Below are 115,343 nucleotides of genomic sequence, written 5' to 3'. Positions count from 1 at the left end.
AATAGCGAGGTTTTTAAAAGTTAGATTTAAAGCGAACTCTCGAAACAATCCGCCAACAACAGGCAGGAATGCAGACTCTTAATATTTGGTAAGGTTTGTAGTGAGGACTTCAGTCATTGAGGTTGAAAGTCCTTGCTGCGAACAAGTTTTTACGGTTTAATTAAATTTGGTTGGGATTTGCGATAGTTGGCAAGCATTCTTTTTGGTTTAAAAACGATCGAGTCAATTAACGGAATTCCAGTGAGGGCTAGAGATGTCATTATCGTTCCTCCTACAACTAATATTTCTCTTGGTTCAACCCATGCTAATTGAGATTCTAAGTTTACACAGAGTAGAAATGCTACTGACAAACTCATACAAAATCCGGCAGTAAAAAAAGCTCTTTTGGTAGCATCTACTTCAAAAATTTGTCTGGCTATCTGCTGGTCAATCAGCTTGTTAAATACCCACTTGACTATCTTGTAAATCAGGGATGCCAGCGTTAGAATCCAGAAGACTCTAAAGAAGCTATCAGTATACAATGAAAATGGTAAAAGCAGCATAATAACTGCTACTATCGTAACATTTTTGATCGTAACATTCGTAATCCTTCCTAGTATTAAGGCTCCAAGTAAAGTTACTGCGAGCGAAACCAGCCGTGACCCAGCATACACAAAACTCATTAATTTATAATCGATCGTACCCTTCGCGAAATCAAAAATAATACTGGTTAATACGCTGCTAATAACATTATAAAATATCAATCCTATTAACCCTCCACATAAAGCTAGAAACCAATTAAAATCATATTTGTTTAATTTGGCTGTAATGGCGATTTCGGCGACTAAAAATCCCAAGAAGCCACTCGTAAAACAGATGGGAAGCAGGATAGTAGTAGTCTCAGAATACAAAAAGATATCAACCCCCGGATGGCCGAAAACATAATCAATTGAGGAAAATATAAAAAATGTTAACAACAAACAGCACATAAAAGTTGCTAAGATCAAACAGCACCTAAAAGTCAGCATGAATACCGACAAAAAATTAGTTTTTTGCGGTACGGGCAGCGGGGCTGTTGTAGCTTGCAATTCTATTGTATGAGTTTCGGGTTCAGAGTTTGCGCGCAAGATGATTTGGCGGTTGTAAGTTTGACTTTCCAGCAATTTGCTCGTATCGACGGCGATTGTGCACTCGATATCATTGCTTTCAAATGCCTGCGGTTCAAAGGAGATCCAAGAGTGGTCGTAGGGCGTGTGGGGCGGATCGTTCGGATGCGGCGCGACTTCCCACCTGCCACAAAGCATTGTGTGGGGAATTGGGTTGCTAATTGCAATAGTTTGTGTTAAGATTTCTCCATATTCTGTGGCGGTGAATTGAATGCGATCGCGCTCAAGTCTGACTTTCGGCATGCTGCTGACATCCAAAGATTCTAGCGCAGTTAAAGCATCCGCAGCCGATGGATATCTGTCTTGCAATCTCGGCGCTACCATCCTCTCCAACCAATTCATCCAACCCTGCTGCAATGGCGGTACTAAATGCCGGAAATGAATGCCATAATTGGCATCAACTAAATTACCGACATCCGCAGATTTCGTACCAGTTAACAAGCAAATCAGCGTTATCCCCAAGCCGTAAAGGTCGGATGCTTTTGTTAATTTTCGGTTGAACATTTGTTCCGGTGGCATGAATCCCATCGTGCCTTTGACGACGCTGCTAGCCGCGATATTTCCACCTCCTAGCCTAGCAAAACCAAAGTCTACTAAATAAACATTGAGTTCGTCATCTATTAACAAGTTTTCTGGCTTAATGTCGCGGTGAATAATCGGCTGTTTCTGAGCTTGTAGGTCAACTAAAATCTCTAAAGTTGCGATCGCAATTTGCTTGATATCCGGCGGCGAAAAAGTCCGGGCGACAGCAGATTCGGCATTTTTGTATTCCTGCACCATGCAGAAACCGCTGTCAGTTTGAAAAGAATCGAGATAGCGTGGAATGCCAGGACGATCGAGATTTTGCAAAACTTTAATTTCTTGTTCGTAAGCTTCGTATTCTTCCCAGCTAGCACCTAATTGGGCAAATTGAAATTGCTTAATTACAACGGATTTTTTTGTGTTAATTTTTGTGGCAAGATAGGTGACGCGGCCGCCCAAACTGTTGTATCCGAGTTCGCGACTTATTTGATAGCCATGTTTGGAAAATTCTGGAAAAGCGTTCATAGGTAATTACTATGGTTGGTAGTAAGGACTTTAGTCCTGAAGCCGTTATCTTATAAGGACTAAAGTCCTTACTACGAACGAAACGATCGCTCCTACAAACATAACTTTTTTGAAAAAAGGCGGCAAGTGTGATAGGATTTGATTTCGCGATCGGTTCTAGCGGGGAGCAGCCGTTAGAGGAAACGGGGAAAGTTCGGTGCAAGTCCGGCGCTGTCCCGCAACTGTAATGAAACCGTTGTGGTTTCTCAAGTCAGAATGCCCGCCGATATCTAACTCACTTTTGAACGCATCTGCGAGGTACGGATGATGGATGGAATTAACACGGCTGTACGCACAAAGCACAGTCTGTTTGTTTGCACTGCTTGCGCTAGTGTTTGGAAAAACGGCAAGCGCGAAGGTAAAAGCGGCGGTCAACAATTTATGGAAGACTTATCGAAACTCGCTAAAGATTGGGAGTTTTCTGATAAATTTGAGATTCAAGAAGTTGAGTGCATGAGTGCTTGCAGTCACTCTTGTGCGGTGTCTTTTGCTGCTGTTGGAAAGTACACTTATCTGTTTGGCGATTTACCAGCAAATGAGTCGGAAAGCGTCGAGGCGGTACTCGAATGCGCGGGTCAATACTATGCCAAACCGGACGGTTTGTTGCCTTGGTCTGAGCGTCCTCAAGCTCTGAAAAAAGGCGTTTTAGCAAAGATTCCACCACTACCAAATTAGATAGGTTTGTAGTAGGGACTTTAGTTTTTCCTTCTCGTTCCTAGGCTTTGCCTGGTAACGCATACGCAGAGGCTCTGCTTCGTATTAAAAGCGCTCCTTTATTCCAGCTAGGCAGAGCCTCTAGATCGGTATTCCTAGGCTATGCCTGGGAACGAGATATCCCATCACCAAATAAGCACAAAATTATCAATGCACAAAATTCCTGTTACTGTCATCACTGGTTTTCTCGGTAGCGGCAAAACTACCTTAATTCGCCACTTATTGCAAAATAATCAAGGTCGCCGCATTGCTGTTCTGGTTAACGAATTTGGCGAAATCGGAATTGACGGAGAACTGCTGCGCGATTGCCAAGTTTGCGACGAAGAAGAAAATGTCAGCAGCAATATTGTTGAACTAACAAATGGTTGTCTTTGCTGCACTGTTCAAGAGGAATTCTTGCCGACCATGCAGGAATTGTTGAAGCGCCGAGAGCAAATTGATTGTATTTTAATTGAGACTTCTGGCCTCGCACTTCCTAAACCTTTGATTCAAGCTTTTCGCTGGCCGGAAATTCGCACCGGTGCTACTGTGGACGGTGTTGTTGCTGTTGTGGATTGCGAAGCTATTGCTAGCGGTACTTTTGTCGGTGATATCGATGCTTTGATGGCACAGCGACAGGCTGATTCTAGTTTAGATCACGAAACTCCGATCGAGGAATTGTTTGAAGACCAGTTAGCCTGTGCCGATATGGTACTTTTAACGAAGGTCGATCGCGTAGATGCGGAAACTCACCAGAAAGTCCAAAGCTGGTTGCAGCAAGAGTTACGCCCGATTGTGAAAATTGTACCCTGCAAAGGTGGCGAAATTAACCCCGATGTGCTAATGGGATTTAATGCGGCGGTTGAGGATGATTTGGAGTCTCGCCCGAGTCACCACGATGCTGAGGAGGAACACGAACACGATGATGATATTAACTCGACTTACTTTATTGCCGATCGCGAATTTGAACCTGAAGCTTTGGTGAAAAAACTGCAATCCTTGATGCAGCAGGAGGAAATCTATCGGATTAAAGGGTTTGTGGCGGTTCCCAAGAAACCGATGAGGATGGTGTTGCAAGGTGTGGGTTCGCGCATAGAATATTTTTACGATCGCCCTTGGCAACCTTCCGAGCTCCGTCAAACCAAATTAGTGCTGATCGGTCGAGAGTTAGAGCGCGATCGAATTGCAGCTATGATTAACAATTAATTGTCATCTCAGAGGGGCGGGTTGATGGATATTTTGAATTGCAGCAAATATTATTGGTAAAACTCGCTCCTCCAAGCTCTCACGAACAATTTATTAACATTATTTAATATTGTGACCGCTGCCAGCAAGTTTGGTATAGAATAGCGATAATGGTTATCATTGTACAATAATCGAGGTCAAGTATGGTGACTGCTGGGGCGATCGAATCAGTTCCTGTTACCGTTCTCACGGGTTATCTCGGCGCAGGCAAAACTACGCTACTCAACCGCATTTTAACACAGGAACACGGCAAAAAAGTTGCAGTCATCGTCAACGAATTCGGCGAAGTAGGCATCGACAACCAACTGATAATTGATGCCGACGAAGAAATTTTTGAGATGAACAACGGCTGCATTTGCTGTACAGTCCGAGGCGATTTAATTCGGATTATCGGCAACTTGATGAAGCGGCGCGACAAATTCGATCACATAGTCATCGAAACCACAGGTTTAGCCGACCCCGCACCAGTAATTCAAACCTTTTTTGTAGACGAAGATATGCGGGACAAATTGCTGCTAGACGCAGTTATCACCGTAGTCGATGCCAAGCACATCTGGCAGCACTGGGACGCAGACGAAGCTCAAGAACAAATTGCATTCGCTGATGTAGTTTTACTCAACAAAACTGATTTAGTGACACAGGAAGAATTGGCAGAATTAGAAAAGCGAATTCGCGCGATGAATGCACTGGCAAAAATTTACCGCACTCGCAACGCTGAATTAGCAATGGAGGCTTTGTTGGGCGTCAAAGCATTTGATTTGAACCGAGCATTAGAAATCGAACCAGACTTTTTGGGCGAACACACTCACGAACACGATGAAACAGTTACTTCCGTAGCAATAGTAGAATCCGGCGCTATTGACCGCAACAAATTCAGCGATTGGATTGAGGAATTGTTGCGGACTCAAGGGCCGAATATCTTTCGGACAAAAGGCATTTTGAATGTCGCCGGAGACAACAAGCGATTTGTTTTCCAAGGAGTACACATGGTGTTTGATGGCCGACCGGATAGACCTTGGAAAGCCACCGAAACTCCGAAAAATGAACTCGTATTCATCGGCCGCAACTTAAAAGAAAATCAATTGCGAGAGGATTTTCGTAAATGTCTGGTTTAACTGAAATCTTGAAGTATTTTTAATAAGCTTTTTTGGAACAGGCAAAATGCCTGTTCCACAAGAATAAAATTCATCTCTTGTGGAACGGGCATCTTGCCCGTTCTTAAAAATAGTGCAACATTTCAGATTCAATAAATATGGATAACAAAAAGACAAATAAAAGTGAACTAACTCTGGAATTTCACGCCAAAGCAATGCTGTCTGACTACGTAACTGCTGTTACTTGGTCGCCGGATGGTACAACTTTAGCAGTCTGTTCTGCTGCGGGCGAAGTGATGCTGGCGGCAGTAGGGGCAGTTAATGAATTGTCCTTGCAAACCCTACAAACTGCCACGGGTAAATCAGCCGATTGCTTGTCTTTTTCCCGCGACAGTCAATTCCTAGCTGCTGGCGGACAAGATGGAAAAGTGCGAATTTGGCGCGTTAATTCTGGGGAATTAATTGCTGGTTTGGATAACCAGCGCGTCTGGGTTGATAAGTTAGCTTGGAGTCCCAACTGCAACCAGTTAGCTTTCAGTATGGGTCGCTACGTTCAAGTATGGAATGCTGAGGATAATGTTGTGGAAGTAACGCTGAATTTCGACTCATCATCTATCCTCGATTTAGCATGGCATCCTATGGTTCAATATCTGGCCGTTAGCGGCTATCAAGGTGTCAAAGTTTGGCATGGCGAAGACTGGGACGAAGACCCGGAAATTTTATCAGTACCCTCGGCAACAGGTGCAGTTTCTTGGTCGCCACAAGGGGAATTTTTAGCTTGCGGCAATATGGACAATACTCTAATTGTTAATGAATGGGGCAATTTTGAACCCTGGGTAATGCAGGGTTTTCCGGGGAAAGTTCGGCAGCTAGCTTGGTCGGATAAAACTAATTCCTTGGGTGCGCCTTTGTTAGCTGCTGCGAGTTCTGAAGGTATTTCAGTGTGGGAAAAACACGCTGATGAAAGTATCGGTTGGGATTCTTGGGGGTTAGAGGTACATGAAAAAGTGGTAAATGCGATCGCCTTTCAACCTAGCACATTTTTATTAGCTTCCGCAGCCGCAGACGGTCAACTTTGTTTGTGGTCTGAAGCAGAACAATTGCTGCAAATTCTAGAAGGTGCAGAGGGCGGTTTTTCCTGTCTCGCATGGCATCCCGAAGGCCAGTTTCTGGTCGCGGGCGGCTGTGCAGGTGAATTGCTGGTTTGGTCACAATCTATGGGCGGCAAAGAGTTCGGGGGGTGCTAAGTTCGCATACGCACCCGTTTTACTAAAACATATACAATTGAAAACTTTAGGACTTACCCACGGGTGCCCAGAAACCGGGTTTTTCGAGCGTCTACTTCGTTGCAGACCGCATCGAGTAAAAAACCCGGTTTCTAAGCGTAGAAGTGCGTCCAGGACTGAACTTGCTCTTTACAAAATCCTAGATTACTATAAGTAGGGCGTTAAATTACTTTTTGGGTAAGTAAGCGTAAAAAACGCACAACAGATAAACCTTGTGCGTCCAGGAGTGTTATCCTCTCTTTCTTGTCAAAATCCCTTGACTGGGACTGAACAGCAAAGCTAGCAAAAATAACCCAAAAACAACTAATACAATTGCCGCACCAGACGGCATATTCAAATAATAGCTGAAATACATACCAGTTACGCTAGCTGTAATCCCAATAATTGATCCCAATCCCATCATTAAATGCAGCTCTTTTACCAACAAATACGCCGTTATTCCCGGCCCGATTAACAGCGAAATTACTAACAGCGCCCCCACAGTTTGCAAACTCGCAACAATCGTCAGCGTAATCGCCGAAATCATCCCGAAATAAATCCAGTTTACAGGCAAACCGGACGCTTGCGCCCCCAGCGGGTCAAAAGTATAGAATAGCAGTTCTTTGTAAAGGAGTTTAACCGCCACCAAAATTATCAAAGTTATGACAAAAGTCTGCTGCACGTCAGCAGGTGCAACTGACAAGATATTTCCGAACAGAAAACCGTCTAGGTCTAATTTGGTGGTTCGCAACAGGCTAATTAAGGTGATGCTAATCGCTAAAAATGTAGATAAAATTAATGCCATGACGGCATCAATTTTGAGGCGCGATTGCGATTGAATCCACGCCATAATTACCGCGCTGATAATTCCCGATATAAACGCGCCGATCGAAATATTGAAACCTAAAGAAAAAGCCACCGGCAATCCGGCTAATACTGAATGGGCAATCATGTCAACCATCATTCCCATTTGCTGTACAATTAAATAGGAGCCAACAACTGCGCAGAGAATTCCTAGCAAAATTCCGACGGCGATCGCATTTCGCATGAACTCGAATTGTAGTGGCTCAATTAGTAGGTTTAACATTGAATTACATCAATAATAGGATTTTTTAAAGCACAATCAACTGCACAGGCGGGACGCCCGTGCGACAATCAACTTTAAAGATAGATCTTTTTTTGCTTACGCCGAAACTAAACTTAAATCGTATCCATAGGCTTTTTGAATATTAGCGGCGGTGAGAACTTCTCGGCAGGAACCCGTGGCAATTAAATGCTTGTTGAGCAACAATAAATTGTCGTACTGTTTTAAAGTTTCGCCTAAATCGTGGCTGATTACTAGCAATGTTTTATTTTCGGCTTTGAGTTCGGCAAAAATATCGAAAATAATTTCTTCTGTTGCTTTGTCGATCGCATTAAAAGGTTCGTCGAAGAAGAATAAATCGGCTTGTTGGGCGATCGACCTTGCTAAAAAAATCCGCTGCTGCTGTCCGCCAGACAGTTCGCCAATTTGCCGATCGTGCAAATCCCACATTCCCACCCGCAGCAAAGCAGCTTTGACCAATTCTTGGGACTGCTTCGAGGGACTGCGAAACCAACCAGTCTGGACAGTTCGCGCCATCATCACCGCATTCCACACCGTAATCGGATAATCCCAGTCAATTTGCGATCGCTGCGGCACGTAAGCCACCCGCGACAACTGTTGCTTCAACAACCGCCCCTGATATTTCACCAAACCCCGACAGGCCGGGATCAATCCCAGCATCGCTTTCACCATCGTGCTTTTCCCCGCGCCGTTGGGGCCGAACACACCGGTTAATTGTCCCGATTCTAAATGGAAATTCACGCTGTTGAGGGCCGAAATTCCGCGATAATTGACAGCCAAGTCTTGCACTTCTAGCATAATTCGAGATTTTGAGAACGATTCTTGTTCGTACCTACTAGAATAGGATAACTCGAAAAAGCAATAACGATTATCGTTCCAAAGGTAAAAATGTTAAAGAAGTTGGCTGGAAAAACCAGCAGATTGTGCGGTGCGACTGTTTTGGCGATCGGCTGCGGACTGGTTGGGTGCAGTGGAGGGCAGAACGCAAGCAATCCGGTGTCAGAGAGTCCGACCGCGACTCAAACTCAAGCCAGTCCCGCCGCCAACTTGCCCAAAGTGGTCGCCACGACTGGCGTTATCTGCGACATAACTAAAGAAATTGCTCAAAGTTCGATCGACACCATCTGTCTCATCAAGCCCGGAGACGACCCCCACGCCTATCAAACCAAGCCGGAAGACCGCAAAGCGATTGAAACAGCAAATCTGATTTTATACGGCGGCTACAACCACGAACCCAGCATCATTAAGTTAATTCAATCCAGCAGTAATTCCGCGCCCAAAATCGCCGTACACGAACTCGCAGTTCCCAAACCGCTGATGGGCGAACACGAGGACGAACACGGCGAAGAGAAAGCGGAAAACCAACCCCACGCAGAAGGCGAAAAAATTCCTGACCCTCACGTTTGGCATAACCCTCAAAATGGCATCCGTATGGTAGAAACAATTCGGGATGAATTGAGCAAAGTTTCCCCCAGCAATGCTCAACTTTATACCAAAAATGCAGCAAGCTTAACAGATGAGCTGCAAAAAATAGATACTTGGATAAAAGCTCAAATTGCGACAATTCCAGCTCAAAAACGCAAGTTAGTAACAACTCACGATGCTCTGACTTACTATGCCGATGCTTACGGTTTGGAGATTGCTGGAGCTTTGCAGGGTGTGACAACAGAGGAACAGCCCACAGCAGCCAGAATTGCGGAATTGTCCTCAGAAATGAAGACTGCAGGAGTGCCGACAATTTTTGTCGAAACCACAACTAATCATAAGTTGATGGAGACTGTGGCGAGGGAGGCAAATGTCAAAATTTCGGACAAGGAACTTTACAGCGACGAGTTGGGAGGCTCCGGCACCGGTGCTGATACCTATGAGGGAATGCTAAAAACTAATACTTGCGCGATTACTTCTGGCCTCGGCGGCAATTGTACTCCCTTCTCAGGACAAGCAACACCAACTCCCAAACCATAGACTTCGTAGGGTGGAGCAAGCACCTTACATTTACTGGGTACGCAGCAAAATGCAGCACTCGCCCTCGCAGGGGTTTTCGATGGCGATCGCTGCGTTTGCTTCGATGACTTTAAGGTGAAATTTCCCCATCGGTGCTGGAGGGTTTTTGCCCAATTCCCAATTGCTTCTTAGAGGTTTTTAAGTCTTTCCAAAGCGCCTTAATATCTTTATAGGCTTTCTCAGAGCTAATTTTTCCCCCAGTTTCTAGCGAGCAAATATAAGTGATTTTTTGAGCAAACTCCTGCAAGTTGGCATTAAACGCCAAGTTTTCTGGCGTGAAATCACCGTAGTAGCGATTGCGAGGATGTAAAAAATCTTCCCGCTCTTTCATTGCCCCCTCCTAATTTAACTTTTGGTATGCAACTTTTGTTTCGGTCTCTGCTGTTAATAGCACTATTTGTACTTAGTATCGCGGCTTTAACTTGCTTCTATTGTATTGCGTAAGTAGCAATTGTGCTTTTTCGCTCTGTATTTAGTCTATTAATACAGTCTTAACCTTAAGTTAGCTTTATTTTAACTTTTCTTTAACCTAACAGCCAAAAAATTGGGAAATGCGAGGTTCGCATCTCCCTTTAGATAGATTTTAGAGCGGTTGATTAACCTTTTCTGAAGCCGAATATTTATTTGTTGCACTCGCAGCCGGTGTGGCCGCAGCCGCTGCCGTTGGGGTGGCCGTCAGCGCAAGCACTAGAACAGTATTGTTTGGCGTCTTTTTCAATGGCGTCACTGAGGTTGACAACGCACAGGCAAGAAGGACAGGCACATTTTGTTTGGGTGGCGGTAGTCATTTTAGATTCTCCTGGTGGGGTTGTTTGTCTGTACTTATATATGAACACATATTCAGATATAAGTCAAGGAAATGTAAAAGTTTTGTTACAAAACGTTTGGCATCGCACTAAAATGAAAATGAGAATTAAAACAAGCCTGGAAAAGATGTCACCCAACTCTGCTGTTAACGGAGCGATAAGTCAGCCTCACGAACAAAACGATACACCAACGTGCGATCGACCGCACCTAGTTGACAGTTTGCGGGCCGGGGACATCCAAACACAAGTTCTCAACACCGCAAAAGCGCAGCGGATGGCAGAGTTTTTCAGTCTTTTGGGTGATGCAAACCGCCTGCGGCTGCTGTCGGTTTTGGCAAAACAAGAACTGTGCGTGTGCGACTTGGCTGCGGCGTTGAGTATGAGCGAGTCGGCAGTATCGCACCAGTTGCGGGCATTGCGGGCGATGCGGTTGGTAAGTTACCGCAAGGTTGGGAGACAAGTTTTTTATAGTTTACTCGATCGCCACGTTTTGGAACTTTACCAAGCAGTCGCCGAACACTTAGACGAAGCAGATTAAGCTTTTGGGCGTGGGGCATTGGTCAAACAGGGCATTGATAATGGATTTAAAATTCTGTAGGGGCGGCTTTTACCAATAATTTCGGCCTAAGACCAATAATCTCGTAAACCCGCCCTCACCAAACTCAATATCAATCTTGGACGGTGTGGCCCGTAGCAACAACCGCCTGTGAAATTGACTCTTCAGAAGCTTGAGCTTCTACTGTAACAGTCTTAGCTGCGACATCCACATTGACAGTAGCACCGGAGTCAACAGTTTTGATTGCTTTGGTAATTGTATCAGCGCAGCCAGAGCAGACGATCGAGGGAACGTTAAGTAGTATTGCCATAATTAAGCAAAATTTCGTAGATGACAGTATTATTTTTTATTTTAATCTAAATTCGTGAAACACGCGCTTTCGCCGATTCCGGCAGGGGTTTAAACCCTGCCTCAAAGCTCAAGTCGCTTAAAACCAAATGTAGAGTTTGACGTTAAAAGTTATACATTTAGGACTAATGCCAACTGGCAGATTAAACACAGGTATGTAGTTGCGCTTCAGCGCTTTTTCCTAAGCTAAGAGCGCTGAAGCGCAACTACGTACCTAACAGTTAACGCCTAGTTGTGACAGTTGGCATTAGTCATAACAATATCACTTCACACTTAATACCTTGGAATATAAATTATTATCCGGTATGCGGCGCCCAACGGCGGCGGCTACAGGTCGCAAACTAACAACTAAATCTACCATATCCGCTAAAGAAAGAGCTTGCCGCGCGTCAGAAACCGATTTTTCCGGTTGCGGGTGACACTCAATAATTAATCCGTCAGCACCGCAAGCAACCGCTGCTTTGGCTAGTGGTGCGACTAATTCTCGCTTGCCGACTGCGTGAGAAGGGTCTACAATTACTGGCAAATGAGTTAACTGTTTCAGCGCTGCGACTGCACCCAAATCTAATACGTTTCGCGTGTAATTGTCGAAGCTGCGGATGCCTCTTTCGCACAGAACTACATCAGGATTTCCGTGACTGAGAATGTATTCGGCGGCCATCACAAATTCTTCAATTGTGGCTGACAAGCCGCGTTTTAGCAGGACTGGTTTTCCGGCTTGACCGATCGCCTTTAGTAACTCGAAGTTTTGCATATTCCGACTTCCTATTTGCAGCATATCAGCATAGGTGACAACTGGCTCGATTTGGGCGATCGACATTACCTCTGTCACCACGGGTAAACCGTAACGCCGGCTGACATCGGCTAAAATTTCGAGTCCCTCAATTCCCATGCCTTGGAAAGAATAGGGAGATGTGCGGGGTTTGTAGACTCCGCCCCGCAAAGCTTGCACGGAGGCGGCGGATAGTTGGCGGGCGACTGTTTCCATTTGTGCGGAACTTTCGACGGTACAGGGGCCGCCGATGATTAATAATTCTGTGCCGCCGACTGAGACTGTTTCTGAGAGTTGAACAATTGTTTGGTGTTCGGGATGAGATTTGGTTGCGAGTTTGGCTTCTAACATTAGGGAATTTTCCTGGAAAATTAAGTGGGTGGTTGACAACAAAAAACCCGGGACTTTTAGGAGTTCCGGGTTGGTGCGAAAAGACAGCGCGACAATTTACCCAGAACTCTTGTTGGGCCAAAAATAAAAGCTGTAGTACCAGTTACTGAATAATGTCATTGCTGTTTTCGCTTGTGCTCGATTGGTTGTTGGGAAAAAACTTGATAAAACAAAACCGCAGGTGTTAATCTGCGGTTCGCCCGGATGTTCACAGTGAATTGCAAATTCACTCCGGGCGAACTTGGCTGTACCAAAAATAAAAATAGCTGTTGGCTGTGAACATAGGTGAAGTGCTGCGATTTGTGGGTTAAACACAATACTATTGGACAAGCTATCACAGGGAGACTGGGATGTCAAGTATTGTTTGCAAAATGTAATTGCTGTTTCCTCCGGGGGCGGAAACGGCATTGCCGTTTCCCTACGGATATCGCGGGGTTCGGCATCACTCCGGGGGCGGACACGGCAATGCCGTTTCCCTACGGATATTGGGGGCTTCGGCATTACTCCGGGGGCGGACACGGCAATGCCGTTTCCCTACTATGATGTTAGTCCCAGCCGAAATCTCGATCGCACAATTGGGCCAGTCTTTGGTTGTGCGATCGAAAATATGCTCTCAATTGCTCGTATACTGTGTCGCTGATGGGCGGATATTGGGTGGCGTTGTATTTTTCGTAGGTTTGTAGTTGGTGCGGCGGCAATTCTAGAAATTCTAAGACGCTGTTGTATGTGCCGAAGGTATTGGTATACAAGTCTTCGCTTTTGAGGATTAAAAGTTGTGATTTGGGAAAAAGTTTCATCCAGGCTGGGAGTTGGTCGGCGTAAATGCCGCGGGTTAGATAACTGTGGTGTTGGTGTTCGTAACTGTAGTAGTTTGGGTTGGTTGTGAGTTTTTCTATTTCGCCTTGGAGTCTTTCGGGTTCGGAGGCGATCGCACTTTCTAATGATAGGGATTCGTAGCCTATTTTGATATAGTAATAATAGTGGGAAATGGCGCGTTCTACTGGGTTTCTCAGCAGGGCGATTATTTTAACTTTTGGGCATAAATCGTGGATTCGTTGCGGAACTTGGGGGTGACAGATGTAGTAGGGGCTGGCTTCTCCGGTTAGTAAATTTTCGCCTGTTTGGGGCTGGGGAAATTGGGTATAGTACCAGTCTGGGCTTTTGTCGAAGTTGAAGTCGAAGTAATGGATTTCTTTTTGGGCGGCGGGGGCGATTTGGGGATGTTGGATTAAGTAATTGTACAGAGACGTTGTGCCGCCTTTTTGGGCGCCGATGATGATGAAGTCGGGGGGTTTGGGAGTTTGTTTCACGGGTGGGGGTGATAGGTTGATATTTTGCACTTGTACTGACAGTGCGCCGGGGGGTAAAATGGAAGTTCGATCGCACTTTGACGCATTACGGAAATTCGATCGCACTTTGACGCATGGCGGAAATTCGATCGCCCAAATTAGATTCGATCGCACCGATACGCCTGACGACAATTCGATCGCCCACTCTACATTCTAGGTTCCGGCGATTGAAATCGCTAGCAACGCCAGCACAGCAACAAAGTCGGCAACGCAAGGGCTGGGAAATACAAAAATTGCGATCGCGATCGCAGTTTTTGGGCGATCGCACAGATTCTCGATCTGGACACTGACAATCGGATTGAAATAAGCTAGGGTGTAGTTCCCCAGACCAAAATCTTTGCAGGGCAAATCTTTCGCTGAAAAATATATTATCGGCGGTGATTTTGGTTGCGGGTTTGTGGGTTTTATGTTTCAGCCGAGGTACAGATTTAAATTTGTGCAAGAGGCTGATATGCAAGTTGCGAAAAATGGGAACAATATAAAGATGGGATTGTACTGTCAAGCAGTAACTACCTGCAATACCATCTCTGAAATTATTCAGGAAGGCGTCAATGTTTAAGAGCAAATTATCCAAAGTTATCGTATCGCTGCTGCGGCGGATTGCTGGTGTTACCAGATCTGGCGCGAAGCGGCTGATGAGAGCAATGCTGCAAGCGCTGATGGCTATGGGCCGCAGGGCGAGACTGCCGATGGCGGGGTTTGTGCTGCCGACGGTGACGATGGTGTTGCTGGTAGTGATATTGTTGACTGTGGCGATTACCCTGCGATCGTTCGATCGGGCTAATACGGCGCGTAACGTGCGCGTGAACCAGCAAGTGCTGGCGGCCGCGACTCCCGCGCTCGATCGGGCGAAAGCAAAAATTCAGTTTCTGCTGCTGGAAGACCCGCGGAAGCCGCTGGCAACCCCATCCGATCCAGAATTGTATCGGCTGATATCCGATAGCACTGGTGGTGGTACTGGTATCGATAATTATACCTTCGGGGACGAGACACGCCTAAAACTTAAAGCTGACCTAGACGGTAACGGTAGTATATTATCCCCCGATCTTCCCCTTACCGATACTCGCAGTGTCGAGATCAATGAATCTATAAACACTGCTTGGAGATATGCTGTCGATACGAATAACGACGGCAAATATGACACTTTTACCCTCTACGGCATATTTTTCCGCAGCCCCCCACGCATTCCATCAGGTGCTAATGCAGGCGAGTTCACCAGGCCAAGAAAAACGCTGGAAGCAAGAACCCCACCGATGTCCCTTGGGGTACTGAAAAAAGGATGTGAGGCAGCGGCAGGTAATAGTGCTAGCTTGGTTGGGGATTCCAGTTGGTACAGTATGAACGGCCGACTGTCAAAAAGTTTCTTTGTTTACACCGTTAATGTACCGATTACAGCCTCGGAAGCTAGCAGTTTGGGTAATGATTATAAAGCATTCACAGGCACTAGCAGCATATCCGCTCTCGAATACCAGCAAGATCAAAGTCGCATTCCCCTCAGCAACAACGCGGTTGTGTACGAAGACGACTTAGAAATATCTCCTGGTCCTCCCATAAATATCAACGGGCGAATGGTTACAAATAGTAATCTTATTGTGTCGGGGATAGGCGGTGATGACAATTTAAAATTGTATCAAGTTAGCAGCCAGAATTCGTGTTTTTACGAACAAGAAAATAGCAAAATAATTGTCGGTGGTAATGTAGTAAATGGCGGTTCTGGTGATAATTTTCCTTCTAAGACAGTTCAAGTACACCTGTTTAAAAAGCCTGCTCCAATAATAGATCAAAAAATTAGCGCGACAGTCACTGCTAAAAAAACGGGTCAATCTGTTGGAACATCAAGTAAAGCTTTAGATGTACTTTACAACAACGCAGCGTTTCAGGATCGCATCAGTTTGCTAGTGGGATGGCAGTCGAGGACTAAACCCGTTACTGATGACCCATTATCAGTCCAGAAGAGACCGACCACTCAGAGCCGGGAGCAAGCACTAGAAAATTATTTTAAACTCACAACCCGAAAAGTTCCCTTTGCGGAAATAGCATTTGGAGGAAACGGAATTGATGGCTTCGATCCGCTACCACCAGCACCTGCCGCACCAACAGGAGCCTCGCCCATTCTAGGTAGCGGAGAGAGTCTACGACCGATCGATCGGTGGAACCTTCCGCTTGATGCCAACACTAACCTAAGTCTCAATCTCAACCAGCTAGAAGCAACAGAGATCGTTCCAAACAAGCCGATCGAAGAAGAAACATACCTCGGCGATCGTGTGGTTGCAGGCAACAGCTTGCCTAATAAGTGGTGGGACAGCACTAAAAGTGAATTAGTCAGCACAGAGCAACCAGTCGCTGGAAAGTGGAATACCGACACAACACAACCAACTCGCACGCGGACTTCGCAGATAACACAGCTCGCTGACGTGGGGGCGACAGACCGAGGCAACGGTTTAGGAGAAAAGACAGATCCAGACCTAAGAGACGGTTTCTGGGAAGCATCAGCAGCCCGAATACCTAAAACAATAGTCGATGGGATTGGCGGTTTGCGTGTCATCACCAGTGCTGGAGTTTACGATCGCAGAAATTCCTTCCTGCCACCACCTGTATGGCTTGATGCTGCTGGTACTCCAAAATATGGACGAGCAACAATCAATGACTCCTTGGCTGCCGCAAATACTTATGACGACCCAGCAATGCCGGGTACACAGGAGTTCCCAGTGGTTTGGCCCGATACGATGCCGATGTCGCCCCTGGGAAAGGGGTCTAAAGTCTATAACAATAATGCTGCTGTCGGCAGCTCTCGTGATTCAAATTGGATTGACTTTCCAGGGCCCACAGATGGCTCGGGGCTGCCTACCGGAGTAGCCGCTACTACAACATCCCCCGTTGTTGAGATTGCCGCCAACAATCCCCAATATGCCAAGGGTGATTTGCGGATGCGGGCATCGGCAGTTTATCACTATGCAGAGAAAGGCTACAAGGCTGACGACATTGTTCCACCAGCTCAGCCCGTTCAAGAGCCGATCGCTTGCGTCAGCAGCTATTACGACCCCAGCAGCGCTTTGACAGCCCTCAATCTCGACGGGCTAGCCAATGTCAGCGGACAGGGAACACAATCACCAGCCGTATTAGCAGGGCTACCGGCACTTGGAGGAGCGCAGCCGAAATTCATCGGATCTAACAACGGCATCACCTACTCCGCCCCTACAACAACCAGACCAACGGGTGCTTCCACTCCTGGGGCTAACGGCTTGTTGACCGGTGGCAATACAGTTTTGGATAATCAAGCCAACTTAGTCTTCCCCGACGGTCGCTTTGCCAACGGGCCTTTGAGATCGGCTCTCCAAGTGGCTGACACCGAGCGCACATTGGCACAAAAAGCTGCTATTGATTCAACGCTTTGTGCACTCGACATTCTAAAAGGCGCTATCACTCCCGCTCCCGCAAAGATTCCTCACGGGGTAATTCAAGAAGTTGCATTTTTGGATGCCAGAGAAATCAAGGCAGTCGATCGCGACGATCCGAATACCAATGTTAATGAAGCCTTTACGCTGAGCAGTCCTCTCGTACCAGGAGTAGGAAAAATAAAACCAGCAAACTTAACAGGAGATTACAATCAGCCCATAGAAGAACGGCAACCCCTAGAAATTCGCGCCACTCAGATTGATTTAGATCAACTTCGGAAGAAAGTGATCGCTCAAACAAATGCTACTGGACCAAGCCCGGAGTATTTGCTGCCCAACAGTGGAATAATTTATGCTAGCCGAGATGACGCGCTGCCCGATCGCAGCGATCGGACAGGCGATGAAAAGACCAGCAAAAGAGTCAGCCCCTCGGACTCTCTGCTCGATCCAACCCGCAAACCCAACGGCATTGTCCTAATCAACGGTAAGGAACTATTCCGCGGCACGACCCCGGATGTAACGAGCGTGACAGATTTAGTCAAGCAAAAAGGCTTGATTTTAGTTTCTAACGTGCCGGTTTATATCAAAGGAGAGTTTAATCTTCACACCGGGGGCACTACTGGGCAAGAGTTTGAGCAGGCGCTGACGGGTGAGTGGACTGAAGCTAATTTCTACGAACAGCGGATCAAGCTTAATGATAGCTTTGCCTGTCGCAAGGGCGACCCCCGACTTAAGGCTTGTGCGGGTGACAATTGGCGTCAGGCAACTGTACTAGCAGATGCTGTCACCCTGCTGTCAAAGAATTACCGTTTTGGCTTCCGCAACGAGGGTGACTTTGACCTCAGAAATAATGTCGGCGCTGCTGCTGTATTGCCTCGCAAACAGCAAGGATTTTTCAACAACAACTTTGTCACTAACGGGCTCACTAGCGGGGCATTCTCAAATACTGGCAATCTCGTTGCGAGTGGAGGGCTTACAGACGCAAGCTACAAGAACGTCACCGGTAAGCTTGATAGTTCTTACTTCACTAACTTCGCCACCCCTGTCCAGCGGCGCGCGAACTTCCCAGAGTATTTGATGGAAGTTTGTATAAAACTGCCTGTTTCTGAATGCAAAGCTGACGACTGGTATGTCGATCCGCTAGCAGCAACACCAGTGAGGGCAAACACTGCCGGGGGGGGTTATGCCGCAGCCACTAGCTTTAAAGCTGGAACAACAGCTACTCCCCCAGCACTAGAGTTGCAACGTTTCCCCCGCCGCGTTGCTTTTAAAAGAGACGCTGCTAGTGGTTATGCTTTGACAGGAGAGCCATTAGGAATTACTGCTGCGGGAAATGCTGGTCCTGGTCGTGGTGAGCCAAAACCCAATTCTCTGTGGTTTGCCACTGTAGATGGCGCTTCTATAAATTACAACGGGACTTCTGGTGTGCCCTATGCACTCAACACCAATGTCAATGACTGGAATAATCAACCGTTGCCGAATTCCATAGCAACTCCTACCCTCCAGCCGCTGCTGATGCCAGTCGATCAGCTCCAAACAGTGAAAGAGGATACAGGATCGGGAAATACTCCACCGCAAGGTGTTCCCGTTAAAACCACGGGGTGGATAACACGAGCCACAGAGACAACATTTAATTTAATCATCGGCTCCGGGGACATTCCTTCACGAAAGCTCGGCAGCACTACGGGTGACTTTAACGGTGGCTTGCAAAACTTGCCCCGCTTCTTGGAGAGCTGGAATAATGGCACAAACAACATTAAGGCTAAGATTCAGGGTTCTTTCGTCCAACTAAACCGCAGTGCCTATAGCACTGGGCCTTATCAGCCGATTTTGCCATCAGCCTCTCCGCAGAGGATAGATGCTGCTAAGAAGCTAAAAAGTCTTTTCACGCCCCCAACGGCAACGGCGACTCCTCCTCCTACAGTTGCTTATACACCTCTTGAAGTTCTTGATGACACCGGCAAGAGGTTCCCTGGATACAAAATTGATAATATTATCATTCCCTTCTTCATACCGCCAGCTCGGGATTGGGGTTTTGATGTAGGTCAGCTATCTCAGCCGCCTGACTTGTTTACCCAAAGGTTCACTACTCCTCCCAGAAAGACTGAGCCGGCTGAGTATTTCCGGGAAGTACCTCGCAATGACGAATGGGTAACAACTTTGATGTGCGGAGTCATTGACGATACACCCGCCACGAAAGCCACCGAAACGCTCACTCCTGCAGATCGAGCTAAATGCCCTAGTTAACCCTCTAACTTTCCGCCGCGCAATTACTGGAGTCCTATTTATGACTAAGCGACAACAACAGCAAAATTTATCCCAGTCACGAGATGGTGGCTACACGATTATCGAGTCATTGGTAGCGATGATTGTAGTTTCGGTGCTGATGATTGCGATCGCCCCTGTGATGGCTTTTTCAGTAGCAACTCGCGTACAAGCGCGGCGGACGGAACTGGCCACCCAGGCGGCGAGAACTTACATCGACGCTCTCAGAACGGGGGCGATCGCGAGTCCAACACCAGGCCCGGCTGGTAAAGGATTCCCAATCCAAGTCTCAAAAACAAATGTGGCAGATGCGGATGCTCCGACAAACTCCAGCAATTTATATCCCCTTGACATGGATGGGGGAGGTTTTAGCCCTACCAGCAGCACAGACTTTTACGTTCAAGGTGCTTGGCGAAATCCATCAAATCCCCCCGATCCTACAAAAACAGGCTACGAGTTAATGGTACGAGTTTACAGGGCTGATTCTTTTGCCTCTGGGGTGACTTTAAAGCAGAACCCAAAGGATGAGAAAAAGCAATCTGTTGTGGGTTCTGGTTTGGGCGATCGTACCATGCCGGTAGTAGAAATGACTACACAAATTCCCCGTACTACAGGAGAGACCTCCTCCTATGAATCGTTCTGCGCTCGACTCAAAGGCGCCAAAGGATGTCAGTAATCATCAAAGTCCCCGTTATTAAATTGAAAATCGCTCCCCCCATTTGACAAAGGAAACAGTCAAAATGAAAACTTTACTCAGGTTGCTTCTCAAAAGTCAGCACCAGCGAAACCCCTCCGGACCAGTTCAAACAGAAAAGGGCATGACTCTGGTTGAGCTATTAGTCGGAGCAATTATGGCATTTTTAATCATTACGCCGATGCTCGGTTTTGTAGTCGATATGCTGAATACCGACAGGAGGGAACAAGTCAAGTCAAATACCGAGCAAGACCTTCAGGCAGCCGTTGATTTCATCGCCCAAGATTTGAGCCAAGCTATTTATATTTACGATCAGGTGGGAATCACTGCCACCACTGCTAAACTTCCTCCTCCTCCTACAAATACCACAGGTACTCCAATTTTAGTATTCTGGAAGCGACAGCAAATTAAAAATGCTGTTCCTATTAATTCGACTGTTAGTGCAAAAACACCAAGCGCTTGCCCACCTAACGGTAGTGAGTGCAACGACACTTATGTACTATCATTAGTTGTCTATTATCAGATTAGAGATATTGCACCTAACCCTACTTGGTGTCAGCCTTCAGGAGGCACTTGTCCTACTCGTATTGCTCGCTATGAAATTAGGGATGGAGTGAAAAACCCAAGTTCATTCGATCCCACCAATCCTTACTACAGTCTTACTGACGCAGACGAATATGCACCAGATGCAGCTTTTGATCCAAGTTTTGACATTAGTAAGCCCCTAGTAAATGTGACGAAGGGAGCCGGTTTTAAAGATGCTCAAGTATTGGTTAATTATATTGACCACAGCTCAGGGCCGACAGTCACAGTTAATGAATGTACGACCGCTCTTGGCAATCCCATGGATACAACAGGAGTCACGCCCAAAGCAATCCCAGAAACAACGCTAAGAATACCCCCCGCGCCGCCAGACATCGTAAATAGCTTTTACGCTTGTGTTGATACATCTAAAAACATAGCCAGAGTTACGCTCAGAGGCAACAGCCTCCGCCGCCTTCAAACTGATGCTAATTATGATGCCAAGAAATCGGCATTTTTTCCAACAGCAAGCATTCAAGTACAAGGTTTAGGTGGGTTAGCAAAATAACTGAGGCATAAAACACATTTCCGAATCGCCGTCCGCCGATGAACAATAGGAGAATACCATGAAAACCCCAGCAATATTATTAAAACTTTTGCATAACTCGGCTGCCAAACCCAGCCCTAATTTCAACACAACTGCATCCAGAAAGGGCGATGGAGGATTCACGCTTCTAGAAGTGCTCGTGATAGCGTTGATCGTAGGTATATTAAGTTCGATCGCCGCTCCCGGTTGGCTGGCATTCATCAACAGACAAAGAGTTCGCACTGTGAACGATCGAGTCCTCCAAACCTTGCGAACTGCACAAAGCGAAGCCAAGCGAAATAAGCGCGATGTCACGATCGTATTCAATACTAATACAAGCACTCCTCCTGTTGACCCGCCAACAGTTACGATCGCCGGTAATACTCAGCAGTTAAATACTGGAGGCGAAATCAAAGCCAAACAGATTCTACTTTCCACGAAGATAGCGCCTGCAACCTCTGCCAACTCAATCACTTTTGACTACCAGGGTAATCTCGCACCAGGTACAACTCCATTTGTAGTCTCAGTTGCTCCTGTGGACGGCGGTACAAAACAGTGTGTAATTGTTGAAACTCTCCTAGGAGGCATGAGAACTGCTGAAGGAAATGATCCAGCAAATGGTGGGTGTCCATGATAGCTTTAAATACATTTTTTAATCTTAATTTCTAACAGCAATTCCGCATAAGTTCGGCATTGCTAAAATATATTAACTTAAATTATTTTATATTTCAAATCCTATTAAAACAGTCAAAAAATGCAGCTAGAACTAAAACAAATAATCATCCAGCCAGGAAATCAACTATTACTCAAAGACATAACCTGGCAGATGTTTGAAACCCTACTAACAGAATTGGGAGAAAGTCGCGCATCCCGACTTTCATACAGCAAAGGAACCTTAGAAATCATGGTTCCCCTACCCGAACACGAAGTTGGCAAAGAAAATATTGGCGACTTAGTAAAAATTATCCTAGAAGAATTAGACATCGAATTTTTGCCTCTAGGTTCCACCACCTTCAAAAATCAAAAAATGGCTCAAGGAGTAGAACCAGATACCTGTTTCTACATCCAAAACGAAGCCGCAGTCAGAGGCAAAAACCGCATCGACATAGAAACAGACCCACCTCCCGATTTAGCCATAGAAATCGACCTCACATCTCGCACTCAGTTCAATAACTACGAAGCCTTAGGAGTTCCCGAATTGTGGCGCTACAACGGCCGCAACCTGGAAATCAGCGTATTGCAAAATGGAAAATACATACAGTCCGATCGCAGTCTCCAGTTTCCCAACTTCCCCATCACCGAGCTCATCCCCCAGTATTTGCAGCAAAGCAAAACAGCCGGCAGAAACGTCGCGATGAAAGCCTTTCGATCTTGGGTAAAAGCGCAAATTTAGCGATCGGGCGCTCGACTCTCATCCACACCGGGCGATCGAATCAATACCCGCGAATTATCCGATCGGGCGCTCGACTCTCATCCACACCATGCGATCGAATCAATACCCGCGAATTATCCGATCGGGCAATTTATCCGATCGGGCAATTTATCCGATCGGGCGATCGACAAATTTGCTGTAGTGATATCGTTTCCGGTTGCACCAGCGACATGATATAGAGGACACGGCAGTGCCGTTTCCCTACCGCGATTTCCTGACTGCCGTTTCCTTACCCGCATTTAAATTCGCATCAATTTTCAGTAAATGCCGATCTACACAGCCACAAAACCCAAAAGTTAAAATATACCCAGTAAAAAATAGCTCCTCCTAGCTGTTTTTTTGCCAGCTAAATATCAGGGAGTGCATCTACGTGTCCATAAATAAAACGATCAAAGGCAGAGCCACTACACCTGCCGCAGGTTTTACAATGATAGAGCTATTGATAATTATTTTAATCATAGGAATATTTAGTGCGATCGTCGCCCCCTCCTGGCTAATGTTCATCAACAACCAGCGTTTAAAGGCATCGCTCGATCGAGCTTATTCGGCAATGGAACTTGCCCACAGCAACGCCAAACGCGACAAAATTTCATGGCAAGCCAGCTTCAAAGAAGTAGGAGAAAATGTACAAATAGCAGTTCACCCAGCCGACATTCCCCCAGGCCAAGTACCAGCCAGTCAATGGAAAGAGTTAGAACCGCAAATTCAAATAGATACAAAGGAAACAACAGTGCTCCAAGTAAATGAAAACAACGAGCAAAAAGAAAACGGCACAATCCGGCGAGTCATGTTCAACCACCGAGGTTGCCCCGTATCTCGAAGCGACCACGACTGCACCCTAACGAGTATCAGAGCCAAAGGAACCCTAACACTATCTCATCCCAACTTAACAAACAGCCAACGCTGCATCATCATCTCCACTCTCCTAGGACATAAGCGCACCTCCCACAGACAATCAAAACCCAATGAAAACAAAAGATATTGTTACTGAAAGAGCGATCGATTATTTTGGGGTAGGGAAACGGCACTGCCGTGTCCTCCATAGCCTCGTTGTCGATGATTATATGCGATCGCGCCCGATCGATTATTTTGGGTAGGGAAACGGCACTGCCGTGTCCTCCATAGCCTTGTTGTCGATCGTTATATGCGATGTCAATGCATGACGCAGCATACGATATAATCAGCTACTTCTTATTACTCGGTGCAATCTTCTCAATAGAAATCAGCGCCTCCATCACCGACTCCACAATCGGCGCCGCCACCGTACCTCCCGAAGAACCCTCCTTAGGCTCATCAATCACCGCCAGCACCACATACCGAGGAGCCTCCGCTGGCATGATCCCCACAAAGCTAGTAATAATCGCGTCCTTAGAATAACCCCCACCAGAATTAGCTTTTTGAGCCGTCCCCGTTTTCCCAGCTATCCGATACCCGGGAATTTGTGCAGCTTTCCCCGTACCGCCATCAACCACAGTTTCCATCATTTCTAACACCTGCTTAGTAGTTTCAGGCGAAAAAATTTGCTTTGTAGCAGCCCTCGGAAGCTTCCAATAAGCTTCACCTTCCCTATCAAAAAGTCCCTGCACCACGTGAGGAGTCACCAACTTGCCGCCGTTAGCCAAAGCTCCGTTAAGCTGCACCAACTGCATCGGAGTAATCGAAAAACCCTGCCCGAAAGCCGTAGTAGCAACTTCCACCGGAGAGTTAATAAATTGCTCTCGATTTTTAAGCTGGCTGGTTACTTCAAAAGGCAAATCAGTTCCTGCAGTTTGTCCGAGTCCGAGTTTTTCTAAAGCTTGATAGTAAAGAGAAGCTTTCATACTTCTCATTACGTGAACCATCCCCACATTACTAGAATGTTTCAAAATCTCAGTAACAGTGGAAGGGCCGCGCGCGCCTGCTAATTTGTAATCGGAATTTTGGATAGTCCAGCCATCCATGTAAATCCGACCTTCGTCCTTAAACACACTATTAGGTTTCACAGCACCCGCTTCCAGAGCGATCGCCACATTAATTGCTTTAAAAGTCGAACCAGGCTCATAAACATCAGTTACAGCCCAATTTTTATAGCGCGACAAATCGAAATTAAAATATTGATTCGGGTCATAAGAAGGTTCCGCTACCACAGACAGCAATTCCCCGTTACGGGCATCCATCACAATCACCGTGCCCCGCTTGGCTTCGTATTGCTTCATTTTTTCCTTGAGAGCAACTCGGGCCACCCGCTGCAAGCGACTGTCGATCGTCAGTTGCAATTTCAAATCATCAAGCTGCACAAATCCCGCCGTCAGCCGATCGGGAACCCAATTCCCATTGCTCGACCTGCTAAACTGAATCGACGGCATCGATCGTTCCAGCAAATTCTGCTGGCTGTATTCCACCCCGGCTTGTCCCTTCCGTTCCCCGTCCACATAACCGAGGATATCCGCCGCCAACTCCTGCTGCGGGTAAAAACGCTGCTGATGTCGCAGCAACTCCAGGCCATCCACCGGACTGTCTTTAATTTGCATCTGAGCGATGCGATCGGCAACCTCTTGAGCCAGAGAATCCGCAATTGTAATACCGCTTTCACCTAGATTAAACCTGCGCAGCAGTTCAGTTTCCGACGTAGTGCCCGGACTCAGTTCGATCGCCAGCATCGGAGCCAACTTAGCAGCAATTTCCGCCTTCGAGTGGTTGAACAACTTCGGGTGAGCGTAGAGCGTGTATACCTGTCTGTCGATCGCCAAAACATTCCCCGCGCGGTCAACTATCGGGCGTCTCGGCACAAACGGCTTCGTTTTGAGAGTTTGCTGCTGCTCCGCTTGTTTGCGCAGCGCCGGAGCTCGCGTCACCTGCAAATAAAACAAATTCACAGCCAGCCCCAGCCCCCCCAGCATCAACACTGCCCACACAGCCCACAAACGGAACTTCCTGGGTTTTAAACGCTCCACCGGCCGCCCCCAAGATGCAGCCGTCTGTTGTGGCGATCTGGCGAAACTGCCGTTCGCTCTAGGTTTGGCTTGTTTTTCCCACCCTGCGCGATCGCCCGGAGGTTTGGGGCGTTTGAAGTTGGGCGATCTGTAGCGGTCAAAACGAGGGTCGTAGCTCATGGCATTAAAAATTCAATAGCAAGTTAAATCATTTGAGAATTTAGAATTTATTTAGATTTTAGAAGAGAGAATTAAAGACTTGGGAAGGAGCGATCGCTATCAGGGTTTGGAGCAAACCTAGAGTTGCATTCTTGTTTTTGAAGTCGTGTTAATTATTTTTAATTTTTAACTTCCGGTGGGAAAAAGCAAATCGAGCGCAACTTGAAAAAAAGCCAAAAAGGAAATTAGATCTTTAAATTATCGGGCCCTCGGACACTCAGGCCCTCGGGCACTTTCCGCTTTGACACAGGCTTAATAGCCCAGCGGTGTTTCCACACCGGCTCGATTCTTGAGAGCAGGCTCAGAGTTTGGTGCCGCCACAAGGGGCGATCGGGTTTCAGGAGCCGGCTGCAAGAAAATCGTGTCCCCAGGACTCTGCGGAGCCAAACCGGTTTCTGGATTTTGGGCTTCTTTAGCAAGTTGGTGTTTCAAGACTTCGCTAGCAGCACTCAACTGCTGTTCTTGGAGGCGCAGACTTTCCAGTTTTTGATAATCCTGACTCCAGCGCTGCTCGCCGTAAACAGTCAAGCCGTAGAGACTCAGAGCACCGCCCAAAAGCATAACTGCTGCCACTGAGGAGAGGCGCTGTGCCTGCAAGAGCGATCGCAACCACACTGGCTGCTGCTGGCGAGTTGGCAGAACTTTCAGCACCGATGCGGACGGCCGAGCCTGAGCCTGTTCGTCGGCTGGCGAGTAGTTGGGCAATACCGGTCCAGTCTTCGCCCGCCTAGCTTTGGCAATAGAAGTAACTTTGCTTTTGGCTGCGCCAGCAGCGGGCTTGCGGGTCGATCGGGAGCGGGAAGAATCAGGGGATCTGATAGCAGCGGTCATAGAGTTCACCAATACGTAAAGTGGGGTAGCTTCAGCTTGATTGAGGTTAAGAATTTTTTGTCTCGACGATCGCCAGTGGCGGCCATCTGCGTTCGATCGGTTATCCTTACCAAAGATACCTCACAAGCCAACCAACCCATCCTACCACTGGTCTCTTTGACTTCAGGATTTGCAAAAAAAAAAGAAATCTTTGCCGGATAGCGGTAATCTATGTGAAATTTATTAATAAATGCAGTATTGTAATCAACGAGCGAATCGTTGAGCTATTCGTGCCAGCATTGTTTCTCGAGTAAACTATTCCCTTCCTTGCGATGGGTTTTCAATGTTAAGGAGTTTTTATGAACAAGGGATTAATTCGTTTGACTTTGGTAGTGGGCTTGGCAGTAACCCTCGGCGCCTGCGGAGGAGATACCACTAGCCCCACCAGCCCCTCTCCGGGCGCCCCTGGCGGCACTGGCACTACTACTACTCCTCCTGCTTCTTCTCCATCTCCAAAAGCCACTCCTGGGGCTGGTGGAGCTGGGGCTGGTGGAGCTGGGACTGGTGGAACTGCTTCCCCTTCTCCTAAAAAGTCTCCCTAACTAGGGCGATCCGAGAGTCTTGGCCCAACGAGCCTAGCCTGGGAGTGAAAAATGGTTAGCTCCTCGCATTTTTTCATCTCATCGGTCTAGGTCTCAAGTTGGGTGTTAGTTGGAGTCTGATGCTTTTACTAAAGTTCAGTACGTCCCCTTAGTGCCGCAAAGTCCGCTTAGCGCTGGGTTACAAGGGTATTGCCTTTGAAGTTGAAAATTTGACTCCCGGTCTGCTGGTTTGGAAACTCAAGCCTGTAACGGGATGTTTGAGGACAGCGCCAGTGCTGCTGCCTCAACTCAAGGGTCAACCGGAGGCGATCGCAGATTCGATGCAAATTTTGCACTCGATCGAGTCTCGCTTTCCTTCCCCGCCACTGTTGCCCGCAGACGAGAGTAAAGCAAGCTGAGGCTTAGATGATCGAAGACTGGCTCGATGAAAGCATCGGCATTGCTACTCGATTTGTTTACTACGAGTTTCGCGCTGGTACGGGCAAGCAAATCGACCCGTCTGTTTTGAGCCAGTTAGTGATTCAATTGGCGCGCCGCCAGTTCGGCATAAAGCCTGCCTGGGCAAAACTCGCTCCCGTTGCGCCTGAGTTCTGCTTGAGATTGATTGCACCGTGGCGGTCAGGATTGTGTCTATTTGGTAAGAGATTCCTTGAGCGTGGCAGATATTCCTGCTGCCGCCCTGCTGAGTCCTTTAGCTTTGATTCCTCAATACCGAGTTGAGCATCCTTGGCTGTTCGATCGCATTCCCCAAATTCACACACTTTGTGGGGAAACCCAGCCTCCGGGATGTGAAAGTCTACCGATCGGGCGATCGTTCCTGCCTGAAAATTTCACATAAATGATTAGCTGCTCCCCAACACTTACTCTCCTTGACCCTCCGGCAGTCGCAAATCGGCAAGAATATGAAAAATATCCCTTATCACATTGTTTATAACAAGTCAAGGGTCTTTGGGAGAAAATATAAATTTTTCAATTTGTTTTAATATTTCTATACTTAGAAGTTAGCAGTAAAACCCTAGCTGGGCTGCAGGCAAAATCATGGTAATCAGTGGTACGATTAGCGATCAAAAATGTATCGAAATGTAAAGTTCAGCGCCGATCAAGGTCTTGAAAGCCATTTAGTCAAAAGATAGAGGTAAGTAGTTTTATGCCCGCGACCGTCCCCTTTGAACAGATTGACCGGATTGTTTGGAATCAGCACCACGATCCATTTGAAGTGCTAGGCCCGCACGCGATCGAAGAAAATGGCAAAAAAGTCTGGGCCGTCCGAGCTTATCTGCCGAATGCGGATGCGGTATCGGTAGTTTTGCCCGAGGCCAGGGCCGAATACCCGATGAAATCAGAGCATCACCCTCACTTTTTTGAATGTACGATCGAAACCCCAGAACTAGCAAACTATCAACTGCGGGTCAAAGAAGGAGAACACGATCGCTTTATCTACGACCCCTACGCATTTCGATCGCCCAAACTCACAGAATTTGACCTTCACTTATTCTCAGAAGGCAACCACCACCGGATTTACGAAAAACTCGGGGCGCACCTCACCGAAGTAGGCGGCATCAAAGGAGTATATTTTGCCGTTTGGGCTCCGAATGCTCGCAATGTCTCTGTTTTAGGAGATTTCAACTATTGGGACGGCCGCAAACATCAAATGCGGAAATCGCAAAACGGGATCTGGGAATTATTTATTCCGGGACTAGAAGTGGGAACTTCTTACAAATACGAAGTGAAAAACCAAGACGGACATCCCTACGAAAAGTCCGATCCTTACGGTTTCCAGCAAGAAGTGCGACCGAAAACAGCATCAATTGTCACCGACTTAAGCACCTACACTTGGCACGACAGCGCTTGGATCGAACAGCGGCGGCACACGGACCAACTTACCCAGCCGGTTTCGGTTTACGAATGCCACATCGGTTCTTGGCTGCACGCTGCTACTGACGAACCCGCCGTGCTACCCAATGGGGAAATAGCACCCGCCGTGCAGGTTTCGGAACTCAATCCCGGGGCACGCTTTCTGACTTACCGGGAATTAGCCGATCGGCTGATACCCTACGTCAAAGATTTGGGATTCACTCATATCGAAATGCTGCCGATCGCCGAACATCCTTTCGACGGTTCTTGGGGCTATCAAGTCACCGGTTATTTCGCCCCAACTTCCCGCTACGGCAAACCTGAAGATTTCATGTATTTTGTTGACCAGTGCCACGCCAACGGCATTGGCGTACTGGTGGACTGGGTACCGGGACATTTCCCCAAAGACGGGCACGGCTTGGCTTTCTTTGACGGAACTCACTTGTACGAACACGCCGACCCCCGCAAGGGGGAACACAAAGAGTGGGGAACCCTAGTATTTAACTACGGCCGCAACGAAGTGCGGAATTTCCTAGTATCAAACGCTCTGTTCTGGTTTGACAAGTACCACATCGACGGGATTCGCGTAGATGCGGTCGCCTCGATGCTTTATTTGGATTACTGCCGCGAACCCGGAGAATGGTTGACCAACCAGTACGGGGGTAGGGAAAATATCGAGGCCGCAGATTTTCTGCGGCAGGCGAATCACGTCATTTTTAGCTATTTCCCAGGGGCGCTGTCGATCGCCGAAGAATCTACCTCTTGGCCGATGGTATCTTGGCCGACCTATGTAGGCGGTTTGGGCTTCAACCTGAAGTGGAACATGGGTTGGATGCACGATATGCTCGACTATTTCCACATGGACCCGTGGTTCCGCCAGTTCCACCAGAACAACATAACTTTCAGTATGTGGTACAACCACAGCGAGAATTTCATGCTGGCTTTGTCCCACGATGAGGTAGTCCACGGCAAGGCTCACATCATCGGGAAAATGCCAGGGGACGAATGGCAAAAATTTGCAAACGTGCGGTGTTTGTTTACTTTTATGTTTGCTCATCCCGGAAAGAAAACGATCTTTATGGGGATGGAGTTCGGCCAGTGGCACGAGTGGAACGTTTGGGGGGATTTGCAGTGGCAGTTGCTGCAATTCGATCCGCACCAAAAGTTGAAGCTGTTTTTTAAGGATTTGAACAATTTGTACCGCAGCGAAACGGCACTTTACAGTCAAGATTTTGCTGAGGATGGGTTTGAGTGGATTGATTGCACCGACAACCGGCACAGTGTCGTGGCCTTTGTGCGCCGAGAGAAGGATGGCGACGAGTTTGTGGTGACGGTGTGCAACTTTACGCCCCAGCCCCACTCTCACTATCGGGTAGGAGTGCCGGAACAGGGTTTCTATACGGAGTTGTTTAACAGCGACGCGCGGGAGTACGGCGGCAGCAATATGGGGAATTTGGGAGGCAAGTGGACTGATGAGTGGTGGTTCCACAACAGTCCTTATTCGATCGACTTGTGTTTGCCGCCTTTGGGTGTGTTGATTTTAAAGATCGATCGGGCAAAAACGGCGATGCTTAACTCTCAATAGTTTTGAGTTTTGAATGGTGAGAGTTTTGAGTTAACAATCAAAAATTTCTTAATCGTAAAACTTTGAGGGTATTCAGAAACCCGGTTTATCCAATAAACCGGGTTTTTTCTGTTTTGTTGTTGTGGTGAAACAAAGAAGTTCGGCAACGGATTAGCTTGCTTCGGATTTAACGGATGTAATACCAATTCCCAATTATCCATTACCAATTTTTAATTTCGAGTATCGGAAGCGCCAAGATTATAAGGAACTTTAGGCGAATCAACGGTTACTACTTCCGAAATAGATTGTTCTGCCACTACCTCTAACTTTGGCAGTGGTAGATGCTTCATTTCCCAAACTTTCAGCAAAATTAGATATTCATAAAAAGCTTGCAGCGTGCACCAAGCCAATCCCGCTTGGCCGTCAAGAAATCCGCCGAGTAAAATATACATATAGAAAAAGCGCACCACAGGCCGCAAAGGCAAGCGCAAAGAAAAATCTTTCAAAGCGCGGCGCCTTTCCACCTCCGACGCGCCAAACAATAAATCCCACCAATTTACTTGACCGGCTTCTAATTGGCGGAGAGTTTCAGCCGCCTCGTCAGTCGAGTAGCGGTTGTGCTTTTCAATCCAGCGAGAAAGACCTTTGCTGCAAGTATAGTGAGGGTAGGTTTCCTTCAAAAAGTGAGTAGGCCCGTTGCAGACTTCCCGTTCAGTATGACCGTAGTCAGTAAACCACACTCGGTCTTTGCGAAACAGGCGCATTTGATAGCGGGGATATTGAGTGCTGCGGCGAATCCAGCGCTCCATAAATATTACTTTTTCAGCTACGTAATAGCCGATATATTCTTGACTTTCGATCGCCTTTAAGCATTCAGCAAACAGTGCAGGCGTCATCCGCTCGTCAGCTTCGAGGATGTAAACCCATTCGTATTTGCACGGGACTTCTTGGAGCATCCAAGTCCGCTGGCGTCCGTGAGTTTCAAAGCGGTGCTGCACTGTTTGCACGGCATAGTTCTGAACAATTTCAAGGGTGCGATCGGTGCTGAAAGAATCAACTACAATGATATCGTCACAAAGCAGCGCCGATTCAATGCAAGCGGCGATATCAATCTCTTCGTTGTAAGTCAGAATATAAATTGAGAACATTCCCAGCTTTCAGTAATGGCAAACTATTGGGTAAACAAACTATTTCTCAGGGATGTCTCGACCAGCGCGATCCCTGCCAGCGCCGGTCAAATTTTGCGGCGGCCGAACCGCAGAATTCCCATACTTCTCAATCCCGTCCAACCAACAGTAATGTAGCCGATCGCTAACAACAAACTGCTGATTCCCGTCTGCAAACTCGAATTTCTCGATCGAGTTCTTAATTCTTTCTCTTTTTGTTGCTTGCGGGTGCGAATCTCGTTGCGAGCTTGAGCGGGCAGTTCTTGAGCTTGCTGTTCCAGGAAGTTGTCGAGGGCTTTCGGGTCATTTTTGGAATTCCGAAGCACAGCTTTCAATTCCTGGGGAACATCTGAGCTTTGGAGGGCTTGTTGCAGCTTCCCGTCGTCTTGCAGCAGCGCGGCTATCTGGGTGCGCCGCTGGCTTTTGAGCTGTTCTACCTGAGCTTTAAACTGATCGCTTTTAATTTGCGCCTCAAGTTGACCTTCCGCTTGTCCCGCTTCTCTATCGACTTGAGCCAGAGCATCTTTGAGTTCCAAACGAGTATTGTTGAGGTGAACGGGAACCACAAATAGGTAAACTATACCTAACAAGCTGGAAATCAACAGCGCCCAGAATCGCAAGTCCAGCCAAACCTTGCGTCGCTCAATAGAGACTCCGCTGCTGCTGTCAACCCAAAAGCCAGTCATCAGCAGGGCGATACCCATCAAAGGAATAATGCCCCTGTCAACTATCTGAGTTGCTGCGGCCAACTGCCAGGCTCGATTGAGAAGGTCCGAAGTTTCTCCCGGCAGCGACAGAACAATGCAGTCAAGCAAAGCAGAGAGAATCAAGATAATCCCGACTACTTTTAGAGTTCGAGCAGCTACTGAAGAAAATTGACGGCTATTACTTGCTTTCATAATTCCTGTGAGATAATTCTACACCGTTAGATTCAAGGGGGTAGTTGAGTGGATTGTGTTGAACGAGTTAAGCTATTTTCCACCAAAATAGGTGCTTCGGGTACCCACCTCGACTTTCCTCTGGGTTTTTACAGGCTGCGGTTGCGACCGCAAAGGGTCGAGTTTCTGCACAGGTATGCAGAGTTGGGCACAGGAGGCGGCACGCTTCTGAGGTGGCTGTAAAGCTTGGTCAAGATAGCGCCCAGAAACTGCTGCAAGCAACTGCTGGCTTCTTTTATAGTCTGACGAATGCAGCGTAAAGATGAGCTCTGCACGCTTGGGTTCCAGCTTTTAACTAGCTTTCGCTCGCGCGGCGGTGTCAGAAATAATAGACACAGCAGGAGCGCGTTTCGTAGGGTTTCACCCCCTAGGGCTCCCACTACCCGATCGCCTGCGAGAGGCAGTGGAACTAAATCCCCTGTCTTATACTAATTGATATAAGAGAGGGGTGGAATAAATAATTGTTTCCCAACCTTTTTAACCTACAATTACCAGCAGCACGATACGGCTGTCACAGATACACGAGTACGTGTTTTTTCCTTTTTCCTTCTGTTTAGCCACTCGCGAAGCCGAAGGCACTTTTTCCTTTTTCCTTCTTGCTTAAAAGTCACTAATTACTAATTGCAAATTACTAATCGCCAACTACTATTTTTTGGCAGCTTTAGTGATTAATTGTTCAATATGAAAAGTGAAAATAGCACATTTTTTGGTATGATAATTGAGGGCTGTTCAACTTTGCTGGTAATGAATGCAATGATTTCTGGTGTTTACAGGTTGAGAGAACTTGAAAGATCGATCGCATCCGATCCGGACAACTGGCGTCCGATGGTGTTTACTAACGGGTGCTTCGATATCCTACACGCTGGCCACGTCCGCTATTTGCAGGCGGCAAAAAATTTGGGGCGATCGCTCGTGGTGGGCTTGAATAGCGACGCCAGCGTGCAAGCTATCAAACCGCAGGAGCAGGGATTGCCACCTCGCCCGATCGTACCGGAAAATCAGCGAGCCGAAGTTTTGGCCGCCCTCAAACCAGTAGATGCCGTAGTAATTTTTTCCGAGATTACAGCAACTAAACTGATAAATATCCTGAAGCCTGATATATACGTTAAAGGAGGCGACTATCAACTCGAAACTCTGCCGGAAGCACCGGCTGTTATCGCTGGAGGCGGTAAGATTTCCTTAATCAAAATAGAAGTTCCGAGTTCTACCAGTGCGATCGTGAAACGCATTTTGCAATTAGGTACTTAACCATCGATCGCAAACAGCAAACAATGAGCTAAACTCAGAAATTGCCCCATCAAGAAATACTAAAGTGCGATCGTTCGTACAACTTCATCCCAATTGCTAAGCAGGAGATAATTTTAATGGAACTCACAAGCAATAACACGATCGCGGAAATCCTAGAAAGACACAAATCAGAGCTACTAGCAGACTGGCTCAAAGAACTGCAAAATACCGGCCTGCGGCGGGACGACTTGATGAGAGCCAAAGAATTGCGCTCCGAGTGTCAAGAGTTCCTGCAATTGCTCCACATTGCAGTGGGGCACGGTAACTTGAGCGACATCCAGACACCCGAATGGGAAAATATGCGGCTGCTGCTAGCAGAAGTTTCGCGGTCGCGCGTTCAGAGAGGCTTTACTCCCTCAGAGATAGCAAGTTTCATTTTATGCTTCAAAAAGCCATTGTTCGATCGGCTTTGTCGCGAACTCACACAAAACCGCGACGCACTTGTCGAACAACTTTGGCTTTCCACCAGTTTATTAGACCAGCTCGGCCTGTGGGTGACAGAAATCTTTCTCAAAGCTCGCGAAGAAGTCATCGAACGCCAGCAGCAAGAAATGCTCGAATTGTCAACACCCGTAGTCAAACTTTGGCAAGGAATTCTCGCATTACCCATGATCGGAACTCTCGACAGCGCCCGCACTCAAATAGTCATGGAAACCCTGTTGCAGGAAATCATGGAAACCGGCTCAGAATTTGCGATTTTAGACATTACAGGCGTGCCTACTGTTGACACTTTAGTTGCTCAACATTTATTAAAAACTGTCGCCGCCGCCCGTTTAATGGGTACTGAGTGCATCATCAGCGGCATTCGCCCGCAAATAGCTCAAACCATAGTTCATTTGGGAGTTGACTTGCAGGATATTCTGACAAAAGCGACTTTAGCAGATGCCTTTAAAGTCGCTTTGCAGCGCCAAGGTTTAACTATAAAAAATATTCAAGAGGAAAGATAAAAAATATTGTCTAGGGGCATAAATTTTTAATTCAAAGCTCAAATATAGGTAAATTATGGAACGAATACCGATTTTACAAATGGGAGAATTTCTGCTAGTAACAATTCAAGTAGATATGCACGACCGCTTAGCAATGACTTTGCAAGACGACCTGACAAACCGCATCGTCAAAACAGGAGTTAAAGGTGTTTTAATAGAAATCTCTTCCCTAGAAATAGTAGATTCTTTTATCGGTCGCATCATCAACAATATCGCTAGTATGTCGCGAATTTTAGATGCTGAAACAGTTGTGGTCGGGATGCAGCCAGCCGTTGCGATTACCCTCGTTGAATTGGGTCTTTCCCTGACAGGAGTTCGCACAGCTTTAAGCGTTGAAAAGGGCATGATTTTGTTGAGAAAATCCTTGGCTTTGTCTCCTGACTAGAAAGCGCAAGCAGTCGATAAATTGTCCCATGACTTAGGCATATGCAGTAATGAAATCTGGTTTGTTTGTAGATACATGGTTGACAAACTTAAGATTTCTAAGGAGAAACTAAGTTGATGAGCGTAAGTCCTATGTTTTGTGGAGAAGTTCTATTTTGGTACAGTAGCCGCCATGTCAAAACGTGAGACACTAGAAATCCGATCGTCATCCGATATAGTCCACGTCCGACAGCAAGTGCGAGCTTGGGCGATAGCGATGGGATTCGGTTTAGTAGACCAAACAAAAATCGTTACCGCAGCCAGCGAACTCGCCCGCAATACTGTAGACTACGGTAAAGGGGGAACTGTAACTCTCGAAACGCTCCAATTAGGTACCCGCAAAGGGCTGCGGCTGACATTTGAAGACAAGGGCCCGGGAATTCCAGACCTAGAATTGGCAATGACTGACGGTTATACTTCTAATCAGGGTTTGGGTTTGGGGCTCAGTGGTTCTAAGCGGTTGATGCACGAATTTGAGATTGTTTCCAAAGTGGGTAAGGGGACTAAAATTGTGATCGTCCGCTGGCGGTGAGGAAGATTGGGGGAGAGAGGGGGAGATTGGGCTAGAAGCCCGGTTTCTACAAGTTTTGCGTTTGGTGAGGAAAAATCTAGGAAGAAACTGGGTTCGTAAGGTCGCTAATGACTGCTGAATACTGACGCAGGGAGGGCTAGAAATCAGGTTTCTGTTCTGCGATTTTTGCGTTTGGTGAGGAGAAACCTAGGAAGAAACCGGGTTTGTGAGGTCACTAACGACTGCTAAATTTTTCGTTTTTCAATGCGCGCCAGCTTAAGATGAGAACTACAAAATAATGAGAGATGCGATAGCCCTGCCCGTAACAGAAGAAAGTCAAGTTGGAGAAGCGCGGCGAATCGCAGTCGCCCTCGCGGCCGAACTAGAATTTAACGAGACCGATCGCGGTAAAGTGGCAATTGTTATTACCGAAGCAGCAAAAAACCTGGTCAAACACGGCCGCGAAGGAGAACTTTTGCTGCGAACATTAAAAACAGCGGCAGGATGTAGCATTGAAATAATAGCGCTAGACCGGGGGCAGGGAATGGCAAATGTCGCGCTGTGTCTGCGGGACGGTTTTTCTACAGCGGGAACCCCGGGAACCGGACTGGGGGCTATTAAACGCCTCTCTACTTTTTTTGATATTCATTCTGTACCGAAACTGGGGACAGCCTTATTAATGCGGCTGGAACCGGCCCAAAATAGCCGGGAAGCCTCCGAAAACAGCAATTACTTGGAATTTGGGGTCGTCCACTTGCCCAAAACAGGAGAGGAAATTTGCGGGGATTCCTGGGCTGCGGAAAATCACCTTGACAAAAACCTGATTTTAGTTGCAGACGGGCTCGGCTACGGGGATTTGGCCCAGGAAGCGTCTCAGGAAGCAGTGCGGGTATTTGAGGAAAACGCTAAACTGGGGCCGAAAGCAATTTTAGAGAAGGCGCACGCTGCTTTAAAAAATACCAGAGGAGCGGCTGCGGCGATCGCCCAAATCGATCGTACCCAACAAACAATTTGTTTTGCCGGAATTGGCAACATCAGCGGTGTAGTGGTCACAGACAACCAAACCCGAAGCATGGTTTCCTACAACGGCACAGTTGGACATATGATGCGAAAAGTAGCAGAATTTGTCTATCCTTGGTCGCAGCAGTCCCTACTCATCATGCACTCCGACGGTTTGGCAGCGCAGTGGAATTTAAACCGCTATCCGGGTTTAGCCTCCAAACATCCTGCTTTAATCGCAGCCGTGCTCTACCGGGACTTCAAACGCACTCGCGATGACATGACAGTTATAGTAGCCAAGGTGAGAGAAGCAGCGTGAGTTACCCAATCCTGACGACGGAAGTCCGCTTTGAACAAGACATCGTACAAGTACGCCAAAGAGCTCGCCAAATTGCTAAAGGGCTGGGATTCGATTCCCAAGTACAAACCCGCATCGCCACAGCAGTTTCCGAAATTGCCCGCAATGCTTTCAAATATGCAGGCGGCGGCAAAGTAGAATTCATTGTGGAAGGGGAATCGCCCCAAATTTTTCGGACTCGGATTTCTGACACCGGGCCGGGAATTGCGGATTTAGCGACTGTGTTGGGCCCCAATTTTCGATCGCAAACCGGCGCGGGACTCGGTTTAGCAGCAGCGAAACGGTTGATGGACGAAGTGAAAATCGACTCTGGGCCCGATCGCGGAACGTGTGTACAATTAATTAAGCTGTTTTCCAAACAGATGCCTGCGCTGAGTGCGATCGAACTAAATCAATTAGTTGACAAACTAGCGCGCCAAATCCCAGAAGATCCCTATGCCGAAATTCAGCAGCAAAATCAAGAATTACTGCGAACTTTAGACGAACTCCGCCAGCGTCAAGAAGAACTCGTACAATTAAATCAACAACTAGAAGATACCAATCGCGGAGTCCTCGCACTTTACGCCGAATTGAACGACAAAGCCGAATCTCTCCGGCGCGCCAGCGAACTCAAAACCAGCTTTCTCTCCGATATGAGCCACGAGTTTCGCACTCCGCTAACGGCAATTATGAGCCTTTCCGAAATATTGTTACATCGCCTCGACGGAGAACTTTCAGCCGAACAGGACAAGCAAGTAAATTACATTTACAAATCCGCCCAGTCTCTCGCAGAACTTGTCAACGACTCGTTAGATTTAGCCAAAGTGGAAGCCGGAAAACTAACTGTTCGCGTGGCTGATTTTGAAGTCGAAGATTTGTTCAGCGCCCTGCGGGGCATGATGCGCCCTCTGCTGCCCCAAAACTCGGATGTTGCTCTGATTTTTGAAGATCCTCTCGAACTTCCAACCCTCACCACAGACGAGGGAAAAGTTTCTCAGATTTTGCGCAATCTGATTTCTAACGCCCTCAAATTTACCGAAGCAGGCGAAGTTCAAGTTGCTGCAGAAATAGGAGACGGGGGAACAATTATTTTTTCCGTAACAGATACAGGGATCGGCATTTCCCCAGCCGATCGAACGCGGATTTTTGAAGAATTTGTCCAACTCGAAAATCCTTTGCAGAAGCGCGTCAAAGGCACCGGATTGGGATTGTCTCTGTGCAAAAAACTGGCAGAATTTCTGGGAGGAAGTATTGAAATCACCAGTTCGCCGGGAGTGGGTTCGACTTTTTTGGTCAAACTGCCGATCGTCTATGCTGGAGATGAAGAAAACTCTTGGGAAATGTCGGCTGGTAAGGGAGATGAAATACCGCTGGCGATTGCAGATTCTCGATCGCCAGCGCCGGATTCAGCAGCAAAAGTTTTGATTGTGGAGGATGAAGATAGTATTTCGGTATTTGCTGAAAAACTTGCGGCCACAAATTCATTGTACAGCGATCGAGGCCGCCAACGGTGCTGAAAAATTGCGATCGGTTGCTTTTTGAGGAACCGATCGCAATTTTTATCGACATTATGATACCGGATGTGACTGGATTTGAGGTTTTGGAAGAGTTGAAATGCGATCGGGCTACTTGTCAAATACCTGCTATCGTGATGACTTCAAAACATTGAGAAATTTGGGAATAGGATAATTTGTCTGCCGACACAGTTGCGGTGCTTTCTAAAACGAATACCTCCCGCCCGCAGGCGATCGCTCCAATTAAATCCGCTCGCATGAAGGCAGGAGTTAATTTATAATAATTCTGAAAATTACTGCTGCATATATATAGATTTTATGATGTATGCGAGCCACTGTAAGGACTTAGGCTAAGCCTAAGTCCTTACGGGTATCTGGGAAAATTAATAATTAGTATAAGATACAGCATTGTAGCAAGACTTTTAAAAATTGGTAGTGTTTGACAGCAGGCAATATTTATTTAAATTGCAACAGCATTTAACGTTCGTGCTGTAAAATATATCAGTTCTCAGTTGCCGACAATATAGTAGGGACTTAGGCAGTGCCTTTTTTCGTGTCTGCCGCTAAAATCCCGGATAAATATCGCTAGTTGAGCGAGTACCGAGATCCCCTTCTTAAGGGTGGAACTGGAAGGACTTTCAAAATCCCCATTTTTAAGGCGGAGGCGAGGGGTATCCAGGCTGGGGTAAAAATGAGAGATACAGAGGGTTTTAGCCCGATTGTTGACACGCATTGGGTACGGGGCCATATCTAGATCGAATATCCGAGCTTATTTATTAGTGAAAAATGACACCTGTTTAAAAAAATAATGCAACTGTAAGCAAAATCCAAACCCATACATAGTAAGCGATTCCCAACTCTAAAATCTAAAATCTAAAATCTAAAATCTAAAATGCTATGACTTTCATCTCCCTTCAATATGCCCTGTTTCTGCTAGTTTTATTTGCGGCTTACTGGTTGGTTCCGGTACGGTGGGGGCGGCTGTTCATCATGCTGATTGGTAGTCTGATTTTTTACGCTTCGCTGCAAATTTGGTATATTCCTCTGCTGTTAGCCGGCATTCTGTTTAATTACTGCTTGGCGATGGCGATTGGAGAACCTCTGGATTGGCGCATTGCTAATGAATCTTGGAACCGCCGCCGTTTGTGGCTGCTGTGGATAGGAATTTGCCTGAATGTTTTGCTGCTTCTGGGCTTTAAGTATGTGCCTTTTTTATTGAGTTCGATCGGCACTTTGTTAAATTGGCCTTTTGCTCTAGACGGTGCTGACTGGGTGAAAAGTCACGTCATCGCACCCCTGGGATTGAGTTTCTTTTGTTTTGAGTGCATTGCTTATTTGATTGACGTGTACCGAGGCGCACCTGCTGCTACTTCGCTGCTGCACTTTGCTGCTTACAAGTTGTTTTTTGCGAAACTGATTTCCGGCCCGATTACTCGGTATCACAACTTGATCAATCAACTGAAAACCCAGAAATTTCCGACGCCCGATCGCCTTTCTGAGGCACTTTGGACGATCGCCTTCGGTGCAGTAAAAAAAGGTCTTTTCGCAGATAACTTGGGAATTTATGTCGATTTAAGTTTTACCAATTTGCAGCGGGCGGGTAGCGAGGATTTGTGGCTGGCGATTTTTGCTTACGGGCTGCAACTTTATCTCGATTTTAGCGGCTATGTTGACATGGCGCGCGGTACAGCTTTGCTGCTGGGTTGGTATTTGCCACCCAATTTTGATTTCCCTTATTTTAGTGCCAGCATAGCCGATTTTTGGCGGCGATGGCACATGACTTTAGGCGATTGGTTGCGCAATTATTTGTATTTTCCTTTGGGGGGTTCGCGAGTCGGTTTGTGGCGCACTTGTCTGAATTTGTCCCTCGTCATGTTAATTGCGGGAATTTGGCACGGGGCGGCTTGGGGATTTATGGTGTGGGGAGGTTTGCACGGTTTGGCTTTGGCGGTTCACCGGCTGACTGATGTGCTGTTTAAGCGGTTGCGGATTGAGTTTTTGTGGGAAAATCCGATCGGGATTGCGATCGGTTGGCTGTTGACTCAGACCATGGTTTTTGGTAGTTGGATATTTTTCCGCCTTCCCGATTTAAAGGATTCTGGATGGGCGATTTCGCATTTGTGGGGACACAATGCTGACGTGCAGTTTGCAGATAAAGTTTATGTGGAAGCTTTGGGTTTGGAAAGAGTGCATTTAACTTGGATGTTGGCGGCTTTGGCTGCGGCGATGCTGGGGAATTATGCGTTGAGTCGGGGTTTGAAATTGGAGTTAAATTGGCCGATGAAATTGGTGTTAGTACCGCTTTGTTTGTATGCAGTTTGGGTGTTGGCTCCCGAAGGCGGTTTGCCTTATATTTATTTTGATTTTTAGGGTATTCTTTGATTTCCTATAATCATCAATCTTATACCAATTATTAAAAGTAGGGACACGGCAATGCCGTGTCCCTACAGGTGCTAATTTTCAGAATTGGTATAAGAACACCAGTCGCTCCAGCTACCGACATAAAGTTTAGCATCTGGAATTCCGGCGATTTCTAAAGACAGTAAATTAACGCAAGCTGTCACCCCAGAACCGCAATAAACGATGATTTCTTCCGCTTTTTCTAATTCCGCCCACCGATGTTTTTGTTCGGAGGTCGATCGCACTTTTCCATTTTCATCCGTCACCCCTTGCCAAGGATAGTTAACCGCACCCGGAATGTGACCTGCAATGGGGTCGATCGGCTCCCGCAAACCTTCATATCTCTCGCTTTCTCGCGAATCAACCAAAACCTTTCCCGGCAAGTCTTTACGCTCTTTTACCGCCTCAATATCTACCGCCAAATCCTGCTGCAAGTGGGCAACAAAGTTACCCTCGCGGGGTTCTGGCAAAATATTTGTTACCGGATAGCCCGCCGCTTTCCAGGCGCTGAAACCGCCGTCTAACAAAGCGACTTTGCTGTGTCCCATATATCGCAGCAGCCACCACAAACGAGCAGCAAAAGCCAGCCGCGAATCGTCATAAGCGACGACTAAAGTTTCTGCTGAATTAATGCCGATCGCGCTCAATTTATCAGCTAATTCTTCAATATTGGGCAGCGGATGTCTGCCGCCGTGTTTGCCAACTGAACTCGCGAGGTCGCGGTTTAAATCTAAATAGAAAGCTCCGGGAATGTGACTTTCTTGATATTGTTTTTGTCCCAATTCTGGGTCGGCGAGGGCAAACCGACAGTCAATAATTACAACTTGCGGATTGTCGGTATTGGTGGCTAACCATTCAGGAGAAACGATTAAAGTGTTGTCAGTCATAATTCTTTAAATCTCTGTTTTAACATCTATCGGGAAGGAGCTTTTTTCTCTGGTTCTGCTTGGTCGGGAGGAGTTTTCTTAGAAGTTGCTTTCTCCGAAGCTCTTTTTTCTGAATTGGATTTTTTAGGAGTTGCTTTATCCGAAGTTTCTTTTGGCGAATTGGATTTTTTAGGAGTTGCTTTATCCGAAGGTACTTTTTCGGTTGGTGCCGGAGTTGGAGTTGGCGGAGGGGGATTTACTGCTGCTTCTTGAGCGTAAAGCAGATATTTCTGATACTCGATCACTTTTGCTTGAGCTAGTTGATGGTTGGGGCTAGATACCGGTACTCTTCTCATTAATGAAACCGCTTCTTGCCAGCGATCGGTAACAGTCGTCCAATCTTCTTTGGTTTTTGCCGATCGCCCCAATTCTGCTGCTTGGAGTGCGCTGTTAACGGCTTCTCGAAAAGTATCTGGTGCAGTTGCTAAATCTGCTGTTTCATCGAGATTATTCCCCGCAGTTGCAGCAGGCTGGTTCAAAATTTTACCGACAAACGCCACCACGGCGATCGCCAACATACCCGTCACCAGCCCAACTACAATGAAAGTCGATCGCAGCCGGTTCTCAAATGCAGCAAGTTCCGGCGGTTTCTCTTCCTCAATATTGCTTTCCATCTCTATGCGATCCTCTATATTAGCAACCCCAGTATTTGGCGCCGATTCTTCCCCAAAGCTGTTTCCTTCAAAGTTGCTGTTTTCCAAACTAAACTCTTGACTCCAAGCAGCAGCTATCTGACCGCTTTCTCGGCCCTCAACCTTCACTTTGCGAATCGAATCCGGCTGCAAATTCGTCAGCTCGGTGCGGACAAAATCAACTAACGTATCTTCTATCGGTACCTGCTCGGCCTCAAGAATTACATCCAAACAGTCGCCGTCGAGATTCGCGGAGGCTGTTATGCCTTCAGATTGCAACTGGCTGTTGAGCCAAGATGCGATCGCAGTGGCGAGATTTCCCTGCTTGGCAAGTTCCTGAAAATTAAGCTCTGTCATAGCTGGACACCTGATAATGCAGAAGGTAGAAGGCAGAAGGAATTAAAAAGTCAGAAATAGTTTTTTTAAAGTTGAAAACACCCTAACTGAAATTCAACAAATAGTATAATGTATCGCGGCAAATCCCAGCCCAAAGATGGAAATTATCACTTTCGCTCCCCCTCCCATCCCTTCGGAAAAGACTTGCATTCTTTACTAGGAAACGAACTCAGGTTTGTAGTCAGGGCTTCAGTCCTCCCGCCCGGCCGCCAAATACCGCTGCTTTAACCTGGTAATTGATACCGGCCGCGCAACTCCAGATACCGCAACGGCGTTAAGTCGAGCCGCAAGCATCGCCCCTAAAACCGACATCCGGCTAGAAAAAGCCTCGATCGCGCGGATTCGAGATTTGAGATTAAAAAATTGTGCGATCGCAGTGCCATCGACGGACAGCGAGTGATATCATCAGTTAGTCAATATTCAAGTTTTTATAGCAAAAAAGTCGATCGCACAATGGTAGCAATAGCAATTTTAGCTGCTGGACGCGGCACGCGCATGAAATCTGACTTGCCCAAAGTTCTACACGAATTGGGCGGTCTAACGCTAGTTGAGCGAGTCCTCCAAAGTTGTCAAGAAATTCAAATTTCCCGGCGAATTGTCATCGTCGGTTATCGAGCCGAACTCGTGAAAGAAGCTTTGATAGGTGGTAAAGAAATACCGGAGAATCCTCAATTTCCTCCCTTAGAATTTGTCGAACAAACCGAACAATTGGGAACCGGTCACGCCATCCAACAATTGCTGCCTCACTTAGAGGGATTTCAAGGAGACTTGCTGGTCTTAAATGGGGATGTACCTTTGCTGAGGGCAGAAACTATCAAACAATTGATTGCTGTTCACAAACAGCACCAAAACTCTGCTACTTTATTGACAGCTAATTTGCCGAATCCTCAAGGGTACGGGCGAGTATTTACCGACAGTCAAAATTTAGTCGAGCAAATTGTCGAAGACCGCGACTGCACACAAGCTCAAAAGCAAAACCACCGAATTAATGCAGGTGTTTACTGCTTTCACTGGCCGGATCTAGAGAAAATTTTGCCAGAATTGAAGGCAGACAATGACCAAAAAGAATATTACCTAACTGATACGGTAAATTTCCTCAGTCCGGTGATGGCGGTGGATGTCGAAGATTATCAAGAAATATTGGGAATTAACGATCGCAAACATTTAGCCACAGCTTGCGATATTTTGCAAACGCGGGTAAAGGACAAGTGGATGACGGCGGGAGTGACGCTGCTCGATCCCAACAGCATTACGATCGACGATACTGTAGAGTTGCAGCCGGATGTGGTAATTGAACCGCAAACTCACTTGCGGGGAAAAACTTCCATTGCTTCTGGGAGTCGCATCGGCCCCGGCAGTTTGATTGAAAACAGTCAAATTGGGGAAAATGTGACTGTGCTTTATTCGGTGGTTTCTGACAGTATTGTGGCCGAAAATTCGCGAATTGGCCCTTACGCACACTTGCGGGGACACGCGGAAATAGGGGCGAACTGCCGCGTCGGCAATTTTGTAGAATTGAAAAATACTCAAATCGGCGATCGAAGTAATGTCGCTCACTTGTCTTATTTAGGCGACGCGACTTTGGGAGAAAAAGTCAACATCGGTGCTGGGACAATTACGGCAAATTACGATGGAAAAAACAAGCACAAAACTCAAATAGGCAATCAAACTAAAATAGGTTCCAACAGCGTGCTTGTTGCACCGATAACTTTGGGGCAAGATGTTACTGTAGCGGCGGGTTCTGTGGTGACGGAAGATGTACCGAATGACTGTTTAGTAATTGCCCGTTCTCGGCAAGTTGTTAAACCAGGTTGGAAGTTGAAAGAACCAAAAAAGTGAACAATTGTTCGCTTTTTCTACGATAAGTTTCCTCCCGCATCGGAACTTGCGCTGCCGATACCAAAGAAACCGGGTTTTTATAACAGGAGCGATGGCGCTATACCAGAGATTCTGGTAAAAAACCCGGTTTATGTGTAAGTCCGCAACCTTGAGAAATCCAGTTTCTCGCGAGCGGCTATTTTTGGTTATTTTGCTGGTGCAGATAGTTGTTAATCGCTTTAGCGATTTTTGCTTGCTGGTATGGGTTCATCGTGCGGGGTAGGGAGATGCGAGAGCCTCCACAAGCTAACAGTCTGACTTCGTACCAAATGTCATGATCCCGATCTTTTGTTCGATCGACTTCCACGGCATAAATCTCGCACAGAGAGTATTGAATTACTTTACGTGCCAACAAACCCCGCTGTTTAACAGTCAAGGTGTTTAAAGTTCCATCGAAGCTGTAGGTTTCATTCTTTCTCAACACGATCGCTGCGAGTGCTGCGAGCAAAAATATGCCTCCTGTCCATCCCAACCAGCGATCGTCTTGGCTTAAGCGCAGCAATCGATGCTTTGCATTTTTAACAAAAAAATTGATGTCAGAAGCAACAGCGTCTTGGTTCCCCCAGTTAGTGGAGTTAGCAGTGAAAGGAACATTGCCAACAGAAGTCAAAAGTACAACTCTGCTTTTATAGCCGCATCTTTGAACTTTTGCTCCCCGCAAAGAAGTAAGCTGAATTTCTTTGATGTTCGACCCCAGTAAATTCGATCGCACAATCTGGCAATTTCCTTGTTTGGCCTGCAATCGCTGGCAGCTCAGGGTTGCTCCATGATAGTCAAAAATCAGCGATATCAGTCCCAATGTCATTAATAAACAACTAGGGAGCCAAAAATCAAATATGCTTTGAGTCTGAATTCTTAATTCAGTTGCTGTTTGCTTAATTATTTTCATTTATCTCACCTTTTGATTCGCAAAATGATGCTACAGATCGACTTCCTGACCCCGAGCCGCCGAATTGTTAACTTATATATTATTTGAAGTCGTCCTTTGCCACGATTCCTTTTATGTTGCTAATAGATTAGCACTAAAATGTCTCGGGAACAACAAATGTCGCGAGTGTACTTGCGGCTGGGTTTGAGATAGCTTTCCGTGATTTAAAGTAGATGAATCTTAAAAATTTATTAATTATGTTATTGCGAGTCAAACATTAGCTTTTGCGAGCCGAAGGAAAGTAATAGCAAAGGTGAAACTAGGTTTACATTCTGTTACATTGTAAAATTTATTTGTGCCTACCTAATTACCGTTAGTTATTGATTTGGGTGATTCCCTACGGGATAGCTACGGTTCACGGACTTGCACGGCAAACATATTGCTAAGCGTGCGACGATCGCGGGTAGAGATATAGCTGCGAAGCAAGTCAGCCATTTTGTATTGTTCTGTTAGTGAATGGCTTCTTAAACATATGCGATCGCCCTCCAACATCAACAAATCAACATAGTAGCTACGATTTCCCTCGCTATCTGCTATTTCGTCTAATTCTACCGCACGAATCTCGCGAGTTGAGCATTCGGTAACATCCTTAAGCGACAAACCCCATCGTTTAATGGTCATTTTGCCAAAAGTCTTATCAAAGAGGTACATTTAGTAGTGGTATTTGGTAAAGGATGGAGAAAAGTAGAGGTTTTTAGGCAGCAGCAGCAGCAGTCCGTAACGATGCGTTGTCACGATCTATAAAATCCCCAATCCCACCAATGTGGTTTTCCAACGAGCGAGAAAATGACAATATTTTGCTCGCCAAGGGCGACACTCGTTGTCTCCATATGTTGTTAAACCGTTCAATATAGCTGGTCTTTCCAGTCTCCTTGCCCACTGCTTTTCGGAATGAGTAAAACAAACGCCGATCGACATCCCCGACTTTTCCAAAAAGTCGGGGATCGGTGATTCCGATCCAGGACCCTTTTTAAGCAATAAAAATCAGCGTTCCCTTGCTCATTTCCAAAGTATCGCCCATTTCCAGACCGTTGTGAAAAGCACCCAAAATCACCTCGCTAGTTTTGCCGAAAGCGATCGCACCGCTAGCATCAATTCCAATTGCGCCAAAATCCCGTTGACGATCGTCAGCTTCAGCAAAAGAACGCTCAAAAGCAGCTTTCAAACTCAAACCATCCGTTACCCGAATCACAATCCGCGGGGCCAAACACTCGTCCATAATGTGCTCGCCAATCCCCGTACAGCTTACCGCCGCATTTCCAGTCGCGTAATTTCCTGCAGGCATCGCCGAGTCGCTAACCCGCCCGATGCGCTCAAAACCCTTGCCACCAGTCGAAGTCCCAGCAGCCAAGCGTCCGTGAACATCCAAAGCTACAACTCCGATCGTACCCATACCCGCCGGTTCCGCCACCACGTCAGCCATTGCTTTGCTAAAATTGCCTTGGCGTTCCTGCATCCACTCGTGCAAGCGCAAATCCGTCATCGGATCGTAAATCGGCAATTGAAGTTCTCGCAGCAATTCCGCCGAACCAAAATCAGACAGAACTCGATCGTCCGAATTCTGCAAAAATTGAGCAAGTTCGATCGGATGTTGAACGCGAGAAACATTAATCGCCCCGCTGAAACGCTGCATCAAACCGTCCATCAGCGAAGCACTCATCCGAATTTGGCCGTCCGACTGCACCACAGAACCTGTACCGGCATTAAATCGCGGGTCATCTTCCAGCAATTGGCAGCCCCGCACCACTGCATCTACGGCACTTGCACCGTCTTTTAGCAGCGGATAAACTTCCTCCAAAACATCGTAAAGCGATTTCCGCACCGCCTCAATTCCGCCTTTACTGTGTAGAGAACTGCCGGCACCGCCGTGAATAACTAGCTTTGGTTGCACCTGTTGCGATGCCATATTTTTTAACCTAAAATTTTTCCTTTGCAATCTTAGCCTCGATCGAGCAAATTACCCTAAATTCTTAATCTTGAGCGGCCAAACGGCGGCGACGACAACGTTCGGAACAGTATTTGACCTCATCCCAGCAGTCCGCCCATTTTTTGCGCCAAGTAAAAGGTCGATCGCACACCGGGCACATTTTTGTCGGTAAATCAGATTTCGATCGCTGCTTTGCCATGCTAATTTGGACATTACATTAATGATTAAATTTTAATCAAAACAAACAAAACAATCCATTTCTGCCTAACACCTCCCCAAATAAAAATGCTCGAAACGGCATTAGCCAAAATCCGAATAGTCTTAGTAGAACCCGCAGGCCCATTGAATGTCGGTTCTGTCGCCCGCGTCATGAAAAATATGGGTTTGCACCAATTAATTTTGGTAAATCCCCAATGCGATTATTTAGGGGAAGAGGCCCGACTGATGGCAGTTCGCGCCGCCGATATATTGGAAACTGCCAAAGTAGTTGATAGTTTGCCGGCTGCTTTGGTTGGGTGTGTCAGAGCGATCGCGACTACAGGAGACGATAGTCGATCGTTGCCAACACAGCTAGAACAGCCCGCAGACGCCTTGCCTTGGCTCCTAGAAGCCCCCAGCGCCCTAATTTTCGGCAGAGAAGACTGCGGCTTGACCAATGCCGAACTAAACCGCGCTCAGCGCCTGATCCGCATTCCCTCCAGTGACGCCTACACTTCCCTAAATCTCGCCCAAGCAGTCGCTATCTGCTGCTACGAACTGTATGGGGAAGAAGGAAGAGGGAAGGAAGAAGGAAGAAGGAAGAGGGAAGAAGGAAGAGGGAAGGAAGAAGAAGATGCCTCGTTCCCAGGCTCAGCCTGGGAACGCATATCCAGAGGCTCTGCCTCTTCAATACCCGATGCCACAGATAATTTATCAACTTGTTACCCAGAACAACTTGCCACCAGCCAGACAGAAAATCCCTCTCCTCCCCTCACCAGTGCTCCCTTGGAAAATTTAGAGGGATATTACCAGCAACTAGAAACGCTGTTACTCAAAATAGGATATTTGCAGCGGCACACAGCAGCAAGCCGGATGGAAAAATTTCGGCGTTTGTACAACAGGGCTTATCCGACAGTTGATGAAGTCGCCATGCTGCGGGGCGTCCTCCGCCAAACAGAATGGGCAATCAAAACTTACCGGCGAGAGACAGTTTCTGATACTCTGGATGGGGCGTTGCCAGAAAATCTAACGGATAGCTAGGAGAAATGCTGATAATTGGGGATGTGAGATTGAGGATTTTTTTCACAGAGAACTTTCCTGCACCCATTTGTCACCTTCATAACAGGGTTTCTTGACTAAAAGCCTAAGCTTTGGGATAATTTGCGAGCAATAAACCCGGTTGCTGATACCAGGCAGCGTCTGGGGTAAATCTAAAATCTAAAATCTAAAATCTAAAATTGATTGGCTGGCAAGCTGAAAAATCTTAAACTTGAACTTTACAGTAGTGATGAAGGAGTAAGACGTGGCAGAGCGGTTTCCCAAAGGATCGATATTATCGGTGATATCCTCGATATCCTCTCCCAACTCCGGCTCAAAGCAGCCTAAGTCCGGCAAAGCAAGTCAGTCTGGCAACTCGGGCCGCCGCCGCCCTCCGCAACCGCAAAACGGCAATTCAGAAATTCGAGAACCCTCGCCAGAACCTTCGACTTTGCCACCGCAACCAAGCCGCGGCAGCAGAATTAGAGCCAATTCTCCGGCACCTTCGGAAGAATTGACTGCACAAGACTTTTTATCCGATCCCAGATCTGCCATTAACCCGAGAAAACCCAGAACCAGCAAAATTCCCCCGTCGAAGACTCGTCAAGCAGGCAAAAAAGGTCTCGCTGCTGTGGATATGTTCGATTTTCCCGAGCCCAATCGGGAAACTATCAGTTCGATCGCCAGCAATCCCAACAGCCAGATCCCAACTGCCGATCCTCCTGCAACCCGTGGAAGTCGCCCCAGTTCGCCCCCAGTGCGCATTCCCGACACGGTAATGCCCCCAAATGCCAAAAAAGCCCCTGTGTCGAAACCGCGTCCGCAAGCGAGCCAGAGACCGGGGAAACGCTCTGCACCTCAGAGCGTGCCGCCGTTGGTGTACGCTACTCGCTTGCTGATTTTGGGAGTTGGGATTGCGGTGATTTGCGGGACGCTGCTGTCTGTGGTGAATGCTGTGAGCCGATCGTCTGTAGCAGCAGAAGAACAAACCACCACAGGGCAAAAAAACCCAGATGCAAGCGACAGCGCATCTGCTGCACCGGTGACCGGAGAAGTGCTGCAACTGAATCAAGAATTAGGCGCTTTGAAAACGCAAGTTCAGGTTTTAGCAACAGAAAATCCTAGTTTGACAGCCGGAGTATTTCTAGTCGATTTAGATACTGGAAGCTACCTAAATTTTAACGGCGATACTGCTTTTGCTTCAGCTAGCACGATTAAAGTACCAATTTTAGTAGCTTTTTTCCAAGCAGTAGATGAGGGAAAAGTGAAGTTAGATCAGGTGCTGACGCTGAAGCCCGAAAACATTGTGGGCGGTTCTGGGGAGATGCAAGACGACACTCCAGGCAAGAAGTATTCGGCTTTGGAAGTTGCCCAAAAGATGATTGTTGTCAGCGACAATACGGCAACAAATATGATGATTGAGTTGTTGGGAGGTGCTGATGTTTTGAATCAGCATTTTGCAAGTTGGGGTTTGAGGGCGACGGTTCTCCGCAATAATTTGCCTGATTTGGAGGGAACTAATACTACCAGTCCGCAGGATTTGATTAATATCATAGCCCAGATAGATCGGGGGAATTTGGTATCGGTGAAATCGCGCGATCGTATTTTGCAAATCATGCGCCAAACTCAAAACGCTTCTTTGCTGCCGAAAGGTTTAGGGGAAGGTTCAATTATTGCTCACAAAACCGGCAACATTGAAACAATGCTTGCGGATGCGGGGATGGTGGATTTGCCGAACGGTAAGCGTTATTTAGTGGCGGTGATGGTGAAGCATTCACCGGAAACGGAGAAGCCAGCTCAAACATTGATTCGGGATATTTCTCGGATGAGTTACCGCTATTTGAACGGTGAGGAAACGCCAGCCGATTCACAAGTGAAAATTAAAAATTGAAAATTCAACCGGGTTTTTTCGGGCAAGTGTTGTAGACTTTATCAAACTATAAATCAGTTTGTATTATGAAACTAAACATCCGCCTTGCTTGTCTGGTAGTGCTCTCAACTTTAGCCGTTGGAGTCTCCCCCACTTTGAGTAATGCTAATCCTGTTTCTGAATCTGAGACCGACGGCGTGACAGTGATTAACAATAATATCGAACTCAATCGGGCAAAAAACTTAGCCCGTCAAGCAGCAGAAGCTGCCAATGGGGGTTTAGGCAACTATCGAGCTGAAGCTTCTATGCACGGTACTTCTGAGGAATCGCCGTTTGTTGACAATGGCGATGGAAGTTGGACTTTTACTTTTCAAGGGTACAAACCCGGTACGTCTGTCTATACTGTAGAAACGGTTGTTACGGTTTCTCAAGATGGAAAGGTAAGAATTGATTATAATGGGCGCATTCGCGAGAAAGCTCAATTTTGAAAAGTTATGCAAACAGCTAAGTAGATTGCCATCAAAAAACAGAACACCCAGAACCCTGACTTTTTTAAGAAGTCGGGGATCTAACAGCGATTGTTCCGCTGCATAGAGTTGATCGATGACCCCCGCTATGTTTCAATCCCTGATAGGGATTTAAGTTAATTCCGGCTAAGTCTCGCAGAATTAGCCCTATTTTTTCTATTTTCGGTTTCAATCCCTGATAGGGAGTTAGGTTAATTGCGGCACAGGTATTAAAATGGCGCTAGAGCGCGCGCGAGTGAGTAAATGGTGTCTTGTTTCAATCCCTGATAGGGAGTTAGGTTAATTGCGGCGTTATGATGCTATTACAGGAAATAAATTTTTTGGAATGTTTCAATCCCTGATAGGGAGTTAGGTTAATTGCGGCAAAATTAGTAGAATTAATTGAATCCAAGATAGCAATATTGGGCATGTTTCAATCCCTGATAGGGAGTTAGGTTAATTGCGGCCGATAACAACACTCAGTCCCAAATCCTCAAAGGTAAGTTTCAATCCCTGATAGGGAGTTAGGTTAATTGCGGCTGTGGATTGCTGAGCTTTGGGTAGTAAAGAATAAAATCAGGTTTCAATCCCTGATAGGGAGTTAGGTTAATTGCGGCTCATATTATTTCACCATTTGTCCAGAAAAATAAGTTTCAATCCCTGATAGGGAGTTAGGTTAATTGCGGCTTGAGTTCTGGATATTTATAGCAATATCCGAATTAAGCGATACAAGTTTCAATCCCTGATAGGGAGTTAGGTTAATTGCGGCTCTCTGAATCGCCGCTTCTTACGTGGTATCCGCTCTTGTTTCAATCCCTGATAGGGAGTTAGGTTAATTGCGGCAAGAAATTCAGCAGCGCAAGCAAGCCGGCCACAAAGTGTTTCAATCCCTGATAGGGAGTTAGGTTAATTGCGGCCTTTGTCGCTCGATGCTGGCGGTCGTTTTATTTCATTTGGTTTCAATCCCTGATAGGGAGTTAGGTTAATTGCGGCTTGACGCCGTTGAAGACTTTTCGATATACCCAAATCCGGCGTTTCAATCCCTGATAGGGAGTTAGGTTAATTGCGGCAGCAGTTGTATTTCTTCTCGATCGTAATCGTAATGCAGTTTCAATCCCTGATAGGGAGTTAGGTTAATTGCGGCCGTATTGAATGCCTGCTTTTTGAGTTGATATGTCGGCAATTCCTGGGTTTCAATCCCTGATAGGGAGTTAGGTTAATTGCGGCTTGAGGCGATTCCTGACTTTGCTTTCGGCGCTCATTATCTGTAGTTTCAATCCCTGATAGGGAGTTAGGTTAATTGCGGCCCCAGGCAGGTTCATCTCCTGCACTTCCTATTTCACTGTTTCAATCCCTGATAGGGAGTTAGGTTAATTGCGGCTGAGCACGCTGACTTTTGGATACTGGGAATATTTAGGGTTTCAATCCCTGATAGGGAGTTAGGTTAATTGCGGCCAATTACTTGCGGTATCGATACCTGTAACTCTTGTTTCAATCCCTGATAGGGAGTTAGGTTAATTGCGGCAGAAGTTTTACCAAATGGTATCGTTAGATGCTGGTAGTTTCAATCCCTGATAGGGAGTTAGGTTAATTGCGGCGGTAGTGCGCTTGAACTGCTCCTTCATCGCAACTTGATCGGTTTCAATCCCTGATAGGGAGTTAGGTTAATTGCGGCTCCGATCGTACTTTTACTGCACCTGCGGTCGGTCATGGGTTTCAATCCCTGATAGGGAGTTAGGTTAATTGCGGCTAGTAGGGAAAAGAGGCTGAACTGGTTTTATAGAAAGTTTCAATCCCTGATAGGGAGTTAGGTTAATTGCGGCGTGCCAATCAGGAGGTAAAAGATGCGCGCTAAATTTTTCGTTTCAATCCCTGATAGGGAGTTAGGTTAATTGCGGCTCAGTACAATTTCATCGTAAATCTCTACCAAAGATTTTTCGTTTCAATCCCTGATAGGGAGTTAGGTTAATTGCGGCAAACTGCAACAATGGCCAAGCCCAGAGCTAAAAAATGGGCGGGTTTCAATCCCTGATAGGGAGTTAGGTTAATTGCGGCCCGGAAAATCCCGGCTGTTACACCGGGATTAATTTGGTTTCAATCCCTGATAGGGAGTTAGGTTAATTGCGGCCAACAATGGCCAAGCCCAGAGCTAAAAAATGGGCGGGTTTCAATCCCTGATAGGGAGTTAGGTTAATTGCGGCAGCCCGCAATTGATAAGCGGGATTTATGGAACGAAGTTTCAATCCCTGATAGGGAGTTAGGTTAATTGCGGCTGTGCCATGCGTTCTGAACCCGTGTTGCACATTCCTAAGTTTCAATCCCTGATAGGGAGTTAGGTTAATTGCGGCGAGATGCAGGAAGCTGCGACATCTACCACTGCGAGCGTAGTTTCAATCCCTGATAGGGAGTTAGGTTAATTGCGGCAATCACTGCCATATAAGAACGAACGTTTTAGCATCAGTTTCAATCCCTGATAGGGAGTTAGGTTAATTGCGGCCGGTATTCGTTCTAAAATCCACTTTTGGCCAGATAAGAATTTGTTTCAATCCCTGATAGGGAGTTAGGTTAATTGCGGCCAAAAATAACGTGACAGTAACAGTTCTGAGCGCTAGTTTCAATCCCTGATAGGGAGTTAGGTTAATTGCGGCGATGGTATTTTTGGGCTCAACTTAACCAATACGCGTTTCAATCCCTGATAGGGAGTTAGGTTAATTGCGGCTATCTCGACCTTTGGAGAGGGCAATCCCGACCTACCCGTTTCAATCCCTGATAGGGAGTTAGGTTAATTGCGGCTTCAATTTCATCAGTCATAAAACACACTCCTAAAGTTTCAATCCCTGATAGGGAGTTAGGTTAATTGCGGCTAGAATCTGCCTCCTTAACCTTCTTACCCGTACGTAAGTTTCAATCCCTGATAGGGAGTTAGGTTAATTGCGGCTTCGGGCGGAGCATTTGGCGGCGCTCTTTCCCTAGCGTGGTTTCAATCCCTGATAGGGAGTTAGGTTAATTGCGGCTAGACACGATCGCCTTCATTGTATCCATTTGCTTGTTTCAATCCCTGATAGGGAGTTAGGTTAATTGCGGCAAGATAAAGTATGTCAGGGGGCGGCTCCAATCATCGGTTTCAATCCCTGATAGGGAGTTAGGTTAATTGCGGCCGACCCGTTCCCAGTTACGGCGCGGCGCTTGTGGTTGGTTTCAATCCCTGATAGGGAGTTAGGTTAATTGCGGCCTTCTCCCGCATCTCCTCCCGCTCAAAGCTGGCAGGTTTCAATCCCTGATAGGGAGTTAGGTTAATTGCGGCACTACTGGGACTGCTGCATCTATATATTCCTTGGGCGTTTCAATCCCTGATAGGGAGTTAGGTTAATTGCGGCGCCTGGTAGGCATATTTTTCTCTTTCAACTTCCGCTTGGTTTCAATCCCTGATAGGGAGTTAGGTTAATTGCGGCCGAAATTTCGGACGTTTGTGTGATCGTTCGATTACGGTTTCAATCCCTGATAGGGAGTTAGGTTAATTGCGGCATGAAAAAATTGACTATCACATTAGGGAAGGATATGTTTCAATCCCTGATAGGGAGTTAGGTTAATTGCGGCTCTCGCCAAACCTGTTCGCTATTTGTGGCGAACAATTTATCGTTTCAATCCCTGATAGGGAGTTAGGTTAATTGCGGCGGAAGAATGACTTATATGCCGAGCTTGATTGTAGTTTCAATCCCTGATAGGGAGTTAGGTTAATTGCGGCTGTGGCGGATTTGCTTGGGTAGTGACGCTATAAATTTGTTTCAATCCCTGATAGGGAGTTAGGTTAATTGCGGCGTACAGGCTCTCGTGCTTTGTGACCGATTTAGCATACGGTTTCAATCCCTGATAGGGAGTTAGGTTAATTGCGGCATAAAATTGCACCATCTTGTTAGTTGAAAGGAAGCCGATTAGTTTCAATCCCTGATAGGGAGTTAGGTTAATTGCGGCCTGGGGACGAGTTGTCACTCATATCAAAGGAGTCCCGTTTCAATCCCTGATAGGGAGTTAGGTTAATTGCGGCGTTGTTTTTTTCCTTTTCAATTTCCGCTTGCAGTTCCTTGTTTCAATCGCTGATAGGGAGTTAGGTTAATTGCGGCGTTATCGATCGTACCGATGTCAATTGGAGGATTTGTTTCAATCCCTGATAGGGAGTTAGGTTAATTGCGGCTAAATATGTTGTCGGCCCTTCCAGACCTTCATCTTGGTTTCAATCCCTGATAGGGAGTTAGGTTAATTGCGGCGGGTCGGGACGCTTCCATTCAGCAATCGGATGGGTTTCAATCCCTGATAGGGAGTTAGGTTAATTGCGGCTGCAGTTCAGATTCTAATTGTTCAATTCGCCCCTTAAGTTTCAATCCCTGATAGGGAGTTAGGTTAATTGCGGCAATCCGTGAAGCAATTAACCTCGGCCGCACGTTCGTTTCAATCCCTGATAGGGAGTTAGGTTAATTGCGGCTTTGTGCATTAGTTTTTCTTTGCTGTCACCTTTCCTTTGTTTCAATCCCTGATAGGGAGTTAGGTTAATTGCGGCAAAATCCCGGTTGCAGGTTCTACGCCTTTCGACTGGTTTCAATCCCTGATAGGGAGTTAGGTTAATTGCGGCGGGGGTAACTTCTGTTGGACAACATACTCTCAACTAAATCTATGTTTCAATCCCTGATAGGGAGTTAGGTTAATTGCGGCCCGTCTTCGTATATGTGATTTATGAGAGTTCCGGCTTTGTTTCAATCCCTGATAGGGAGTTAGGTTAATTGCGGCATACCCAGGAAACCCGTAGGGTTTCCGCCATGAACAGTTTCAATCCCTGATAGGGAGTTAGGTTAATTGCGGCTTGATGTCTAATTCAGTTGAGTTGCCGTGGCTGCCTGGGATGTTTCAATCCCTGATAGGGAGTTAGGTTAATTGCGGCAATGGGAACGGCGAGGTGCTAGTCTCTTACCCTGTTTCAATCCCTGATAGGGAGTTAGGTTAATTGCGGCTTTGACTGGCTCCACATTTGCCAGCGGCACAGGCGGCGTTTCAATCCCTGATAGGGAGTTAGGTTAATTGCGGCGAAAAATATCGTTGCAATTGCAGACGCACTCCTGTTTCAATCCCTGATAGGGAGTTAGGTTAATTGCGGCTACTATAGTCCTGATTAAGTATTCGCCACTCCCCGTTTCAATCCCTGATAGGGAGTTAGGTTAATTGCGGCGAGCCGACACCGTGACCGCTGGCAGTCAAAATAAGTTTCAATCCCTGATAGGGAGTTAGGTTAATTGCGGCGTTATTTGAGGTGTTTTCTAGTAAGAAGTCGGTTGGTTCGTTTCAATCCCTGATAGGGAGTTAGGTTAATTGCGGCTAAAAAGCAAGATTGCTCCAATTACTTCACGGTAAGTTTCAATCCCTGATAGGGAGTTAGGTTAATTGCGGCCTATAGCCTGCTCGGCGACAATACTAGCAATTGAATGTTTCAATCCCTGATAGGGAGTTAGGTTAATTGCGGCTCCTCATCGGTGTTAACACCGACCACGGTCACACTATGTTTCAATCCCTGATAGGGAGTTAGGTTAATTGCGGCGCTCGATCGCGAGTAATTGGCTTGGCTGACAGCGGTTTGTTTCAATCCCTGATAGGGAGTTAGGTTAATTGCGGCCTCTAATTTAGCTTGTAAAATATCGGGTGGAATGTTTCAATCCCTGATAGGGAGTTAGGTTAATTGCGGCCTGTGAATTGTCCAGCGCACCACTGGACAAGTTGTTGTTTCAATCCCTGATAGGGAGTTAGGTTAATTGCGGCCGCCCGTGCCAGAAGCCTTACAGTATTTAGTTTTCAAGGTACTGTTCCGTGAAGCATCTACAAAATATCATTTCAGCCACCGCCCTGTCAAGAGACACAAACTTCAACAACCATGAAAGCCATACTCAGCAACAATTCCAGCGTTTCCGTGAACCTACTTTTGAAGATACAGAGGCTCAAACCCTTGCCGCACAAGCCATACAGCCGAAAGATTTGACCCCCTCAAAAAAACACCTACCCATTCACGGAAATTCCAAGAACCGGAAAGCGATTAGACACTCGCGACTGCTAACAGTTCCTCAGCCTCTTTTTCGTTCATCTCGTCGAGTTTTTGCCAAACTTGCTGCATCAATTCATCCAACCCAACTCGACTCACAGCGGAAATCAACAAAACAGGAGCACCGCTAATTTCTTTAAGTCGGCTGATTAAATTACCGATTTCTTCGCTTTCAAGGTCGATCGCATCTACCTTATTAAAAGCCAAAATCTGCGGTTTATCGGCTAAACCACGCCTGTAAGCCTTTAATTCTTCCTGAATTGTGACGTAATTGGCGATCGGATCTTCATCCGTAACATCAATCAAGTGCAGCAACAACCGAGTCCGCTCAATGTGCCGCAAAAACTCGTAACCCAAACCCGCACCTTCGTGAGCCCCCTCAATCAATCCCGGGATATCGGCAAAAACAGTACCGTCGCCGGTGGGTTTTCTGACTACACCCAAATTCGGGACTAAAGTTGTAAACGGATAATCTGCTATTTTGGGGCGAGCTGCAGACAAAGCTGAAATTAAGGTGGATTTGCCAGCATTCGGCATCCCCAGAATTCCCACTTCAGCTAATAGCTTCAATTCCAAACGCAAAAATTTGTGTTCTCCTTCTTTACCCGGCATCGCATAATCGGGAGCGCGGTTAGAATTGGTCAGAAAACACTTGTTTCCCAAACCGCCTTTGCCACCTTTGGCAACGCAAAAAGTCTGTCCGGGCGTCACTAAATCTGCCAAGATTGCCTGAGTTTCCGCGTCGTAAACAACTGTACCGCAGGGAACTTCAATTGTGCGATCGTCCCCAGAAGCCCCCGTCATATTCTTCGGCGCGCCACGCTTCCCGTCATCGGCTTTAAAAATCCGGTTGTACTGAAAATCCAGCAGCGTTTGCAGGCTTTCCACCGCTACCATAAACACAGAACCGCCCCGCCCGCCGGTGCCGCCGCTCGGCCCGCCCGCCGGTACATACTTTTCTCTGCGAAAAGCTACCATACCGTCGCCGCCTTTGCCGGCTGCGACTTGAATATCTGCTCGATCGATAAATTGCATAATTTAGTCAGTAGTCAATAGTCAGTAGTCAGTAGTCATTAGTCATTAGCTATGATACCAGATCCAAGTACAATATTCCTCTTTTCCTTGAGTGTGCAGAGGCGGACTCCAAGCAAGTGTAGTCGCGACTTATAGTCGCAGGAAAAATATAGTTATACCAATTCTGAAAAGTAGTGCATACTGAGAGATTTTACCCGAGCATCTGTAGGGAAACGGCACTGCCGTGTGCGGCTCTTGGGTATGCGACTTTTAATAATTTGTATAAGATTGAGGATTGTAGCAAAACTTTTTTTGAATTGGTATTATCAAAGCGGATTTAATATTAGCAGGACTTACCCACAAAAACTGAATAAACCTGCTTTTTCTACTGGGGCGGATCGCTGTAACGATGTTTTTTTGTAGAAAAACCAGGTTTTTGCGTCTTGGACTAATTAGTAATCATTGGTTAATAGTTACAGTCATTAATCCAAGATTTCACAAGAATAGCTAATGACTAATGACTACTGACTACTGACTACTGACCACTGACTACTAACAATATATCGATACATCTTCCTTACATTCATCTGCCAAATAGCAGAGAGCTCGAAAGCGCATCCCCACCAACTGTTCGTAAAGCGGGTTAATCTTGCACATCGCCGGAATGTGCACAATTTTGCGTCCGAATAACACAACATCTCGTTCAAACGGACACTGCGACGGAATCATTTTGCAGACAAAGTGCGCCACTCTCGGGTCGTGAATTTCCCAGGCGTCAAGCCAGTCTTTGACGGGTTGCAGGACATTTTTTTGGTGAGGTTTAGGTAGTCGAGATGAAAGCGGTGTTCCGGCGACGGGGGCGACATTCGCATCAAAGACTATTTGGCTGCTGGGCCCCTGGGGATCGGACTTGCTCTGTTGTATCGTGTGTCGGAGAGCTTCTATCGCCTCGACCTTATGACCCAAAGCTGTGCAAAAGTTGTGGATTACCTCGTCTTCGCTGAGCGAGTATGTACCGTCTGCCAAAGCTACCATGACTGCTGTCCTCAAAAAATCCTCGCCTTTGGCGGTGTCTTCCCCTAACACAGCGGCTAATTCCTCTGGGGCAATAGGTTCAAAACCCGCCTCAAAAGATACCGGATGTAGTTCATCCTGAGTTAGATTCGCAATCATTTTTTGCTCGTCTTCGTCAAAGTTGCCGTCTGCCCAAGCAATTGTCAGCAATCCGCGCAGCCAAGCACTAATCTCTTCATCGGTGCAGGAAGATTTAGCGTTACTCATTAGCATTTCCATTTGGATATACCAGTCAATTTGTTCGTTTACAGCGGGATCAATATTCGGGTCCCAAGAATTATTACTGCTTTTTTGTTCGATCGATGATCTATTTGTGGAAGGTTTGTGCTCGAAGATTGCTCCAAACGCTTGTAGTGGACTTGTTAAAAGCATATTTGTTTCTCAGGAGCATCGCTAACTAGCGAGCTAATCTATTGGATTATCCTATTCCTTAAAACATCATCTATCTGGAGGAATAGGTTTCTTGGACTCATCTTAACTTTAGTTGCACCGATTGAGATGGCGATCGACTTTTATTCAAATCCGATTGCCGTTAGCAACCCTATTTTTCGCAAGAAATAAAAGGTTTGCAAGCGTTGGATGTAATCAGACACGGGGTTTCTCACCCAGGGGCATCGAACTTCGCTATCTTTACATTTTAATATATATTTTTGTAAATTTTTGTGTAACGGCGTCGTAACATTTGACAGCGAGCCGGCTTTATGAGTTGGAAAAAAAAAGAGCTGATGCAACTGTTACCGCCGTTCAACGGTTGTGATTGCTGTGTCCGTCTCTAAATGACCAAGAATTTCTTGATGGTACCCGCCACGTAATTTATCCGTGGGGTCAATCGAAAATCTAAAATCGAAAATCTAAAATCGAATGACTGATTTTTTTAACTGCGGCGACACAAAATCCAGCGCAATTCCATTGGCGGGCGTCCGTTTGCCATCGGAAAGACATCTCGACCGGTGGCCCAACTGGGAAACCAGGGCGTCGGCGGCCAGGCTCCTTCCGGCAGGTGGTGGCGTTCGTACTCAAACACCAATTCGTCGGATATTTGGACTAAGGGCAACCCTTCCATTGCGGTGGCGAGTTCTTGGGGGGTAAATAAAGTAGACCAGGAGAGTTGGGCAACTTGTCGCACCAGGACATCTGGCTGGTAGTCGCCGACGGTTAAAAATGTGCTGAACAGCAAAAGGCCTCCGGGACACAGGGAATCGCACATTTTAGCGAGGAAAAGCCGTACTTGATCGCTGTCTCGAAAATGTGAGATGACTTCGGCGGCAACTGCCAACTGATAGCGGGCGGGTTTCATCCGCATTAAGGGGTCGAGCACATCGCCTTCAGTAACTGTCACGGGAAGGTTTTCGGCTGTTACTGCCGCTTTCAATTGTTCTGCAAAAGCTGGAGTTAGTTCGATCGCATCCACAGAATAGCCCAATCTCGCCAGCGGCAAGGTATTGCGGCCGGTACCAGCCCCCACGTCCAAAATCCGCACTCGATCGGGTGTACCCAATTTAGCAGCCGTCGCCATCAATTTTGCGTCTGGATGAGAGCCGAAAAGCGGAGGTTCTCTGGTGTCTACCCAGCTTTTGTACTGTTCTCCCATTGTTGAGGTAGTAACAATCACTTTGCAGGCTAAACCTGTTTGGGGCGGCTGTACCGATTCGTATTGCAGGATCAGCATCGATGCTGTGGAGGTGCGGTAGCCTTGTTCTAACTTGCTGGCTAAAAGCTTGCTGAGTTCGTCTCTGCGTTCTTCTGGCAGGGGTCTGTCGAGAGTGCGAAATAGCTGTTCGATCGCCTTGAGATAGTGGCTTAGCATTCCCGGTACACAGGGGAAAACTAATTCTCCGCGAGCGATGATGCGAGTATTAATTTTGTAGAGGATAGCTTGCTGGAGAATGTCGGGATTTACTACCAGCGGTAGCTGTTCGGTCTGGTCGATCGTACTTTCGGCGCCCATAAATTCCGCGAAGAAGGAAGAAGGAAGAAGGAAGAAGGAAGAAGGAAGAAGGAAGAAGGAAGCCGTGTACAAGATTTAACGGATTTAACCGATGGATTTTGAGGCTTGAGGTTGGAGGTTCGGGGGAAGTCCGTTGAGAGCTGACTGTACAATTTAAAAGTATAAAAAAGCCGATATTAGATTTCTTTGGTTTCGTTGCTGAGTATTTTTAGATTTTAGAAAAGGCGATTTTAGAGCTTTATTTTGCATAAATTTCCAATCTCAAATCTCAAATCGACCAAGCCCAAAACCCGAGTAGCTCTGAAAATCGGAGTTAGTATCAAGATAAGCTGTAGCGCATTTAAATTGTATGTTTCACGGCGAGGTGGAAAAAGCGTCAAATCCTCTCGCCTTCTCCCCTCTCTCCATCCCCTCGTCAGCCATAACAGGCAATTTATATGGGTAGCAAATTAAAGCTGGGCTTAGTTGCTGCCGGTAAAAGTCACTTGCGGGAACCTTGACTGAGCTTCAGTCATCGGGCGCCGTCTGCCTTCCTCTTGCCAGTAGTTAATTACTTCTGTGGCTTGGTTGAGGATTTCGACGCGATCGTTATCAGCAATCCAGTGTTTGGCTTCGAGTTCGTTTTTGAGGTCTTCCCACGCATCTTTGCGAGGCCAGAAAAAGTAGGATGTCAGCGGGCTAGTTCCTTTGCCGACAACTTGGTCAACGGCGAGGGCAACATTCTCTTCTAGCCAGAGAACTTTTAAGATGAACTTGGACAAGCAAACCTCCAGGGTTCCGATCGAACTTGTTAAAAATTTCTACAATCGCTAAGCGTAGCACATTCTGTTCAATAATGAGTCATCAGTGATTAAAAGTTTTGTCTGGGGCTGGGTTTCGTGCCGGAACTTGGCTTGAAACCGATAAAATTTGGGTTTTCACCCGCCCTAGGTACAAGGATGGTTAAGTTGTGAACAAAGTTATTTTAGTCTTCGACATTGACGGTGTGGTGCGGGATGTGTCGGGTTCCTACCGGCGGGCGATCGCGGATGCGGTGGAACATTTCACGGCGGGTGCTTTTCGCCCGAATTCTCTCGATATCGACTCTCTGAAGTCTGAGGGAGTGTGGAATAATGACTGGCAGGCGTCTTTCGAGTTAGTTTGCCGTTATTTTGAGGGGATTGGGCGATCGAGAAACCAACTCGCTCTCAACTATGACGAATTAGTGGCTTTTTTCCAAAATCGCTATCGCGGGGCTGATGAGAAAAATTGGACTGGTTACATTTGTGACGAACCGCTGCTGTTAAGTCCGGCTTACCTGGAAAATTTAACAGTTGGAGGGATTGTGTGGGGCTTTTTTAGCGGCGCGATGCGGGATGAAGCTGCTTATGTTTTGTCAGGGAAACTGAGTTTAAATTCCCCCGTGTTGGTGGCGATGGAAGATGCACCGGGAAAACCCGATCCGGCTGGACTTTTCTCCGCAATTGAACAGTTGGAAAACCTGCACGGTTTAGAAAAAAATTTGCCTGTAATTTACGCAGGAGATACTGTTGCCGATATTTACACGGTTGTGAAGGCGCGGGAAGTGCAACCAAACCGGATTTGGTTGGGGACTGGAATTTTGCCACCTCATGTTTTGGATGATTCTGTGCGGTGCGATGCTTATGCTGCGGCGCTGAAAACTGCCGGTGCAGCAGCGGTTTTCAGGAATGTAGAAGAGTTGACGGCTGCGCGGATTCGAGAATTAGTTAATTGTTAGTTGTCAGTTGTCAGTTGTCAGTTGTTAGTTGTCACTTATCGAAATAACCAATAACCAATAACCAATGACAACCGCCAACTTTCCCTTTGAGATTATTGCAAGTGCAAAAACTTGTCTAAGGCGCTGACTGCAACTGGTGGCCAGCGGCGGTTATTGGCAACCCAATCGATGTCTTTGTAGCGGGGATCGAGGCCGACTGCGGCTACCCAATTGCTCTCTGCTTCGCCGCGCTGTCCTGCTTCCCAAAGACAGGCGCTGAGGGCGGCTCTCATGTCGGCAAATTGGGGGTATCTGCGGACGATGTTTTTCATGTTGCGAATTGCTTCTTTGGTTTGCCCGTTTTGATAAAGTGCGAGGGCGTGGTTGGCGCGGGCAAAGGCGTATTCGGGGGCTAATTCAAAGGCTTTGCTGTAGTCGGCAATTGCTGGTTCCCATTTACCTAAACCGGCTTCGGCGTTGCCTCGGTTGTTGTAGGCGGCTGGATCTTTGGGGTCTAATTCTAACACATGATTGTAGTCGGCGATCGCTTCTTCCCAGCGTCCTAAACCTTCTAAAGCCGTGCCGCGGTTTAGGTAGGGATCGGGGGCATCGGGAGCTAGTTCGATCGCTTTTTCGTAGTCGGAAATAGCTGCTTGCAGCTTGTTTTGGCTGACTCTAGAATTGCCTCGGTTGCTCCAAGCGGCTGCTTGTGAGGGAAATTTGTCAATAATTTGAGTCCAAAAAGTTTCAGCGGCGGGAAATTGACCTTCGTTTGTAGCTTGAAAAGCTTTTTGAACGAGTTCTCCCAATTCCTGTTGGGGCTCGGCGATATCTGTTGGTTGTACTTGTGCGGCAACGGGCGCGATATTTCCCAACCACACTAACCCGGTTACAATTAATACTGTAAAAAATGTGAAAAGTGAGCGAATCATCGTTGTTGGTAGTTTAAACTTTACTAAACATATTATTAACCGAATTTGCGGGCGTTGGTTAGAAGATGTTTGAAAAGTTTCGGCGACTTAAGTCGCAGCTACACAGACAAAACCTGCCTCCGCAGGTTCTAAAACCCTGGATTTTCTTTAGTCCGCGCAGGCGGACTTTGGTTGTGTAGTTGCGGTTTTAACCGCCAGTTTGTGTAGTCGCAACTAAGGATAATTTGGTGAAAAAACGGTTGCTAATTTTGGGCGGGACGGGGGATGCTGCTGAACTGGCGGCAAGAGCGTCTCAAATCGCTGAAATAGAGGTGGTATCTTCGCTAGCAGGACGCACTCAGCAACCTTTTACCCCAAAAACGGGTACGGTGCGAATTGGAGGGTTTGGTGGGGCGGCTGGGCTAGCCGAGTTTTTGCTCGATCGCCCGATCGACTTGTTAATTGATGCTACTCATCCGTTTGCGGCTCAGATTTCTGCCAATGCTGCTGTTGCTGCTGCTGAATGTAATGTGCCCTATTTGATGCTGGTGCGTCCAGCTTGGGAGATGGTGGAGGGCGATCGCTGGATTGAAGTTGCCAGCCACTCGGAGGCTGCAAAGGCTTTATTAGGGCAGTCTCAGAGGGTGTTTCTCACAATTGGCAGGCAGGAATTGGCTGCGTTTGCGGGTTTGGATGCTATTTGGTTTTTGATGCGGGCGATCGATCCTCCTGCACTAAATACTCCTGTTCCTAACGGTAAATTGTTATTAGCAAGGGGGCCTTTTACATTGGAAGACGAACGGCAATTGCTGTTAGAATATCAGATTGATACAATTGTTAGTAAAAACAGCGGGGGCGGTGCTACTTATGCTAAAATTGCTGCGGCTAGGGAACTTGGAATTCCGGTTGTAATGGTGCAGCGGCCGCAGATTCCCCATGTTGAGCAGGTTGATAATGTTGAACGAGCGATCGCTTGGCTAATTCAGCAGTTATTAGTTATTAGTTATTAAGTTAAATCCTTTTCGCGATCGGAATGTGCCAGCGCGCCTCAACTGAGCTTGTAGCAGCCAGACTGCAAGAATTGCTCTCCCCTTAGTCTACAACCACCTATACTAATATAGCAATCCTAAATCATTTGTGAATTTCTTACTCCCTCCCCTTAGCAAGGGGAGGGTTGGGGTGGGGTAAAAAATTTACGACTCATTTAGGATTGCTATATCAGCAGTTGGGGTTAAGGTCGCGGATTTGACGGGGTGACAACCCCTCTGTCTGTGTGAGAGCGATCGATTTAAACTCTTCTCAGTGCAAGGCTTTCCGGTTTTTTGTCGCGCCGTCAGGAGAATTACTCTAATAACCATACCAAATAAGGAGACTCAAATATATGCAATACAAAAACGGTATGCCAATTGCCATTATTGGCGCGGGGATATCAGGCATTACGACAGCCCATATTCTCAAGAAAAATGGTTTCCAAGCAGTTGTTTTCGAGAAATCCGAAAAGCTTGGCGGAGTATGGGCACTTGCATACCCAAACGTACACCTGCAAAATATCAGGGAACAGTATCATTTATCTGATTTTCCCTGGCCATTCACGCCTGATTTACATCCCACCGGAGAACAAATCCTGAATTATTTGGAACAAGCGGTCAACCATTTAAAGCTTGATGTGCGGTTAAATCATGAAGTTATCGAACTCAAAGAAACAGAAGATGGCTGGCTATTAAAATATAAAAACCAGGATGGCGTTCGCGAAGAATTATTTGGATACGTCGTTATGTCAGTTGGGCAATATACAGAAGGAAAGTATCAACCTGAATTTCCAGGTATCGAAGATTTCGGCGGGAAAATCATCACTGAACGGGATGTGCACGCGCTTGATATATTCGACAATCAACGAGTTGTAATCGTTGGCTTCGGAAAAAGTGCTTTGGACATGGCGACTTTCGCAGCCAAACAAGGCGCGCAAGTAAATCATGTATTTCGTACACCGCGCTGGCTTATCCCAGAATGGATTTTGGGCGTACATTTTACCTACCCATTATTCAGCCGTTTTGGAACAGTGATGATGACAAGTTGGGCACATCCAACCGCCATTGAACGTTTCCTGCACAATCGCCTTGGCTTCATTGTTTCAGCTTTTTGGGATTTGATTGCATCCATCTTCCGCTTTCAAGTTGAGCGAAATGTTTCTGGAAAAGGCCAAGCCGCCCAGAGTCGCATCAAAGCTGTACAACCAGACCACAAACTATTGCCTGATTTACGTTCAGCCACAGCGGTTGCGCCTGAAGATTACTATCCGTTTATTGCAGAAGGAAAAATCTCGCCCCACCGTGCAGAATTATCTGGTTTTTCGCCAGAAGCAGTAAAGTTGAAAAATGGTTGCGAGATTCCATGCGATTTAGTCATTCTATCTTTGGGTTCGCAAGCGCCAATTTTTCCATTTTTGCCTGATAAATATCGAAAAATCTTGGAAACCGAACCCGATGGCGTGCAGTTATATCGCCACTTGCTTCATCCTCGCATTCCTGGCATTGCCTTTGCCGGGTTCAATCATGGATATATGCACGTGCCTGCTGTCGAAATTGCCGCACAATGGCTGTGTGCTTACTTGCGTGGTGAACTTGAGTTACCTTCCAGCGAAAATATGGAAAAAAGTATTGAATGTATCCGCCAGTGGAAACGCGCAAATATTCAATTTGAACCTTCGCGATCCTGTGCAGTCAACACTCGCTTTCAACAATATATTGACATCATGCTTAAAGATATGGGTGTTTCTCCTTATCGAAAATTGCCTAACATTTTCGCTGAGATATTCGGCAGATATCAACCATCAGATTATCTTGGCGTATGGGAAGAATATAATCACAAAAAGAAAAGTCGCTCTGCTCCACTACACCCTCTTCCGTTGGATACATGATTACTTCCCTAGCTTAAACTGTTACCTTAGCAATGGGCACTGCCTGGGGATACAAATCGCTCGGCTCTGCCTCCACTTCCAATCACCAATGCCCAATTCCCAATTCTCAATGCCAAATTACTTTGATTTTTTCTGACTATTCAAAGAGTTAAGATGATTGTTCATTTTTTGCAGGTATGTTTTTAAAACAGGATACTGTGAAGTTGCTAGCAGTGTATCTTTTTTCTGGCTGACAGTTGTTTCTAATGGCAAAACGCGATAGTTCGTTTTATTGTTCTGAGTATAGCGGTGTACCCAAGTCGGAATGGTTTTGATGCTGGTAATTTCTGTAGTTTTTTCGGGAAAGGTTTTGCGAATATTTACTTGCAAAATTACGCCTAGGTCTGTATAATTTTTATTCTGACCGGAAATGAAGTTTCCCATTGAATAAATTGCTACAGCTTTGCGGGTTTTGCCATTCTTCCCGGGGAAGTTAAAAATTTTGTAAGGTTGGACGACGTGGGGATGGCTGCCGAGAATGATGTCTGCACCAGCTTTTAATAGGTTTTGAACTAATTGTTTTTGTGGCGGGTTTGGCTGTCGCTCATATTCATTGCCAAAATGCAGGGAAATTGCGATAATATCTGCTCCTTTTTTTCGGGCTTTAGCAATGTCTTTGACTATCTTTTTTTCGTCTATTAGGGAAACTAAATAATCTTTGCCTTTGGGTATGGGAATGCCGTTTGTGCCGTAGGTGTAGGCTAGCATGGCTAGTGAAATGTTGTTTTTGGTGCTGATTAAAGTGCGATCGCCCGCCGCTTTCGATTCGGCTGTTCCTGTGGAAGCAATTTTACGATCGCTCAGATTGGCGATCGTCCTAATTACGCCTTTTTCTCCACGGTCTAAAGCATGATTGTTCGCGGTTGTCAAGATATTAAATCCGGCTTTTTTAGCCGCATCCGCTAATTGAGCCGGTGCGTTAAATAGCGGATATCCCGTATATCCGCCCGCATCTTCGCCCGCTAAAGGTGTTTCGAGATTTCCGATGACCCAATCGCCTGTTGATAGGATACTTTTAACTGGTGCGAAGAAAGTGTCAAAATTGTATGTTTTCTTTTTGGCGTCGTAGCCCGATCGCGTTTGGGTACTGTGCATCATGATGTCGCCGACAGCAATTAGTTTTGCTTCTTCGATCTCAGACTTTGGTTTGGCGGGAACAGGGGCTGCAATCGGCGATCGACTTTCTGTAGGCTGTGTGTTGGTTTGTGGCGTTTGAATATTGCAGCCTGCGATCGAAAGCATGGCAATTACCGAAAGCAACCGACTAAAATTCATGATTTTTGAGAGTGATTTTTCGGCTTATATGGTATCATAACTAAATTAGTTACGGCTAAATAGATGAAAAAAAACTATCTAATTATTGCCTTTATTGTTTTTGTATTAATTACAAGTTTTGGTCTTTTAACTTACGCTCAAACTTCGGGCGATAAACCTTTTGAATTTGCCTTGATTGGCGATTTGCCCTACAGTGCGGAACAGGAAGCAAAATTTCCGAGTTTGATTGCAGATATCAATAGATCGCCCGCAGCGTTTGTCGTCCACGACGGCGACATTAAAAACGGTTCTAGTGTCTGCGATGATGCAACTTTTCTCAGCCGCAAGCAGTTATTTGACAATTTTGAGATACCGTTTATTCTAGTTTATGGTGACAATGAATGGACGGATTGTCACCGTTCAAATAACGGCAGTTACGATCCAGTAGAAAGACTTGCTAAACTGCGGGAAATATTTAGCAACGGTAATCAAAGTTTGGGAAAGCGCACCTTAACTCTCACCCGTCAAAGCGAAAACCCGCAGTTTGCTAAATACCGCGAAAATGTCCGCTGGATTTATCATGGCATTGTATTTTTTGCGATTAATATGCCGGGAAGCCACAACAATTTTGGCCGCACTCCCGAAGCAGATGCAGAATATGCCGATCGCAATTCAGCTAACTTAGCCTGGATCAAAGAATGTTTTGCTTTAGCCAAACGCAGCAAGAGCAAAGGAATTGTGTTAGTTGCACAGGCAAATCCGGGATTTGAACTCGATCCGACGGACAAAAGAAGAAGCGGCTACAACGATTTTATCGCAACTCTGGAAACAGAAACAGGCAATTTCCCAGGGCAAGTTGTATTCGTCCACGGCGATACTCACTATTTCCGCATCGATAAACCTTTACCCTATTTTACCGATGAGACTCAACTACCGAGAATGAAAAATTTTACTAGAGTTGAAACTTTTGGTTCTCCCAACGTGCATTGGTTGCGGGCTTTTTATGACCCTACAAATCCTAATTTGTTTGAATTTAAACAGCAGATTGTTCCGTAAAATTAGGCGAGGTAACACAATTTTTATGCAAGATAAATATTTTTTGGGCTTACACTGAATATAGGTAGAATTGAGGAATTTATTTATGACAATCGCCACTGGGCATCTTACCCTAGAAGAATTTCTGAAACGGCCAGAAACTAAACCTGCTAGCGAATACATTAAGGGGGAGATTATCCAAAAACCTCTGCCGAAAATAAAGCACAGCCGATTGCAATCAAAAGCCTGTAATGAAATTAATCAGGTGACGGAAACTCCAAAGATAGCTTATGCTTTTCCAGAGTTACGGTGTACCTTTGACGGTCGCTCAATTGTTCCAGATATTGCGGTACTATTGTGGGAACAGATTCAATTTGATGACAGTGGCGAACCGTTGGGTGATGTGCTAATTGCACCGTATTGGGCGATCGAAATCCTGTCGCCAGAGCAAAGCTCAAATCGCGTAACTAGAAAAATTATTCACTGTCTTCAACATAATTGTCAGTTGGGGTGGCTAATCGATCCAGACGATCGATCAATTTTAGCATTTTTGCCCAACCAACAACCTCAATTCTGCGAAGGTAGCGATGTCCTTCCTGTACCCGAAATGATTCCCCTTAATATCACCGCCGAACAGGTGTTTAGTTGGTTGAGAATGCAAGAATGAATCAGGGCGATCGTCTTTTTTGTACCAATTTTAAAACTCTACCAGTTGGGTTTGTAGTGAGGATTTTAATCTTCATCTAAAATCAGGAATGAAGTCCTTATTACAAACCAAATCCCCTATTGCCGCCACCTGTCAAATTGGTCTTCGGAACAGCCATTAATAAATTGATTGTTCACCCAACCGTCAAGGATTGTAAAAGTTTCATTAGGAGGATTTCCTGAAGATCTGGCCGCAATTTTCACCCAATTACCTTGTCTGCTGACAGCCCTAACTCCGTCTCCTCTTTTGAGTTTAGCTACAACCGGGTACTTATTGCCTGGGCCTTTGCGAATGTTAACAGCGCCACCTTCACCTGTAATAAACGAGCAATGAGTTTGCTTTTTTAAAGCTTCTGCTTTTGCGGGAGCGAGGCTTTGCTGCTTGCCGAAAACCGGAAAGCTGTAAAGTGAGAAGCTAAAACTTGCAACGACGGCTGCAATAAAAAAGGCTTTTGATTGAGTAAAAATTAGCATTATTTCATTTCCTTGGATTGACCGAACTGAAGTCCTGACTGTGATTTTTTTGAGAAGGACTTCAGCCCTTACTACTAACTGTTATTTGACAGAGGCAAACCATTCGGTAACACCTTGAGCGATCGCCTCGGCTAACTTCTTCTGTTCTGTCGGATTCACAATCCATTCAAACTCTTCGGGATTAATCATAAATCCCAATTCCATTAAAACAGATGGAGCAACGGCAGGACGAGTCATTGCTAAGTTGTTCCAGAATACACCATAGCTCGGACGGTTCAACTTGGCAACTAAATAATTGTGCAAAAACATTGCCAAACTGTGCGCTTGCGGGTGAAACCAGAAAGCGCCGACGCCTTTAGTCTTAATGGCATCGCCGTTATCCGGCAAAGCATTGTAGTGAATTGAAATTGCGATCGCAGGTTCTTCTTTTTGAATCATTTCCACCCTCGGCGGCAAATCCAAATCGACATCTTCTACCCGCGTCATGAGCACATTCGCGCCCCGATTTACCAATTCCTGTTGCACCAATTTCGACACTGTTAAAGCTACTGTTTTTTCCCTAATTCCCACTGGACTCACCGCACCTCCATCCTCCGGCCCGCCGTGTCCCGGATCGATGAGAATCTTAATTCCCGATAAGGGTTTTGCTTGCGAATTCGGCATCATGCTTGTATTCGCCGGCGGGTGTTTTAAAGACAGCACTAAAGTTGTGCCGTCGTATCTCAGCTTATAGCCCCACTGCTGGGCAGATTTGAGATTAAAAGTGTATTGTACTTGCAGCGGCGAGATTTGTTGCCACACCAAACGTGAAATTACCGGGTCATCAGAGACGCGAATAATGTCAGTTTGAGCGGTGGTATTGTATAGCGTTAAAGTAAAAGTGCCTTCTCCTTCCTGCACAGTGACTGGGACTGGTGTTTCTAAGGGGAATAAGACTTCTGTCCAGCCGGAAACTTGACGCGAGCTGGCGCTGCGAATAATCGATCGCGGCGGCACTGAATCCTGGACAATTCGCACTTCCGCTGCTTTAATCCAAGCACCGTAATCGAGTCTGAGCCATTCTCCCTCGCGCCCGATAATTGTTGCTCGCGTTCCCTTCGGCAGTGGTGTCATCCGAGAAAAATCTGTACTCGCTCCGGTTCTGGCGACACCAGGATCTGCTGTTACTTCGGCTATTTCTAAGTCAGCCGGAGAAAGAATAGAAATCTTGCCAGTACCCTGTTGGCTGATAGTTCGATCGTTCATTGTTAGCTCAAACGATGGCACGCCTAAATCAACTGTTTCTCCCTTAGATGAGAGGGCGTTCTCAGGGGTTTTACCGCAGCCTTGATACTGTTCGCTGCCGCCTTTTTTAATCGGGGAGTTTTCACCTAACAGTACAGATTTGTTGTCGGGTAGTTCGACTTGCGATCGCGCTTTTAAAGGAATAGTAATGCCCGCCAATTTTACCGAAACTTGAGCATTCGCTGGTGCGATCGCCCCAAAGCAAATATATTCCCCCGGCAAACTCGCCACATCGACTTTCGGCGTCAGGGAATCTTTAGCAAAAGCCAATCCTACAGGGGCTTCCGGCTGATTCGACTGGCGCGTCACCTTAATTTTGACTTCCTGATTTTCGTAACGCAAGGTAAAGAGATTTTCGCCGAGTTGCAGCGGAAAAGTCGGGGCGAAATGCCCGGATGCGGTGCGCGAAATTTGGTTGCCATTTACTAACACTTGTCCCGGTGCGGGCGCTGTACCGATTAAAAAGATGCGATCTGATGTAGTTTTGTGGTTGGCGGGAGGATAAGCGAGAAACAAAGGTTGAGCGGCGACAGCTACAGAGGCGATCGCCACGATCATCCCAAACACAACTAATCCTAAAAATTTTCTCATTCTAAATCGCAACTAATTGAGAGTCTGTTGATTATTTATACTAGAACTTTCCCTAAGAAACCGGATTTCTGAGGATTAGTCCTAAGTCTTATTTACTAGACAGAACCCATTTTATCAGGTTTGTAGTTGCAATTGAGCGAGCTGCCACATAAATCCCCGCGTCAAACCATTAAGTTTTAATTAATTCCGAGGTCGTTCTCCACAGTTGCTCCAACCGATTCGCCGGCATCGTCAAATACAAAACATCCCCCGTACTCAAACAAAAATTCAGTAAATCCCAGCCGTGAATAGTTTGACAATTAGTTTCCACATACAGAGGCACAAAATCAGCAGACTTAGCGGCATCTTGAATGCGGTGACCGCAGAAAGGATGTTTTGGGGTAATCAATGTGCCCAAGCAAACCCATAGACTGTCAGCCGTCACTCCGTTCCCTAAAATTCTGCCTCCAATCGCCGCCGCTGCGAAAGCTGGGGCAGCCAATTCCGTCGGGTTCAAAACTCCTTCAAACTCAAAAACTTGCTGCACCATCAAAGCAAAATGTTGGTCTTGATTGCGGACAATAACTGATAGTTTGGGCGCCAATCCTTTAGCGCTCAAGGCAATTTCGACATTAGACATATCGCTGCTAGTAACAGCTAAAAGTGCTGCCGCTTCCTTAACATTAGCAGCTTCCAGAGTTGCGGCCAAACTGGCACTTCCCTGAATTACCGGAATTTTCATTGAGCGAGCCGTGCTCAGAAATCGGCTGTTCGGATCTTGCTCGATCGCCACAATATCGTAACCGTTAGTGTACAGTTCTTTAGCAATTTGGATACCCATTCCTCCGAGTCCGCAGATAATGTAATGATTGCGCTGCGGCACTCGCGCCACATCCCAATATTCGGTAAAGCGAGTTCCCAATACATAATCGTTGAGCAGCGCGTAGCAGATGCCGACGATGCCGGCTCCCACTAACATCATGACAATTGTAAATAGTTTAATGCTTTCGGGAGCTTGTTCGGCTACTTTTTCATGGCCTCCGGCTCCGGTAATCATCCCTACTGAAAAATAGAGAGAATCGACAATTGAGATATTATCGTCAACACAAATATAGGTAGCAGTAGCAACGGCGATCATTGACAGCAGTGTCAGTACAACAATTACTGCTGCTTGGCTGTGCTGCTGAAAGCGGCGCAGGCTAGTTAATGTTTTGAGCAGTTTTTGAGTTAAAGTTTTTTGGGGACTGTGGATAGTCGGCTGAGTGGCAACAATTAGCCGATCGCCCTGCTGACACGGCCGATCGGCAAGCACCGCCGATACTAAATCAGTTTTGTTAGCAGCCGGGAGATAATAAATCAACATTCGCGATCGATCCTCCCATAAATCGCTCAGTTTGCGATTTTTCCAAGGATGTGTTTCATCGATATATTCTTCGTGAATCGGCCAAGTGCGATCGAACAAACGCAACTGTCCGATCGCCTGATTTCCCAGAGCCGCAAAGGCAAAAACCGGAGCCGCCAATGATGAAACGCTCATGGAAGTGTGATCGGGCAAAGTGTGGTCAATTCTGTCGCCCAAGCTAGTATTGAACAATCTGTTGATGATGCGAATCTGAGGATTGAGAATCCTCGCCTGCATCAAAATTGCCAAATTCACAGCATCATCGTCTGCTGCAATTACTAAAGTGTGAGCATTTTGAATGCCAGCCGCCAACAAGGTAGAAGCTGCTTGCAAATTGCCGACAACCACATCAGAAGTTTCGCCGCGAATTGGGCGATCGCTAATACCAACAACAATAGCTCCTTGCTGTCTCAACAAACAAAAAATCTTGTGTCCCGTGTGGCCCAACCCGCAAACAATGATTCGAGGTTTCATAAAAATTTATTTGCCAGCCAATTTCGGAGCTGTGCTTTGTAGTTTTACTTACCATTGTTGACTTTCCTGGCTTTGCAGAATGTAGCTAAAAAGACTATCTAGGAAACTTGTGCCGCCGTGGCCTGGAAGTTTTGAAACAACGACATGGGACTGCCGTCTCCCTAAAGCCGCGTTCCCAAGTTTTGAAACAAGGACACAGCAGTGCCCTGTACCTACAGATATGAGGTGCAATAACCTAATATTAATCTTTGAAAAATATCCGGGTGCGACAGCCAACCCGCAGAATGTGAATAGGCAGGGACAGGACACTGCCCTGTCCCTACAACTATGACTTCCTACATAAATTTAGCTGCCTTAGCGGCAGGAGTTATTATGAAATTGACTGCACCCTTATTAGCATCCGCTTTAGCTTTCGTCGGTACTGTCGCCTTTGCAAGCCAAGTACAAGCAGCTCCAGCCAGCAACTCTTTGAATAGCACTAGAACAACATTTCAGTGCGTTACGTCCGGTCGGAATTTTGTGACAATTGCGCGGCGGGGAAATGTCACGACCGATCCAATGATTCTGTGGAAATCTACCGAGTTCGGCCGCGAATATACACCTTGGCAGCGCTGTCAAATTGTTTCCAATAGACTGACCAAAGCTGTTGCCCAGAATGGCGGGAGATTGAGCAACTTGCAGTTAACAACAGGAATTGTTAATAACTTGCCAGTAGTTTGTTACGTGAACGGACGGGGGCGCTGCAACTCTCAAAATCTGCTGTTCACCCTAGACAAGCGCAATGCTAAAAATCCCGGTGATGCTTTAACGAGATTGATTAATTTTGCCCAAGACGGCGGTGGGCCAGTTACAACGTTCAGAACCGGAGGTCAATCGTCTGCACCGCAGTTTGTTCCGTTTGGAGATATGGTCGATCGAGCTTTTAATTCTCCAAACAATAAACCGTCAGTTCCTGTAGGGAAACCGCAGGGCGATCGAGGTATTTAATCTCGAATTCTACTCGTTACCAGGCAGAGCCTGGTAACACCGATCCGGAGGCTCTGCCTCCAATTTTCATGGAAGCTGCCGAGGCAGAGCCTCTGGATATCGGTTCCCAGGCAGAGCCTAGGAACCAGTTAAATTTTGAAACTATTGTGGGGTGGGCTAGAAGCCCACCCCTAAATATTTATATTAAAAACACTACACTGTCACCCCTTCAATCCTCTCATCTGTTAACTCATACAACTCTCGCAACTGCTGTAACTTATCCCCATCCGGCTGCCAGAAACCACGCCCGTTAGCCTCCAACATTCGCCCTACAATATTGCGAAAAGCTTCAGGATTTGCCTCTCGCAACTTCTGCGCCATATCTTCATCCAAAGCATAAGTATCAGCCGCCTGATCGTAAACCCAACCATCAGTAAAATCAGCCGTTCCGCCCCAACCAATTAACGCCGTCATGCGCTGCGAAATTTCATAAGCGCCGCCAGAACCTTGATTTGCCATCGCGTTAGCCCACTTAGGATTTAGCAACTTAGTTCGATATTCCAAGCGCAGCAAATCTTCTAAATTGCGCGGAGTGGTATCCTGAGAAAAACTTTCTACAAAACTCGTGTTAACCTTTTTGCCGCGCTGCTTTTCTGCGGCTTTCTTCAAACCGCCAGTATTCGCATAATACTCTTGAATATCAGTCAAACCGTATTCCACAGAATCAATTTCTTGAATTATGCGATCGCACCCTTGCAACAACTGAGTCAAAACCTCCGGCCTCGCCTCCCCCTTATCCTTTCTCCCGTAACTAAAAACATTGCGACTTTCCCAAGTTTTCCCCAACTCATCCCCCGATTCCCAACTACCATCAACAACCCTATCGTTAACCAAAGAACCAAAATCCCCAGCCGGATTAGAAAACAATCTTGCGGAATAATTATGCACACCTTTTGCCTGCAAAATTAAAGCGTGTTTGCGAATAAAATTATCCGATTCCGGTTCATCAGCCTCCGCCGCCCGCACGAACAAATCATCCAACAATTCAATAATATTCACAAAGCTATCTCGGAAAATCCCCGAAAGATTTCCCAACACATCAATCCGGGGATGACCGACATCAGCTAACGGTTTTAACTCATAGCGAACAATGCGGCCAGTACCTTCTTTTAGAGGTTCAGCCCCCACCAATTCTAGCAGAATTCCAATAGATTCGCCCCGCGTTTTAATCGCATCCAAACCCCACAACATCACCGCCACAGTCTCAGGATAATTTCCCTGTTCCTTAAGGTGCTTCTCAATAATTTTCCGAGCAATTTCGCGGCCCCTTTCATAAGCAGCAGGAGAAGGCATCCGATAAGGGTCTAAAGCATGAATATTTCGACCAGTTGGCAACACCCCAGCCCCATCCCGTAACAAATCCCCACCTGGTGCCGGCAGAATATATTCCCCATTCAAACCCCGCAAAAGATTAGTCAACTCATCCGTCGTTTGCAACAACAAATCCCGCACCAAAAAACCCTCCTCAAAAACCTCACCAAACCCCTCTTGTGGCACAGGCATCTTGCCTGTGCTTGTTTGCGAAACAATTGCTTTTACCTGTTCCTGTGACAACCTATCCCCAAAATAAGCCTCAAGATAAGAGGTCATTTCCTCAGAATTAGGCGGTTCCCCGAGAACGTGCAAACCAGAAGAAAACAAGCGAGATTCCACCACCTGCAAATACTCGTACAGCTTCACCAAATAGCGGTTAAAAGCATCAGCACTGAACATTCCCACATTCTCAAAACTAAAAGCAATCCCCAATTTTTGAGCATCCTCAAACGGACAGTCTGCCTCCAAACCGCTATCTAAAATCTTCTGGCAAATCGTCTCTTTCAGCACATAATTCTTTGCCGTATCTTCCCGATACTCCGCAATCAAATCCCGCAAAGCCATCAATTCCTTGTACAAGCCCGCGCGGCCGTAGGGCGGCACGTTGTGAGAAATTAAAACACCGTAACCGCGGCGTTTCGCTAACATCGATTCCGACGGATTGTTAGCGGCGTAGATATAAAGATTCGGCAAACTTCCCAACAGAATATCCGACCAAGAATAGCCAGTATTTCCCAGAGGAGATCCCGGCAACCATTCCACAGTGCCGTGCATTCCGAAGTGAACCACAGCATCAGCTTGATAATCATTTTGCAGCCACTTGTAAAAAGCAGCGTATTGAGGGTGAGGCGTCAAATCGCGATCGAACATTAAGCGCATCGGATCGCCCGAAATTCCCAGCGGCGGCTGCAAACCTATCCAAACATTCCCCAGTTGAATGCCACCAATTTGGAATTCGTCGCCGTCTGTCTTAATGCCCGTACCAGTTAAAGATTTCCACTGTTTTTCGATACGACTTGTTAACAGATATCCCAGCCATTTTTCTAAAGTTTTGACATTAACAGTCTCTTTTGTGGTACGGGCATCTTGCCTGTCACAAGTAGCTTCATCCGCCTCTTTCACCATGCGAATTAACTCCTCACCGTCAGCCGGAATTTCTCCAACTGTATAACCTGCTGCTTGAAGTTTGTGCAGGAAATTTAGCAGCGATTTCGGTACATTTAATAAAGCAGCCGTACCCGCGGCACCGTAACCAGGAGGAAACCCGTAGAGAATAATCGCAATTTTCCTTTCAGATGGCGGAGTTCGACCTAGTTTCACCCAATTGTTAATTCTACTTGTCAGGCGTTTCACGCGATCGGGCACCAGATAAATATCCTCACCCACCAAACCGCCCAGGGGAACAGGATCGATCGCGCCATCCAACTCAGGCAAAGCATACAATACCACACTTTGCAAACCCCCAATCCCCTGACGAGTCCAAGAATGGATATCCTGAATCAGCAGAGGTGCGGACACAAAATAAGGTACATTTTTAGCAGTTAAAATCCGCTTAGCAACTTCCACCTGCCTTCCACCCTCCATCGAACCAGCAGGCCCGCCAACCAAAGGAAAGCCAATAGTAGAAACAATAGCGTCTACTTCCACAGCATCTTTAGAAAGCGAAAGAGTTTCAATATTGCCTTGTTTTCGGCGCGCAGTTTCACCAGCAGTCGTCATCCAATCCCGCACCGCCACATGGCCTTCAACACCATTGATAAAAATCGGCAAAGGTACAATTCCCGCATCTTCAAAATAGCGAATTAATTGAGGAATATAAGGCTGCTTGGTGATAACGTGCTTGCGGTAAAGCAAGATGCCCACAACAGGGGATTTTACTAGATCTGAATTTGGGAACCAATTGGTTCCAAATTTTGTGGAAGTGGCATCTTTTCCGTTAGAAACTCGGTCAGAATTTTCAGACCAATTCGTCTCAAATTTTGTGGAACGGGCATCTTGCCCGTCATAACCATTTCTATCAAGATGTCTAGCTTCTTTTGTGGAACGGGCATCTTGCCCGCCCCTAGCATTTTGATGAGTCAGATACCAATCCAAATATTGCCGGGGCGATTCAAAATAACCGTTATAATCGGGATGCAATAAACCCATATTGGGAGTTTCCACAGGCGGCGGAATTTCTGCAACCTTCAGCCCCAAATACTTTTCGGCAATAATCCAAAACATCGACACAACATTATCCGCACCGCCCGCATTCCAGTAACCGTAAATAATCAGCCAGTTCCGCAAATCTTGCACTTTTTGCACTGGCACGTATTTCAATAACTTAGGCCCAACCTTCAAAAAACTGATGTAACCAGCCAGCTTATCTTCTTCTCGCCCGTTGCTGAACTTATCCAGAATAAACTTAACAGGTTTCGGCATTCCCTTCGGCTTGTCGCCAATTTTAAAAGCGCCGATTTGAGTAAGACTCATCAATTCCAAAGCCGACTCAAAAACCAAGCGAATCGGAATATGTTGCACCCTTTCCCGCAGCCACATTACCGCATCGTAATCAAACAGCAAACTTCCGAAAAAAACATCAGCATTCAAGAGGGCAGCCGCTACAGCGTCCGGTTCGTCTGCGAGGGCGCGATCGCTAAAAACCCGCACTTCCAATCCCTGACACCCAGAAACAGCCAACTCGGCAGCTTTGCGGTACAAATCAGCATTAAAAGATTCAAACCCTGCAATTAAAACAATGCGTTTCACAGCCCTACCTCGAAATATTTGCTTCTTTTAATGATAGACTAATTGCAGAAAATCACAGGCAAGATGCCTGTGCCACTAATAAAACATAAAAACTACTTGCTTCACTTCTTGTTCTTCCTTCGCGCCTTCGCGGTTCATCAAATATGTCTTATTAATGTAAGAACCGATTAAAATAATCAAACCAATCCAAACACAGCCATATTTACAACAGTGAATCGAATTCCTCCCGCAATAGTTATCTTAGGTCAAAACAGCCTGCCGATCGCCAAAAAAATCTCCGCACATTTCCCCGGTTCCCAGATTTACGGTTTAATCGATCGCACGAACGACACAGACATCAACTTTAGCAACTTCGGCGAAACATTGCGGGAATTGTTTGCAACAGAAACCCCAATTATCGCCATCTGCGCCGCCGGAATAATCATCCGTACCCTCGCCCCGCTGCTGTCAGACAAACGCGCCGAACCGCCAGTTTTAGCCGTCGCAGAAGACGGAAGCGCCGTAGTACCGCTGCTGGGCGGTTTGCACGGCGTTAATCATTTGGCCAGAGAGATTGCAGCAGTCCTCGGCGTGCAGCCTGCAATTACCACAACCGGAGATATCCGCTTTCGCACCGCGCTGCTAAGTCCTCCCCAAGGCTATTATTTGGCGAATCCAGAGGACGCGAAGACTTTTATTTCAAATTTGCTCGCCGGGGCAAAAGTACGCCTAGAAGGTGCTGCAAGCTGGCTTTCCGAGAGCAATTTGCCGATCGCCCCCGATGCCCGATCGACCATCCGCGTCACCGAAAAAGCAGTTTTGCCTGCGCCAGATTGTTTGGTTTACCATCCGAAAATTGCGGCAGTTGCCCTCGCGAACCTATCGAATATTCAGCCAGAAATAGCCGTGTCTTGCGTGCGGGAATTACTGGCAAAAACAAATTTAGCTGCCGCTGCAATTGCTGGATTTTTTGCCTTAAAAGATGAGATGGGAAATCCGGCACTTGAGGCGATTGCACATTTTTTTAAAGTCCCCGTCCGTTTTTTCAATCAATCGCAACTTGTCGAATTAAACTCTATTGAATTCATCGAAAATCAGGCCGCACAAATTGCCCTGACAGCAGCCGGTGCAAACAGTCAGTTAATCGAATACGATCGCACTTTAGCCCTGAATTGCGCGATCGCCCTAGCCGCCCAACCCTTTGATGCTAGGGCGATCGGAATTAGCCGCGGCAAACTGGCGATCGTCGGTACCGGTCCCGGCGGCGCGTCCTGGATGTCGCCGGAAGTTAAAGAAATCCTGCGCGAAGCCACGGATTGGGTGGGTTACAAGTTCTATATCGACTTAGCCGGAACCCTGCGGGAAGGGCAAAAGCGGCACGATTCCGACAACCGCGAAGAGATCGATCGCGCGCGTTTTGCCCTAGATTTAGCAGCATCGGGAAAATCTGTCGCCGTGGTTTCGTCGGGAGATCCGGGGATTTTTGCGATGGCGGCGGCGGTGTTTGAGGCGATCGACTTTGATGCCAAACCCGAATGGCAGGGCATCGATATTCGGGTAGCACCGGGCATTTCAGCCATGCAGGCGGCCGCTGCTGCGATCGGAGCACCCCTCGGACACGATTTTTGCGTGATTTCGCTTTCGGATATTCTCAAGCCTTGGGAGGTCATTGAACAGAGGATTTCCGCCGCTGCGATCGCAGATTTCGCGATCGCATTTTACAATCCGATCTCGAAACAGCGGATTTGGCAACTCTCCAGGGCGATCGAGATTTTGTTGCAAATTCGCGATCCTAAAACCCCCGTCGTACTGGGGCGAAACCTCGGTCGGCCCGGCCAATCTGTGCGGGTTTGCACCCTCGGCGAATTCCAGCCGCAAGACGCCGACATGAGAACTTTAGTTATTGTCGGTTCGAGTCAGACTCGGATTATTCCCCGCAAATATGGAGATGTTTGGGTTTACACGCCGCGCAGGTACGAAAAATAAGTAAAGCAGCAAAAACTTGGGAAATAAGCAATTGACTCAAAGCTAATTGACTTTGACAAGGAAATATTTTGCTCTCGCTGGGCGGAGTCTAGGTTAACAAATGGCGGCGAATCACTCGATCGGTCTCTTATTTCATCTCATGGTTTTCACTCTCGATTAATCAGCGATCGCCTTTGATTACAGCAATCCTTGATACTGAGGGATCTCGGCTTCCTGAAGCCGAGTTTTTCTGGCAGACATCGATCTAATTTAGATATCTACTCTACCGTAGTAAGGATTTTAGCTTCATCTTCGGATAGATATAATTTAGTCCTCTGGAAATAAAACATTTTTCTATAACAACAATAAAATTAAAGGCGATCCATGTCTGCTAAATTCCTTAATCTTACAGTAATCTTACGGTAACAAAAGCGCCCTTTCACCAGAATGAGTCTTCTATGTCTGTAGATATACGGGAAAAAGATTTTTATTGATAACATACATTTAACCAAAGGTTAAGAGAACGGTTAAGAGAACATGAAATTCCAAATTCCTCTAAATCCAGGAGCTGTAACCCAGTTGCTGCTTCGAGTGGTGGTCTGTCTAGCTGTACTATCTTTCTTAAGTCAGATGACTTTGTATTTCTTGCCGGATTACCCGTCTAGAGATTTCTTGGCAAACGGATTCAACGTTGATTACGAGGGGAACATTCCAACCTTCTACTCATTTTTGGCATTGCTGTTTAGTTCTGTCTTGCTGGGTGTGATCGCCTATGCGAAAAATTTGGATAGTTGTCGCTACAAGCATCACTGGAAAATTTTATCGTTCATCTTTTTATATCTATCTTTAGACGAAGTGAGTCAATTGCATGAAAAGCTTGTTAACCCGATGCGAAGCCTGATAAATGCTACAGGATTTCTTTACTTTAGTTGGGTTGTGCCGATCGGTTTTCTAGTAGCGATATTTCTATTATCCTACAGTAAGTTTCTGTTCCACCTTCCGGTTTCTACAAGAAAATTGTTTGTTGCAGCAAGCGCTCTTTATATTGGAGGAGCCATCGGAGTGGAAATGCTAGGGGGATACATAGTTTATACAGCGGGCCCGGGGACTCTATCCTACGTGATATTAACGACCCTTGAAGAGTCATTTGAAATGGTGGGCATCGTTGTATTTATCCACGCCTTGATTTCATATATCAAGACCTATTTAGGCGGGGTTAATTGGAATATTTACATACCAGGAAAAAACCCACAAGCTACCGAGTATCAAAATTTCAGCATACCTGCCCTTAGCGAACCAGCAAACAGAAATCTATAAAAGTAAATCTTTTGAAACCGGGTTTGATAGACGAATATACTGCATTCGGGCTTTTACTGGCGATTAAAAGCCCGGTTTATTTGGTACTGATGCGTTTTGGACTGGAGGTTCTGCGCTCTTCGGCGCACCAAACGACTAATATATAGGCTGCTTGCTCCACCAAATGGCTAATTAGAGGTGGAAGAGCTTAGAGAGGAGATCCTCACCTTTACCAGAAAATCGCTAAGAGCAACCTTTGCATTAGGATTTGACGGCAAATGACTTGTAAAACTTGCCTCTTCTAATATATTGATTAGCCGATCGCGCTCTTGCTGATAAAATTTTATATCTGTATCTTCCAGCACAGATTTTTCCTCCCCAGCCAGCTTGCGATCGATCAAATCAGGAATATACGACAATTGGAATTTCTCGTTAAGTTTCACCAAATTCGCCTCGACTTCCCCGGTTTGCATCAAGTGAATTCCAGCCAGCAACACCCGGTAAACGTACAGCAGCGGCTTAACCCGACGCGGGCGTTCTTTCTCAAACAATTTCCATTGAGTTTGAGCAAAACCGAGATAGTGCTGGCTGTGGTGCTTGGTAATGCAGTGAGAGGCCAGCTCCTTTAATTCCTCGTGTTCCTTTGTACTGTAAACTATGAGCGGCGAATACAGTTGTTCCAACACGTAGCCGTTGCGCTTCAACAGCAACTCAAAAAATTTCTTAATGTCGTGAGTTACTAAATCTAGTTCCATTCCCTCCCGAACCTCAGAAACTTCGATTGTTTCTTCTCCAGAAATCAGTCCAATTACTTTCGGTAGCGGCAAAATGTGTACTCCCCGCAAGTCGAAGTCAGAATCTGCGGAAGGAAAGCCGTATAAGTGCGAACCGCTGACAGTGGCAAACAGCAGCGGATAAGGTTGAAGGGAGATAATTTGGGCTAAATCGGAAATGTATTCTGTCATTTATTCGAGTCCGTGCAGGCGGGCTTTGTTTGTATAGAAGCGATTTCAAGATCCGATTTCGATCGCACCTCTACGCGCTTCAATCAAAAACAGATTAGCTTTCTCGTAATTAGGACGTTCTGGCAGCTTAGTTGCAGCAAAAGCGCGATCGAACTCACCGTGCAAACTCAACCTCCAGCGATTCACCTCTTCCCAGGATATTTCTTGGTTGCGGATAGATAAAAGTTGCGATCGATAATCCTGCACTCGAACGGGTACAAACCCCTCCTTTAGCACCGTAATTCCTGACAGCAGCAAGCGAATTAAGTGCATCGCGTGCTTCCAACGAATTTCCCCGGTATTGCGGAGGTCTTGCTCCATTTTTTTAAATTGAGACAAAACGTAGCTATTGTAAGTTTGATAAACCAATTGAGAAAGAAAGATTTCCCGAATTTCAAGCAATTCTTGTGCTACAGGAGAAACCGTTTCTACTAAAGGCGTGTACAAACATTCTAGCACATTTGGGTTAGCTTTTAGTGCTAAAACTAGAAACTTTTGCAGTTCCCAATAGCATTCTTGATTTTCCTTGTTTTCCAATTGTTCTGGAATCCCGTAAAGCGACCAATGAAGTATTGCCGGCGGCAGGTAAATCCCGCGTCTGTCTGTATCGGATTGCTCGTTATCAAGACCGTAAGCTCTCGAACCAACAATGCAGCGGTAAATTACAGAATCATATAGGTTATATTCCGCAAGAAAATCTCCTCCTGACTGCAATCCTTCGCTCTGAAACTGCTTGCGGATGCTGAGTTCGTGCCGCAAACTAACTTGTGTTCCGTCTGGGAGTTTGACTAAATATGCGTGGGAATTATCCGTAGGCGATTGAACGATGACGCCTACTAATCCCGCTTTCCAAGATTGGTCGCCTGCGGGGTTTTTGACCTCGATTTTGGTGACAATTTGGGTTCCTGCGGGGATGATTAAGTTGAAATTTTGAGGAAGATTGGCATTTGCCATGAGGAAACCTCCTGCGGGGCACGAGCTACAATCTTAGTGTAGCATATGTGTAGTATAAATAAATGGGGTTGGGTGATCGGCTGTTTTAGCCTTGTTGAATATTGTCTAATTCACGATTGACGAGGTATACCGCCAGCGCTTTGAGGGGAAGGTGTTGGAGATTGTGGAGACTCACCCGACGATCACAGCAATTCGCAACGGGGAAGCAAGCGGTGACGGAGTTGTAACTGGTGGCGTTATAGTGTACTCTAGTACAGTATAACTTATCAAAAGATAAATATTCATGTCTAACAATAATGATGTCGTAATTCTTAAAAGTATTCTCGAAAGAAAAAGACAGGAATTAGCAAGTACATTATCACAAGATGAGTATTTTGAGAGATTTACTTTTGAACAACTGTTAAAAGACTACGATCTTTCATATGATGAGTTATTGTCTAATCAGGTTGATGGAAAAGATGATGGAGGAATCGATGGTTTTTTCATGTTTCTTAACAATGAAATTCTTAATGAAGACTTGGATTTGGCAAGTATAAAAAAGAACCCATTAATAGAAGTATATTTAATCCAAGCAAAGAGTTCATCTTCGTTTGGAGAAAAACCCATAGAGACGCTTATGGCTACTATAGAAGATATATTTGATTTAGGCAAAAATATTGCCGATATTAAAGATTTTTATAATGCACAGGTTATAGAAAAAGTCGAATTATTTAGAAAAACATACCTTGACTTAGCCATTAAACATATTCAAGTGAAAATTACCTACGTATATGCTAGTCAAGGTGATACTCAACAGATTCATATTAAGGTCCAAAATAAAGCGGACAATCTTTGTTCTAAAACCGAGAAATTTTTCACTGGCTCTGAGGTAAAATTTCAATTTACAGGAGCCAGAGAACTACTAGAGAATGCAAGGCAAGAAAAAAGTTACTCTTTAAAATTAAAATTTCTGGAAAACTACATTTCTACAGATGAAGATAATTATGTTTTTTTGACAAGATTAGATGAATACTATGATTTTGTAACTGATAACGGTTCTTTACGAAAATATTTATTTGAGTCAAACGTTAGAGATTATCAAGGGAATGTAGAAGTCAATATAGATATCAAAAATACCCTTGCTTTAAAAGATACTGATATAGATTTCTGGTGGTTAAACAATGGAATAACCATATTAGCTTCAAAAGCAAGTATCGCAGGTAAAACCATTACACTCGATGATGTACAAATTGTGAATGGGTTACAAACAACTAACTCGATATATGAGTATATGAACACTCTGGCAAATGTTGATGATAAGAGAGCTATTCTTGTAAAGATAATAGTGGCAAACAAATTAGAAGCGAGAGATAGAATCATCAAAGCAACTAATTTTCAAACTCCCGTTCCTGCTGCTTCTTTAAGAGCTACTGAACCTATTCAGCGTGATATAGAAGATTACTTTTTACATAATGATTGGTTCTACGATCGTCGCAAAAATTATTACAAGAATATTGGAAAAACTTCTGAAAGAATAATTAGTATTCCTTATTTAGCTCAAGCAGTTACTTCCATTGTTCATCGGGAGCCACATATAGCTAGAGCCCGACCAACATCAATTATTAAAGCTGATACAAATTACAGCAGAGTTTTTAATTCTTTAATTCCAATGGAAGTTTATCTCTTTTGTGCAAAATTAATGAAGAATATTGAATTGTATATAAGAACTACAGATTTTTCAGCATTAACACAAAATAATACCAGTAGCTTATTAAGTTCTGGAACAATTCGGATTTTAATATTTCATGTTGCAATGCTTTTTACTATTAAACTATTTAATAAAGTTAATTATACAGAAAGAGATGTACTTTCAATCCTGCCAATTGAATTTGACGATCATCAGGACTTGCTTCGTTCTGTAATTATAGAAATAACTGAATTAACTAATAGTTATTTACAAACACCGCCCCCTCTTTCCATTAATACAGTAGCTAAGCGCTCTGACTTTACTACGTTTATTATTGAGAACGTACTAATTAAGCTTGAAAGTGTTTTGCGGCAATCTCAACTAGACGAGGAAGATTAATGCGTTATGCTGTTGTAATTGAAAAAGGTGAAACTAGCTACGGTGCGTATATTCCCGATTTACCTGGATGTGTAGCTGTGGCTGAAAGTTTAGAAGAGGTGAGGAATTTAATTAAACAGGCGATCGCATTTCATATTGAAGGACTACAAGAGGATGCTTTTCCTATTCCCGAACCTGTCTCTATTTGCGAATATGTTGAAGCTTAAGAAGCTGAGGGCGGTTGAAACTGCGGCTACACAAAATTTCGTCCCAGCAGAGGGGGACTAAGAAATAAGAGGAATCAGAAAATAATTTCGATGGGCAATGCAGGATTTGAACCTGCGACCCCTTCCGTGTGAAGGAAGTTTAACAATAGCTAAAAGTCTTACTACAAAAAGAACCCAGAAATTTTGTTCTCTGAATTCTAGCACTTTCTTCTAGCACAACGACTGAAATACTGATTCTGTCGTTGCTTGGCTTGTGGTAAGGTTCTAGCAAAATATAGGGTATAGAGTGGGCGGTGGGATATTTTTCTCTAAGACGCATTATGTAGGAAACCCTTCAGGTTTCCGGAATTCTCTATACACAAAAATGCGCGGTGGCGGTCGTGGCTGCATTTTAATATTTCTTAATAAACTACAAACCTATAGGTTTGGAATTTGGTTATACAGAAAAATCCACAGTGGACTTGATGCAAAGTGCTACGGATCAACCCTAGGGTTGCGCTTAATACCCAACAAGCCGAAACCTATAGCCAGATGGGAAAATCTCGTTCTGCTTGGTATAACGAGTTATTTACACAAACTCATATGAGTTTGTGCCGTAGAGAGTCAATAAAATGCCCCGAAAATCACCCTTGTTTACCTAATCAGTCTCTACCACGTCGCCATTAAGGGCGACGAATGATTTTCTGGAGAGAAACGTAGGCTAGGAAAGGATTACAGGTTTTAGGTGCGATCACGGAACATTTAAGTTTTCCGCGACAACTTGTCACTACCGAAAATCGAAACCTATAGGATTTAAGTTTTATTAGCCTCTACTGCTTTTTGATGTCTTTCTGTGCTAGCACTCACTAAGCGCCAAAGGGTTTAACCCTTCGTCCATAGGCTTTACTTGTGCTCAGTCGGTTTCGCTCGTTTCTAGTTGTTCTTGCTAAGTCTCAAAGGGTTAAACCCTTTGCCCACGCAGTCTACCTGTGCTCACCAGGCTCTGTTCGGGTTTAGTTGTACTCGCTAAAAAGGGAAGGGTGTCACCCTTCCAGCACGCGCTGTACTTGCTTTGACCACACTCTGACACCATAGGGAAACCCTACGGGTTTCCGACTTTGACAACATACTCACAACACACGCCACCTCCCTTAGTTTTGCCACTGCCTTGACCACACTCTGACTACATACAGAAACCTATTAGGTTTCCGACTTTGACAACATACTCACAACACGCGTTGAAAACTTCCTCCACTTGGCCGCCAAATCCTCTCAGTTTTGAGAGAACTCTGACCACCCTCTGACTACATCAGGAAGGCTGTAGGCCTTCCGACTTTGTTTACAGTCGCGGAACAGGTGCAGTAAACAAGCACGACACACCTATAGGGTTGTCGGAAGCCATGCACGCGATCTGCTTGCTGATGACTGCAACCATGCAATCGGAGTACAGAAAAGAAACCGTAAACAAGCTGCACAACCCTATAGGGTTCCACAAAACCATCCGTGCTATATGCGGTACGCTGCTGACCTGCAATCGGGGTGCAAAACAGCAGCAGTAGGTATGACACTCAAACCCTATAGGTTTGCACGAGTCCATGCTGTTTCTAGTCGTTCATTTATGTATTTTTTTGCTCGCAAGTAGTTGACGAAGTGTTCGCCATTGTTCGGGAGACGGTCGATCTGCGTCGTCGGTTGCAAATTTAGAAGCGATTACAGGCTCGACCTCAGTAATTGGTGTCGGTTTTTGTGCTTGTGGTGGCGGGCAAGCGCGGAATTTCTGCCACCAATCCTGGAAATCACCTGGCTTCTCTACAAAGCGGTGAAAGCTCCTGATTTCCTGACCTTTCAATTTGCGCCACTGGGAACGGACAAATGCTTCAAATTTTTCTTTGGTGTCAGCAGGGAGCTGATTCAAGTGCTGATATTTAGCTTCTGCCACTGCCGGGGGTTCTGCCGCTGCCGGAGGTTCTACTGCCACTGCCGGGGGTTCTGCCGCTGCCGGAGGTTCTACTGCCACTGCCGGGGGTTCTGCCGCTGCCGGAGGTTCTTCACCTCCCCACCACATAGAAATGCCTCCGATCGGCTCCCACTGAAATTGAATTCCTGGGGTGTTTTCTAGTTGGATCAGAGCCCGATAAAACGTAGACTTTGGAATCTGAAAGTATTCGTAAAACGAGCGGGGGCTTGGAATATTCAACCTATGTCCCGCTTGCCTGTAAATTTTGATGATTGTGTAGATATAGCCAGCGGCAGTCAACAACCGATTTTTGTATCTATCAATGGCATCTTGCAAAAAGATGCGATCATGCTGCTCTTGACGGGGCAGCTTAAAATTGGGTACACTGACCATAGTTATAAATAAATTTATGGATCGCGGTTGTTTCAGCAGCCGCTTTTTCATTGTATTATCTTAGCGATCGACCGCAACTGTTGGCAACACTTCGCCCTGCCATTTAATCCAAAACTCACGGTGTGTCACTAATCCACCACAAATATTGCAATGAAATTCATAGGCATCAAAAAGCGCCCCTGGCTCTTCTACAAAGTTTGACGTTTGTAGAAGAGCCAGGGGAATAACTTAAGCGTGGTTGACAAGTCTCAACAGGGCTTAAGCTCGGCTAACCAATCTCAAATCAGAAGAATACGTGGGTTCGCCATCATAACAGGGCTCAGGAAGAATATCGGGACAGGTACTGTGAGTCCACCTGATGTAATAAACCCAAGTGTTAGCAGCCAAACAATGTCCATCGGGTTCGGGAACCCAGCGCATACCTAGAATTTCGCCAAAATCAGTGGCAAACTCTGGAGCGTCATCATCATCTGGCTCCCAATCATAGGCTACCAAATCACCAACATTGAACTCTGGCAGCGGATATTTTTTGGTAGCTGAAGACTCAGCTGATCGCTTCACCGCTGCCGTTGCCACCGCGACCGCAACAAATTTACCCAGCAGTTCCCGGCGAGAAAACGCAAAGCTCTGCAAGTCCGAACTAGACAAGCGTCCTGAAAATGACATAATAATTTAGCTCCAAACGTTCTGAACCAACGATTTGGGGAAGTCGTAGCTAGCTCGGTGTTGAAGCACCGCGCTGGCCGCGCATATCAAATCTTCCTTACCACTTACAATTGCAGACTTGTTTCAACGTGTCAAGAGGGGCAGAACTGAGTTCGTTCTAGCTAGTAAATCAATTTATTCTGAACCATTTTGCCAAATTGCTGGAACGCTGGTTCAGTAACAGTTCTAGACGTTCATTTTCTGAACGCCATTCTGTGAAAAGTTCCAACAAGAACGGCAGTAAGTTCACGCCCTGGATATGTTGTCTCAGGACTCCTCAATCATCAATCATCTCTAAAATCAGTTCCACGTCTGCGAGCGAGGCGTTAGACTTCTTGCGACTGGTCTTCAACTGGTTAAGGAGATCGGCCGCTTCTGGTAAATCTCTGGCAGCGGCTGATTTTTGTTTCAGGTCGGAGAGTTCCGATCGCAGTTCTGCAATTATCATGTCCCGGCTGGTAACTTTGTCCTCAGACTCTCTCCACCACTTCTCGACATCCTCATATTGATCATCTAGCTCCTTATACCGGGCTTCCTCTGCTACGAGCTGTGATCGCACTTCGCGCACTTCGTTTCGGAGCTTATTAGTCACATCGGTACTGGATTCTAGAAGCGCGGCATAGTCAGCTTTTAATTTCTCATTCTCAGCCTTCAGGTTGCCTAACTCATTCTGCAACCGTTCTACAACCTCGTTATCAACCTTGGGCAACTCCAGAGAATCACCCGCCTCGGACTTTCCCGGCAGTGCCTCCTGCAAGTCTTTAACAGCTTTTAGTAGTTCCGCCACCTGCGACTCCAGGGCTGTGAGTCTATCTTCTGCAATTTCTGTAACCTGTTGTGCAATTTCTGCAACTTCTGCAACCTTGTCAGCCCGTGGCACTGGGGGAATCTCTAACGCTTCTGAAATCTCTTCAAGCTTTGCGATGCTTACCTCTGAGCTTTTACCAATATATTTTTTGCGTACTTTTCCTGCAACCTTTCTGCAACCGTACCAATAAGCGCCGCTCTTATTTGGTTCCTTTCTCACTGTGTAGGGTTTGCCGTCTCCTGTGGGCTCGTACCTGAAAGAGCCGATCGACTCCAGCCACGCCGAACCCTTGGGAGAATCTAGTTGAAATACCTTGCCGTCCTCTGTCTCTATTAATCCCTGCATCACAGACGGAATTGCCATAGGTTGCTTACCCGGTTGCTTATTTTCTTATGCAACCACTCTAGGCAACTTTTAAGCAACTGTCAAGGGTTGCAGAAAAGTATTTTGGGTAAACCACAGGTACACAGTAATTTGCCTTCTGTTCACCAGCCACTACAGCACAACTTTAATGTTCAGCCCACCAAAAATAAAATCCTTGGCGGGCTGAAATTGTTATTGCTGTGTGGCGTTCTGAGAAAATATTGATACCCCTATCACCTCTCAGAACATGAACTATTCTACTAAGCTGTCGCGCCGAAAACTGCTGCTACTGTTGGGCGGAAGTTTATTGGCTGCCACAACAATTTCCGCTCCATCGGAGGCTGCAAAGAAAGGAGGAAGGATTCGTACTCCTCGCTATTATCCAAGGGTTCGGAACCGGAACGACGACGATGCGACTCCATCTCCGACACCTTCTCCCACTCCGCCAGTACCGGAGCCATACCGTCCGACTTCTCCGGTCGTGATGTTTGGAGTCGGAGGCGGAGTCCTCGGTGCATTTGGATTCCTAGGTGCGTGGCTGGTGAAAATGAATCAGAAATCCCCTTCAGCGGCTCCAAGTCCGCCAGCGCAGCGATCGCCTGTTTCAGATCCAATAGAACAAGAACTCAACCAACTTAAAGCAGATGCTGGAGCAACTCGAATGCGGTCTGTCAGGCGGCCAACGGCTCCCGAAGTTGCCGACTGGTACGTTTTCCGATCGGGCAAAGCAGAAGGGCCGTATACCGCACTGCAACTGTGGGAGATTCAGAAAATCACGGCTCGCACAAAAGTTAGACGTGGAGAAGCGGACTGGCAGCGGGCCGGTGAAGTTTCAGAACTGGCAAAGTATCTTACAAAGAAATAGATATACCTTCTTTTGCGGGAATAAAAGAACGATCAGCTCCGACCGTTGCAGAATTTCCAGAGGCGGCCGACTTGCTTAACCGACTCAAGGCACGGCGTAAAAAATCTGGGGCAAGCTTGGCAGACATGGAGGCGATCCTGGAGTTGCTCAGCGGGTAAACCGACTTATCAAATTTCATTGACTTCTAAACTTCCAAATACAGCCGGTGCCGTTAACCGAAATGGTTTTCTAGCACTTCTGTCAATCCAAAAATTTAAAAAAAATCTCTCACGGAGATTTGTTAAATATTTGAAGAATATATGAGAAGTGCTGGAACCCTCGTCCTGAGAACGTTCTAGCGTGTTTTGGTTCCACAAGTGAGACTAGAGTCTAGCCAGTGAGACTGTAGTCTCATTAGTGAGACAACTTTGTTTGTAGAGAAAAACCGAAAAAGGGTGATCGCAGCACTGTTTTAGCTAGAAAAATTTTCTAGCTTTTTTTCTAGCACTTTTCTAAATCCAAAATTTTAGAAATCTCTCTCGCTGAGATCTGTTAAATATTTGAAGAATATATGAGACAACCTAGAACCCGCGTTCTGCAAGCGTTCCAGCTCGTTCCGGTTCCATGCGTGAGACTGGAGTCTCATTAGTGAGACTGGAGTCTCATTAGTGAGACAATTTTGTTTGTGCAAAAAAATGCACGAGAAAATGGGCAATACAGGATTTGAACCTGTGACCCCTTCCGTGTGAAGGAAGTGCGCTACCACTGTGCTAATTGCCCGCAGATAATTACCATACCATACTAAGTCCAAATTTGCAACTAAATTTTTCCTAAAAATTCAGCAGCTTGTTTCCGAGTTGAACTCGACACAATGCCAAGAATACAGGCATTTGTCGAGTCTGGCATCAATCAACTACCCACCAACCCGCCGCTGGGCCGACGAATCGCACTACCACCCACCAAGCCACCAAAAGGCTAATCCCCATCCAGCTTCCGCGACTTGTCCACTTCACAAAATCTTCGCTTTGGGTTTTCGTGATTGGCAGCCAGGGAAGGATGCGTTCTTCTTTACCGTATTCGTCGCCGATCGACTCTTTGCGACGCTTAGATTCGCCCATAATCTTTGTCTGCTAAATTAGATTTCAACTGGATACCTAACCAAATTATAGGCCAACAGGTCATCTCAAGCCTGCGTCAACCAAGTCGTATCCAAATAATCAATCCTTGCAAAAGGACTCAAAGCCGCTAAAACCTGCTGTCCGTAACTGCGGTGAATCACCCTGCTGTCGAAAATCGCCACCACCCCTTGACGTTCTCGCACAGGCGCGATCGCCCGCTGCAACTCATTCAGCGCCGCCGGCAGCAAATACAACCGAAACCAATCCCTGCGCTGCTCCTTATAATAAGCCACACGCGCCGTCACTAAAGGATTTTCCAAAGAAGGCAATGGCAAAGTTGCGATCGCCAGCAAGTGAGGCGCGCTCAATTCCCCCTGATGTTCCCGCCAAAACTCCCACCCAGTCACCAAAATCGCATTCTCGCCCACATCTGTTTTTTCTACCTGCACCCGAGAACCGAATTCAGCAGCCAAAATTGCTGCCAGCCTAGCCTTCAGCGGTACATCACCAACAATCACCACAGTTAACCCCGCCACCGACGCGCTCATAAACAGCAAAGTCCGAATTTCTTCAATTAAAACTCCCTGAAATTCCGGCGTATTCGGCAGCGGCAGCCAGTTGGGAATGTACAGTTGAATTAATTCGCTTTGTCGATCGGGCGAAAACTTAACGCTCGTCAATTCTGGCAGTCCCAGCATTTGCCGGAAGATCGGAGCCTTCGGTTCCACATCCACCGCCCCCCCAATCAACACCACAGGCTGACAATCCCAAATTTTGCTCAAAACCTCAGCCACCTGAACCGGCGCGCAGAACAGAGAAAATGAGCCAGCCTCCCGATGAATTTGCGCCCACCGCAGTTTTCCGTTTGCTTCCCACCGCTGCCAAAAATTGCTCCAAGCAGCCGGAATCAGCGAATTCGGCTCGATCCTTTCAAACAGCCCCTTTAAAATATTTTGCTCTGCCGTTTCCAGCAAATAGCACTCCTCTGGTTTCGCCGGATGCTGAAAAAAAGCCCGCGTTAGCAGTACCCGCCCTTGGAGGATTGCATCGGCTTCCAAAGGCTGAGATTGCATTAAATCGTTCCAGTCAGCCGGTTGCAAACACGCCGTCAATTGCTCGCGCGTCCAAACTTCCAAGTCATCCACACCGTCGATAATTGTCGGAATATTGCTCTGAAGTGGCGAATCCACAGCCAAGCGAGCCGCCAGCCAAGACTCAGGATCTGCTAGCATCAATCCTCGTCCAGTGGGATTATCGGAATAACTCTCGATCGGCTTATCAGTTTGCAGCCACTCTTGCAAGCGCGGAATTTCCACCGCCTGCAAATGTTTCAGCAGCGGTGTCGGCGCCACCAAAATCACAGGCTGCGGCCACATCAAAATCGGCATCAAATAGCTGACTCGATACCGCTGTCGGTAAGCTCCAGCGGGAAGCCCCGTTTGGATCAGGGCGCTGCGCCCCAAGCGCAAAGCCCGCGCCACAAGTCGCGCCATCGTTAAATGATGCGGCCAGTGCGGCTCGGAGTTCGATCGCAGGAAGCGGAGCAGCGAGTTGTGGACTTCTACCTCAATCAATCGATTGTACTGTTAACATTCCTCACTCAACATAATCAAAACTTGCCAGAAAATCAACTACTTTTTGACCGAGAGGCACACTGAATATACTCTCCTGATGAATTGCCCCTCCTTTCCCAAAATTCCCGTGACAATTCACCGTCAAGCTCTCCTCTCCCGAACTAATTAAAATAGTTTGTGTAGGTGACTCAAAAAACTTAGTTGTCCGATAGACGATTGGGATAGTAGAAAGCAAATATATCAATTTATTTAAATTATCCCTCACTGCACTCAATGCTTTACACAACTGCACTATCCGTTTTTTCTCCAAGTTTTGATTTTCAATATTTTTGCCAATTGCCACAATATTTTCCTGAGTTTGTACAGCATCCTTAAAAGGAATAATCGCTAAAAAAGCTGCTGCCAATAAATGCTCGTCGCTATCAAATTTAAAAGTAATAATTGTCCGGCGGTAGCCGACTTCAATATTGGGAGGACAGCTCATTGCCGGGTAAAGTTGAGCTATTTCCCTGTAAGCGGTTGCTAAAAAGATGTTGGCTGAGTGGTCTAAAAGTGCATCTACCACAATTCGCACTAACCCGGGGGTGCGATTTAAAAATTTTCTCGATTCTGAGGGCGAATTAAATTTTTGAATCAGAGTGCGATCGCCTGCGGAGCTGAGATCAACCCACTGGCAAGTAATATCATCTGCGATGATACCAAACCGGGGAACCAAATACAGTTTTGCCCCTGTTAAATTTGCTCCTCTCAAATCAGCGCCCACCCAATCTGCATTAATCAAATTAGTTTCTGTCAAATCAGCGTGAACCAAACTAGCATTTGCTAAATTAGTATTTCTTAAATCTGCTCCGTTGAGGTTGGCTCCGCTGAATTTAGAATCGCTCAGATCTGCACCGTTGAGGTTAGCTCCGCTCAAATCAGCCCATTTGAGATTAGCTCCGCTCAAATCGGCACCGCACAGATTCACCTGCTGCAAAGAAGCTTGTCTCATATCGGCATTGCTCAAATTGACGCCGCTAAGTTCTGCTTTCGTCAAATCGGCCCCGTGCAAGTTAGCTCCTTGAAAGTTAGCTGAAGAAGCCGAAGCACCTCTGAGATTTGCACCGGAAAGATTAGCACCGCACAGGTTAGCCTGCGTCAATTTTACCTCTCTTAAATCTGCTTCAGTCAGGTTGGCGCCGGTGAAGTTAGTGTTGCTGAGTTCGCAGCGGACTAATTCGCTTCTAATCAGGGATGCTCCGATTAATTGAGCTGCACTTAAATCGGCTCTCACTAAGTTTGCTACGTTGAGACTAGCCCCGTTTAAAATTGCCCGCGAGAGATTGGTGCTGCTGAGTCTAGCCACATTCAGGTTAGCTTCGCTCAAGTTAGCTTCGCTCAAGTTAGCGCCGCTGATGTTGGTGACAAATAAGCTAGCCCGCGTTAAAATTGATTGGCTGAGGTTGATGCGGCTGAGATTAGCTTCATTCAGGTTGATTCCTGTGAAATCTCTGTCACCTTCTTTGTATCTTTTGACGATTGCAAATCGTTTGAGAAGTTCATCAGCTTCCATTTTTTTACCTGACTGAAAGGGCAATCCGCTAACTTTTATAGACCATGAATATAAATTCTCTCAAATTAATTTATAGTATTTAATCGCCGAGCTGATAAAAGCTTTTGACAAATTCAACGACTGTATTTAGCGGCGGGGTTGTGAATCTTTGGGCTTTAATTGCAGGGCTGATAGAGGTTTTGTTGACTTCCGGCAAATTGGTCAAGTTTCTGCCAAAGTCTGGGTGATAGTGAACCATCAAATTTTCGGCGCTGGAGTTAGACAGTACAGTTTGGGTAGGCGATTGGAAAAAATTAGACACAGGTTCGCGATCGAGGCGAACCGGCTGAATTTTCATTTCCCCTATTTTTCTGATTGTTTTGGTCAGGGCTACGTTTAATTGCACTACCATATTTGAGACTCTGACTCCCAGGTTATTACCACTTTGTTGGGGTTGAATCATCTTGATCAGAGTAATGAGATTTTTCTGAGTAAATGCCGCGTCGCTAAAAGGAATAATGGCAACGAAAGCTGTGGGAAATAGTTGCTCGTCTTGGTCTATTCTAAATGAGATGATGGTGCGTCGGGAGTTAACTTCTATGCTGGGAGGATTGCTCAAACCTGAGTATTGACGGGCAATCTGACGGTAGGTAGCCGCGAGGATAAAGTTAGCGTCAGGGTCTAGGGGTCGATCGACAATAATTTGAACTGTCGGGGGTGTAGCATTGAAAAACCTTTGAGATTCTTCTGGAGTAAAGCGCTGAATGTGGCTGCGATCGCCGTTAGGACTGAGGTCAACCCAATCGCAGGTAATGTCATCTGCTTTCACACCAAACCTGGACACCGCGTAAATTTTTGCCCCCGTCAGAGCCGCCCCCGTCAAATCTGCGCCTACCCAATCAGCGTGAATCAAATTCGCTTGGGTCAAATCCGCGTGTACCAGAGTAGCGTTCAACAGGTTGACATTGCTCAAATTTGCCCCGTACAAGTTGGCCCCGCTCAATCTCGCTTCGTCGAGGTCAGCGCCGGTCAGGTTCGCCCCGCTGAGGTCGGCCCACCGGAGATTAGCGCCTCGCAAGTCAGCGCCGCTGAGGTTTGCCTGAGAAAGATTAGCTTGTCTGAGTTCGGCATTGCAGAGGTTGACTCCTCGCAAGTCTGCCCTGCTGAGGTCGGCTCTGTGCAAGTTGGCCCGTTCCAAGTTGGCTGCTGTTAGGGAAGCGCCTCTGAGGTGAGATCCGCTGAGGTCGGCTTGCTCTAGATTGGCTTCTCTGAGGGTTGCTTCTCTCAAATCTGCTTCGCTGAGGTTTGCACCGCTCAAGTTTGCACTGCTGAGGTCGGCTCTGATCAGTTCGGCTCTGATCATTGTAGCTTCGACGAGTTGGGCTTCGCGGAGGTCGGCTCGAATCAAGTTAGCCACGTTGAGGATAGCGCCGCTGAGGTTGGCTTTGTTGAGATTGGCACCGCTGAGTCTGGCAACATTGAGTTTGGCTTTTCTCATGTTGGCGTTTGATAGATTGGTGCCGCTCATGTTGGTGAGGCTCAAGATTGCCTCACTGAAATTAGCCCCGCTGAGATCGATCCTGCTGAGATTTGCCTCGCAAAGGAGGATGGCAGTAAAGTCTCTTTCTCCTGCTGCATATTTGGTGATTAGTTCTTCGGCATCCATGCTTTTCAATTTCCCTGATGTGTTAGCTAGAACAAAGCTTTGTTGTGCCAACCTTTAAACTAGAATAAGCATTTTTTGTAACTTGATGCAATATGCCTAAACATCTATATTGTGGAAGCCTTTTATAAAATCCAAAATGGTATTTATATTAGCTTGAGCCAATTTTGTGCTTTCGGCTAACTTGGCAGAGGTTGAGTTGTTCGGGTCGTATTTTTTAATCAAGCGCTTGCCGAAGGCTGGGTGGTGATATACGCTGAGTCTTTGGTCGCGGGAATTAATTAAGATCATCTGTGTTGGAATCTGAAAAAAATTGATGCTTTCGCCGATTTTTGGAAAAGAACTTGAAATTTTGATTTGGTCTACTTTGCTAATAGCTTGGTTGAGAGCTTTGCTGCATAATTGGACGTGTTTTGATTCTTTGACGTTAAGTTTGCCTGCATCGTGAGATTGAATCATTTTCATCAAAGCGATCAGGTTTTTTTGAGTTGTGGCGGCGTCGTTAAAAGGAATGATGGCAACGTAAGCGGTGGCAAATAATTTATCGTCGCTGTCCATTTTAAAGGCGAGTACGGTGCGCCTGGAGCTGACTTCGATCGTGGGCGGCTGACTTAAACTCGGGTATTGTTGGGCAATTTGGTAATAAGTTGCAGCCAGGGCAAAATGAGCGCCTTGATCTAAGGGCGAGTCAATCACAATCCGAACTGTGGGTAAGGTTTCGTGAAAAAATTCGTGGGTTCCTCCGGAGTTTAACCAGTAAATTTGGCTGTGGTCGCCGTTGGGGCTGAGATCCACCCACTTGCAGGTCATGCCTTCGGTTTTGATGCCGAGCCGCGAAACGGCGTGGAGTTTGGCTCCGGTTAAGGTGGCTCCGGTTAAGTCGGCTCCAATCCAGTCGGCCCGGATCAGATAGGCATTTGACAGGTCGGCGTGAACTAAACTGGCATTCAGCAAGTTGGCGTGGCAGAGGTCGGCTCGGCTGAGGTCGGCACCGCTCAATTTGGCTTCGCTGAGGTCGGCCCAGCGGAGATTGCAGCCGCTGAGGATGGCCCAGCGCAAATTGACGCCGCTGAGGTCGGCGCCGCTGAGTACGGCTTGAGTGAGGTTGGCTTGCCGCAGTTCTGTGCCTCGCAAGTCGGCGCCGCTGAGGTCGGCTCGGCTGAGGTCGGCGCCTTGCAGGTTGGCTTGTTCGAGGTTGGCTTCTGTCAAGCACGCGCCGCTGAGGTGAGCGCCTCGAAGGTTGGCTTGAGCGAGGTTGGCTCCTCGGAGGGTGGCTTCGGTGAGGGTGGCGCCGCTGAGGTTGGCTTCGCTGAGGTTGGCTCCGCTGAGCTCGGCTCGAATTAGCTCGGCTCTGATCAGTTTGGCTCTTGTGAGTGTGGCTTTTTTGAGGTCAACTCGCACTAGGTAGGCGACGTTGAGGTCGGCGTCGGTGAGGTCAGCGCCACCGAGATGGGCGCCGCTGAGTCTGGCGATGTTGAGTTTGGCACCGGTGAGATTGGCACCGGTGAGGTTGGCACCGCTCAGGTTTGCTACACTCAGATTCGCACCCTTGAGGTTGGCTCCGCTCAAGTTGACACCGCTGAGGTTGGCCTCAGTCAGGTTGATTCCGGCAAAGTTTCTTTCTCCGGCAGCATATTTTTTCAGGAGTTCCTCGACTGTCATGGGGGCGGCACCGTATCAAATATCCCCATTTTATTGCTATGAATATCGGTATTGTAGGACTGGGTTTAATTGGTGGCTCGATCGGGCTGGATTTGCGATCGCACGGGTTTAATGTTTTTGGGGTTTCGAGCCGGCAGCAGACTTGCGATCGGGCGCAAGCTCGCGGTGTTGTCAATGAAGCCAGCATCAACCTGTCTCTGATGGCAGCAGCCGATGTGGTTTTTATTTGCACGCCGCTGGGGTCGATCGAGCAGATCGTCCGAGAGTTGGTGCCCTATCTTTCCCCTGATACTATTCTAACGGATGTCGGTTCCGTAAAAACACCCATAGTGCAGGCTGTGTCTTCTCTGTGGCCGAATTTTGTGGGGGGACACCCGATGGCGGGGAATACTGAAAGCGGGATTGAGGCGGCGGTAAAGGATTTGTTTGTGGGCCGGCCTTACGTGGTGACGCCACAGGCTCAAACGCCGGCGCTTGCGGTGGATAAGGTTGAGGAGATTGCACGATCGCTGGGTGCTAAAGTTTACCGATGTGAGCCGGAAGAGCACGATCGAGCTGTGGCTTGGATTTCTCATTTGCCGCTCATGGCGAGCGCGACGCTGGTTGCTGCCTGCGATCGAGAGGGCGATCGGAATATTGTTAATTTAGCCCAACATTTGGCGAGTTCGGGTTTTCGGGACACGAGCCGCGTTGGCGGCGGCAATCCCGAACTGGGAGTGATGGTGGCGAAATACAATCGAGAGGAATTGTTGCGATCGCTCTCTATTTACCGCGACAGTCTCGACGAGTTCATCAGCGATATCGAAGCCGAAAATTGGCAAGCTCTCGAACACAAGCTGAAGCTGACTCAACAAGCCAGACAAAATTACAACTTATAGGCCAAAAAATACTTAAAACGGTCCCCGTCTCGATTATGATTTGTGGACGCCTATATATTGAGTTTCAATGTACACTTATTCTCGACTCAAGAGATTTTTACTGGGTGAATCTCTCCCCACCAGTGCATCTGTTCACGAACGGCTAAGCAACGCTGCTGGACTAGCTGTTCTGGCTTCCGATGCACTTTCATCTGTTGCCTACGCTACTCAAGAAACTCTGCTCGTGCTATTACTAGCGGGGAGTAGCAGTTTGAGTTTATCGCTGCCTATTTCTGGAATTATTATTTTACTGTTGGCGATCGTGGCGCTGTCTTACCGACAGACAATTAAAGCGTACCCCAACGGCGGTGGCGCTTACATTGTAGCGCGAGAAAATTTAGGTATTTATCCCGGTTTGATCGCAGCAGCTTCGCTGATGATTGATTACATCCTCACCGTAACAGTGAGTATTTCGGCTGGCGTTGCGGCCTTGACTTCAGCATTTCCCGGACTGGAACCGTATAGAGTGGAAGTGTGCTTATTTTTTATTGTCTTAGTCATGTTTGCCAATCTCAGGGGCGTGCGGGAATCGGGCAATATATTTATGGTTCCCACCTATGGGTTTCTCGTTGGCATTTTTGTTTTGATTGGCTGCGGTTTATTCCAACAGGCAACAGGTCATGTTTTTCCGACCTTAGAAAATATTCCTGCTAAGGAACCTTTGGGGTTATTTCTGCTGGCGCGGGCCTTTGCGGCGGGCTGTACAGCCCTGACTGGAGTTGAAGCCATATCAGACGGGGTGTTGGCTTTTAAGCCTCCTGAATGGAAGAATGCGCGCCTGACTTTGAGCTATATGGGGGGAATTCTGGGAGCGATGTTTTTGGGGATTAGTTACTTGGCTCATATTTATCAGGTGATTCCTACAGAACATGAAACGCTCCTTTCTGTATTGGGAAAACAGATTTTTGGTGTCGGTATATTTTATTACTATTTGCAGGCAGCAACTCTGTTAATTTTGCTGTTGGCGGCGAATACGAGTTATGCAGATTTTCCGCGACTTTGTTATTTTTTGGCGCGGGACGGGTACTTGCCCCGGCAGTTGTCGCTGTTGGGCGATCGACTGGTTTATTCTAATGGGATTAATCTGCTAAGCTTCTGCGCTGCTCTTTTAATTATCATCTTTCAAGGCAATACAAGTGCCGTGCTTCCCCTGTATGCGGTTGGAGTTTTCACTTCTTTTACTCTCTCCCAATCGGGAATGGTAATTCACTGGTTTAAGGAGCGAGGTAAAGGTTGGCAAGTTAGTGCTGTGATGAACGGTATTGGTGCAGTGGCAACAACGGGAGTTTTGGCTGTAATTCTCGCTACAAAATTCCTTTTGGGAGCTTGGGTTGTCGTAGTAACTATTCCGATCGTAGTCAGTCTATTTTTAGCTATTCACCGACACTATCGGTATGTAGCGGCTCGCTTGAGCATTCAGGGAATAGAACCGAGGTCTTATCTTCGCAGACCTAGAGTTAAGACGGTGACACATCCGGCAGTGGTGTTAATCGGGCAGTTGCACCGAGGAACTTTCGAGGCCCTCGATTACGCTCGTTTAATTGCTGATGAAGTTGTGGCAGTTCACGTAGATATTGGTTTGACCGATCGAGCAAAATTACAAGCGGCTTGGCAAGATTTGCAGTCAGACATTCCTTTGGAAATTCTGGACTCGCCTTACCGTTCTGTTGGTTCGGCTTTGACGCACTTTTTGACTTTGTTTGAAGAACAGCGACCGGGAGTATATTTAACGCTGATCATTCCGGCTTTTGTGACGCGAAATTGGTGGGAGGGACTGCTGCACAATCAAACTGCTTTCTTTTTGAAAGCGGCTTTGCGGGCTAAAAGAAGTCGGGTGGTGACGACGGTTAGGTATTTTCTTTAAGGGGGGATGGGCAACCGCGCGGGATGGCCCCTACTTCCTGGCAATGAAGGCTGGAATGCTCGATGAGGCGCTGGCCCAAGAAAACCGGTTTCTTCGCAAAATCTTTGGTTTGGATGCGATTTATCTAGGCAGAAACTATGTTTCTGACACCGCTTGGTAAATCATATATATTTATTAAAAATTCAATGAAAGGGTTGACATATCAAAAATGATATGTCATAAATTTAGTCATTAGATAAGTTGCCTTTCAACTTATGTGGAAAAAGATTGCGGCTGCTGAACCCAAGTCTTTTGTTCCCTAAAAAAGCTCTTCAACTCTTGGGGGTTGCTATGCAACCCGCAACAGACTATTTATGCAGCAGCCAAAAAACTTGAACAGGCTTTTGCGAGCTTTGTCTCGGCAAGGTCTTGATGTTAGTTACGACAATAAAGTCTACTCGATTTGTCTCAATAGTTCTCTGAAAGAACAGTGGCAAGATGCCGATGCTCCAACAGCAGAAGTTTTGCTCCCAGAGGGTTTTCCGGTGGAAGCAAAGGCGCTCAAACAGTTAGCAAATTTGGCTAATGTTCGTCATCCTCAAGGTGGTTGCGTTTGCCGCACTTGCGCTACTCCTGACTTCCATCCGGGGGATGGGGGGGTGGCGATCGGCTCTATTGTAGAAACAGTAGGAATGGTGATTCCGGCGGCTGTCGGTTCCGATATAAACTGCGGGATGCGGTTACACGTTGCGGATTTGTCGATCGAACAATTCCTCAGTCAGCGCGATCGATTTGTAGAATTGCTCAAAGGGGATTATTTCTTCGGTACTCGCGATGTCAGCATGACTGCAAAAACTGCTGGCGCGATGTTCCAACACGGGATTCCCGGATGGCTGGATGCTTTGCGGGACAAGCCAACCGGCAGCGCGGCTAATTCGGATTTCGAGCAGTTGGCGTCAGAGTGCGATCGCACTTTTCTCGACGGTTCCATGAATGGCGATGTGAAATGGGCTCCCGCAGAATTAGTCCCAAATGACCAAGAATTTCTTGATGGTACCCGCCACGTGATTTATCCGTGGAATCAATCCAAAATCGAAAATCGAAAATCCTCAAGCCCCCGCATTTATCCGTGGGGTCAATCTAAAATCTAAAATCTAAAATCTAAAATCGATTGACGGCTTAGTCAGGGATGGCGGGTTAGCTACCATCGGCGGCGGCAATCACTTTGTCGAAATTCAAGTGCTTGAGGAAGTTGTCGATCGAGCTACGGCTTATACTTGGGGAGTTCGATCGGGACAAATCGCTTTCATGGTTCACTCGGGTTCGCGGAATGTCGGCAAATACATCGGCGGAATGTGGCGCGATCGAGCTTGCGAAGCCTGGCCGAAAACTCTGAAACATCCTGAATCCAGGCTTTTTCCGCTGTCTGTCGCAGCAAATCCCGAACTTGTGAACAGCTACCTGCAAGCGGAAGCAACAGCCGCTAACTACGGTTTTATCAACCGTTTGCTGCTAGCAGAATTTCTGCGGTTGCGTTTGCGGCAAGTTTTCGGCGATGTCGAAGCTCCCTTAGTATACGATTTGCCTCACAATATCACTTTAGGCGAAGGTGCCGGCTGGGTAACGCGCAAGGGCGCTTGTCCCGCACATTTGGGCCAGCCTGTAATTGTACCGGGTTCGATGGGCGCGCCCTCTTATTTGCTGGTTGGGAAGGGGAACGATCGATTTTTGCGATCGGCTTCTCACGGTGCAGGAAGGGCGCGATCGCGCTTCGATATGAGTCGCAAAGGTGTTGACAAAACTGACTCCGCTTTGGGATTAACCGACGTAGATTGCATTACTTTGCGCGAAGAACGCAGAATCGAAGAAGCACCGGCAGCTTACAAGCCAATTCAACCAGTAATTGACGTTCAGGTTGAGGCGCAAATAGTTGGTGTAGTCGCTAAAATGAAGCCAGTGTTAACGTTTAAAGCCTAGGAACGGGGCTTTTGAGAATTAAAAATTAAACAAGGGTAAGGTGCGCGCAGATCACCCTACTAATTTTTAATTCTCTGCCCTATTTCTGATGCCCCATGCCCTATGAATGATTTTCAAGCATCACCAAATCCATCAAAACCTGTCCATCCCCTAAAGCGGCTGCTGAAGTACGGCCGCCGCTACCGCCTGAAAGCTTGGCTGGCAAGTATCTGTTCCCTGCTCAATAAATTCTTCGATTTAGCGCCACCAGCATTAATCGGTATTGCCGTTGATGTGGTGGTGAAACAGCAAGATTCTATCCTCGCTCAGTGGGGCATAAAAGATGTCTTTTGGCAACTGGCAATTATTACTCTTTTGAGCGCGATTGTTTGGACGTTGGAATCTGTTTTTGAATATGCCTATGATTATTTGTGGCGCAATTTGGCTCAGGATATCGAACACGATTTGCGCCTGGAAGCTTACAGCCATTTGCAGGAGTTAGAATTAGCTTATTTTGAAGAACGCAGCACGGGCGGTTTGATTTCTATTCTCAATGATGATATCAATCAACTGGAACGTTTTTTGGACGACGGCGCTAATGAAGTGATTCAGGTAATGACAACGGTTGTTGTGATTGGCGCGGCTTTTTTTGCTGCATCTCCTGGTGTGGCTGGGCTGTCAATGCTGCCGATCCCTTTTATTATTTGGGGTTCGATCGCCTTTCAAGATCGCCTCGCTCCTCTCTATGCTGATGTGCGGGAAAAGGTGAGTTTTCTGAACGGGCAACTGTCGAATAATTTGATGGGAATTACTACTATTAAAAGTTTTACTTCCGAAGACTATGAAATTCAGCGTATCGAAACACAAAGCCAAGCTTACCGCCAAAGCAACCGACGGGCGATCGCACTTTCGGCAGCTTTTATTCCGCTAATTCGGGTTGTGATTTTCTTGGGGTTTATTGCAACACTATTTCTGGGCGGTTTGGAGGTTGTGGCGGGCCGGTTGTCTGTGGGAACTTACAGCGTTTTGGTGTTTTTGACCCAGCGGTTGCTGTGGCCGCTGACTCGCCTGGGAGATACTTTGGATCAATACCAGCGCGCAATGGCTTCTACTAATCGGGTGATGAATTTGTTGGATACTCCGATCGCGATTCACACGGGTGATATTCGGCGGCCTGTTAGTTCGATTAAGGGTGAGTTGGAATTTAAAAATGTTACTTTTTCTTACAATCAAAGAAAGCCGATTTTGCAGTATTTTTCTCTGACTCTGCCGGCCGGAAAAACTACTGCGATTGTTGGCGCTACTGGTTCGGGAAAAAGTACGCTGGTGAAACTAATCTTGAGGCTGTACGAGGTACAGTACGGCAATATTTATCTCGACGGTATAGAATTAAATAACCTGAATTTAAAAGATTTGCGCAGAGCGATCGGATTGGTGAGTCAAGATGTGTTTTTGTTTCACGGTACGGTGGCAGAAAATATTGCTTACGGCAGTTTTGAGGCAAGCAATCGAGAGATAGTAAATGCTGCTAAAATTGCGGAGGCTCACGAGTTTATTTCGCAATTGCCCGACGGTTACAACACTATTGTAGGGGAACGCGGTCAAAAATTGTCGGGGGGGCAGCGGCAGCGAATTGCAATTGCACGGGCTGTTTTGAAGAATCCGCCGATTTTGATCCTTGACGAAGCTACTTCAGCGGTGGATAACGAGACTGAGGCGGCAATTCAGCGCTCGCTCGAACGAATTACCAAAAATCGCACTACAATTGCGATCGCCCACCGTCTTTCTACTGTCCGCAATGCCGATTGCATTTGTGTCATGGAAGAGGGGCTGGTGGTAGAATCGGGGCAGCACGAACAACTGATCGAACAGGACGGAGTTTATGCGGCGCTCTGGCGCGTGCAATCTGGTATAAGATAGAAACGCAGCGGTTTTGGGTAATTGGGAATTGGTAATTAGTAATTGCTAATATCATGTCTGGTCGCATCATAACTATATCGGTGGGGCGGGTTTATGAGATAATTAGTTTGACACGTAGATTGTTAGTAAAACCCGCCCCACCGATATCGAAAATTATCCTATAGCGAATCAACCACACATGATATAATTGGTAATTTTAATTCTAACTAATGACAACTGCCAACTGACAACTGACTGCTGACTGTAAAATATTAGTTTATACAAACAAGAAGAGAAAATGTTTCTATTTGATAGCCCTGAGTCCAAACCCAACGAAAATAGCTGGAGTCGGAAATTAGATAAATTTGTGAAAGCTAATCAACATGAATTGGCTGCTTTGGCTTGGGGACTATTTCTGGAAAGGGGAGAAGAAAGCGAGGAGATTTTAGCAATTGATATTGCAGAAACTGCGCGTTTTGTGTATTGTAAGAAAGAGGCGGTTGAGGAGTTGAACCGTCAAGTGAGAAGTCATATTCAGGAAGTTGTAGGTGTGTTGAACGCTCACAAGCCTGAGAAGGAAGTGGCGATTTTGGCGATCGGTGAAGGTCAAATTAAGTTGATTCTTTTTGAACCTAAGCCTGAACCTCCTGTTTGTTTTGAGGAAGCTGCAACAGATGTTGATACATTGTTGGCTAAGCTCGAACAGCAGATGGTTGAATGTATGAAAGGATAAGATTACTCGGATCTTGAAATCGCGTCTACACAAACGAAGTCCGAGCAGAGGGGGACTAAGAAATGAAACGAGTATTTAAGCCTCATTTAGTATCAGTTTTCCGAGGGCTTGGATGACGCTGGAACGGACTTCTGGCGAGGTGTCTTTGAAGGCTTTAACTAATATGGGCGCGATGGCGACATCTCCTATTTTTCCCAGTGCTTCTGCTGCTTTCGCCCTGACAGCGGGTCGGGCATCCTCTAGGGCGGTGCACAAGGTGTCTAGCACCATCTGATAGTATGCGGGATTTTGAATCATGCTCTGAGCCTCCGGTTTGCATAGAGCTTACTGCTGTTTTATTTTACATCTTGCATCTCTGTCAGGAACAGGCATCTTGCCTGTTCCACAAAGAGTAAATTTTCTTCTGGGGTGGGCGTCTCGCGCACCCTGAAAGCCTTATTAAAAATGTTGCAATATTTCAGCAAACTTTTGGGTTGGCTGGCTATTTCACGTCTTCGGATACGCCTTCGATGAAGGCAACAAGTCCTTTGCCCCAGGGGTTTGATTCGGCGAAGTGTTCGCCAACTTTCACGGCTGCTTTTTTGCCACCGTTGTAAAGCCGTTTGAGGCTGATTAGGTTTTGCCACTCGATGGGTTTTTGCTCTTTGATTACCTTAAATTCTGCATCAATAATATTGAGTGCCTGTTGTTCGTCTTGCACATAGCTATACTTTTTTTCTAATGTCTGAATGATTTGCACTACTGCATTCAGCGCAGCTTCAGGGGAGGATTGCTGGGCGGTGAAGGTGATATTTTGGGCTTGATTGGCGTAGTTATCTCCGAAGTTTAAAGGGGCCTGGAAAGTAGAATGGGAGAAGTCTTGGGTGGGTTTATCAGACATTTCTTTTGTTGTTTTGTGGATTTGCTGAGTGGTTTCGTCAATTTTAGCAAGGAGATCCTTTGGTTGGGGTGGTTTGGCTGGGTGCGGTGCTAGGGGCAACTGACGAATCTCGTAGTTGTAGTATTTGCAGGCGGCTTGGATGGCGAGGATGGCGCGGTGAACTTCTTTGCCGGATGCGGAGGGAATTAAGTTGAGGAGGTGGGGGAGATGGAGGGCGACTTTCTCTGTGTGGTGCTTAGCGATGTTGCCTAAGGCATCTGCCGCGCTCCAACGCACACCAGAGTCTGAATCTTCAACGAGTTTAAGCAATCCCGGAATTGCTGCCTTGTCACCGATTTTGCCTAAGGCCTCTGCCGCTTTCCCACGCGTATAAAAGTCTGAATCTTTAACGAGTTCAAGCAATCCCGGAATTGCTGCCTTGTCACCGATTTTGCCTAAGGCCTCTGCAGCTCTCCAACGCACATCATATTTTGAATCTTTAACGAGTTCAAGCAATCCCGGAATTGCTGCCTTGTCACCGATTTTGCCTAATGCCTCTGCCGCTTTCCCACGCACATAATAGTATGAATCTTTAACGAGTTTAAGCAATCCCTTAATTGCTGCCTGACCACCGATTTTACCTAATGCCTCTGCCACACTTTTACGCACATCATAGTCTGAATGTTCAACGAGTTTAAGCAATTCCTCAATTTCTGCCTTGTCACAGATTTTGCATAAGGCCTCTGCCGCACTAGATCGCACATCAGAGTCTGAATCTTCAAGGAGTTTAAGCAATCCCTTAATTGCTGCCTTGTCACCGATGTTGCCTAAGGCATCTGCCGCACTCCATCGCACATCAGAGTCTGAATGTTCAACGAGTTTAAGCAATCCCTCAATTGCTGCCTTGTCACGGATGTTGCCTAAGGTATTTGCCGCTCGCCGACGCACATCAGAGTCTGAATTTTCAACGAGTTTAAGCAATTCCTTAATTGCTGCCTTGTTACCCATTTTGCCTAAGGCCTCTGCCGCACTCCAACGCACGCCATAGTCTGAATTCTTAACGAGTTTAAGCAATTCCTTAAATGCTGCCTTGTTACCCATTTTGCCTAAAGCATCTGCCGCTCTCGATCGCACATCAGAGTCTGAATCTTCAACGAGTTTAAGCCATCCCTCAATTGCTGCCTGGTCACCGATTTTGTCTAAGGAATCTGCGACACTCCAACGCACATCATAGTCTGAATCTTCAACGAGTTTAAGCAATCCCTCAATTGCTGCCTCGGAACCGATATTGCCTAAGGCATCTGCCACACTCCAACGCACATCCGAGTTTGAATGTTCAACGAGTTTAAGCAATCTCGAAATCGCCACCTCGGAACCGATTTTACCTAAGGCATCTGCCACCCTCCAACGCACATCAGAGTCTGAATCTTCAACGAGTTCGAGTAATCTCGGAATCGCCTCATCCGATCGCGCTTCCTCCAAAAGCTCAACCTTCAACCATCCCGGCACATCCAACCCATCCACCAACCCAACCGTGCGCTTCTGAAACTTCCACTGCACCTCCCCCGCCAGCCGCGCCCCCAACCTCAAATCCACATCTAATGCCATCCGCACCACCCGCACCGCCTGCACCTCATCCCCCAACAAGGACAGCATGAACGCCAGAGGCTCCGTCCATTTAAAATAATTCAAATAGAAATGCTGCAACCGTTCATCCTCGATCGCATCAATATGCCTTTCAACCAACAGTTTCAGCAACGCCCGCCCCGCATAATACTCCTGAAATAATTGGTGATGAAACTCAATTTCCTCCGGCTTTGCCGCCACCTGCAACAGATGGTGCTCCAGCAAATCCTCTAGCCATTCCTTCGCCTTCGTTGGCGCATCCAGCACCCCCCGATCGCCCAACCAGCACTCCAAAATCCCCTCAGCCCGATCGCGAGAAATCGCCACCCAGCCCTCCGTAGGCTGCTGCGAGTCGCCCTGCAACATCACAAAAGCCAACTGCTGCAAAAGCTCTGGCTTGAACCGCCGAAAATCGTCCGAAACCGAGGGAACACCCTTAAACTCGTCATACTGGTGATCGAACTTCTGAAACAACTCGCCCTTACTCTGGGGAATTTCCCCGGTATTTTCAAACACCTCACACATCATCTTCAGCAGCAACGGCGTTTCTGCCACCTCTGGCAGGCGATCGCGCAATTGTTGCAGCAGCAAATCCCCATGTTGCGGCAAATGCTTGTGCACAAACTCCCGCATCTGCGCTTCCGTCAGCGCGCACATCTCCAGCTTTTTCTCAATGCCCAAAGATCCGCCCAGCGCCAAATCCCGCGTCGTGAAAATCATCGGCGTATCGGGATTGTCGTCGTGGAATAGCTGCAAATCCTGCCGCCTTTGTTGCGATGGCATCTCATTCACCCCATCCAGCAACAGCAGCAACCTGCCATCCAGCAGCAAATCATCCACCTCTTCCCGGCTAACTCTCAGCTTTGCTTGTCGAAATTCGGCACATATTGCTTCTAAAATCGAGCGATCGCTCCTCAACTGCACCAACACCGGAATCGGTCGATCGCCCTCATTGAGCGCTTCTAGTGCCCATTCCCACCGAAAACGCTGCAATACCGTCGATTTTCCCGAACCGGGCTTGCCCACTAGCAGCACTTTTCCCTGCTGCACGTACTTGCGGATTCCCGCCAGCACTTCCAGCCGCTCGATTTTCGTTTCTGGTTTATTTTGTGCGGATGGAGGTTGCGATCGATCCTCCGGTGGCTTTTCCACCCGCACCTCCACCTGTAAATCCGTCAGCGTGTAAAGATGCTGTTGTTTTTTATAAGACTCAACCAGGGATTGCAGATATTTAGGAAAATCAACTGGTGTCGCCATTTGATTATAGATTTTAGAATATGGATTTATTATAGATTTTTTCTCGATAGGCGATCGATGCTGAAAATTTGGGAAAAAAGTAGCATCAATATTCTGTGTGAGTAACCATCATCTCGATCCCCCCTAGCCCCCCTTAAAAAGGGGGGGACAAGAACTTACTCAAAGTCCCCCTTCTTAAGGGGGATTTAGGGGGATCGAAACTTCTATAAAAGCGAGATATTATTATCAATATCAGAATAACCAGCAATCAAAATAACCAGGGGGCGGCGCATCGTCATGCAAAATTTGAGTTCGATCTAAATCAGGTACAGCTTCCGCCAATTCAGTACCTAATTTTACTTCCTGTGCTCTGTCTGTTAATGGAAATGAAAATTGATAGCCATCTTGCAAATATTTTGCCCTAGCAACAATATCGTCTTTCTCTAAAATAGCGCTGTTAGTACCAATCAAAACGCTGTTAAAGTCCTTCCACAAACACACGCACACCTGAGAAAACACGCTTTGAAAAGTCTTGATTTTTTCCGCATAAAACTCATCTCTTTGCAGCAGATTTACCAGCACAACTCCCTCACTTGACAAGCGTTTTTCGCAGAGTTGATAAAATTCTTTCGTGGCCAGCCTGTGCGGAAAGTAGCCGTTGCCAAAAAATACGTCGGTCATGATGATATCGTACTGCATATCGGGATTTTGCTGTTCCAGATACTCTCTGCCGTCTTGAATTGTTACAGTCAGCCGATCGTCCAACTGCACGCCAAAACACTGTGTAGCTGCTTCGATCGCGATCGGATCGACATCGGCACATTCTATAACAGTTTCCGGCAAATAGTGGTGCAACACTAAGGGAATTCTGCCGCCGCCAAAACCAGCTATGTAGATTCTTTGAGGTTGGTTTTGCCACACTAAACCCAACATCATCGCCTGAGTATATTCAGACACTAGATGTAAAGGATTGTTGAAATCGAATACAGATTGCAGTAAATCTGTATGCAAATTAACTTTTTCTACTAAAGATAGCTTAATGTGCGATCGATCTTTTGTGACTGCAACATAGTGAACACCAGAATCTTTGCAAAAAATAACTTTGTCTGGCTGTTGTTGCAGCCAAGCCAGCCGCTGTTGAATGGCAGCTAAATTCATACGTTGCCAATTTTGGCGATCGTCAATCATGTAATAGCAAATCCCACTTATTTCTTAGTCGGCGCAGGCAGACGAGAGTTTGTGTAAATGCGATTTTAATCGCGAATATATAAATTAAGCAGACAGTATCCGTTTGTATGCCACCAACTCCAAACCCGAAATCGAAAAATCCACTCTTTCCCAATCTTCCTTGTCACCTTCCAAATTTTCAAAGGCTGCTGAGGTGAGCAAAATCTCTCCCCGTTCCGCTAAATCCTCTCCCAGCTTCGATGCCAGATTAAATTCGGAACCGTACATATCCTCTCCTTCCAGCATCAAAACATCGCCGCAACCAATACCAATGCAGAGGTGAATGTCCATTTCCGGCGGCAGTGTCGTGTTGACAGCCGCCGTTTGTTTCACAGAGTCGATCGCAGCTTCCACCGCCGATTTTACATCGGTAAACACTGCAAAAATATTGTCGGCTTCCTCCTTGACTACAGTACCGCCACAGTCTGAAATTATCGGTTTGACAATTCCGTGCATCCGGTGAATCATTGCCAAAAAATGAATGATTCCGTAGCGGACTGTCGTGCGCGAAAACCCCGACATATCCATTACTAAAATTGCGTAATTTTTGCGGAAAGTTGCATTAATTTTTTCATCAATTTCAGCCATCCTTTCGGGATGTTCGTTTCTTTCTTGCAACAACTTTTCCAAGTTAGCCCGGTTATTTGTTTTCATTTAAGTTTATTTAATTTAATTCCCAATCGCGACACAGTTCTTGAGGGCGGCCAGCAGGATGAACCGCACAGTTTAGCCCGTCCCTACCGTAATAATAATCGCAGACTTTGCAAGGTTTAGTTTGCTCTAATTTTTTCCTCAAAATTGCCCGGATTGTCTGAACTCGGTTGCGATACTTGTTGGCATTCGAGTGACTCGGTTCAATTGCCAAAGCTTGCTCGAAAGCTGCTAAGCTGGAATCGTACAATTTAATAATTTGGGGGCTGTATTTTGTCCAAGCATCGGCGTGGCTTTGATAAAGTTCGACTGTATTTAAATTTAAAATTCCGTATTCCGTCCAAGCGTCAGCAGAAGCTCGATCGAACTTAATATTGGCATTGAGCAAAACTTTTTTGATCGTTGCCAAAAGTTCCCTCGGCTGCCAAGGTTTGCTAACATAAGCCTCGGCGCGATCGCCCTGGAACCTCGAAAATAAAGCTAACTGCTGTCCCTTCCCTGTTAAAAATACCACCGGTATGTTCCGAGTTTCGGGATTAGCTTTAATTAAACGGCAAACGCCGTAGCCGTCTAAACGGGGCATTATGACATCTAATAATACTAAATCGGGGCAATTTTTCTCAATTTTATCCAGCGCTTCCACACCGTCAGATGCCTGAATTACATTCAATCCGCTGCATCTCAACTGATGTGAAATGCACTCGCGCTGGCTGCGGGAATCTTCCACAACTAAAACTGTACTCATCACTCCCCACCTGGTTTTTGAGGTAAACTTGTCCGCTGCTGCGAGTTGTCCTTGCTGAAATCAGTTTACCCGCATAGGATGAATTTGTTATCACTCGCAATCTAAATTTACTCAAATTGCAACAAATCTTAAACAGGGAAGCAAAGGTGATACTTATCAGAAAATGCTGGTTTTCAATAGGCGGATAATTGTTCAAGGTTTTGGTAGCAAATATGCGGCTTTTAAGCCTTAATAACGGCAAATCGTACTGATGTCGGACGAAAACTTTGTTGAATTGCAACAGATAATCGGCTACTGTATACGTTGAAGTTCTGAAGGACGACAAATGAATCGATTGCTCCTCACTTTATTGGTAAGTCCAACGCTGTTTGGATCTGTGATGTCTTTAAGCGCGATCGCAAATCCCGCTCAAATTGGCGAAACACCAAGCCAATCGGCTGATTCGCCCAAGTGTGTGCGATCGCCCCACACTCAGCGCCTGACTTGCGTGCGCCTCCCCGCCAAAACCGCTGCTGCTAATTCTCAACCAAAAATCAGTTGGCAGCGCCCTGCTGACGAACAGACGGCGATGCTCGATTTTACGGAAGAAGAAAGCGATGCCGCCGTGGCGATGTTTGGCTGCGACTGCCCGGTTTGTATCAATTCCCTGCGCCAGTTGCGCGGTGTGCCCCTGTTACCGGTGTAAGGCCGATCGATCGGACAGCATTGGGAATCAGGCTCAAAAACCAGGTTTCCGATCGCTGCGCGCTTTTGAGTGCCTTTAGCTTTCTCCTTTTTGAGAAATTGCAGTCAATTTGTTTCAGGGTTTCTAGCGATTTTGTATCTCTCAAAATCGGGTCTCTACTTTTTAGCTAGAACTTGTTTAAGTTGAGCAGTTGCTTGCTCAATTTTTTCGATACTCCCTGGGTTGACCAATCCGTAGTAGTCAAAAACGTAAACTCGATTATTTTTTGTGGCTGTTAGTTGATTCCAAAATGAATCAGATTTAAATTGGTCTAAAATTCCTTCTCCCCGATCGACTATAATGATTACTTCGGGATTAGCCTCTAAAACCTTTTCCGCTGAAAGCGTTACGTAGCCTCGCACGGGGCTATCTCCTTGCAATTGGGCTGCGACATTTTTCACGTTAAACTTACCCAGCAAATCTCCAGCCCAACTGCTTTGATTCGGCGATAAAATCGGTTGTCTGCTTACCAAAACTAAAGTGGCGGGGTTTTGATTCGGGATGTCTGCTAAAAATGTTTGGTAGCGTTTTAACAGGGGTTCGGGATTTGTATTGAGGGATTGAGCTAAAGTGGTTGTTAACTCTTCTAGGGATTTCCAGCTATCAACTTGAGTGAGTAAAGTTTTAATTCCAAGCTGCTGCAAATTTTGCATTGTTTGGTCGTGAAATCCCGACGCACCTACCACCAAATCCGGTTTCAATGCGATGATTTTTTCCAAATTGGGAGGGGTGCGTTCGCCAGTGACTGCGGTAATTCCTGTAAATTTGGAGTTGCTGCTGACTAATTTGCTGCCGGGAATTCCTACAAGTTTGGTTTTGTCGAGTTGATGGATAATATCGGCGGTTAAAGGTGTTAAAGCTACAACTTTTTCTACTGATTCGCTGTTAGTTGTTTGTGGTTGATTTGCTGATGGCGAAACAGCAGGAGTTGATTGCTGAAGTTGTGGTGGAGTGGCGGCGGAGCAAGCGGCAAATGCTAAACTCAGCAGCAGGATAGCGGTACGAGAAAACAAAGTTTTGTACATAGTTTAGGCTGGAGTTACAGCGAGTTTAGGCGCGGTTGAGACAGAATTGACGGGAAGTTCGATCGCACTTTAGCGCTTAATGATTTAAATATCAATAGTTTACGGTAAATTTTGTATAAAAAACCGCCTTTGTTACCTGAATGCGGATTTTTTCAGTATCTCTTAAGTTTTATTCCACCCTTGGGAATCAAGACTAGGTAATATAGTCATTTCAAATAAGTATGAGACACTCTTTCTGCACAATAAGCACGAATAATTTCATCAAGAGATGTGCCAGG

The 115,343-nt window shown here is 46.4% G+C and carries 95 protein-coding genes, 2 tRNA genes, 1 CRISPR repeat array and 1 riboswitch; of the genes, 48 read left to right on the top strand and 49 right to left on the bottom strand.

The features are described 5' to 3' along the window. Positions 1–149: 149 nt before the first annotated feature. The gene (locus tag QUA20_RS06955; RefSeq protein WP_333186902.1) at positions 150–2,192 is read right to left on the bottom strand and encodes a serine/threonine-protein kinase; all 2,043 of its coding nucleotides are present in this window, start codon (positions 2,190–2,192) and stop codon (positions 150–152) included. 134 nt (positions 2,193–2,326) lie between these two features. Next, positions 2,327–2,473, top strand: a riboswitch (cobalamin riboswitch). Between the two features lie 22 nt (positions 2,474–2,495). Here QUA20_RS06955 and QUA20_RS06950 point away from each other — a divergent pair. The 4 genes from QUA20_RS06950 to QUA20_RS06935 all read left to right on the top strand — a co-directional run bounded on the left by QUA20_RS06950 (position 2,496) and on the right by QUA20_RS06935 (position 6,510). Beyond that, complete coding sequence (locus tag QUA20_RS06950; RefSeq protein WP_333186900.1) at positions 2,496–2,906, top strand: DUF1636 domain-containing protein; 411 nt, start codon at positions 2,496–2,498, stop codon at positions 2,904–2,906. Between the two features lie 189 nt (positions 2,907–3,095). Next, a complete protein-coding gene (gene cobW, locus QUA20_RS06945) occupies positions 3,096–4,130 on the top strand; it encodes a cobalamin biosynthesis protein CobW (protein WP_333186897.1) in 1,035 nt (344 codons plus the stop codon). Between the two features lie 182 nt (positions 4,131–4,312). Then, positions 4,313–5,284: a GTP-binding protein gene (locus QUA20_RS06940; RefSeq protein ID WP_333186893.1), complete on the top strand. Its 972-nt coding sequence runs from the start codon at positions 4,313–4,315 to the stop codon at positions 5,282–5,284. Between the two features lie 137 nt (positions 5,285–5,421). Continuing rightward, complete coding sequence (locus tag QUA20_RS06935; protein WP_333186891.1) at positions 5,422–6,510, top strand: WD40 repeat domain-containing protein; 1,089 nt, start codon at positions 5,422–5,424, stop codon at positions 6,508–6,510. Between the two features lie 268 nt (positions 6,511–6,778). Here QUA20_RS06935 and QUA20_RS06930 read toward each other — a convergent pair whose 3' ends face one another. Both QUA20_RS06930 and QUA20_RS06925 read right to left on the bottom strand, forming a co-directional pair. Next, positions 6,779–7,615, bottom strand: a complete 837-nt coding sequence (locus tag QUA20_RS06930; protein WP_333186888.1) for a metal ABC transporter permease — start codon at positions 7,613–7,615, stop codon at positions 6,779–6,781. A 96-nt stretch (positions 7,616–7,711) separates the two neighbouring features. Next, positions 7,712–8,431, bottom strand: coding sequence for a metal ABC transporter ATP-binding protein (locus QUA20_RS06925; RefSeq protein ID WP_333186886.1), 720 nt, complete (start codon positions 8,429–8,431; stop codon positions 7,712–7,714). 90 nt (positions 8,432–8,521) lie between these two features. Between QUA20_RS06925 and QUA20_RS06920 the strand changes: the two genes are divergently transcribed. Then, positions 8,522–9,598: a metal ABC transporter solute-binding protein, Zn/Mn family gene (locus QUA20_RS06920; RefSeq protein WP_333186883.1), complete on the top strand. Its 1,077-nt coding sequence runs from the start codon at positions 8,522–8,524 to the stop codon at positions 9,596–9,598. Between the two features lie 109 nt (positions 9,599–9,707). On the opposite strand, the gene QUA20_RS06915 is transcribed toward QUA20_RS06920, so the two are convergent. Both QUA20_RS06915 and QUA20_RS06910 read right to left on the bottom strand, forming a co-directional pair. Continuing rightward, on the bottom strand, positions 9,708–9,968 hold the full coding sequence (locus tag QUA20_RS06915) for a DUF7219 family protein (RefSeq protein ID WP_333186880.1): 261 nt from the start codon (positions 9,966–9,968) through the stop codon (positions 9,708–9,710). Positions 9,969–10,257: 289 nt separating this feature from the next. Continuing rightward, positions 10,258–10,425, bottom strand: coding sequence for a metallothionein (locus QUA20_RS06910; RefSeq protein WP_333186877.1), 168 nt, complete (start codon positions 10,423–10,425; stop codon positions 10,258–10,260). Between the two features lie 145 nt (positions 10,426–10,570). Here QUA20_RS06910 and QUA20_RS06905 point away from each other — a divergent pair, with 145 nt between their 5' ends. Continuing rightward, positions 10,571–10,981, top strand: a complete 411-nt coding sequence (locus tag QUA20_RS06905; RefSeq protein WP_333186875.1) for a metalloregulator ArsR/SmtB family transcription factor — start codon at positions 10,571–10,573, stop codon at positions 10,979–10,981. Between the two features lie 130 nt (positions 10,982–11,111). On the opposite strand, the gene QUA20_RS06900 is transcribed toward QUA20_RS06905, so the two are convergent. The 4 genes from QUA20_RS06900 to QUA20_RS06885 all read right to left on the bottom strand — a co-directional run bounded on the left by QUA20_RS06900 (position 11,112) and on the right by QUA20_RS06885 (position 14,360). Next, the gene (locus tag QUA20_RS06900) at positions 11,112–11,309 is read right to left on the bottom strand and encodes a heavy-metal-associated domain-containing protein (RefSeq protein WP_333127422.1); all 198 of its coding nucleotides are present in this window, start codon (positions 11,307–11,309) and stop codon (positions 11,112–11,114) included. A 300-nt stretch (positions 11,310–11,609) separates the two neighbouring features. After that, positions 11,610–12,470: a 3-deoxy-7-phosphoheptulonate synthase gene (gene aroF / locus QUA20_RS06895; RefSeq protein ID WP_333186873.1), complete on the bottom strand. Its 861-nt coding sequence runs from the start codon at positions 12,468–12,470 to the stop codon at positions 11,610–11,612. A 584-nt stretch (positions 12,471–13,054) separates the two neighbouring features. Beyond that, positions 13,055–13,990, bottom strand: coding sequence for a sulfotransferase domain-containing protein (locus tag QUA20_RS06890; RefSeq protein WP_333186870.1), 936 nt, complete (start codon positions 13,988–13,990; stop codon positions 13,055–13,057). Then, positions 13,905–14,360 (bottom strand): hypothetical protein, encoded by a 456-nt coding sequence (locus tag QUA20_RS06885; protein WP_333186868.1) that lies wholly within the window; start codon positions 14,358–14,360, stop codon positions 13,905–13,907. The genes QUA20_RS06890 and QUA20_RS06885 overlap by 86 nt, the downstream gene beginning before the upstream one ends. Positions 14,361–14,409: 49 nt before the next feature. On the opposite strand from QUA20_RS06885, the gene hpsA reads away from it, so the two are divergent. From hpsA to QUA20_RS06845, 8 genes are all read left to right on the top strand, one after another. Then, positions 14,410–19,500: a hormogonium polysaccharide biosynthesis protein HpsA gene (gene hpsA / locus QUA20_RS06880; RefSeq protein ID WP_333186865.1), complete on the top strand. Its 5,091-nt coding sequence runs from the start codon at positions 14,410–14,412 to the stop codon at positions 19,498–19,500. A gap of 40 nt (positions 19,501–19,540) precedes the next feature. Continuing rightward, positions 19,541–20,194 carry a hormogonium polysaccharide secretion pseudopilin HpsB gene (gene hpsB / locus QUA20_RS06875; RefSeq protein WP_333186863.1) on the top strand — a complete coding sequence of 218 codons (654 nt, stop codon included), beginning with the start codon at positions 19,541–19,543 and terminating at the stop codon, positions 20,192–20,194. Positions 20,195–20,258: 64 nt separating this feature from the next. Continuing rightward, positions 20,259–21,302, top strand: a complete 1,044-nt coding sequence (gene hpsC, locus QUA20_RS06870) for a hormogonium polysaccharide secretion pseudopilin HpsC (protein ID WP_333186861.1) — start codon at positions 20,259–20,261, stop codon at positions 21,300–21,302. A gap of 58 nt (positions 21,303–21,360) precedes the next feature. Further along, entirely contained in the window at positions 21,361–21,954 is a 594-nt protein-coding gene (locus QUA20_RS06865) for a GspH/FimT family pseudopilin (RefSeq protein WP_333186859.1), read from the top strand. Between the two features lie 120 nt (positions 21,955–22,074). Continuing rightward, positions 22,075–22,713, top strand: a complete 639-nt coding sequence (locus QUA20_RS06860; protein WP_333186856.1) for a Uma2 family endonuclease — start codon at positions 22,075–22,077, stop codon at positions 22,711–22,713. Next, entirely contained in the window at positions 22,692–22,931 is a 240-nt protein-coding gene (locus tag QUA20_RS06855; RefSeq protein WP_333186854.1) for a hypothetical protein, read from the top strand. The genes QUA20_RS06860 and QUA20_RS06855 overlap by 22 nt, the downstream gene beginning before the upstream one ends. A gap of 191 nt (positions 22,932–23,122) precedes the next feature. Next, positions 23,123–23,743 carry a prepilin-type N-terminal cleavage/methylation domain-containing protein gene (locus tag QUA20_RS06850; protein ID WP_333186853.1) on the top strand — a complete coding sequence of 207 codons (621 nt, stop codon included), beginning with the start codon at positions 23,123–23,125 and terminating at the stop codon, positions 23,741–23,743. Continuing rightward, positions 23,718–23,849 carry a hypothetical protein gene (locus tag QUA20_RS06845; RefSeq protein ID WP_333186850.1) on the top strand — a complete coding sequence of 44 codons (132 nt, stop codon included), beginning with the start codon at positions 23,718–23,720 and terminating at the stop codon, positions 23,847–23,849. The genes QUA20_RS06850 and QUA20_RS06845 overlap by 26 nt, the downstream gene beginning before the upstream one ends. An 87-nt stretch (positions 23,850–23,936) precedes the next feature. Here QUA20_RS06845 and QUA20_RS06840 read toward each other — a convergent pair whose 3' ends face one another. Beyond that, on the bottom strand, positions 23,937–25,844 hold the full coding sequence (locus tag QUA20_RS06840) for a penicillin-binding protein 2 (protein WP_333186847.1): 1,908 nt from the start codon (positions 25,842–25,844) through the stop codon (positions 23,937–23,939). 291 nt (positions 25,845–26,135) lie between these two features. Further along, positions 26,136–26,714: a hypothetical protein gene (locus QUA20_RS06835; protein ID WP_333186844.1), complete on the bottom strand. Its 579-nt coding sequence runs from the start codon at positions 26,712–26,714 to the stop codon at positions 26,136–26,138. Positions 26,715–27,052: 338 nt separating this feature from the next. On the opposite strand from QUA20_RS06835, the gene QUA20_RS06830 reads away from it, so the two are divergent. From QUA20_RS06830 to glgB, 4 genes are all read left to right on the top strand, one after another. Next, positions 27,053–27,295: a serine protease gene (locus tag QUA20_RS06830; RefSeq protein ID WP_333186841.1), complete on the top strand. Its 243-nt coding sequence runs from the start codon at positions 27,053–27,055 to the stop codon at positions 27,293–27,295. 209 nt (positions 27,296–27,504) lie between these two features. Further along, complete coding sequence (locus QUA20_RS06825) at positions 27,505–27,693, top strand: hypothetical protein (RefSeq protein ID WP_333186837.1); 189 nt, start codon at positions 27,505–27,507, stop codon at positions 27,691–27,693. Positions 27,694–27,950: 257 nt separating this feature from the next. After that, positions 27,951–28,133, top strand: coding sequence for a hypothetical protein (locus QUA20_RS06820; RefSeq protein WP_333186835.1), 183 nt, complete (start codon positions 27,951–27,953; stop codon positions 28,131–28,133). A 309-nt stretch (positions 28,134–28,442) separates the two neighbouring features. Continuing rightward, positions 28,443–30,734: a 1,4-alpha-glucan branching enzyme gene (glgB, locus tag QUA20_RS06815; protein WP_333186832.1), complete on the top strand. Its 2,292-nt coding sequence runs from the start codon at positions 28,443–28,445 to the stop codon at positions 30,732–30,734. A gap of 209 nt (positions 30,735–30,943) precedes the next feature. Here the strand turns inward: glgB and QUA20_RS06810 are convergent, their stop codons facing one another. The 3 genes from QUA20_RS06810 to QUA20_RS06800 form a co-directional block, all read right to left on the bottom strand. Continuing rightward, positions 30,944–31,861: a glycosyltransferase family 2 protein gene (locus QUA20_RS06810; RefSeq protein WP_333186829.1), complete on the bottom strand. Its 918-nt coding sequence runs from the start codon at positions 31,859–31,861 to the stop codon at positions 30,944–30,946. 86 nt (positions 31,862–31,947) lie between these two features. After that, positions 31,948–32,778: a hormogonium polysaccharide biosynthesis protein HpsJ gene (gene hpsJ-B / locus QUA20_RS06805; protein WP_333186826.1), complete on the bottom strand. Its 831-nt coding sequence runs from the start codon at positions 32,776–32,778 to the stop codon at positions 31,948–31,950. Positions 32,779–32,906: 128 nt separating this feature from the next. After that, entirely contained in the window at positions 32,907–33,092 is a 186-nt protein-coding gene (locus QUA20_RS06800) for a hypothetical protein (RefSeq protein ID WP_333186824.1), read from the bottom strand. A gap of 478 nt (positions 33,093–33,570) precedes the next feature. Here QUA20_RS06800 and rfaE2 point away from each other — a divergent pair, with 478 nt between their 5' ends. From rfaE2 to QUA20_RS06760, 8 genes are all read left to right on the top strand, one after another. After that, positions 33,571–34,065, top strand: a complete 495-nt coding sequence (gene rfaE2 / locus QUA20_RS06795) for a D-glycero-beta-D-manno-heptose 1-phosphate adenylyltransferase (protein WP_172185341.1) — start codon at positions 33,571–33,573, stop codon at positions 34,063–34,065. 116 nt (positions 34,066–34,181) lie between these two features. After that, a complete protein-coding gene (locus tag QUA20_RS06790; protein WP_333186822.1) occupies positions 34,182–35,051 on the top strand; it encodes an STAS domain-containing protein in 870 nt (289 codons plus the stop codon). Positions 35,052–35,106: 55 nt separating this feature from the next. Next, positions 35,107–35,475, top strand: coding sequence for an STAS domain-containing protein (locus tag QUA20_RS06785; protein ID WP_333186819.1), 369 nt, complete (start codon positions 35,107–35,109; stop codon positions 35,473–35,475). Between the two features lie 171 nt (positions 35,476–35,646). Next, positions 35,647–36,045, top strand: coding sequence for an anti-sigma regulatory factor (locus QUA20_RS06780; RefSeq protein WP_172185305.1), 399 nt, complete (start codon positions 35,647–35,649; stop codon positions 36,043–36,045). Positions 36,046–36,322: 277 nt separating this feature from the next. Beyond that, entirely contained in the window at positions 36,323–37,342 is a 1,020-nt protein-coding gene (locus QUA20_RS06775; protein WP_333186816.1) for an ATP-binding SpoIIE family protein phosphatase, read from the top strand. Further along, positions 37,339–38,877, top strand: a complete 1,539-nt coding sequence (locus QUA20_RS06770) for an ATP-binding protein (protein ID WP_333186814.1) — start codon at positions 37,339–37,341, stop codon at positions 38,875–38,877. The genes QUA20_RS06775 and QUA20_RS06770 overlap by 4 nt, the downstream gene beginning before the upstream one ends. Beyond that, on the top strand, positions 38,871–39,029 hold the full coding sequence (locus QUA20_RS06765; RefSeq protein WP_333186812.1) for a hypothetical protein: 159 nt from the start codon (positions 38,871–38,873) through the stop codon (positions 39,027–39,029). Before QUA20_RS06770 ends, QUA20_RS06765 begins: the two co-directional genes overlap by 7 nt. 742 nt (positions 39,030–39,771) lie before the next feature. Next, positions 39,772–41,244, top strand: coding sequence for an MBOAT family protein (locus QUA20_RS06760; RefSeq protein ID WP_333186810.1), 1,473 nt, complete (start codon positions 39,772–39,774; stop codon positions 41,242–41,244). A gap of 83 nt (positions 41,245–41,327) precedes the next feature. Here the strand turns inward: QUA20_RS06760 and QUA20_RS06755 are convergent, their stop codons facing one another. Both QUA20_RS06755 and QUA20_RS06750 read right to left on the bottom strand, forming a co-directional pair. Beyond that, positions 41,328–42,161, bottom strand: coding sequence for a sulfurtransferase (locus QUA20_RS06755; protein ID WP_333186807.1), 834 nt, complete (start codon positions 42,159–42,161; stop codon positions 41,328–41,330). A gap of 26 nt (positions 42,162–42,187) precedes the next feature. Next, a complete protein-coding gene (locus QUA20_RS06750) occupies positions 42,188–43,189 on the bottom strand; it encodes a hypothetical protein (RefSeq protein ID WP_333186805.1) in 1,002 nt (333 codons plus the stop codon). A 492-nt stretch (positions 43,190–43,681) separates the two neighbouring features. Here QUA20_RS06750 and glmU point away from each other — a divergent pair, with 492 nt between their 5' ends. Then, positions 43,682–45,067 carry a bifunctional UDP-N-acetylglucosamine diphosphorylase/glucosamine-1-phosphate N-acetyltransferase GlmU gene (gene glmU / locus QUA20_RS06745; protein WP_333186970.1) on the top strand — a complete coding sequence of 462 codons (1,386 nt, stop codon included), beginning with the start codon at positions 43,682–43,684 and terminating at the stop codon, positions 45,065–45,067. Positions 45,068–45,242: 175 nt separating this feature from the next. Here glmU and QUA20_RS06740 read toward each other — a convergent pair whose 3' ends face one another. The 5 genes from QUA20_RS06740 to QUA20_RS06720 form a co-directional block, all read right to left on the bottom strand. After that, positions 45,243–45,995: a hypothetical protein gene (locus tag QUA20_RS06740; protein WP_333186802.1), complete on the bottom strand. Its 753-nt coding sequence runs from the start codon at positions 45,993–45,995 to the stop codon at positions 45,243–45,245. A 387-nt stretch (positions 45,996–46,382) separates the two neighbouring features. Then, entirely contained in the window at positions 46,383–46,655 is a 273-nt protein-coding gene (locus QUA20_RS06735) for a hypothetical protein (RefSeq protein ID WP_333186799.1), read from the bottom strand. 73 nt (positions 46,656–46,728) lie between these two features. Continuing rightward, positions 46,729–46,914, bottom strand: coding sequence for an IS1 family transposase (locus QUA20_RS06730; RefSeq protein ID WP_333186796.1), 186 nt, complete (start codon positions 46,912–46,914; stop codon positions 46,729–46,731). 90 nt (positions 46,915–47,004) lie between these two features. Next, entirely contained in the window at positions 47,005–47,940 is a 936-nt protein-coding gene (locus QUA20_RS06725; protein WP_333186794.1) for an isoaspartyl peptidase/L-asparaginase, read from the bottom strand. Between the two features lie 64 nt (positions 47,941–48,004). After that, the gene (locus tag QUA20_RS06720) at positions 48,005–48,121 is read right to left on the bottom strand and encodes a DUF2256 domain-containing protein (protein ID WP_445300673.1); all 117 of its coding nucleotides are present in this window, start codon (positions 48,119–48,121) and stop codon (positions 48,005–48,007) included. Between the two features lie 125 nt (positions 48,122–48,246). Here QUA20_RS06720 and QUA20_RS06715 point away from each other — a divergent pair, with 125 nt between their 5' ends. From QUA20_RS06715 to QUA20_RS06705, 3 genes are all read left to right on the top strand, one after another. Further along, positions 48,247–49,200 (top strand): RNA methyltransferase, encoded by a 954-nt coding sequence (locus tag QUA20_RS06715; protein ID WP_333186792.1) that lies wholly within the window; start codon positions 48,247–48,249, stop codon positions 49,198–49,200. A gap of 298 nt (positions 49,201–49,498) precedes the next feature. Next, the gene (locus QUA20_RS06710) at positions 49,499–51,088 is read left to right on the top strand and encodes a serine hydrolase (RefSeq protein ID WP_333186789.1); all 1,590 of its coding nucleotides are present in this window, start codon (positions 49,499–49,501) and stop codon (positions 51,086–51,088) included. Positions 51,089–51,153: 65 nt separating this feature from the next. Next, on the top strand, positions 51,154–51,555 hold the full coding sequence (locus QUA20_RS06705) for a hypothetical protein (protein WP_333186786.1): 402 nt from the start codon (positions 51,154–51,156) through the stop codon (positions 51,553–51,555). 129 nt (positions 51,556–51,684) lie between these two features. Then, positions 51,685–57,375: a CRISPR direct-repeat array (repeat unit 37 nt; unit sequence GTTTCAATCCCTGATAGGGAGTTAGGTTAATTGCGGC). A 271-nt stretch (positions 57,376–57,646) separates the two neighbouring features. On the opposite strand, the gene obgE is transcribed toward QUA20_RS06705, so the two are convergent. The 4 genes from obgE to QUA20_RS06685 all read right to left on the bottom strand — a co-directional run bounded on the left by obgE (position 57,647) and on the right by QUA20_RS06685 (position 62,461). After that, the gene (obgE, locus tag QUA20_RS06700) at positions 57,647–58,687 is read right to left on the bottom strand and encodes a GTPase ObgE (protein WP_333186783.1); all 1,041 of its coding nucleotides are present in this window, start codon (positions 58,685–58,687) and stop codon (positions 57,647–57,649) included. A gap of 531 nt (positions 58,688–59,218) precedes the next feature. Further along, the gene (locus QUA20_RS06695; protein WP_333186968.1) at positions 59,219–59,953 is read right to left on the bottom strand and encodes a Mo-dependent nitrogenase C-terminal domain-containing protein; all 735 of its coding nucleotides are present in this window, start codon (positions 59,951–59,953) and stop codon (positions 59,219–59,221) included. A 661-nt stretch (positions 59,954–60,614) separates the two neighbouring features. Continuing rightward, a complete protein-coding gene (locus QUA20_RS06690) occupies positions 60,615–61,688 on the bottom strand; it encodes a class I SAM-dependent methyltransferase (RefSeq protein ID WP_333186780.1) in 1,074 nt (357 codons plus the stop codon). Positions 61,689–62,149: 461 nt separating this feature from the next. Then, on the bottom strand, positions 62,150–62,461 hold the full coding sequence (locus QUA20_RS06685; protein WP_278187374.1) for a 30S ribosomal protein PSRP-3: 312 nt from the start codon (positions 62,459–62,461) through the stop codon (positions 62,150–62,152). Positions 62,462–62,637: 176 nt separating this feature from the next. Between QUA20_RS06685 and QUA20_RS06680 the strand changes: the two genes are divergently transcribed. Further along, the gene (locus QUA20_RS06680; RefSeq protein WP_333186778.1) at positions 62,638–63,426 is read left to right on the top strand and encodes a TIGR01548 family HAD-type hydrolase; all 789 of its coding nucleotides are present in this window, start codon (positions 62,638–62,640) and stop codon (positions 63,424–63,426) included. 92 nt (positions 63,427–63,518) lie between these two features. Here QUA20_RS06680 and QUA20_RS06675 read toward each other — a convergent pair whose 3' ends face one another. Then, a complete protein-coding gene (locus tag QUA20_RS06675; protein ID WP_333186776.1) occupies positions 63,519–64,337 on the bottom strand; it encodes a tetratricopeptide repeat protein in 819 nt (272 codons plus the stop codon). Positions 64,338–64,564: 227 nt separating this feature from the next. Here QUA20_RS06675 and QUA20_RS06670 point away from each other — a divergent pair, with 227 nt between their 5' ends. Both QUA20_RS06670 and QUA20_RS06665 read left to right on the top strand, forming a co-directional pair. Continuing rightward, positions 64,565–65,326, top strand: coding sequence for a cobalt-precorrin-6A reductase (locus tag QUA20_RS06670; RefSeq protein ID WP_333186773.1), 762 nt, complete (start codon positions 64,565–64,567; stop codon positions 65,324–65,326). Between the two features lie 371 nt (positions 65,327–65,697). After that, on the top strand, positions 65,698–67,233 hold the full coding sequence (locus QUA20_RS06665; RefSeq protein ID WP_333186770.1) for an NAD(P)/FAD-dependent oxidoreductase: 1,536 nt from the start codon (positions 65,698–65,700) through the stop codon (positions 67,231–67,233). A 117-nt stretch (positions 67,234–67,350) separates the two neighbouring features. On the opposite strand, the gene QUA20_RS06660 is transcribed toward QUA20_RS06665, so the two are convergent. After that, entirely contained in the window at positions 67,351–68,547 is a 1,197-nt protein-coding gene (locus QUA20_RS06660) for a CapA family protein (RefSeq protein WP_333186768.1), read from the bottom strand. A gap of 63 nt (positions 68,548–68,610) precedes the next feature. On the opposite strand from QUA20_RS06660, the gene QUA20_RS06655 reads away from it, so the two are divergent. Both QUA20_RS06655 and QUA20_RS06650 read left to right on the top strand, forming a co-directional pair. Continuing rightward, complete coding sequence (locus tag QUA20_RS06655) at positions 68,611–69,582, top strand: hypothetical protein (RefSeq protein ID WP_333186766.1); 972 nt, start codon at positions 68,611–68,613, stop codon at positions 69,580–69,582. 85 nt (positions 69,583–69,667) lie between these two features. Then, positions 69,668–70,228, top strand: coding sequence for a Uma2 family endonuclease (locus QUA20_RS06650; protein ID WP_333186763.1), 561 nt, complete (start codon positions 69,668–69,670; stop codon positions 70,226–70,228). 116 nt (positions 70,229–70,344) lie between these two features. Here QUA20_RS06650 and QUA20_RS06645 read toward each other — a convergent pair whose 3' ends face one another. The 3 genes from QUA20_RS06645 to QUA20_RS06635 form a co-directional block, all read right to left on the bottom strand. Next, the gene (locus QUA20_RS06645) at positions 70,345–70,740 is read right to left on the bottom strand and encodes an SH3 domain-containing protein (RefSeq protein ID WP_333186759.1); all 396 of its coding nucleotides are present in this window, start codon (positions 70,738–70,740) and stop codon (positions 70,345–70,347) included. A gap of 81 nt (positions 70,741–70,821) precedes the next feature. Further along, entirely contained in the window at positions 70,822–72,615 is a 1,794-nt protein-coding gene (locus QUA20_RS06640) for an N-acetylmuramoyl-L-alanine amidase (RefSeq protein WP_333186755.1), read from the bottom strand. A gap of 169 nt (positions 72,616–72,784) precedes the next feature. After that, entirely contained in the window at positions 72,785–74,470 is a 1,686-nt protein-coding gene (locus QUA20_RS06635; protein WP_333186753.1) for an NAD-binding protein, read from the bottom strand. A gap of 327 nt (positions 74,471–74,797) precedes the next feature. Here QUA20_RS06635 and QUA20_RS06630 point away from each other — a divergent pair, with 327 nt between their 5' ends. Next, entirely contained in the window at positions 74,798–75,457 is a 660-nt protein-coding gene (locus tag QUA20_RS06630; RefSeq protein WP_333186751.1) for a COP23 domain-containing protein, read from the top strand. Positions 75,458–75,649: 192 nt separating this feature from the next. On the opposite strand, the gene QUA20_RS06625 is transcribed toward QUA20_RS06630, so the two are convergent. Further along, complete coding sequence (locus QUA20_RS06625; RefSeq protein WP_333186748.1) at positions 75,650–79,558, bottom strand: cobaltochelatase subunit CobN; 3,909 nt, start codon at positions 79,556–79,558, stop codon at positions 75,650–75,652. 210 nt (positions 79,559–79,768) lie between these two features. Between QUA20_RS06625 and cobJ the strand changes: the two genes are divergently transcribed. Continuing rightward, positions 79,769–81,523: a precorrin-3B C(17)-methyltransferase gene (cobJ, locus tag QUA20_RS06620; RefSeq protein WP_333186745.1), complete on the top strand. Its 1,755-nt coding sequence runs from the start codon at positions 79,769–79,771 to the stop codon at positions 81,521–81,523. A 516-nt stretch (positions 81,524–82,039) separates the two neighbouring features. Continuing rightward, entirely contained in the window at positions 82,040–82,819 is a 780-nt protein-coding gene (locus QUA20_RS06615; protein ID WP_333186742.1) for a hypothetical protein, read from the top strand. A gap of 167 nt (positions 82,820–82,986) precedes the next feature. Here QUA20_RS06615 and QUA20_RS06610 read toward each other — a convergent pair whose 3' ends face one another. Further along, positions 82,987–83,763 (bottom strand): nucleotidyltransferase domain-containing protein, encoded by a 777-nt coding sequence (locus QUA20_RS06610; RefSeq protein WP_333186739.1) that lies wholly within the window; start codon positions 83,761–83,763, stop codon positions 82,987–82,989. Between the two features lie 45 nt (positions 83,764–83,808). Beyond that, on the bottom strand, positions 83,809–84,756 hold the full coding sequence (locus QUA20_RS06605; RefSeq protein ID WP_333186737.1) for a DNA polymerase beta superfamily protein: 948 nt from the start codon (positions 84,754–84,756) through the stop codon (positions 83,809–83,811). 283 nt (positions 84,757–85,039) lie between these two features. Here QUA20_RS06605 and QUA20_RS06600 point away from each other — a divergent pair, with 283 nt between their 5' ends. Then, positions 85,040–86,821, top strand: coding sequence for an AIPR family protein (locus QUA20_RS06600; protein WP_333186734.1), 1,782 nt, complete (start codon positions 85,040–85,042; stop codon positions 86,819–86,821). After that, a complete protein-coding gene (locus QUA20_RS06595) occupies positions 86,821–87,027 on the top strand; it encodes a type II toxin-antitoxin system HicB family antitoxin (RefSeq protein ID WP_333186731.1) in 207 nt (68 codons plus the stop codon). Before QUA20_RS06600 ends, QUA20_RS06595 begins: the two co-directional genes overlap by 1 nt. Before the next feature lie 91 nt (positions 87,028–87,118). On the opposite strand, the gene QUA20_RS06590 is transcribed toward QUA20_RS06595, so the two are convergent. The 4 genes from QUA20_RS06590 to QUA20_RS06575 all read right to left on the bottom strand — a co-directional run bounded on the left by QUA20_RS06590 (position 87,119) and on the right by QUA20_RS06575 (position 91,232). Next, a tRNA-Leu gene (locus tag QUA20_RS06590) sits at positions 87,119–87,203 on the bottom strand. A 1,415-nt stretch (positions 87,204–88,618) separates the two neighbouring features. After that, positions 88,619–89,356 carry a hypothetical protein gene (locus QUA20_RS06585; RefSeq protein ID WP_333186728.1) on the bottom strand — a complete coding sequence of 246 codons (738 nt, stop codon included), beginning with the start codon at positions 89,354–89,356 and terminating at the stop codon, positions 88,619–88,621. A gap of 258 nt (positions 89,357–89,614) precedes the next feature. Then, entirely contained in the window at positions 89,615–90,022 is a 408-nt protein-coding gene (locus tag QUA20_RS06580) for a hypothetical protein (RefSeq protein WP_333186726.1), read from the bottom strand. A 316-nt stretch (positions 90,023–90,338) separates the two neighbouring features. Continuing rightward, a complete protein-coding gene (locus tag QUA20_RS06575; protein ID WP_333186723.1) occupies positions 90,339–91,232 on the bottom strand; it encodes a hypothetical protein in 894 nt (297 codons plus the stop codon). A gap of 247 nt (positions 91,233–91,479) precedes the next feature. Between QUA20_RS06575 and QUA20_RS06570 the strand changes: the two genes are divergently transcribed. Further along, entirely contained in the window at positions 91,480–92,097 is a 618-nt protein-coding gene (locus QUA20_RS06570; RefSeq protein WP_333186720.1) for a DUF4339 domain-containing protein, read from the top strand. A 687-nt stretch (positions 92,098–92,784) separates the two neighbouring features. On the opposite strand, the gene QUA20_RS06565 is transcribed toward QUA20_RS06570, so the two are convergent. The 6 genes from QUA20_RS06565 to QUA20_RS06540 all read right to left on the bottom strand — a co-directional run bounded on the left by QUA20_RS06565 (position 92,785) and on the right by QUA20_RS06540 (position 99,624). Beyond that, a tRNA-Val gene (locus QUA20_RS06565) sits at positions 92,785–92,856 on the bottom strand. Between the two features lie 125 nt (positions 92,857–92,981). After that, positions 92,982–93,194: a DUF2839 domain-containing protein gene (locus tag QUA20_RS06560; RefSeq protein WP_333186719.1), complete on the bottom strand. Its 213-nt coding sequence runs from the start codon at positions 93,192–93,194 to the stop codon at positions 92,982–92,984. A gap of 65 nt (positions 93,195–93,259) precedes the next feature. Further along, positions 93,260–94,768 carry a helicase C-terminal domain-containing protein gene (locus QUA20_RS06555; RefSeq protein WP_333186715.1) on the bottom strand — a complete coding sequence of 503 codons (1,509 nt, stop codon included), beginning with the start codon at positions 94,766–94,768 and terminating at the stop codon, positions 93,260–93,262. Positions 94,769–94,790: 22 nt separating this feature from the next. Then, complete coding sequence (locus tag QUA20_RS06550) at positions 94,791–96,320, bottom strand: pentapeptide repeat-containing protein (RefSeq protein WP_333186712.1); 1,530 nt, start codon at positions 96,318–96,320, stop codon at positions 94,791–94,793. Positions 96,321–96,399: 79 nt separating this feature from the next. Then, entirely contained in the window at positions 96,400–97,965 is a 1,566-nt protein-coding gene (locus QUA20_RS06545; protein WP_333186709.1) for a pentapeptide repeat-containing protein, read from the bottom strand. Between the two features lie 96 nt (positions 97,966–98,061). Continuing rightward, positions 98,062–99,624 carry a pentapeptide repeat-containing protein gene (locus tag QUA20_RS06540; RefSeq protein WP_333186707.1) on the bottom strand — a complete coding sequence of 521 codons (1,563 nt, stop codon included), beginning with the start codon at positions 99,622–99,624 and terminating at the stop codon, positions 98,062–98,064. A gap of 38 nt (positions 99,625–99,662) precedes the next feature. Here QUA20_RS06540 and QUA20_RS06535 point away from each other — a divergent pair, with 38 nt between their 5' ends. The 6 genes from QUA20_RS06535 to ccmS all read left to right on the top strand — a co-directional run bounded on the left by QUA20_RS06535 (position 99,663) and on the right by ccmS (position 106,972). Continuing rightward, positions 99,663–100,502 carry a prephenate/arogenate dehydrogenase gene (locus QUA20_RS06535; protein ID WP_333186704.1) on the top strand — a complete coding sequence of 280 codons (840 nt, stop codon included), beginning with the start codon at positions 99,663–99,665 and terminating at the stop codon, positions 100,500–100,502. A 67-nt stretch (positions 100,503–100,569) separates the two neighbouring features. After that, entirely contained in the window at positions 100,570–102,405 is a 1,836-nt protein-coding gene (locus QUA20_RS06530; RefSeq protein WP_333186701.1) for an APC family permease, read from the top strand. A gap of 353 nt (positions 102,406–102,758) precedes the next feature. Continuing rightward, on the top strand, positions 102,759–103,535 hold the full coding sequence (locus QUA20_RS06525) for an RtcB family protein (RefSeq protein WP_333186698.1): 777 nt from the start codon (positions 102,759–102,761) through the stop codon (positions 103,533–103,535). A 19-nt stretch (positions 103,536–103,554) separates the two neighbouring features. Continuing rightward, positions 103,555–104,361 carry an RtcB family protein gene (locus tag QUA20_RS06520; protein WP_333186967.1) on the top strand — a complete coding sequence of 269 codons (807 nt, stop codon included), beginning with the start codon at positions 103,555–103,557 and terminating at the stop codon, positions 104,359–104,361. A gap of 102 nt (positions 104,362–104,463) precedes the next feature. Next, positions 104,464–106,260: an ABC transporter ATP-binding protein gene (locus QUA20_RS06515; RefSeq protein WP_333186695.1), complete on the top strand. Its 1,797-nt coding sequence runs from the start codon at positions 104,464–104,466 to the stop codon at positions 106,258–106,260. Between the two features lie 277 nt (positions 106,261–106,537). Beyond that, the gene (gene ccmS / locus QUA20_RS06510; protein WP_333186693.1) at positions 106,538–106,972 is read left to right on the top strand and encodes a beta-carboxysome assembly chaperone CcmS; all 435 of its coding nucleotides are present in this window, start codon (positions 106,538–106,540) and stop codon (positions 106,970–106,972) included. Positions 106,973–107,047: 75 nt separating this feature from the next. On the opposite strand, the gene QUA20_RS06505 is transcribed toward ccmS, so the two are convergent. From QUA20_RS06505 to QUA20_RS06485, 5 genes are all read right to left on the bottom strand, one after another. After that, positions 107,048–107,269: a HEAT repeat domain-containing protein gene (locus tag QUA20_RS06505; protein ID WP_333186690.1), complete on the bottom strand. Its 222-nt coding sequence runs from the start codon at positions 107,267–107,269 to the stop codon at positions 107,048–107,050. A 184-nt stretch (positions 107,270–107,453) separates the two neighbouring features. Next, positions 107,454–110,714, bottom strand: a complete 3,261-nt coding sequence (locus tag QUA20_RS06500; RefSeq protein ID WP_333186687.1) for a HEAT repeat domain-containing protein — start codon at positions 110,712–110,714, stop codon at positions 107,454–107,456. Positions 110,715–110,945: 231 nt separating this feature from the next. Next, on the bottom strand, positions 110,946–111,881 hold the full coding sequence (locus QUA20_RS06495) for a fused MFS/spermidine synthase (RefSeq protein ID WP_333186685.1): 936 nt from the start codon (positions 111,879–111,881) through the stop codon (positions 110,946–110,948). Between the two features lie 84 nt (positions 111,882–111,965). Continuing rightward, positions 111,966–112,574 carry an adenylate/guanylate cyclase domain-containing protein gene (locus QUA20_RS06490; RefSeq protein WP_333186682.1) on the bottom strand — a complete coding sequence of 203 codons (609 nt, stop codon included), beginning with the start codon at positions 112,572–112,574 and terminating at the stop codon, positions 111,966–111,968. Between the two features lie 10 nt (positions 112,575–112,584). Further along, on the bottom strand, positions 112,585–113,316 hold the full coding sequence (locus tag QUA20_RS06485) for a response regulator (protein ID WP_333186678.1): 732 nt from the start codon (positions 113,314–113,316) through the stop codon (positions 112,585–112,587). 325 nt (positions 113,317–113,641) lie between these two features. Between QUA20_RS06485 and QUA20_RS06480 the strand changes: the two genes are divergently transcribed. Beyond that, a complete protein-coding gene (locus QUA20_RS06480; protein WP_333186676.1) occupies positions 113,642–114,001 on the top strand; it encodes a hypothetical protein in 360 nt (119 codons plus the stop codon). A 155-nt stretch (positions 114,002–114,156) separates the two neighbouring features. Here the strand turns inward: QUA20_RS06480 and QUA20_RS06475 are convergent, their stop codons facing one another. Beyond that, positions 114,157–115,065: an ABC transporter substrate-binding protein gene (locus QUA20_RS06475; protein ID WP_333186673.1), complete on the bottom strand. Its 909-nt coding sequence runs from the start codon at positions 115,063–115,065 to the stop codon at positions 114,157–114,159. Between the last annotated feature and the right edge of the window lie 278 nt (positions 115,066–115,343).

The organism is Microcoleus sp. Pol7_A1 (genome assembly GCF_036701085.1).
GTDB classification, from domain to species: Bacteria; Cyanobacteriota; Cyanobacteriia; order Cyanobacteriales; family Microcoleaceae; genus Microcoleus; species Microcoleus asticus.
This window is presented reverse-complemented; position numbering and strand designations above follow the sequence as displayed.

Bases quoted from the DNA above. Each gene is read 5' to 3' on its own strand.
- QUA20_RS06570 (WP_333186720.1), top strand. From the start codon at position 91,480: ATGAACTATTCTACTAAGCTGTCGCGCCGAAAACTGCTGCTACTGTTG.
- QUA20_RS06935 (WP_333186891.1), top strand. From the start codon at position 5,422: ATGGATAACAAAAAGACAAATAAAAGTGAACTAACTCTGGAATTTCAC.
- glgB (WP_333186832.1), top strand. From the start codon at position 28,443: ATGCCCGCGACCGTCCCCTTTGAACAGATTGACCGGATTGTTTGGAAT.
- QUA20_RS06740 (WP_333186802.1), bottom strand. From the start codon at position 45,995: ATGAAAATAATTAAGCAAACAGCAACTGAATTAAGAATTCAGACTCAA.
- QUA20_RS06915 (WP_333186880.1), bottom strand. From the start codon at position 9,968: ATGAAAGAGCGGGAAGATTTTTTACATCCTCGCAATCGCTACTACGGT.
- QUA20_RS06785 (WP_333186819.1), top strand. From the start codon at position 35,107: ATGGAACGAATACCGATTTTACAAATGGGAGAATTTCTGCTAGTAACA.
- QUA20_RS06940 (WP_333186893.1), top strand. From the start codon at position 4,313: ATGGTGACTGCTGGGGCGATCGAATCAGTTCCTGTTACCGTTCTCACG.
- QUA20_RS06525 (WP_333186698.1), top strand. From the start codon at position 102,759: ATGCAGCAGCCAAAAAACTTGAACAGGCTTTTGCGAGCTTTGTCTCGG.
- QUA20_RS06925 (WP_333186886.1), bottom strand. From the start codon at position 8,431: ATGCTAGAAGTGCAAGACTTGGCTGTCAATTATCGCGGAATTTCGGCC.
- QUA20_RS06500 (WP_333186687.1), bottom strand. From the start codon at position 110,714: ATGGCGACACCAGTTGATTTTCCTAAATATCTGCAATCCCTGGTTGAG.
- QUA20_RS06490 (WP_333186682.1), bottom strand. From the start codon at position 112,574: ATGAAAACAAATAACCGGGCTAACTTGGAAAAGTTGTTGCAAGAAAGA.
- QUA20_RS06655 (WP_333186766.1), top strand. From the start codon at position 68,611: ATGAAAAAAAACTATCTAATTATTGCCTTTATTGTTTTTGTATTAATT.
- QUA20_RS06690 (WP_333186780.1), bottom strand. From the start codon at position 61,688: ATGGGCGCCGAAAGTACGATCGACCAGACCGAACAGCTACCGCTGGTA.
- QUA20_RS06665 (WP_333186770.1), top strand. From the start codon at position 65,698: ATGCAATACAAAAACGGTATGCCAATTGCCATTATTGGCGCGGGGATA.
- QUA20_RS06725 (WP_333186794.1), bottom strand. From the start codon at position 47,940: ATGGCATCGCAACAGGTGCAACCAAAGCTAGTTATTCACGGCGGTGCC.
- rfaE2 (WP_172185341.1), top strand. From the start codon at position 33,571: ATGATTTCTGGTGTTTACAGGTTGAGAGAACTTGAAAGATCGATCGCA.
- QUA20_RS06910 (WP_333186877.1), bottom strand. From the start codon at position 10,425: ATGACTACCGCCACCCAAACAAAATGTGCCTGTCCTTCTTGCCTGTGC.
- QUA20_RS06485 (WP_333186678.1), bottom strand. From the start codon at position 113,316: ATGAGTACAGTTTTAGTTGTGGAAGATTCCCGCAGCCAGCGCGAGTGC.
- QUA20_RS06840 (WP_333186847.1), bottom strand. From the start codon at position 25,844: ATGAGCTACGACCCTCGTTTTGACCGCTACAGATCGCCCAACTTCAAA.
- QUA20_RS06505 (WP_333186690.1), bottom strand. From the start codon at position 107,269: ATGATTCAAAATCCCGCATACTATCAGATGGTGCTAGACACCTTGTGC.
- QUA20_RS06920 (WP_333186883.1), top strand. From the start codon at position 8,522: ATGTTAAAGAAGTTGGCTGGAAAAACCAGCAGATTGTGCGGTGCGACT.
- QUA20_RS06530 (WP_333186701.1), top strand. From the start codon at position 100,570: ATGTACACTTATTCTCGACTCAAGAGATTTTTACTGGGTGAATCTCTC.
- QUA20_RS06735 (WP_333186799.1), bottom strand. From the start codon at position 46,655: ATGACCATTAAACGATGGGGTTTGTCGCTTAAGGATGTTACCGAATGC.
- QUA20_RS06660 (WP_333186768.1), bottom strand. From the start codon at position 68,547: ATGAATTTTAGTCGGTTGCTTTCGGTAATTGCCATGCTTTCGATCGCA.
- QUA20_RS06645 (WP_333186759.1), bottom strand. From the start codon at position 70,740: ATGCTAATTTTTACTCAATCAAAAGCCTTTTTTATTGCAGCCGTCGTT.
- QUA20_RS06595 (WP_333186731.1), top strand. From the start codon at position 86,821: ATGCGTTATGCTGTTGTAATTGAAAAAGGTGAAACTAGCTACGGTGCG.
- hpsC (WP_333186861.1), top strand. From the start codon at position 20,259: ATGAAAACTTTACTCAGGTTGCTTCTCAAAAGTCAGCACCAGCGAAAC.
- QUA20_RS06585 (WP_333186728.1), bottom strand. From the start codon at position 89,356: ATGGTCAGTGTACCCAATTTTAAGCTGCCCCGTCAAGAGCAGCATGAT.
- QUA20_RS06545 (WP_333186709.1), bottom strand. From the start codon at position 97,965: ATGGATGCCGAAGAACTAATCACCAAATATGCAGCAGGAGAAAGAGAC.
- QUA20_RS06780 (WP_172185305.1), top strand. From the start codon at position 35,647: ATGTCAAAACGTGAGACACTAGAAATCCGATCGTCATCCGATATAGTC.
- hpsB (WP_333186863.1), top strand. From the start codon at position 19,541: ATGACTAAGCGACAACAACAGCAAAATTTATCCCAGTCACGAGATGGT.
- cobW (WP_333186897.1), top strand. From the start codon at position 3,096: ATGCACAAAATTCCTGTTACTGTCATCACTGGTTTTCTCGGTAGCGGC.
- QUA20_RS06900 (WP_333127422.1), bottom strand. From the start codon at position 11,309: ATGGCAATACTACTTAACGTTCCCTCGATCGTCTGCTCTGGCTGCGCT.
- QUA20_RS06630 (WP_333186751.1), top strand. From the start codon at position 74,798: ATGACTTCCTACATAAATTTAGCTGCCTTAGCGGCAGGAGTTATTATG.
- QUA20_RS06640 (WP_333186755.1), bottom strand. From the start codon at position 72,615: ATGAGAAAATTTTTAGGATTAGTTGTGTTTGGGATGATCGTGGCGATC.
- QUA20_RS06905 (WP_333186875.1), top strand. From the start codon at position 10,571: ATGTCACCCAACTCTGCTGTTAACGGAGCGATAAGTCAGCCTCACGAA.
- QUA20_RS06475 (WP_333186673.1), bottom strand. From the start codon at position 115,065: ATGTACAAAACTTTGTTTTCTCGTACCGCTATCCTGCTGCTGAGTTTA.
- QUA20_RS06575 (WP_333186723.1), bottom strand. From the start codon at position 91,232: ATGGCAATTCCGTCTGTGATGCAGGGATTAATAGAGACAGAGGACGGC.
- QUA20_RS06615 (WP_333186742.1), top strand. From the start codon at position 82,040: ATGAAATTCCAAATTCCTCTAAATCCAGGAGCTGTAACCCAGTTGCTG.
- QUA20_RS06810 (WP_333186829.1), bottom strand. From the start codon at position 31,861: ATGTTCTCAATTTATATTCTGACTTACAACGAAGAGATTGATATCGCC.
- QUA20_RS06760 (WP_333186810.1), top strand. From the start codon at position 39,772: ATGACTTTCATCTCCCTTCAATATGCCCTGTTTCTGCTAGTTTTATTT.
- QUA20_RS06610 (WP_333186739.1), bottom strand. From the start codon at position 83,763: ATGACAGAATACATTTCCGATTTAGCCCAAATTATCTCCCTTCAACCT.
- QUA20_RS06635 (WP_333186753.1), bottom strand. From the start codon at position 74,470: ATGAAACCTCGAATCATTGTTTGCGGGTTGGGCCACACGGGACACAAG.
- QUA20_RS06930 (WP_333186888.1), bottom strand. From the start codon at position 7,615: ATGTTAAACCTACTAATTGAGCCACTACAATTCGAGTTCATGCGAAAT.
- glmU (WP_333186970.1), top strand. From the start codon at position 43,682: ATGGTAGCAATAGCAATTTTAGCTGCTGGACGCGGCACGCGCATGAAA.
- QUA20_RS06540 (WP_333186707.1), bottom strand. From the start codon at position 99,624: ATGACAGTCGAGGAACTCCTGAAAAAATATGCTGCCGGAGAAAGAAAC.
- QUA20_RS06845 (WP_333186850.1), top strand. From the start codon at position 23,718: ATGAAAACAAAAGATATTGTTACTGAAAGAGCGATCGATTATTTTGGG.
- QUA20_RS06955 (WP_333186902.1), bottom strand. From the start codon at position 2,192: ATGAACGCTTTTCCAGAATTTTCCAAACATGGCTATCAAATAAGTCGC.
- QUA20_RS06675 (WP_333186776.1), bottom strand. From the start codon at position 64,337: ATGATTCGCTCACTTTTCACATTTTTTACAGTATTAATTGTAACCGGG.
- QUA20_RS06755 (WP_333186807.1), bottom strand. From the start codon at position 42,161: ATGACTGACAACACTTTAATCGTTTCTCCTGAATGGTTAGCCACCAAT.
- QUA20_RS06550 (WP_333186712.1), bottom strand. From the start codon at position 96,320: ATGGAAGCTGATGAACTTCTCAAACGATTTGCAATCGTCAAAAGATAC.
- QUA20_RS06860 (WP_333186856.1), top strand. From the start codon at position 22,075: ATGCAGCTAGAACTAAAACAAATAATCATCCAGCCAGGAAATCAACTA.
- QUA20_RS06560 (WP_333186719.1), bottom strand. From the start codon at position 93,194: ATGGGCGAATCTAAGCGTCGCAAAGAGTCGATCGGCGACGAATACGGT.
- QUA20_RS06605 (WP_333186737.1), bottom strand. From the start codon at position 84,756: ATGGCAAATGCCAATCTTCCTCAAAATTTCAACTTAATCATCCCCGCA.
- QUA20_RS06705 (WP_333186786.1), top strand. From the start codon at position 51,154: ATGAAACTAAACATCCGCCTTGCTTGTCTGGTAGTGCTCTCAACTTTA.
- QUA20_RS06480 (WP_333186676.1), top strand. From the start codon at position 113,642: ATGAATCGATTGCTCCTCACTTTATTGGTAAGTCCAACGCTGTTTGGA.
- QUA20_RS06865 (WP_333186859.1), top strand. From the start codon at position 21,361: ATGAAAACCCCAGCAATATTATTAAAACTTTTGCATAACTCGGCTGCC.
- ccmS (WP_333186693.1), top strand. From the start codon at position 106,538: ATGTTTCTATTTGATAGCCCTGAGTCCAAACCCAACGAAAATAGCTGG.
- QUA20_RS06720 (WP_445300673.1), bottom strand. From the start codon at position 48,121: ATGTGCCCGGTGTGCGATCGACCTTTTACTTGGCGCAAAAAATGGGCG.
- QUA20_RS06750 (WP_333186805.1), bottom strand. From the start codon at position 43,189: ATGACAGAGCTTAATTTTCAGGAACTTGCCAAGCAGGGAAATCTCGCC.
- QUA20_RS06650 (WP_333186763.1), top strand. From the start codon at position 69,668: ATGACAATCGCCACTGGGCATCTTACCCTAGAAGAATTTCTGAAACGG.
- obgE (WP_333186783.1), bottom strand. From the start codon at position 58,687: ATGCAATTTATCGATCGAGCAGATATTCAAGTCGCAGCCGGCAAAGGC.
- QUA20_RS06695 (WP_333186968.1), bottom strand. From the start codon at position 59,953: ATGCTAATGAGTAACGCTAAATCTTCCTGCACCGATGAAGAGATTAGT.
- QUA20_RS06715 (WP_333186792.1), top strand. From the start codon at position 48,247: ATGCTCGAAACGGCATTAGCCAAAATCCGAATAGTCTTAGTAGAACCC.
- QUA20_RS06600 (WP_333186734.1), top strand. From the start codon at position 85,040: ATGTCTAACAATAATGATGTCGTAATTCTTAAAAGTATTCTCGAAAGA.
- QUA20_RS06515 (WP_333186695.1), top strand. From the start codon at position 104,464: ATGAATGATTTTCAAGCATCACCAAATCCATCAAAACCTGTCCATCCC.
- aroF (WP_333186873.1), bottom strand. From the start codon at position 12,470: ATGTTAGAAGCCAAACTCGCAACCAAATCTCATCCCGAACACCAAACA.
- hpsA (WP_333186865.1), top strand. From the start codon at position 14,410: ATGTTTAAGAGCAAATTATCCAAAGTTATCGTATCGCTGCTGCGGCGG.
- QUA20_RS06775 (WP_333186816.1), top strand. From the start codon at position 36,323: ATGAGAGATGCGATAGCCCTGCCCGTAACAGAAGAAAGTCAAGTTGGA.
- QUA20_RS06790 (WP_333186822.1), top strand. From the start codon at position 34,182: ATGGAACTCACAAGCAATAACACGATCGCGGAAATCCTAGAAAGACAC.
- hpsJ-B (WP_333186826.1), bottom strand. From the start codon at position 32,778: ATGAAAGCAAGTAATAGCCGTCAATTTTCTTCAGTAGCTGCTCGAACT.
- QUA20_RS06835 (WP_333186844.1), bottom strand. From the start codon at position 26,714: ATGACCGCTGCTATCAGATCCCCTGATTCTTCCCGCTCCCGATCGACC.
- QUA20_RS06580 (WP_333186726.1), bottom strand. From the start codon at position 90,022: ATGTCATTTTCAGGACGCTTGTCTAGTTCGGACTTGCAGAGCTTTGCG.
- QUA20_RS06535 (WP_333186704.1), top strand. From the start codon at position 99,663: ATGAATATCGGTATTGTAGGACTGGGTTTAATTGGTGGCTCGATCGGG.
- QUA20_RS06950 (WP_333186900.1), top strand. From the start codon at position 2,496: ATGATGGATGGAATTAACACGGCTGTACGCACAAAGCACAGTCTGTTT.
- QUA20_RS06495 (WP_333186685.1), bottom strand. From the start codon at position 111,881: ATGATTGACGATCGCCAAAATTGGCAACGTATGAATTTAGCTGCCATT.
- QUA20_RS06830 (WP_333186841.1), top strand. From the start codon at position 27,053: ATGAACAAGGGATTAATTCGTTTGACTTTGGTAGTGGGCTTGGCAGTA.